The organism is Mycoplasma sp. 394 (genome assembly GCF_054353895.1).
In genome coordinates this window covers 1-103076 of record NZ_JBTHHL010000004.1, presented here as the reverse complement: position 1 = coordinate 103076, position 103076 = coordinate 1, and the positions used below count along the sequence as shown (strand labels likewise).

Annotated in this window: 99 protein-coding genes, 11 tRNA genes, 1 rRNA gene, 1 pseudogene and 1 riboswitch; of the genes and pseudogenes, 30 read left to right on the top strand and 82 right to left on the bottom strand. The window is 29.4% G+C overall.

What is annotated here, in order from left to right:
* Positions 1-111 precede the first annotated feature (111 nt).
* Positions 112-3531 (top strand): DEAD/DEAH box helicase family protein, encoded by a 3420-nt coding sequence (locus tag ACXYRQ_RS02335; RefSeq protein ID WP_458614692.1) that lies wholly within the window; start codon positions 112-114, stop codon positions 3529-3531.
* A 149-nt stretch (positions 3532-3680) separates the two neighbouring features.
* Here the strand turns inward: ACXYRQ_RS02335 and ACXYRQ_RS02330 are convergent, their stop codons facing one another.
* From ACXYRQ_RS02330 to ACXYRQ_RS02290, 9 genes are all read right to left on the bottom strand, one after another.
* Positions 3681-4151, bottom strand: a complete 471-nt coding sequence (locus ACXYRQ_RS02330) for an MPN499 family protein (protein WP_458614189.1) — start codon at positions 4149-4151, stop codon at positions 3681-3683.
* Between the two features lie 2 nt (positions 4152-4153).
* Positions 4154-5014, bottom strand: coding sequence for an HAD family hydrolase (locus tag ACXYRQ_RS02325; RefSeq protein WP_458614691.1), 861 nt, complete (start codon positions 5012-5014; stop codon positions 4154-4156).
* Entirely contained in the window at positions 4995-5714 is a 720-nt protein-coding gene (locus ACXYRQ_RS02320; protein ID WP_458597274.1) for an L-ribulose-5-phosphate 4-epimerase, read from the bottom strand. Before ACXYRQ_RS02320 ends, ACXYRQ_RS02325 begins: the two co-directional genes overlap by 20 nt.
* Positions 5704-6579: an L-ribulose-5-phosphate 3-epimerase gene (locus tag ACXYRQ_RS02315; protein ID WP_458597273.1), complete on the bottom strand. Its 876-nt coding sequence runs from the start codon at positions 6577-6579 to the stop codon at positions 5704-5706. Before ACXYRQ_RS02315 ends, ACXYRQ_RS02320 begins: the two co-directional genes overlap by 11 nt.
* The gene (locus tag ACXYRQ_RS02310; protein ID WP_458614690.1) at positions 6554-7210 is read right to left on the bottom strand and encodes a 3-keto-L-gulonate-6-phosphate decarboxylase UlaD; all 657 of its coding nucleotides are present in this window, start codon (positions 7208-7210) and stop codon (positions 6554-6556) included. Before ACXYRQ_RS02310 ends, ACXYRQ_RS02315 begins: the two co-directional genes overlap by 26 nt.
* Before the next feature lie 8 nt (positions 7211-7218).
* Positions 7219-7689, bottom strand: a complete 471-nt coding sequence (locus ACXYRQ_RS02305) for a PTS sugar transporter subunit IIA (RefSeq protein WP_435130308.1) — start codon at positions 7687-7689, stop codon at positions 7219-7221.
* A 2-nt stretch (positions 7690-7691) separates the two neighbouring features.
* A complete protein-coding gene (locus ACXYRQ_RS02300; protein WP_435130305.1) occupies positions 7692-7979 on the bottom strand; it encodes a PTS sugar transporter subunit IIB in 288 nt (95 codons plus the stop codon).
* Between the two features lie 102 nt (positions 7980-8081).
* Positions 8082-9872, bottom strand: a complete 1791-nt coding sequence (locus ACXYRQ_RS02295; protein ID WP_435130302.1) for a PTS ascorbate transporter subunit IIC — start codon at positions 9870-9872, stop codon at positions 8082-8084.
* Between the two features lie 18 nt (positions 9873-9890).
* Positions 9891-10946 carry a phospho-furanose lactonase gene (locus tag ACXYRQ_RS02290; RefSeq protein WP_458607588.1) on the bottom strand — a complete coding sequence of 352 codons (1056 nt, stop codon included), beginning with the start codon at positions 10944-10946 and terminating at the stop codon, positions 9891-9893.
* A gap of 470 nt (positions 10947-11416) precedes the next feature.
* On the opposite strand from ACXYRQ_RS02290, the gene ACXYRQ_RS02285 reads away from it, so the two are divergent.
* The gene (locus ACXYRQ_RS02285) at positions 11417-12790 is read left to right on the top strand and encodes a M17 family metallopeptidase (RefSeq protein WP_458614689.1); all 1374 of its coding nucleotides are present in this window, start codon (positions 11417-11419) and stop codon (positions 12788-12790) included.
* 58 nt (positions 12791-12848) lie between these two features.
* Here ACXYRQ_RS02285 and ACXYRQ_RS02280 read toward each other — a convergent pair.
* Positions 12849-12925 (bottom strand) — tRNA-Arg (locus tag ACXYRQ_RS02280).
* A gap of 267 nt (positions 12926-13192) precedes the next feature.
* On the opposite strand from ACXYRQ_RS02280, the gene ACXYRQ_RS02275 reads away from it, so the two are divergent.
* A complete protein-coding gene (locus ACXYRQ_RS02275; RefSeq protein WP_458597266.1) occupies positions 13193-13342 on the top strand; it encodes a hypothetical protein in 150 nt (49 codons plus the stop codon).
* Between the two features lie 6 nt (positions 13343-13348).
* Here the strand turns inward: ACXYRQ_RS02275 and ACXYRQ_RS02270 are convergent, their stop codons facing one another.
* Entirely contained in the window at positions 13349-13573 is a 225-nt protein-coding gene (locus ACXYRQ_RS02270; protein WP_435130285.1) for a hypothetical protein, read from the bottom strand.
* On the bottom strand, positions 13566-14423 hold the full coding sequence (locus tag ACXYRQ_RS02265) for a DegV family protein (RefSeq protein WP_435130282.1): 858 nt from the start codon (positions 14421-14423) through the stop codon (positions 13566-13568). Before ACXYRQ_RS02265 ends, ACXYRQ_RS02270 begins: the two co-directional genes overlap by 8 nt.
* 103 nt (positions 14424-14526) lie before the next feature.
* Here ACXYRQ_RS02265 and ACXYRQ_RS02260 point away from each other — a divergent pair, with 103 nt between their 5' ends.
* From ACXYRQ_RS02260 to rsmI, 9 genes are all read left to right on the top strand, one after another.
* Positions 14527-16137 carry an MAG5620 family putative phospho-sugar mutase gene (locus tag ACXYRQ_RS02260; protein ID WP_458614688.1) on the top strand — a complete coding sequence of 537 codons (1611 nt, stop codon included), beginning with the start codon at positions 14527-14529 and terminating at the stop codon, positions 16135-16137.
* A 24-nt stretch (positions 16138-16161) separates the two neighbouring features.
* On the top strand, positions 16162-17508 hold the full coding sequence (gene hisS, locus ACXYRQ_RS02255; RefSeq protein ID WP_458614687.1) for a histidine--tRNA ligase: 1347 nt from the start codon (positions 16162-16164) through the stop codon (positions 17506-17508).
* 1 nt (position 17509) lies between these two features.
* Positions 17510-19210 (top strand): aspartate--tRNA ligase, encoded by a 1701-nt coding sequence (gene aspS, locus ACXYRQ_RS02250; protein WP_458614686.1) that lies wholly within the window; start codon positions 17510-17512, stop codon positions 19208-19210.
* A gap of 385 nt (positions 19211-19595) precedes the next feature.
* Entirely contained in the window at positions 19596-21575 is a 1980-nt protein-coding gene (gene dnaX / locus ACXYRQ_RS02245) for a DNA polymerase III subunit gamma/tau (protein ID WP_458614685.1), read from the top strand.
* Between the two features lie 11 nt (positions 21576-21586).
* Entirely contained in the window at positions 21587-21877 is a 291-nt protein-coding gene (locus tag ACXYRQ_RS02240) for a YbaB/EbfC family nucleoid-associated protein (RefSeq protein ID WP_458614684.1), read from the top strand.
* Positions 21878-21882: 5 nt separating this feature from the next.
* On the top strand, positions 21883-22473 hold the full coding sequence (locus ACXYRQ_RS02235) for a toprim domain-containing protein (protein ID WP_458597260.1): 591 nt from the start codon (positions 21883-21885) through the stop codon (positions 22471-22473).
* A gap of 9 nt (positions 22474-22482) precedes the next feature.
* Entirely contained in the window at positions 22483-23148 is a 666-nt protein-coding gene (gene tmk / locus ACXYRQ_RS02230; protein ID WP_458614682.1) for a dTMP kinase, read from the top strand.
* On the top strand, positions 23129-23980 hold the full coding sequence (locus ACXYRQ_RS02225) for a hypothetical protein (RefSeq protein WP_458614681.1): 852 nt from the start codon (positions 23129-23131) through the stop codon (positions 23978-23980). Before tmk ends, ACXYRQ_RS02225 begins: the two co-directional genes overlap by 20 nt.
* Positions 23973-24695 (top strand): 16S rRNA (cytidine(1402)-2'-O)-methyltransferase, encoded by a 723-nt coding sequence (gene rsmI / locus ACXYRQ_RS02220; protein ID WP_458607579.1) that lies wholly within the window; start codon positions 23973-23975, stop codon positions 24693-24695. Before ACXYRQ_RS02225 ends, rsmI begins: the two co-directional genes overlap by 8 nt.
* A gap of 28 nt (positions 24696-24723) precedes the next feature.
* Here the strand turns inward: rsmI and ACXYRQ_RS02215 are convergent, their stop codons facing one another.
* From ACXYRQ_RS02215 to ACXYRQ_RS02195, 5 genes are read right to left on the bottom strand one after another with little or no spacing between them, the layout of a single operon-like run.
* Positions 24724-26682 (bottom strand): MIP family Ig-specific serine endopeptidase, encoded by a 1959-nt coding sequence (locus ACXYRQ_RS02215; protein ID WP_458614680.1) that lies wholly within the window; start codon positions 26680-26682, stop codon positions 24724-24726.
* 11 nt (positions 26683-26693) lie between these two features.
* On the bottom strand, positions 26694-27428 hold the full coding sequence (locus ACXYRQ_RS02210) for a type III pantothenate kinase (RefSeq protein ID WP_458614679.1): 735 nt from the start codon (positions 27426-27428) through the stop codon (positions 26694-26696).
* 30 nt (positions 27429-27458) lie between these two features.
* Positions 27459-28289, bottom strand: a complete 831-nt coding sequence (locus ACXYRQ_RS02205) for an alpha/beta fold hydrolase (RefSeq protein WP_458614678.1) — start codon at positions 28287-28289, stop codon at positions 27459-27461.
* Positions 28289-29272: a lipoate--protein ligase gene (locus tag ACXYRQ_RS02200; protein WP_435130245.1), complete on the bottom strand. Its 984-nt coding sequence runs from the start codon at positions 29270-29272 to the stop codon at positions 28289-28291. Before ACXYRQ_RS02200 ends, ACXYRQ_RS02205 begins: the two co-directional genes overlap by 1 nt.
* Before the next feature lie 4 nt (positions 29273-29276).
* Positions 29277-29594: a hypothetical protein gene (locus tag ACXYRQ_RS02195; RefSeq protein WP_458597253.1), complete on the bottom strand. Its 318-nt coding sequence runs from the start codon at positions 29592-29594 to the stop codon at positions 29277-29279.
* Positions 29595-29803: 209 nt separating this feature from the next.
* On the opposite strand from ACXYRQ_RS02195, the gene ACXYRQ_RS02190 reads away from it, so the two are divergent.
* From ACXYRQ_RS02190 to lpdA, 6 genes are all read left to right on the top strand, one after another.
* Positions 29804-30763 (top strand): phosphate acetyltransferase, encoded by a 960-nt coding sequence (locus tag ACXYRQ_RS02190; protein ID WP_458614677.1) that lies wholly within the window; start codon positions 29804-29806, stop codon positions 30761-30763.
* Between the two features lie 80 nt (positions 30764-30843).
* Positions 30844-32223 (top strand): FAD-dependent oxidoreductase, encoded by a 1380-nt coding sequence (locus ACXYRQ_RS02185; RefSeq protein ID WP_458614676.1) that lies wholly within the window; start codon positions 30844-30846, stop codon positions 32221-32223.
* A gap of 43 nt (positions 32224-32266) precedes the next feature.
* Positions 32267-33379: a pyruvate dehydrogenase (acetyl-transferring) E1 component subunit alpha gene (gene pdhA / locus ACXYRQ_RS02180; protein ID WP_435130234.1), complete on the top strand. Its 1113-nt coding sequence runs from the start codon at positions 32267-32269 to the stop codon at positions 33377-33379.
* The gene (locus ACXYRQ_RS02175; RefSeq protein ID WP_435130232.1) at positions 33379-34371 is read left to right on the top strand and encodes an alpha-ketoacid dehydrogenase subunit beta; all 993 of its coding nucleotides are present in this window, start codon (positions 33379-33381) and stop codon (positions 34369-34371) included. The genes pdhA and ACXYRQ_RS02175 overlap by 1 nt, the downstream gene beginning before the upstream one ends.
* 29 nt (positions 34372-34400) lie before the next feature.
* Positions 34401-35336 carry a 2-oxo acid dehydrogenase subunit E2 gene (locus tag ACXYRQ_RS02170; protein ID WP_458614202.1) on the top strand — a complete coding sequence of 312 codons (936 nt, stop codon included), beginning with the start codon at positions 34401-34403 and terminating at the stop codon, positions 35334-35336.
* Between the two features lies 1 nt (position 35337).
* Positions 35338-37203, top strand: a complete 1866-nt coding sequence (gene lpdA, locus ACXYRQ_RS02165) for a dihydrolipoyl dehydrogenase (RefSeq protein ID WP_435130227.1) — start codon at positions 35338-35340, stop codon at positions 37201-37203.
* Between the two features lie 84 nt (positions 37204-37287).
* Here lpdA and ACXYRQ_RS02160 read toward each other — a convergent pair whose 3' ends face one another.
* From ACXYRQ_RS02160 to ACXYRQ_RS02150, 3 genes are all read right to left on the bottom strand, one after another.
* Positions 37288-38346, bottom strand: a complete 1059-nt coding sequence (locus ACXYRQ_RS02160; protein ID WP_458614675.1) for a zinc-dependent alcohol dehydrogenase family protein — start codon at positions 38344-38346, stop codon at positions 37288-37290.
* A gap of 228 nt (positions 38347-38574) precedes the next feature.
* A tRNA-Arg gene (locus ACXYRQ_RS02155) sits at positions 38575-38651 on the bottom strand.
* A 9-nt stretch (positions 38652-38660) separates the two neighbouring features.
* A tRNA-Cys gene (locus tag ACXYRQ_RS02150) sits at positions 38661-38735 on the bottom strand.
* Positions 38736-39061: 326 nt separating this feature from the next.
* Between ACXYRQ_RS02150 and ACXYRQ_RS02145 the strand changes: the two genes are divergently transcribed.
* A complete protein-coding gene (locus ACXYRQ_RS02145) occupies positions 39062-41899 on the top strand; it encodes an amidase domain-containing protein (protein WP_458614674.1) in 2838 nt (945 codons plus the stop codon).
* Positions 41900-41935: 36 nt separating this feature from the next.
* Here the strand turns inward: ACXYRQ_RS02145 and ACXYRQ_RS02140 are convergent, their stop codons facing one another.
* The 14 genes from ACXYRQ_RS02140 to ACXYRQ_RS02075 all read right to left on the bottom strand — a co-directional run bounded on the left by ACXYRQ_RS02140 (position 41936) and on the right by ACXYRQ_RS02075 (position 62172).
* Positions 41936-42445 carry an adenine phosphoribosyltransferase gene (locus ACXYRQ_RS02140; protein ID WP_458607652.1) on the bottom strand — a complete coding sequence of 170 codons (510 nt, stop codon included), beginning with the start codon at positions 42443-42445 and terminating at the stop codon, positions 41936-41938.
* A gap of 86 nt (positions 42446-42531) precedes the next feature.
* On the bottom strand, positions 42532-43701 hold the full coding sequence (locus tag ACXYRQ_RS02135) for a nicotinamide mononucleotide transporter (RefSeq protein ID WP_458614673.1): 1170 nt from the start codon (positions 43699-43701) through the stop codon (positions 42532-42534).
* On the bottom strand, positions 43694-45067 hold the full coding sequence (locus tag ACXYRQ_RS02130; RefSeq protein ID WP_458614672.1) for a dihydrolipoyl dehydrogenase: 1374 nt from the start codon (positions 45065-45067) through the stop codon (positions 43694-43696). The genes ACXYRQ_RS02135 and ACXYRQ_RS02130 overlap by 8 nt, the downstream gene beginning before the upstream one ends.
* Before the next feature lie 125 nt (positions 45068-45192).
* Positions 45193-45648 (bottom strand): hypothetical protein, encoded by a 456-nt coding sequence (locus ACXYRQ_RS02125; RefSeq protein ID WP_458607650.1) that lies wholly within the window; start codon positions 45646-45648, stop codon positions 45193-45195.
* Positions 45636-48044: an ATP-binding cassette domain-containing protein gene (locus ACXYRQ_RS02120; protein ID WP_458614671.1), complete on the bottom strand. Its 2409-nt coding sequence runs from the start codon at positions 48042-48044 to the stop codon at positions 45636-45638. The genes ACXYRQ_RS02125 and ACXYRQ_RS02120 overlap by 13 nt, the downstream gene beginning before the upstream one ends.
* Positions 48037-49086 (bottom strand): ABC transporter ATP-binding protein, encoded by a 1050-nt coding sequence (locus ACXYRQ_RS02115; protein ID WP_458614208.1) that lies wholly within the window; start codon positions 49084-49086, stop codon positions 48037-48039. The genes ACXYRQ_RS02120 and ACXYRQ_RS02115 overlap by 8 nt, the downstream gene beginning before the upstream one ends.
* 8 nt (positions 49087-49094) lie before the next feature.
* Positions 49095-50450, bottom strand: a complete 1356-nt coding sequence (locus tag ACXYRQ_RS02110; RefSeq protein WP_458614670.1) for an ABC transporter permease — start codon at positions 50448-50450, stop codon at positions 49095-49097.
* Complete coding sequence (locus ACXYRQ_RS02105) at positions 50451-51611, bottom strand: ABC transporter permease (RefSeq protein ID WP_458614669.1); 1161 nt, start codon at positions 51609-51611, stop codon at positions 50451-50453.
* A gap of 55 nt (positions 51612-51666) precedes the next feature.
* On the bottom strand, positions 51667-54666 hold the full coding sequence (locus ACXYRQ_RS02100) for an OppA family ABC transporter substrate-binding lipoprotein (RefSeq protein ID WP_458614668.1): 3000 nt from the start codon (positions 54664-54666) through the stop codon (positions 51667-51669).
* Between the two features lies 1 nt (position 54667).
* Positions 54668-56509, bottom strand: coding sequence for a M3 family oligoendopeptidase (locus tag ACXYRQ_RS02095; RefSeq protein WP_458614667.1), 1842 nt, complete (start codon positions 56507-56509; stop codon positions 54668-54670).
* A gap of 95 nt (positions 56510-56604) precedes the next feature.
* Positions 56605-56771, bottom strand: a riboswitch (Lysine riboswitch).
* Positions 56772-56959: 188 nt separating this feature from the next.
* Positions 56960-57277 carry a histidine triad protein HinT gene (gene hinT / locus ACXYRQ_RS02090; RefSeq protein ID WP_435130186.1) on the bottom strand — a complete coding sequence of 106 codons (318 nt, stop codon included), beginning with the start codon at positions 57275-57277 and terminating at the stop codon, positions 56960-56962.
* Positions 57270-58568, bottom strand: coding sequence for a HinT-interacting membrane complex lipoprotein P60 (locus ACXYRQ_RS02085; RefSeq protein WP_458614666.1), 1299 nt, complete (start codon positions 58566-58568; stop codon positions 57270-57272). Before ACXYRQ_RS02085 ends, hinT begins: the two co-directional genes overlap by 8 nt.
* Positions 58568-60742, bottom strand: a complete 2175-nt coding sequence (locus ACXYRQ_RS02080; protein ID WP_458614665.1) for a HinT-interacting membrane complex protein P80 — start codon at positions 60740-60742, stop codon at positions 58568-58570. The genes ACXYRQ_RS02085 and ACXYRQ_RS02080 overlap by 1 nt, the downstream gene beginning before the upstream one ends.
* Positions 60743-60960: 218 nt before the next feature.
* On the bottom strand, positions 60961-62172 hold the full coding sequence (locus ACXYRQ_RS02075) for a hypothetical protein (protein ID WP_458614664.1): 1212 nt from the start codon (positions 62170-62172) through the stop codon (positions 60961-60963).
* A 250-nt stretch (positions 62173-62422) separates the two neighbouring features.
* Here ACXYRQ_RS02075 and ACXYRQ_RS02070 point away from each other — a divergent pair, with 250 nt between their 5' ends.
* Positions 62423-62953 carry a hypothetical protein gene (locus tag ACXYRQ_RS02070; RefSeq protein ID WP_458614663.1) on the top strand — a complete coding sequence of 177 codons (531 nt, stop codon included), beginning with the start codon at positions 62423-62425 and terminating at the stop codon, positions 62951-62953.
* Here the strand turns inward: ACXYRQ_RS02070 and rrf are convergent.
* Positions 62953-63058: ribosomal RNA gene (gene rrf, locus ACXYRQ_RS02065) — 5S ribosomal RNA — on the bottom strand. The genes ACXYRQ_RS02070 and rrf overlap by 1 nt on opposite strands.
* 135 nt (positions 63059-63193) lie before the next feature.
* Between rrf and tig the strand changes: the two genes are divergently transcribed.
* Complete coding sequence (gene tig / locus ACXYRQ_RS02060) at positions 63194-64513, top strand: trigger factor (protein WP_458597233.1); 1320 nt, start codon at positions 63194-63196, stop codon at positions 64511-64513.
* Positions 64514-64608: 95 nt separating this feature from the next.
* Here tig and ACXYRQ_RS02055 read toward each other — a convergent pair whose 3' ends face one another.
* From ACXYRQ_RS02055 to tpiA, 25 genes and pseudogenes are all read right to left on the bottom strand, one after another.
* Positions 64609-65547, bottom strand: a complete 939-nt coding sequence (locus ACXYRQ_RS02055) for an L-lactate dehydrogenase (RefSeq protein WP_458597232.1) — start codon at positions 65545-65547, stop codon at positions 64609-64611.
* Positions 65548-65694: 147 nt separating this feature from the next.
* Entirely contained in the window at positions 65695-66135 is a 441-nt protein-coding gene (gene rplO / locus ACXYRQ_RS02050; protein WP_458607691.1) for a 50S ribosomal protein L15, read from the bottom strand.
* Positions 66135-66845: a 30S ribosomal protein S5 gene (gene rpsE / locus ACXYRQ_RS02045; protein ID WP_458597230.1), complete on the bottom strand. Its 711-nt coding sequence runs from the start codon at positions 66843-66845 to the stop codon at positions 66135-66137. Before rpsE ends, rplO begins: the two co-directional genes overlap by 1 nt.
* Before the next feature lie 2 nt (positions 66846-66847).
* The gene (gene rplR, locus ACXYRQ_RS02040; RefSeq protein WP_458614289.1) at positions 66848-67198 is read right to left on the bottom strand and encodes a 50S ribosomal protein L18; all 351 of its coding nucleotides are present in this window, start codon (positions 67196-67198) and stop codon (positions 66848-66850) included.
* Positions 67199-67210: 12 nt separating this feature from the next.
* On the bottom strand, positions 67211-67753 hold the full coding sequence (rplF, locus tag ACXYRQ_RS02035; protein ID WP_435130157.1) for a 50S ribosomal protein L6: 543 nt from the start codon (positions 67751-67753) through the stop codon (positions 67211-67213).
* 10 nt (positions 67754-67763) lie between these two features.
* Complete coding sequence (gene rpsH, locus ACXYRQ_RS02030) at positions 67764-68159, bottom strand: 30S ribosomal protein S8 (RefSeq protein ID WP_435130154.1); 396 nt, start codon at positions 68157-68159, stop codon at positions 67764-67766.
* 2 nt (positions 68160-68161) lie between these two features.
* Complete coding sequence (locus tag ACXYRQ_RS02025; protein ID WP_435130152.1) at positions 68162-68347, bottom strand: type Z 30S ribosomal protein S14; 186 nt, start codon at positions 68345-68347, stop codon at positions 68162-68164.
* Positions 68347-68892: a 50S ribosomal protein L5 gene (rplE, locus tag ACXYRQ_RS02020; protein WP_458614662.1), complete on the bottom strand. Its 546-nt coding sequence runs from the start codon at positions 68890-68892 to the stop codon at positions 68347-68349. Before rplE ends, ACXYRQ_RS02025 begins: the two co-directional genes overlap by 1 nt.
* Positions 68893-68894: 2 nt before the next feature.
* Positions 68895-69230 (bottom strand): 50S ribosomal protein L24, encoded by a 336-nt coding sequence (gene rplX / locus ACXYRQ_RS02015; protein WP_435130147.1) that lies wholly within the window; start codon positions 69228-69230, stop codon positions 68895-68897.
* Positions 69231-69241: 11 nt separating this feature from the next.
* Positions 69242-69607 carry a 50S ribosomal protein L14 gene (gene rplN, locus ACXYRQ_RS02010; RefSeq protein ID WP_435130145.1) on the bottom strand — a complete coding sequence of 122 codons (366 nt, stop codon included), beginning with the start codon at positions 69605-69607 and terminating at the stop codon, positions 69242-69244.
* The gene (gene rpsQ, locus ACXYRQ_RS02005; RefSeq protein WP_435130142.1) at positions 69607-69876 is read right to left on the bottom strand and encodes a 30S ribosomal protein S17; all 270 of its coding nucleotides are present in this window, start codon (positions 69874-69876) and stop codon (positions 69607-69609) included. The genes rplN and rpsQ overlap by 1 nt, the downstream gene beginning before the upstream one ends.
* Position 69877: 1 nt before the next feature.
* The gene (gene rpmC / locus ACXYRQ_RS02000; RefSeq protein ID WP_458597227.1) at positions 69878-70072 is read right to left on the bottom strand and encodes a 50S ribosomal protein L29; all 195 of its coding nucleotides are present in this window, start codon (positions 70070-70072) and stop codon (positions 69878-69880) included.
* The gene (gene rplP, locus ACXYRQ_RS01995) at positions 70072-70491 is read right to left on the bottom strand and encodes a 50S ribosomal protein L16 (RefSeq protein ID WP_435130137.1); all 420 of its coding nucleotides are present in this window, start codon (positions 70489-70491) and stop codon (positions 70072-70074) included. The genes rpmC and rplP overlap by 1 nt, the downstream gene beginning before the upstream one ends.
* Positions 70469-71143 (bottom strand): 30S ribosomal protein S3, encoded by a 675-nt coding sequence (gene rpsC / locus ACXYRQ_RS01990; RefSeq protein WP_458597226.1) that lies wholly within the window; start codon positions 71141-71143, stop codon positions 70469-70471. The genes rplP and rpsC overlap by 23 nt, the downstream gene beginning before the upstream one ends.
* Entirely contained in the window at positions 71143-71484 is a 342-nt protein-coding gene (gene rplV / locus ACXYRQ_RS01985; protein ID WP_458597225.1) for a 50S ribosomal protein L22, read from the bottom strand. Before rplV ends, rpsC begins: the two co-directional genes overlap by 1 nt.
* Complete coding sequence (gene rpsS / locus ACXYRQ_RS01980; protein ID WP_435130128.1) at positions 71484-71762, bottom strand: 30S ribosomal protein S19; 279 nt, start codon at positions 71760-71762, stop codon at positions 71484-71486. The genes rplV and rpsS overlap by 1 nt, the downstream gene beginning before the upstream one ends.
* Complete coding sequence (gene rplB / locus ACXYRQ_RS01975; RefSeq protein ID WP_435130125.1) at positions 71762-72607, bottom strand: 50S ribosomal protein L2; 846 nt, start codon at positions 72605-72607, stop codon at positions 71762-71764. Before rplB ends, rpsS begins: the two co-directional genes overlap by 1 nt.
* 115 nt (positions 72608-72722) lie before the next feature.
* Positions 72723-73190 (bottom strand): 50S ribosomal protein L23, encoded by a 468-nt coding sequence (gene rplW, locus ACXYRQ_RS01970; RefSeq protein ID WP_435130122.1) that lies wholly within the window; start codon positions 73188-73190, stop codon positions 72723-72725.
* Positions 73190-74026: a 50S ribosomal protein L4 gene (gene rplD / locus ACXYRQ_RS01965; RefSeq protein ID WP_458614660.1), complete on the bottom strand. Its 837-nt coding sequence runs from the start codon at positions 74024-74026 to the stop codon at positions 73190-73192. The genes rplW and rplD overlap by 1 nt, the downstream gene beginning before the upstream one ends.
* Positions 74027-74163: 137 nt before the next feature.
* Positions 74164-74823, bottom strand: a pseudogene (gene rplC / locus ACXYRQ_RS01960) (50S ribosomal protein L3); the annotation flags it as partial.
* A gap of 18 nt (positions 74824-74841) precedes the next feature.
* A complete protein-coding gene (gene rpsJ / locus ACXYRQ_RS01955; RefSeq protein WP_458614291.1) occupies positions 74842-75150 on the bottom strand; it encodes a 30S ribosomal protein S10 in 309 nt (102 codons plus the stop codon).
* Positions 75151-75339: 189 nt separating this feature from the next.
* Entirely contained in the window at positions 75340-75678 is a 339-nt protein-coding gene (locus tag ACXYRQ_RS01950; RefSeq protein WP_435130113.1) for a thioredoxin family protein, read from the bottom strand.
* A 10-nt stretch (positions 75679-75688) separates the two neighbouring features.
* Complete coding sequence (locus ACXYRQ_RS01945) at positions 75689-76660, bottom strand: hypothetical protein (protein WP_458614659.1); 972 nt, start codon at positions 76658-76660, stop codon at positions 75689-75691.
* Position 76661: 1 nt separating this feature from the next.
* The gene (locus ACXYRQ_RS01940; protein WP_458614658.1) at positions 76662-78326 is read right to left on the bottom strand and encodes a ribonuclease J; all 1665 of its coding nucleotides are present in this window, start codon (positions 78324-78326) and stop codon (positions 76662-76664) included.
* A gap of 128 nt (positions 78327-78454) precedes the next feature.
* Positions 78455-79189, bottom strand: a complete 735-nt coding sequence (gene tpiA / locus ACXYRQ_RS01935; protein WP_458614657.1) for a triose-phosphate isomerase — start codon at positions 79187-79189, stop codon at positions 78455-78457.
* Between the two features lie 105 nt (positions 79190-79294).
* On the opposite strand from tpiA, the gene recU reads away from it, so the two are divergent.
* Entirely contained in the window at positions 79295-79783 is a 489-nt protein-coding gene (recU, locus tag ACXYRQ_RS01930) for a Holliday junction resolvase RecU (protein ID WP_458607679.1), read from the top strand.
* Here recU and ACXYRQ_RS01925 read toward each other — a convergent pair.
* From ACXYRQ_RS01925 to ACXYRQ_RS01885, 9 genes are all read right to left on the bottom strand, one after another.
* The gene (locus ACXYRQ_RS01925; RefSeq protein ID WP_435130097.1) at positions 79780-80061 is read right to left on the bottom strand and encodes an HU family DNA-binding protein; all 282 of its coding nucleotides are present in this window, start codon (positions 80059-80061) and stop codon (positions 79780-79782) included. The two genes, recU and ACXYRQ_RS01925, sit on opposite strands and share 4 nt — an antisense overlap.
* An 81-nt stretch (positions 80062-80142) precedes the next feature.
* On the bottom strand, positions 80143-80799 hold the full coding sequence (locus ACXYRQ_RS01920) for a chromate transporter (RefSeq protein WP_458614656.1): 657 nt from the start codon (positions 80797-80799) through the stop codon (positions 80143-80145).
* A complete protein-coding gene (locus ACXYRQ_RS01915) occupies positions 80799-81386 on the bottom strand; it encodes a chromate transporter (protein ID WP_458614655.1) in 588 nt (195 codons plus the stop codon). The genes ACXYRQ_RS01920 and ACXYRQ_RS01915 overlap by 1 nt, the downstream gene beginning before the upstream one ends.
* A gap of 38 nt (positions 81387-81424) precedes the next feature.
* Positions 81425-81928, bottom strand: a complete 504-nt coding sequence (locus tag ACXYRQ_RS01910; RefSeq protein ID WP_458614654.1) for a hypothetical protein — start codon at positions 81926-81928, stop codon at positions 81425-81427.
* A gap of 137 nt (positions 81929-82065) precedes the next feature.
* Positions 82066-84612: a preprotein translocase subunit SecA gene (gene secA, locus ACXYRQ_RS01905; RefSeq protein WP_458614653.1), complete on the bottom strand. Its 2547-nt coding sequence runs from the start codon at positions 84610-84612 to the stop codon at positions 82066-82068.
* Positions 84613-84642: 30 nt separating this feature from the next.
* Positions 84643-85578 carry a tRNA (adenosine(37)-N6)-threonylcarbamoyltransferase complex transferase subunit TsaD gene (gene tsaD / locus ACXYRQ_RS01900; protein WP_435130082.1) on the bottom strand — a complete coding sequence of 312 codons (936 nt, stop codon included), beginning with the start codon at positions 85576-85578 and terminating at the stop codon, positions 84643-84645.
* Positions 85578-86114: a tRNA (adenosine(37)-N6)-threonylcarbamoyltransferase complex dimerization subunit type 1 TsaB gene (locus tag ACXYRQ_RS01895; protein ID WP_458614650.1), complete on the bottom strand. Its 537-nt coding sequence runs from the start codon at positions 86112-86114 to the stop codon at positions 85578-85580. The genes tsaD and ACXYRQ_RS01895 overlap by 1 nt, the downstream gene beginning before the upstream one ends.
* A 7-nt stretch (positions 86115-86121) precedes the next feature.
* A complete protein-coding gene (gene tsaE / locus ACXYRQ_RS01890; RefSeq protein WP_458614298.1) occupies positions 86122-86511 on the bottom strand; it encodes a tRNA (adenosine(37)-N6)-threonylcarbamoyltransferase complex ATPase subunit type 1 TsaE in 390 nt (129 codons plus the stop codon).
* Entirely contained in the window at positions 86498-87355 is an 858-nt protein-coding gene (locus ACXYRQ_RS01885; protein ID WP_458614649.1) for a DegV family protein, read from the bottom strand. The genes tsaE and ACXYRQ_RS01885 overlap by 14 nt, the downstream gene beginning before the upstream one ends.
* A 38-nt stretch (positions 87356-87393) precedes the next feature.
* Between ACXYRQ_RS01885 and tapR the strand changes: the two genes are divergently transcribed.
* The 4 genes from tapR (at position 87394) to ACXYRQ_RS01865 (ending at position 91101) form a co-directional block, all read left to right on the top strand.
* On the top strand, positions 87394-87972 hold the full coding sequence (tapR, locus tag ACXYRQ_RS01880) for a TyrS-associated PheT N-terminal domain-related protein TapR (protein ID WP_458597210.1): 579 nt from the start codon (positions 87394-87396) through the stop codon (positions 87970-87972).
* Positions 87972-89207 (top strand): tyrosine--tRNA ligase, encoded by a 1236-nt coding sequence (gene tyrS / locus ACXYRQ_RS01875; RefSeq protein ID WP_458614648.1) that lies wholly within the window; start codon positions 87972-87974, stop codon positions 89205-89207. Before tapR ends, tyrS begins: the two co-directional genes overlap by 1 nt.
* Positions 89208-89346: 139 nt before the next feature.
* Positions 89347-90003, top strand: coding sequence for a LemA family protein (locus ACXYRQ_RS01870; RefSeq protein WP_458614647.1), 657 nt, complete (start codon positions 89347-89349; stop codon positions 90001-90003).
* Positions 90004-90012: 9 nt separating this feature from the next.
* Complete coding sequence (locus tag ACXYRQ_RS01865; protein WP_458614646.1) at positions 90013-91101, top strand: hypothetical protein; 1089 nt, start codon at positions 90013-90015, stop codon at positions 91099-91101.
* Between the two features lie 15 nt (positions 91102-91116).
* Here the strand turns inward: ACXYRQ_RS01865 and ACXYRQ_RS01860 are convergent, their stop codons facing one another.
* From ACXYRQ_RS01860 to ACXYRQ_RS01850, 3 genes are all read right to left on the bottom strand, one after another.
* Positions 91117-91992 carry a MurR/RpiR family transcriptional regulator gene (locus ACXYRQ_RS01860; protein WP_458597207.1) on the bottom strand — a complete coding sequence of 292 codons (876 nt, stop codon included), beginning with the start codon at positions 91990-91992 and terminating at the stop codon, positions 91117-91119.
* 176 nt (positions 91993-92168) lie between these two features.
* Positions 92169-93950, bottom strand: coding sequence for a PTS transporter subunit EIIC (locus ACXYRQ_RS01855; protein ID WP_458614645.1), 1782 nt, complete (start codon positions 93948-93950; stop codon positions 92169-92171).
* A complete protein-coding gene (locus ACXYRQ_RS01850) occupies positions 93950-94279 on the bottom strand; it encodes a hypothetical protein (protein WP_435129125.1) in 330 nt (109 codons plus the stop codon). The genes ACXYRQ_RS01855 and ACXYRQ_RS01850 overlap by 1 nt, the downstream gene beginning before the upstream one ends.
* Positions 94280-94460: 181 nt before the next feature.
* On the opposite strand from ACXYRQ_RS01850, the gene ACXYRQ_RS01845 reads away from it, so the two are divergent.
* From ACXYRQ_RS01845 to tuf, 4 genes are all read left to right on the top strand, one after another.
* Positions 94461-95309 carry an N-acetylmuramic acid 6-phosphate etherase gene (locus ACXYRQ_RS01845; RefSeq protein ID WP_458607756.1) on the top strand — a complete coding sequence of 283 codons (849 nt, stop codon included), beginning with the start codon at positions 94461-94463 and terminating at the stop codon, positions 95307-95309.
* Positions 95309-96409, top strand: coding sequence for an N-acetylglucosamine-6-phosphate deacetylase (nagA, locus tag ACXYRQ_RS01840; protein WP_458614644.1), 1101 nt, complete (start codon positions 95309-95311; stop codon positions 96407-96409). Before ACXYRQ_RS01845 ends, nagA begins: the two co-directional genes overlap by 1 nt.
* A 7-nt stretch (positions 96410-96416) precedes the next feature.
* Entirely contained in the window at positions 96417-97139 is a 723-nt protein-coding gene (gene nagB, locus ACXYRQ_RS01835; protein WP_458597204.1) for a glucosamine-6-phosphate deaminase, read from the top strand.
* Positions 97140-97438: 299 nt separating this feature from the next.
* Entirely contained in the window at positions 97439-98632 is a 1194-nt protein-coding gene (gene tuf, locus ACXYRQ_RS01830; RefSeq protein WP_435129111.1) for an elongation factor Tu, read from the top strand.
* 72 nt (positions 98633-98704) lie between these two features.
* Here the strand turns inward: tuf and ACXYRQ_RS01825 are convergent, their stop codons facing one another.
* From ACXYRQ_RS01825 to ACXYRQ_RS01780, 10 genes are all read right to left on the bottom strand, one after another.
* Entirely contained in the window at positions 98705-99319 is a 615-nt protein-coding gene (locus ACXYRQ_RS01825) for a signal peptidase II (RefSeq protein ID WP_458614643.1), read from the bottom strand.
* Positions 99312-101984, bottom strand: coding sequence for an isoleucine--tRNA ligase (gene ileS, locus ACXYRQ_RS01820; protein WP_458614642.1), 2673 nt, complete (start codon positions 101982-101984; stop codon positions 99312-99314). Before ileS ends, ACXYRQ_RS01825 begins: the two co-directional genes overlap by 8 nt.
* A gap of 102 nt (positions 101985-102086) precedes the next feature.
* Positions 102087-102162: transfer RNA gene (locus tag ACXYRQ_RS01815), tRNA-Phe, on the bottom strand.
* A gap of 2 nt (positions 102163-102164) precedes the next feature.
* Positions 102165-102240 (bottom strand) — tRNA-Asp (locus ACXYRQ_RS01810).
* A gap of 2 nt (positions 102241-102242) precedes the next feature.
* A tRNA-Met gene (locus ACXYRQ_RS01805) sits at positions 102243-102319 on the bottom strand.
* A gap of 36 nt (positions 102320-102355) precedes the next feature.
* A tRNA-Ser gene (locus ACXYRQ_RS01800) sits at positions 102356-102448 on the bottom strand.
* A gap of 4 nt (positions 102449-102452) precedes the next feature.
* Positions 102453-102528 (bottom strand) — tRNA-Ile (locus ACXYRQ_RS01795).
* A 22-nt stretch (positions 102529-102550) separates the two neighbouring features.
* Positions 102551-102627, bottom strand: a tRNA-Met gene (locus ACXYRQ_RS01790).
* Between the two features lie 5 nt (positions 102628-102632).
* Positions 102633-102709: transfer RNA gene (locus ACXYRQ_RS01785), tRNA-Ala, on the bottom strand.
* Positions 102710-102713: 4 nt separating this feature from the next.
* Positions 102714-102790, bottom strand: a tRNA-Pro gene (locus ACXYRQ_RS01780).
* Between the last annotated feature and the right edge of the window lie 286 nt (positions 102791-103076).

The following is a 103076-nucleotide window of genomic DNA, read 5'->3' as shown; positions in this document are numbered from 1 at the left end:
AAAAATCTCCCATCTTTTCACTTCCCTAGACTCTTACCTTTCACTTCATCAGCGTCAGTTACAAATAATTAAAAACATTAAGAAAAAATTATTAGAAAGGATGTTTATATAATGGAAAAATTTAATAATGAACTTGAATTTGAAAAATCTTTAATACAAAAACTTAAGAACTACGGATGAAATAACGAAAAAATCCAAAACTCAAATATTAAGGATACCCTAGAAAATATTTCAACTAAAGACTTAGAAGAAAACTGAAGAAATATTTTATTCGAAATAAATAAAGCCACTCTTAAAAATGTTCCCTTAGATAATGATGAATTCGATGAATTAAAAAACATTATCTTTAAATCAAGTTATAAAATCAAAGACTTTTTTGCTTTTTTACAAGGTGAAACAGTATCAATAAAAAGAACCAATCCAGAACTTTCAGAAGAGGATAAAAAAGAATCAGTTAACCTTAAAATATTCAGTAATAAAGAAATAAGAGGTGGAGATACTATCTATCAAACTGCTAGACAAATTAATATCGAAGGTGTTAGAAAAAGAATTGATGTTTTATTATTAATAAACGGATTACCTTTATTTTGTCTTGAATTGAAGCAAATTGCATCAGGAATTCAAGATGCTAAACATCAACTTATTAATTACGGAAAAGCAGGAGTATTTAATACAGGTGTATTAAATTTTGTACAAGTTATTGTTGCAATGACTGAAAATAATATGGAGTATGCAGCAAGAGTTGATGATTTTTATGAATTCGATATTAATTCATTTAGATATTGAAAAAATCATAACAACCAAATTGTTCATCAACTAGATGAAATAATTAGTTTGTTCTTTAAAATACCAGAAGCACATAATCTTATTTCAAATGGAACAATTATTAAAGATAACAAGTTGTTTATAACTCGTAATTACCAATTTTATGCTATTCGTTCTATTTTGTACCAAATTGAAAAAATTAAGTCAATAAAAGATAATAAATGTGGATTTATTTGACACACAACCGGATCAGGAAAAACTTTAACCAGTTTTCAAACAGCAAGAGTGTTATTGAAGCGAAAAATTGTTTCAACTGTTATTTTTGTAGTTGATCGGATGGATTTACACAAACAGAGTTTCGATGAATTCTGAAAATTCAAAAAAAGCGACGAAGATAAAATCGAAGTAAAAAAGGCACTTAGCATTTTAGACTTAGAACGAAAGCTTAAGAAGATTTCGCAAAAAAGTAATATGTTCGCTACTATTATTATTACATCAATTCAAAAACTCTCAAAAATTACAAAAAACTATTTTTCAGATAAAGATAAAATTGCTTTAATCTTCGATGAAGCACATCGCAGTGTTTATGGAGAAATGATTGCAAAAATACAAGAAGTATTTACCAATGGAATCTTTATCGGTTTTACTGGAACACCGATTCAAGATGTAAATCAAAAAAATGATTTAACAACTGAACAGGTTTTTGGTAAACAACTACATCAATATACCATCAAAGATGGATTAGAAGATGGAAATGTATTAAGATTTTACAATCACTATATCGATTTTAAACAAAAATACTTACCTATGTTTTTCTATAACTGTGTTGTAGCTAATAAAAATAATCCAAATAAAAAATTCTCTGCTAATGAAATAGAATTATTAATTGAAAATAAAGAAATATCTGCAAAGGATGTGAAGATTTGAAATTTAATCAAACATAAAGGTAATCTGCAAAATAAAGATGATACCCTAACAATTGAAGAATGATTAAAAGATAAAGGTTACTATGATAACAAATATTTTAAAATGTTAGTTGCTCATGATATACTAAAAAATTGAAACAGTACTAGTGGTAATCGTAAATACTCTGCTATTTTAGCTACCAAAAGCATTAAGGATGCTATTGAGTATTTTAAAATTTTTCAAAAACTCAAGAAAAAATATGATAACTATGTTGAGAAATTTAAGGTAACGGCTCTTTTTGATCCCAATCTTGACTCCTCTGAACAAGTATATGGACAAAATAATAACGAAATAATTAAAAAGTTCGCTATCAAATTTATCCAGGAACCTAAAAACTATATATATGAATTTAAAGAACTTATCAATGCCGTTGCTAAAACAAAATATACAGATAAAGAATTAGAAAAGATGAATGATGAGTTAAATTCACAATACCAAGAAAACAATTGAAATGATCCTAATGATATTACATACTATATTAAAAACAAACTCAACTTTAATTCCGACAAAGAAAAAGCTTTGAATGAAATTTATCAAAAGTTTGAACAAGATTATAAAAATAACAATCTTGTTCAAACCAGCAATTTAAAAGATAATTTTAAAATAGTTGTTTCTGATATTTTCAAAAAAAGAGATCCGAATAAAAAGGTGGTTTTGGATTTATTAATTGTAGTAAACCAAATGCTTACTGGTTATGATTCGAAATACATTAATACTGTTTTCTTTGATAAAATCCAAGAAAACGAACAACTTATTCAATCTATGTCACGGACAAACCGCTTAGATAATAATGATAAACCATTTGGTTCTATATACTTCTACCGTCAACCTGAAATAATGAAAATTAATTTAGAAAATGCTCTTAAAATATATTCAGGTGTAAAAGAAGAAGATATAAGTTATGATAAAGAGGATGTTTTATTAGAAGCAGTTAAAAAAGATTATGCACATATTTTTGGTATTTTTTCACAATGAAATGAACCTACCTTTGCACAAGTTCCGTTTTTTGATTTAAAAAATCCTGATGAAACTTTAAGAACTCAATTAAGAAGTTTTATCAAACATTATGCACAAATGCGAAAAAACATTACTGCATTATCAATTTTAAGAGTCGATGTTTATGATAAGCTAAAAGGTATAATCAATAAAAATAATATCGATAAATTATCATTGAGATTTAAAGAAATTGATCGTAGTGTGCTAAAAAGCACATCGATAAACAAAAATGAACTTGAAGATTTAACATTAAACGAATCCGATATAGAATGAGCATCAAATGCTAATGTATATGAGCAAATTATAGATTGAAAGTATTTTGATAAATACTTCCTTAATCATAATTACAAAAAACAAAATGAATATGATAAATATCTAAAAAACGAAGAATCCAAATTTAACGAAACACTAGCATATCTTGATCCAGAAACAAAAGGGATAATCTTAAAAATTAAAAACATGTTTGATAGTGGACTTCTTAATACAGAGATAATTAAACTGCAAGGAACAGAAGGTCTTGCTAATTCAATTAAAAGCAAAGAAATTAGAGACAAAAAACAAGCATTCAAGGATACTTATCATATATCAAAAGATAATAAAATTGAACGCATCTTTGATGAATTATGAGATCTAGAAGAATCTAGATGAAGCGAAAATGGTAGATTGGGTAAAATCTACGAACATATCAAAAAAATAGACTCTCCAGAATTTGAAAAATATATAAAAAACAAGCAAGGAAACTTTAGGGTATACAATATACAAGCACAGTTCCGTGAAGATTTAAAGAACAAGAAAATCGGTTAAAACACCCGAGAGGGTGTTTTTTGTATCTTGCTTCTTAGTTCTTTTCGTTACCTAGCTTGAATCTAGAACCTGGACTGCTATAACTACTGCTTTATTCTGCAAGCATCAATAAAATATGCTTAGCACAAATTAATTGCACTAAGCATATCTTATACATTTGAAAGAACCTCAAAACCTCATCTGGTTCATTGAACATATAATATTTTTAAACCTTTAACATTCTTTTGATAAAAGTCTTCAAAGTATTGCTTGGTAAAAAAGAAAGTTCTTCCATAATATAAATTTTTTATTGTCTTTATGTTAAAACGAATGATAAGATTTTCAATGATTTGATAGTCTATATAATCTTGTTCATCCATCTTTTCAACTTTATTGCGGTGTAATTGAAAGTCAAAACCACGAATTCGCATTAGCTTATTAAACAAATAAAAATCCTTATCAGAATTAAATGAAAAAATAATATTAGTGTTTTCTCATTGATTATATTTAATAATATCCTCTAAAGATTTAGCATGTTTGATAACAAAATTACGTGATTTTGGTGTCAAAACTTTTCATATTGGAGGAACAACTCAGTATCCGTTTTCCATATGATTAATTTTTATATATTTAACTTTCATTCTTATTCCAACATATTTAAAAAGTTTGCTATCCCTTGTTCATCATGTGAATTTGTGATAAATGTTGCTTTTGATTTAACATCATCTCGTGCTTGACCCATTGCAACTGAATATTTAGCAACTTCAAACATCGAAACATCATTATCTTCATCACCAAATACCAATGTTTTATTTAAATCGATGTTATATTTATCTGCTAAAATCTGCAAACTTTTTCCTTTAGAATTATTGATTGGCATAATATCATAAACATGTACTTGCGAGTTGATAATATATACATTGTCAATCTTTGAAATTTTCATCGCTGAAATATCAGTATTTTCAGCTGTACTATCACGCTTGATAACTAAGAACTTTAAAATATCTTGCTCATCTGTGTTAAAGTTTGGATTTTGATGATTTAAATCATAATAGTCGAATGCAAATTGATTTTCTTTTTTGCGTTTAGCAATTGTGTCTTCTAATCAAGCAAATCAACTTGGTTTGCTTGCATTTTTATGAAAACCATAAATTTGATTACATGTATACACCAAAAATACTACACCTGATGCTATCAATGCTTCAAAAACTGCCTTAGCAGATGCTTTATTTATAGGATTTTTATAAACAATTTGATCATTTTGAAAATCGTAAATAAGTGAACCATTGCAGCAAATTGCAGGATAATCGCAATCTAAATTAAAAAACTCTTCTTTAGCTAAATAATGTGGTCTTCCTGTGATAACTGAGTATTTTTTACCAAGACTTCGCATTCTTTGGATGCCTTGATATGATTGTGGTGTAATATTTTTGTGTGAATCAAGTAAGGTTCCATCTAAATCAAAAAACAAATACTCAAAATCACTATTTTTTAATTTGTCCATAATATGCATTTGGTCCATGTTTGCGAAAGTGATGCTTGTTTTGTAAAGTCTGATTTGCAGGACCTTTATCGGGAACTAAAATTAAAGTGTGTAATGCCATTTTAGCAACTTCTTCCAAGGTAAGTGCTAAATTAACTGCATCTTTTGGATTTTTAATCGATCAAACAAATGGACCATGCTCTTTAACCAAGGTCGCACTAGTAGATTCAAAACTTATGTTGTTTTTAGTGAAATGTTCGATGATAACTAACCCTGTATTATGCTCATATGCACCATTTATTTCATCATCTGTTAGTTCTCGGGTGCAAGGAACGGAACCATAAAAATTATCAGCATGAGTAGTTCCAAAACACTTAATTTCCTTACCTGCTTGTGCAAAACCAACAGCATAAGGTGAATGGGTGTGAACGATACCTTTGATATTCTTATTTGCTTTATATAATAAAGTATGAGTAGGAGTATCTGATGATGGATTAAGTTTAGAATCTATTACATTATTATCCATATCAACCACTACCATATCATCGGCACTCATAGTTTCATATGAAACACCCGATGGCTTGATTACCATATATTTGCGATCTTCTGTTATTCCCGAAACATTTCCTCAGGTATGAATTGCGAGCTTATATTGATATAATAACATATTAGCTTGATAAACTTCTTGTTTAAGTTTTTGAATTTCGGCTTTATTCACCATTTGCTTCCTTTCATTGCATTTGATAAAATGCTTTTGCTTGTTTTAGCAATTCAATGTTTTCTATAGCAGTTTCATCTGGGTGGTTTTTTGATCACATTTCAATTAAAATCGGAACATTTAAGTCGTTTTTAGTTAACTGCTTTAATGAATGTACAAAATCAACACTTCCTTGTCCTCATGGAACTTCTTTGAATTTATTAGGTAAGGTGTCTTTAAAATGAAAACCAACGATTTTATCTGCACCCAAAAAGATTTCATTTTCTATATCTTTGGTAAATTGATTTAAGTTTCCTAAATCAGGATATATATAAAAATTAGGTGCATCGATTTGTTTTAAGAATGCTAAACATTTTGAAATAGTTCCTGCAAATGGTGTATCCATTGTTTCAAAAGCAACTGTTACAGAATATTTTGATGCAAGTTTAGCAACCTTTTTCATCCCTGCGATAAATCATTGCTTGGTTTGTTCATCCGAATCTTCATAATAAACATCGTAGGCAGCTAATTGAATAGTTCGAATACCAAGTTTTTTAGCCAAAATTAATGCTTTTTCCATTATCAGCAAGGCATGTTCACGAATTTTTAAATCATGTGATCCGAAAGGAAATTTACGGTGTGCTGACAAACACATTGAATTAAAGTAAAAATCTTTTTCTATCAAAAGTTTTCTTAATTCATTGATTTGTGTATTATTTCAATCTAATCTTTCAAGACGAAAATCTGATTCATCGACACTGAATTCAATAAAATCAAATCCTGCTGCCTTGGCAATATCGATTTTTTGACTTCAATCAAATTTATTATTGATTGCTTTTTCATAAATGCCTAAAAAACGGGTTTTAGTTTCAGTATTTTTTAAATTCATCTTTGAATTCCTTTGCTGCTTGCTGTGGATCTTCAGCATCGCGGATTGATCTTCCAGCAATGAATATGTATACTGGAATATCTTTAAAGAGTTTAATATCTTCAACTGTTACCCCCCCTGTAACAGTTACTTTAAACCCCATATTAGCAAGTTTTGCGACTGTATCAATGTCTTTTTGACCTCATTTAACTCCAGCAGCTTGAGCATCACGGGCACGGTGTCAAACGATTTGTGGAACACCTGATGCTTGTCATGCCTCAACTTGATCCCATCTGAAGTTAGTAGTCATTTCAACTTGTATTTCTTTTTTAATATCGAAAGTTTGTGAATATTTTACTAAATCAGTCATTGTAGCATTTTCAGCAGCACATATTGCAGTTGTAAAGTCTGCACCTGATTCGAAGAACATTTTTGCAAATACTCTTCCTGCATCAGCAATTTTTCCATCGGCAACAATAATTTTGTCTGGGAATGCTTTTTTGATTTCTGAAATAGCTTTTTTTCCTTCAGAAGCTAATAAAATAGTTCCAACTTCGATTACATCTATATATTTTGCAGCTTTTGAAGCTGACTTAATTGCTTCTTTAATTGTTAAGTTATCTAATGCGATTTGTAGTAGCGGTAATGCCATATTTTCCTTTATGCTTGTGCATCTATTTTGCTAATAATATCGATGACTTCTTGATTACTTTTTGCATTTATAATTGCTTCAATATTTGAATCTTGTTCAAAAATTCTAACAATTTGTGGTAATGCTTCTGATGTATGAACATCAGCTGATGTTGCTGCTAAAGCAACTAATAATGAAACTGGACGCTCGTCGTTTTCAAAGTAAACTGGTTGTTTTAAGGTTACTAATGAAAATGAATTTTGTAAAACTCCAGCTTCGCTTTGGGCATGAGGAATTGCAAGATGATTTGCAATAATATAATATGGTCCATATTTCAAGGTACTTTCAATTACAGCATCGTAGTATCTTGGTTCAACAAGCTTTTTATCAATTAAAGGTTTAATTGATAAATAAACTGCTTCTTTTCAGTCTTTTGCTTGTAAACCTACATTAACTGTTTGATATTTTTTAAGTATTTCTAATAAATTAATTTTTTCCATAATTATAAACCTAGTGCTTTTTTAAGAGCTTCTCTAATTTCGTTTTCATCCATTAAGTTTGTAACACCAACAATTTTTGCACGTTGGTTGTGATTAAACATTTCTGAAAGATGTTTTGATGAAATAATAATATCTACAGAATTTGTCATTCCGGTTGATTGACCCATTGATAAAGCATCAACAGTTGCATTTACTCCAAGTTCTTTCATAATTTTTTGAACTTTAAGTTTTATTATCATGCTGGTTCCCATTCCGTTACCACATGCTGCGATAATTTTAAGTGTTTCCATAAGTATCTCCTAAATAATATAATAATATGTTTTTTGCCTATATCATAGATAAAAAAGTATTTTTTTTTGAAAAAAGATTAGCGTAAGGCTAATCTTAGTAAATTAGCTGTTAACTAATTTTGGTTGTAACTTAAGTATTTTTTGTAAAAATGTTTTTTTGGTTTGTGATCCATTATCTACAATTTGTCCTAATGCCAATAATCCAATTATTGCTAATATAACTAAGATTCAAGCAAGGATGAAATTGTATGAAGAAATTCACATTAATAAACCAAAGAATAAGTTTCAGTCTGCCATACCAATATAACCGTTTGCAACAGGTGAAACAAAAGCGCTTTTATCTATACCATCAGCAAATTGTGAATGATTTGTAATAATGAATTGGTATGAATTATCAATTGCTCTTGTCGCAATTGAAATAATTACAATTTCCAAGAAACCAAAGATTCCAGGAAGAAGTAATGCAGCTCTTCATCCGCCTGATGCATTTGCATATACACCTAATGATCCTGAATTAAAGAATAAGGTGATAAATAATGGTATTGCAATATTAAAGAATTTTTGGTTCGGAATTGCTGATAAGCCACCAATAATTGCTACTGCGATAAATTGCCCAATTACCCCTGAAATAAATCCAAATGTAACAGAGTTGATTGAAAATCCATAAACTGCAGCTACATCGACAGCTACAACTGCACCAGGAATTATTTTTTCGCTAATTCCATGGAATGATTGTTGTAGTTCTGTAATGAACATTCTAACACCAGTAATAATTGCAACTAATGATGCAACTATTTTCAATGCTCCACCAAGGATATTTAATCCAAAGTTAGCACCACCAAATGAATTGTTTCATATTGCATAATTTGAGGTAAATTTAATGTGATCTGGAGCGATAACACTAAACGGATTAACAGATAACAATACAATAAATAATACTAAGAATAATAGCAAGATAATAATTGTTTGTGTAAAAATGTTATCTTCAAAGATTTTAAGATATGAAGGAAGTTTTTTGTTTTCAGCTGAATCTTCTTTTTTACCAAAAAATCTACCTAATTTATATGTTGTAGCGATTGCAAGCATTTGTTGGTGTCCAACTGCAAAACCTGCATTTTGTGTTACAGCATTTGTTCCTTTTACAGTTGATGCAGAACCAACTGCTCAGTAAATTCCTAAGAAAATACCTGACATAATTATAATTCCTGCTTGTTCACCTGCTGATAAAGCACCTGTAAAGATACGCATATCTTGGAATAAAATAATGTATAAAATGGTTGTAACAACAGCTGATTGTTGAATCATAACATGTCCTGTTATCATTAAACTATTTGTGTTTGTTCATCTTTTTAATGCTACCATAACAATATTTACAGCAAATCCAAGGATGAATGCAAATGAGATTAATGAAACATAATTATTTCCTAAGAAAGCTTTTTCAAAGAATGTATTTGAACTTGCTAATGCAAAATACGGATCTAATGGTACGATTCCTGCACCTTGACCTATATTTTTAACTCCTTCAAATACGGGTTTAGCTAAGGAAACTAAGGTTCCTGAACCAATTTGTAATAAGATAAATCCAATAACGGTTTTTAAAAATCCGATTACTGATTCACGAAAACCTCTTCCGATGGTTAGATAACCTACAAATGTAAGCGAACCTAATAACAATGCAGGTTGCTTAAAGAAGTTATCCATATAAACTTTGTTAAACATGAAAAGGAAGGCATCACCAGCAGCTTTTGGTGTTCATGGTAACACCTTTGGATCATTTGGTTGTGCTGATTTAACCAACATTGATACTAAAATAATGAAAACATTGATTAAAGCAAATATTGATCACCCAATGATTAATCCTTTCCTTTTCTTAGAGTCAATTTTTTTAATCATATTTGTCCTTAAATAAGGTTATTTTACTTTTAATAGTTTTTTTAATTCTAAGACTCTAGGATTTACTTTAGTAACATCGTATTTTCTTGGTTCATCAAAAGCCAAGATTTCTGCTGGGTTGTTTACTAACATATCTTGAATTGCTTCTTCGCTAACTCCAACTTGTTTAAGAAGCGGAATAAATCTATCGAATAAGTATCCGAGACCAAAAGTTTCTTTACCTCTTTCGGCACCATAGTGTCTTTGATATAACACTCTACCAGCATCTAATGCAAGTGTAATGTGTTTTTGATACCCCTTGTCAACTAAATATTTGATGTTTTCTGCTAATGTTAAATCTGTGTAATATTTAACTCTATCAGGTCCATCAAAACATAAAGTTACCCCAAGTTCTGAAATAATTTTCTCATAGTAAAGTCTGTCAGGATTTTTATTTAAATGTGATAATTGAATTTTTCTTGGATTTGCTCCAAAATCAATTAAATGTTGTGCGGCTTCATATGCCATAGTTCCTAATTGTGTATGTACTAAAATTGGAGCTCCGGTCTCGATACTTGAACGAGCCGCAACCTCTAATGATTTAAGTTCAAGTCTATCAATAGCAGCATATCCTGTACCTGCTTTAATAATTCCTGCCTTTGCATTAGATCTTTTTACAACTGGTCCACTGTAGTTGTATTCATCCATACCAACTTCAATTTCTGCTTTAACCATTTCAACGATATCATCAATTGGTGCTAAAGCTAATCATGAAGCTCCCTTATCATAAAATGCTGCTTTATGAAAACCAGTAGCCATAATAATATGAGCTTTGTTTTTTAAAGCATTCGCTATTTCTAGCATCTTATGAACATCTCTACCTACATTGGGTGGGTCCATAGTAACCATACTTTTACCACCCTTTGCAATGTATTCATCCATTTCTTTTAATGCTGCATCGACTGAGAGCATAACAAAGTCTGGATGTTCGTGTGCTTCAGGACCATAATTTTTAATTAAATGATCATGGCAATCCACAACACCTAATTCTTTAGGATCAATATCACCTAAAACTGTTCTTGCGAATTTTTTCATTTATTCTCCTTATTAATATTATGAAATGTATTTTTATCATAAAACATTTTTTCATTTATTCTTGTAAAATATATTTATTTTAGTTTAAAAATATCTAAATACGGAAAAAGTTGCGTATTTTTTCCATAAATTATTAAATTCTTGATAAAGCATATTTAAAAAATTTACAAAATGAAAAAAATAAATTTTTATTTTGTAGTGCTGTAAAAGTAATAAATTTCGTTTTCAACTGTATATAAGGGAGAAAAGTTAGATAAAATTTGTAAATTATGTTCCTAAAATATATAAGTTTTTATCTTTATTTATGAAATTGATTTCATAAATAAAGATAATTTTTTCATTTTTTTCTTTTTTTTATTTCCCTACACTGAAGACAAACATACACAAAAAAACTACTACATCAACAAACAAATACAATTTATAAGTGTAAAATAAATATTTTGATATAATCAAAACCAGAAAGGAAATAAATGGTAAAAGTAGAAAATACAAGAAATTCATCAATGCTTTTAAAAGCTGTTTTTAAAGGTGACAGTTATCCAAAAACCTTAGTTGAAAAAGAATCGGTTGTAACTGAATACTTTGACAGCAATGAAGCATTAGTTTACTTCGAAACAGAAGAAAAATATGACTATAATGTAGTCTCAAAATTCGCTAAGGGATTATTCTCATCACAAGTTCGCAACTTACAAATCGATCTTGATTCATTTGTTCGCGGAAAGGTTTGTATCCCTTGTGTTGTAGATGCGTTTACAAATGCATATAAATATGTAAATGCAGATATTTACAGTGCAAAAACTTCTAAAAAACCAGAAAAATTTGCAGTAAGCTTTTTATCAATAACAGAGCCACAAAGATATGAACACAAACTTTATAGCGCAAATGTTTTAGCAGATGCAGTTAATTACGCAAGAAATTTACAAATTATGCCACCTAACATTTGTAACTCTGAATATTTAGCTAAAACTGTTGTTGATGATTTAACTAAATATGACAATTTAAAAGTAACAGTATTAAACAAAGCACAAATCCAAGAACTTGGAATGGGATTACTTCTTTCTGTTAATCGTGGAAGTATGTATGAACCTAGAGTTGTTGTGATTGAATATAACGGGAATCCAGATTCAAAAGCCAAAACAGTTTATGTAGGAAAAGGAATTACCTTTGATTCAGGTGGATATTCACTAAAGCCAAGTCGTTCAATGCTTGGAATGAAATTTGATATGTCTGGTTCTGTATTTGTAGCAAGTGCATTGAAAGCAATCGCTCAATTAAAACCTAAAACCAATGTTGCTGCTGTAATGTGTATTACAGATAACCGAGTAAATGGAGATGCATCATTACCTGATTCAGTATGAACCAGTATGAACGGAAAAACTGTTGAAATCAATAATACCGATGCCGAGGGAAGATTAGTAATGGCAGATGGGTTAACATATGCAGTTAGAAATCTGAAAGCAACAAGACTTGTGGATGTTGCAACTTTAACTGGAGCAATCCTTGTTTCGCTCGGAAGTACCTATACCGGAGTTTGAGCAACAACTGATAAAGCATGAGATGATTTAAAGGATGCGGCAGAATCTCAACATGAACTAGTATGAAGAATGCCTCTTGATGAAGCATTTGCTAAGGAAATTAAAAATTCAGTTGTAGCTGACCTTAAAAACACTGACTTATCTGGTGCAGGTGGTGGAAGTTGTTCAGCAGCAATGTTTTTAAAAGAATTTACCGAAGGGATTGAATATATTCATTTAGATGTTGCTGGGACAGCAGAACAAGGTGGAAAACCAACTGGTGCAATGGTTAAAACATTAGTTCAACTAGCACTTAATGCAACTGAGTAATTAAAAAACCATCAATTATGATGGTTTTATTTTGCTCTATATAAAAAGTATAAAAAAATGGCGATCACGAGAGGATTCGAACCTCTGACCACAAGCTTAGAAGGCTCGTGCTCTGTCCATCTGAGCTACGCGACCACTAGTATTTATTTTATCATAATTTGATTGTAATTTAAATTATTTGATTATATTTTATAATTTTTTGTTCATGTTTTTTTCAGCTATTTTCATAATTATTATTTTTCTTCTCTTTTCAATAATTCTTATTATATTGAATATCATTTTTAATACAAAATAATTATGTGTATAAACATAATTATAATTGAAAATTAATATATCAAAGCATACTTCTAATATTTATGATAACTTATTGTTGATACACAATATAATTAGCGTCAATTATGAATGAATATAAAATATCTTGATGAAAATGAAAATGTAAGTATTAACCAAAATATCTCAAACGATAATACAATTGAGTTTTATGAATATCTAAAAGATTTATATCTAAATACTACTAATAAACCAAAATTATCTATAATAAAAATAGCATAATTTCTGCTATTTTACATGCACAATAATTTGTCAAATAATTATTCCTACAATTACGATTAAAAGCAAAATTGAAATAATTGAAATTACATATATTCAAGTATTTCTACGATATTTTTTTATTGCTTCTTTAGGTAATGTATTTTCTTTAATAATTGAATTTACTAATGTAGTATATTGAAGATCTATTTTATCTTTGGTGTCTGTATTTATATTTGTTTGTTTTTTACTCATTTTTTTCTAATTCTACCATCACAGATACTGCAAATGCTTCTGGACCAGTATGTGCTGCAATAGGTAATGGAGTTGTTATTTGTGTGCTTGCCTTGATAAATTGATCAGATGTAATTGCTTGATTAACTTCATCATTAACACCTGAAATTAAATCTACATAATATTTAGCATTTTTGTCTATGTTTTTTAAACTATCTATAAACTCATTAACTAAATCAAATGCCTTAGCAGTAGCATTTTTAAAGTTTCATTTTGTTGCCACTGATTTAACTTTACCTTCTTCGTTATAGCTTAATACAGGGTATACTTTTAATTTAGATAAAAGAAATTTTTTAATACCAGACAACCTACCACCATTAATTAAATATTCTAAACGATAAGGAACAATAAATGTTCTTGATGTTTCATTAATATTATTTAATGTTTCAAAAAGTTGGTTAATGCTCGCACCGTTTTCATACATTTTTTTAAGATGTGCAACTGTTCGAACAATTTGATTGCCAAACAAGTGATTTTCCATTATATGCACATTTGACAGTTCCATTGAAATACTACGAGCTTGCATAAAAGTGTTAGATAAATGCTGTGAGATACCTAAATAAATCACATCATCATAGTTTTTTGCTGCATCTTGAATGATTCGAGTCATCTTGTCTATTTTTGGTAATGAAGTTTTAATTTTAGATGTAACCGATATCTTTTTTAGTATTTCTAGATTTGATACATATCCATCTTCAAAACTTTCTCCATCGATTTCTACTTGTAAAGGTAAAAATTTATAACCTAGTTCATCTGCTTGTGCAACTGATAAACCAGAAAAAGAATCTACTATTATTCCCAATGTTTTCATATGATAATTATATTTAAAAAATATAAAGATATAAAAACAAATTTAAAAATTTTGAGCAAATGAAATATGAATAAATTTATGATAAAAATATATAATATCAAAGATGAAATTTAGTGAGCAGAAAATCAAAAATTGACATTCTTTTTATTATAACGAAGGAATTGAAATAATTTCACTTCCTGATTTTTTCAATCATATAAGGCTTGCTAATTCTAATCCTGAATATAAAGTAAAAGCAACTAATTTAGGTATCGAATTTAACTGTGATAATCCTTTTTCAATGCATTGTTTTAACATATATACACTAATAGCAATTACCAAGAGTTTGTTGATAAATATTAAAAAGCGCAATAAAACTCTTTTGTTAGGACACTCTGAAGGTATTGATGCAAAAATATATGAGTTATTTAAGCGATCTTTTTCACATAAAAGCATAAAGCTACTCGAATATAATACTAATGTTATAAATGAATTTATTATTATAAACACAACATTAGGTATTGATGTTGATTATTATATTTATTTATATAAAAATCCATTTAATAATAATTACTACATTAAAATTTATCATGATTTATTTTTAATTTCTGTAAACGAACAAAAGCAACTGTTAAATAATGTTTTTGAATTTGATAAACAAATTATATTGCATAATTTTTATAATTTGTTTATCTTAAAAATAGATAAATTTTTATCTTTTTACAAATTAAAACTTGAAAATCAAAAACATCTTTTCCTTGAAAATCAAATTGATCGCAATAATTTAAATATTAAAATTGCTATAAACAATCCTGCTGATAACAATATCTTACAGAGTTTGCTAAATTCGCTAGGTTTTAATGTAAGAGAAGCTTCAAATCTAAGAATCCAAGAACGAAGTAAAAATTTATTTTGAATTTTTTTTAAATGAAACCTTTTTTCCTATCAAAAATCTAAAACTGATTTTCTAATTACTTCTGATAAAAAAAATCGTTATAATTTTTTTTTCAATATTAATGACAGATATATAAAAATAAATAACGAAGAATTAATTTATTTTTATATTAACTATTTCTTTTTACAGTGAAAGAATGAAAATAAACTTCAGCAAAATAAGGTTATAATAACACATAGTGTTAGTAAAAATATCATTAATTTATTAAATAACTTCAATATTCCTTATGAATTTGCTGAAAAATCTGATACTAAAAATGTTTTATTTGCTAATATTTTAGAACATTTTGGTGCAAATAATAATCAAGCATTAGAATTTAGTAATTTACAGTTCATTATCAATATTTGTCAGATGTTGCTTTCTTATAAAAATAACAATAATTTACTTGATTATAAATACTTGAAGATGCATAATTATTTTAAAAATACTATATATATAGTTAAAAAAATCAAAATACCTTTTTTTAAAACAACTAATCTTGCTACATTTTTTCAAGTAAATCAATCCATATCAAGAAATTATCGAATATCTAAAATGGAACAACTAAATGCATATAACACCTATAGTTATGAATTTTTAAACCTTGAAATCCAAAATAAAAAGCAACAAGTTTTCAATATCTGCATATATTATGATTTTAATCGAGAAAGTTTGATATTTAAGCAAGAACATAATTTTGAATACACACAAATTAAATATTATTTAAATAAATTTAAAGGTTTGCATCTAAACAACATAATCATTAAATATGTAAAGAAATATCTTAATAAACAAAATTAAAGTAAAATATAATAAAGGAGAAATATGATTTCTAAAGTAAAAGGAACAAAGGATTATGATATTGTAGAATATCGAATTAAAGACTTAGTAAACTTGGTATTTTCAGATATATGTGCAAATTATGGTTTTAAAATGATTGAAACACCGATACTTGAAACTTCTGAATTATTCAAACGTTCTGTTAATGAATCAGAAATTGCTAAAAAAGAAATGTATGAATTTTTAGATAAATCAAATCGTTCATTGTGTTTACGTCCTGAAGGAACCGCATCTTTTGTGCGTGCTTTTATTGAAAATAAGTGATATACATTAGTAAACGAAAAATTCGCATACAATATGCCAATGTTTCGCTACGAACAACCACAAAAAGGACGCTATCGACAGTTTTATCAAGCAGGAATTGAGTTTGTTGGTCCTAAATCATATTTAAAAGACTTCTTAGTTGTGCAAGTTGCTATTGATATTTTAGAAGCATTAGATATAAAATATGTGCTTAAAATTAACTCAATTGGAGATAAACAAACTAGAGCAAATTATGAAAATGCCTTAACTGAATTTTTAACAAAATACCAATCTCAATTAAGCCAGATTTCGCAGCAGCGTCTTAAAGATAAAAAAGTTCTTAGAATTTTAGATGACAAAGTTGATTCTAAACTACCTTTTATGCATAAAGCTCCAAATATTCAAGATTATTTAAGTAAAGAATCGAAGTTATATTTTGAAGAAATTAAAGGTATGCTAGATTTTTATGATATTAAATATTATGTTGCACCAGAACTTGTGAGAGGACTAGATTACTATGATGAATTTGTTTTTGAAATAACAGTAAAATCCGATAAAGTAGGTTCTCAAGACACATTAATCGGTGGTGGTCGTTATTCAAATTTAGTCGCTGAATTAGGTGGTCCAGATGTATCAAGTGTTGGTTTCGGATTTGGAATAGATCGTTGCATTGAATTAATTCGAGAAAATATTATTGAAAATACAGAACCGTTACAACAAATGCAAAATCAAAAAGTCGATATTTATTTTGCTGCATCAGTAAGCGACGAAAATCTAGAAAAGCTTTTTCATTTAGCTCACTACGATTTAAATGGATTAACTAATTTTTATCATATGGATTTTCATCTAATGAAATCCAAAAAAATATATGAAAAAGCAAAAAAAATGAATGCGGTTTTTTTAATTACAGATGATAAATTGCTACCTCACAACTCTTTTTATATCAAAAATCTTATAACAGGTGATAAAATGCAATTTTATTTAAATAGTGATGGTGTTATTGATTTACTTAAATTTATCAATGATGCAGATGTTTTTGAACCCGAAGTAGTGAGTGATTTTATTGCTCAATATGAAAGTGAAGTATAGAATGAATAAGACAATTAAAAATAATGAGTTAAATATCCGCAATATAGGACAGCAGGTAACTTTATATGGTTGAGTTGCAAATAAACGTCGTTTTGGTGAATTAAATTTTGTTGATTTACGTGATAAATACGGTATTACTCAACTGGTTTTTAATCAAGCAATTAATTTTACAAAAGAAAGTGTTTTAGAAATTACAGGACAAGTTGTTAAACGTAAAGATCCAAACGTTCAAATACCAACAGGGCAAATAGAAGTAATGGTTTCAGAATATAAAGTTTTATCAACTTCAAAAGAATTACCATTTCAAATCCGAGATGATATCGATGTCAAAGAAGAAATTCGCCTCAAACATAGGTTTTTAGATTTACGGAGACCAATAATGCAAAAAACAATCGCTTTAAGAAATAAAGTGATTTTTGCAATGCGAGAATATTTGCAAAATAACGAATTTTTAGAAATTGAAACACCTATTCTATCTAAGGCAACACCTGAAGGGGCACGTGATTTTTTAGTTCCCACACGTGATTTAAATTCTTTTTATGCACTACCACAATCGCCACAACTATTTAAACAACTGTTAATGATTTCGGGTTTTGAAAGATATTTTCAAATTGCTAGATGTTTTCGTGATGAAGATTCGAGAAAAGATCGACAACCAGAATTTACCCAGTTGGATATAGAAACATCTTTTTTGGATGTTGAAATTTTTCAAAGCAAGGTTGAAGAAATGTTTCAATATTTAATGAAGAAAGTTATGAATGTTGATATTAAAATACCATTCGATCGTGTCAGTTATGATGATTGCATCAGAAATTATGGTAGTGATAAGCCGGATTTTCGATATGAGCAAAAAATAGTTGATATTAATAGTTTTTGTAATAATTCTAATTTTGATATCATAAAAAATGCTCCTGCAAAAAGACTCTTCAAAATAAATGAAATACTAAACAAAAAACAACTTAAAACATTAGAAGAGATCGCAAAGAAAAATAAGGCAAATGCTTTATTTTACTTGGTCGTAGAGCAAAAAATAGTTACAGCAAGTAATTTTGCTTCAAAAGCAGGTAATTCAGTTGAACAACTCTTAAAAGAGTTTAATTATGCTGATGGAACATATTTAATTGTTGCTAATACCTTTGAAAATGCTTCACAAGCACTTGGTGCGTTACGGGTAGAACTAAACACCTGATTTAATTGAGCTAGAGATGAATTTAATTTTAAATGAATTACTAAATTTCCAATGTTTGAATATGATGTAGAAAACAACAAATGAGCAGCTGCACACCATCCTTTTACACAATTTGATCACGATTTATCGCAAATCGATGTAATGGATAAATCTGATATAAAAGCTAAAAGTTATGATTTAGTATTAAATGGTTATGAATTAGGTTCGGGTTCTGCACGTATTTATGATAAAGATGTGCAAGAAAAAATGTTTGATTTAATCGGTTTGGATAAGCAGGCACAAGAAAGTAAATTTGGTTTCTTTTTAAAGGCTTTAGATTACGGAGTTCCACCACATTGTGGAATCGGACTCGGTATCGATCGAATCGTTATGATTTTAGCTAATTTAAACACAATACGCGATACAATTGCATTCCCTAAGAATTCTAAGAATCAAGATGTTTTCACTAATGCGCCTTCATCAGTTGAAACTCAACAACTAGATGAATTGTTTTTGCAAGTGAAATCAAAATAGTAAATTAATAAATTAAAAATGATTTGTTTTTACTTCTTTTTTTGGTAAAATTAAAGAACTTGTTTTAAAATAAACTTAATATATAATAAAAAGGAAATTTATGCGTAAAGAAGTTAGACTTAAAAACAAAATGATCGCAGAAAAAAGAGCTAAAAAGCTTTCTAAAGAACATGCAAGAGATTTAAGAAGACAAGAAAGATTACCACAAGCACAATAATTTAACCCAAACGGGTTTTTTTACACTTTTTTACTTGCTTATCAAGGATTTATAGCAATTTATGAAAACAATATAAATTATTTTTTCTTGTTATTTTTATAGTTTTTTATAAACTTAATAAATTTAATTTATAATTTATAAAATACAAAATAAAAGCAAAGGAGGATAATGGAACATAAGGCACTTTATCGAAAATATCGACCTAAAACTTTTGCTGATGTTATAGGTCAAGAACATATTATTGAGACATTAAAAAACATACTTAAAACTCACAAAATACATCATGCTTACTTATTTAGTGGCCCAAAAGGAACTGGTAAAACGTCAGTTGCTAAAATATTTGCTAATGTACTAAATTGTATGCATACACACGATTTGACTCAGGCTTGCGAAAGTTGTTTATCAAACTATAATGATAATTTTGACATTATTGAAATGGATGCTGCTTCAAACAATGGAGTTGAAGAAATTCGTGATTTAAAAGAAAAAGTTGAACAGGTTCCTATCAATGGGCACTTTAAGGTATACATTATCGATGAAGTGCATATGCTAACTAAAAGTGCCTTTAATGCTTTGCTTAAGACACTTGAAGAACCTCCAAAACATGTGATATTCATCCTTGCAACTACTGATCCACAAAAAATTCCTTTAACAATTTTATCTAGGGTTCAAAGATTTAATTTTAAGCGAATTAGCGAACAACAAATCGTCAAACAACTTAAAAGTATTTTGATAAAAGAAGATATTAAATTCGAAGAAAATGCTCTTAAAGCACTTGCTTCTCTTGCTTCTGGGGGGATGCGTGATGCACTTTCACTTGCTGAACAAGCTAGTTCATTTAATGATAATAAAATCTTATTAGAAGATGTGGTAAACAATTTTGGTTTGATGTCTTTGCAAAAAATTATTGATTTAATTATTTATTTAAAAAACAACGATATAATTAATCTTTTAAAATTGATTCAGCAAATGCAAGAAGATGGAATTGATCCAAAACATTTTCTAATATCAATTTTAGAAGTTTTAAAGGAATGAATTATTTTTTCTAAAACTTACGATGTGCAAATATTGCATCATATTAATCAAGATGATTTTTATAGACTTCCTTTAAATAATGATTTAGCAGTTAAAATATCAAAGAATATTTATGATATTTTAACTAAAATAACAAAAAGTGAAGAACCTTTTAAACTAATTGAAACAGGTTTTATTAATATAGTTGATTTGGATAATTCACCTAAAATTAAAGCAAATCACACTCAAAATCAAGGAAAGAAAATACCTGAAAAAAATGATGAAATAAATTTTATTAATCAACCATATAAAGAACAGGTAACTGAGTCACCTATTTTAGAAGAAAATAAACTAAATGAATTATTCACAGGTGATGATTTCTTAAAATCCAAGTTTAATAATCTTGAAGTTGAACCTAAGACAAATGCAGATATCAACTACACTGATGTAGATGAAACAATGCAGCATACAAAAGAATTGTTACTGAAAACTAATGAATTTATTCTTTCATCTAACGAACATAACGGAAACAAAGAAGATTTAGAAAGTAATATACTTACTGATATTGATACATCAGAACAATTATTTAACAATACAATTGAGATTAATATCCCACATAATCATCAACCGATCAAATATCAGTGAGAAGGTGAAGACGAAATGGAAAGTATGCTGAATTTAGTTTTATGAATCCAACAAGATCGTAACAATCGCAGCACAAAAGATGTTTATAACAAACTAAAACAAGATGCTGAATTTACTAATAATCGAGTAGATTTAAATCGTTTTTTTGAATGATTTAGAGTAATTGATATTTTAGTAGCAACAAAAAACGCAATTATTTTTCAGTGTAATGATGATAAAATGATTGAATTATTAAATAAAAATAAATATAAAGTAGATTTTCAGAAGTTTATAGATTATGTTTATGGTGATGGATATAAATGATTATATTTTGTAAATTCTAATGATCGTGAAAATATTAAAAAACTTGTCACTGAATATCGTAGAGGTAATTATAAACTCAAAAATCCTATACATCAACCTGAAAAACTTATTAATGTTATTCCGAACGATCGCGAAGATCAAATTGAAGCTTCGAAATATATCTATAAAAAAACTTGAAAATCATAGAAAGGCAAATTATGAATGCAGATTTTATTAAAAGAGTAAAACAATTACAAAAAGAGATGCAAATCAAACAAGATGCATTTTCAAAACAAGAATTTGAGGTAGAAAAACAAGGGATTAAAATTGTGGCTACCGGTGATATTCAAATAAAAAGTATTGACATCAATCCAGTTTTAATAGATCCAGATGACAAAGAACTGCTTGAAGATTTATTAATCGTTACAATTAATGCTTTAGTTGACAAAATCAATGAAGAACAAGACAAAATAGCACCAAAAGAAATGCCAGGTGGACTTCCTTTTTAATTACTATGTTTGATTCAGATGATATAATAAATCTTTCTCAAAAACTAAGTAAAATACCAGGATTTAGTAAAAAAACAGTTGAAAAATTTATCTACTGGATTTTTGAAAATGATCAAAGTAGTGTTAATTTACTCGCAAATGAAATTAAAAAAATTAAGGAAAAAACTAAATTTTGTCCAAATTGCACTAGTATATTAACAGAAAATCAAGAATGCAAAATATGCACAGACTTCGATCGCAAAAACACTCTTTTAGTTATTGAGAGTCTCGCTATTTTAAACAAGATAGAAAAATCAGGTATATACTTCGGTAAATACTTTGTTTTTGATAAAAAAATCGAAAATGAAATACAATACAATCAAAGCATTACAGAGATAAAAAAATTTTTAGACTATGCGCAAACCTTTGATGAAATTATTTTAGCACTTTCTCCTACTTTAAAAGGTGAAATTGTAACTAACATACTTAAACAATCATTAAAAGAAAAAGGTTTAAATGTTTCACAAATAGCAATTGGAATACCATTAGGTGCTTCAGTTGATTATATCGACGAAACTACCTTAAAATTCTCAATAAAAAATCGTCAAAATGAATAGAGGACATTTATGTTTATTACATTCGAAGGATTAGACGGAAGTGGAAAGACCACTATTTTAAACCTACTTATTCAATATTTCAAAGAAAAATATCCAAACTTACCTTTTATTTCAACACGCGAACCAGGTGGACATAACATCTCTGAAGCAGAACGGATTAGAGATATTATTCTTGATAAAAATAGTGATTTATCCCCTGTTGCAGAAGCGATGCTATATTCAACCAGTCGCAGGATTCATCTTGAGAAAGTTATTTGACCTGCATTAGAAAAAGGTGAGTTAGTGCTTTGTGATCGCTATATTGATAGTTTCTATGCTTATCAAGGGTTCGCACGTAAGTTAGGATATGATTTTGTTAAACAACTAACAAATTTAATTATTGATAATGCAATACCTGATTTGACTATTTTCTTTGATATTACACCTGAAAAAAGCAAGGAACGCCGAGATAAAAATCGTTTAGTTCAAGATCGTCTCGATAATGAAAAAATGCAGTTCCATCAAGATGTTTATTTAGGTTATCAAAAACTTATTTCCGAAAATCCTTCAAGATTTATTATTGTTGATGGTTCTGAAAATGCTGATGTAGTATGCAAAGAAGTTGTTGACAAACTCCATCAAAATACTAAATTTTTAAGTTATATTAATAAGAAAAATGTACCAAATACTAACTAAATTCGATGAGTTAAATAAAAAAAATAAATTGTCACATTTATACCTTTTTAAAACTAATTCAGATAATGTTAATATTTTTTTATTGCAGCTTATTAACATCATTAATAATACTAAATTTGCACCAGACACAGATTTAAGCAAACTTACAAATAATATTTATTTAATCGATGGAAGCAAGGATATAATTAAAAAAGATGATCTTCAAGCAGTAATTTATCAAGCACAATTTCAACAAAATAATAATCAAAAAACCATTATAATAATTAAAGATATCGATCATACTACACATATTACAATAAATAGTTTTTTAAAATTTATTGAAGAACCAAATGATAATACAATAATTTTTGCTACCACCAGCAAGATAAATAAGGTTTTACCAACAATTATTTCACGATCTCAAATTATTAATCTTATCCCCTTTTTTAAAAAACCAAATAATGAAAATTGATACCAAAATTTTAGTGAAAATGAGCAGCATATAGTAATTTTGAAACAATTAATAACTTATTTTGAACAACTATTACAAAATAATTCAAAATATATACTTAATTTATTTTTAGATTTTTTAAATGAAAATCTAAAAAAAGAAAATATTTTTTTCTTTAATGCATTAAAATACCTATTTCAAACCAGTAATTTATTAAATTATAAATATAAAGAATTGGACAAAATATATAGATTAATAAATAGAAAAACACAAAATATTCGACAAGTTAATTCTGCTAATAAATTAATGCTTGAATTTAACAAAAATTTATCAGATTATAACAGTAATTTTGAGATGCAAAAAGTTGCTTTATTAATTAAACTTAGAAGGTTATATGAGTAAGTTATATATAATAGGAACTCCAATAGGTAATCTTAAGGATATAACGTTTCGCGCTGTTGAAACTTTAAATAAAGTAGATATAATTGCTTGTGAAGATACCAGAGTAACTACCAAACTATTAGAACATTTTAGTATAACCAAAAAAACATTGATTACTAATAATGCTTTTAACGAAAATGCTACTGCTAAAATTATTTTAAACTTTCTGCAAGCACAAAAAAATGTCGGATTGGTTTCTGATGCTGGGATGCCTGTTGTTTCTGACCCTGGTTTTAGTATTATTAATCTTGCAAGAAATAACGGATATGATATTGAAATAATTCCTGGTGTTTCTGCAGTAACAACAGCGTTTGTTGGTTCCGGATTTTCTAATAATTTTACTTTTTTAGGTTTTATCAAAGATAAAAGTCAGCAGCGAAAGAATCAACTTACTAATTTATCTGAAGGAACATATATTTTCTTTATATCACCACATAAACTACTTCAAACCATCAAAGATATTTATGATGTTTTTAATGATAATGTCAATATATGTTTAGCTAAGGAACTTACAAAAATTTATGAACAATGATTTTTCGATAAACCTTCTGTGTTAATAACCAAGTTTCAAAATATTGAAAAAATAAAAGGTGAATATACCTTAGTTATAAACATCCCAAAAACAAAACATATTAAGGTGAATAAATATCCTAAAATTAATAAAAATATCGTTTAGCGCTGCTATATAGTGCTAAACGATTTATTTATTTAAAACCATTTGGAAATAATGCTGTCTTAAACGGTATTTGTGAATTATCAAAACCATTCGGATAAATTATTGATAAATTTTGACGATACGAAGCTGTTTGTGCCGGGTATTTCTTCTTATTACTCCCATCGATTAAATTATATGCTTTTAATTTACCAAAATCATGTGATAGAAAGAACGGTGCAAATCCAGCTACCTTAGAAAAGTCATTCTTTTGAACATCTGAAGCAACTGCATCATATATACCTATCATTTGTCCAAATTCATTATACACAAGCGAACCAGATGCTCCATAATATAATGATGAAAATCAAATTGAATAATTATAACCATAATAATTACCTAGCAATCTTCCTTGTGCTGAAGTATAAGGTGTATAATTACCACTATTAATCTTTTCTTCTGCGCTATTTGTAGGTAATGCAAAAGTTTTTTCATTTGATTTACTTCGTGAATTTCATTTTAAAGAAGTTGAATTTCTTTCAGTTGGATTATTAATACTTCATGCTGCTGTTCCTGATGCATCAGCTTGTGGATAGCCACCTATATATACTTCTTTTGAATTAGTTAAACTGTTTTGGTATTTTTCATTAAATGCACTCATATAATCAACAGTTTGCATATATACAGAAGTTTTTTTATCTTGATTAGGTAATTGATTTGTTGCATTTAGTCTAGTTAAATAAGAATCAACACCTGCTATAGCCAATTTAAACATTTGCTGTGCTTGAGTATTTAACTTAGACATATCAATATCTATTTCAAAAACAGCAAAATCTGTATAAAATGGATAAAAATTCTCATCTTTTAATTGTTGCTTTAAAATATGACCTTCATCGCTTTCATCATCGGGATCAGCATCAGTAGTATAATTTTTTAGTCGTTCTTGTGCTAATTTCTTTAAATTATCTTGAAATGGTTGAATATATTTGTGATCAATAAAATCAAAACCTGCAAAAATTAACTTTGGAGATGATATACCTACTGCTTTTGTAGTTTCTGATGCGGCTGAATCAGACTTATTTGCATCCAAAAATTCATCTGCTGATGCGAATCATTTAACAGTATTTGCGCTATCTGCTTGATAATTATAGTTATTTTCTTTGATTGTAAAATCAGTTTTTTTTGCTGCTTTACCTATTGAGATTGAATGAGCTTTAATATTTCTTGGATCAATATAATTAAGTTTTTTAGCAACATTTTCATCTAATGTATTTGATAAATCAGCTGCAACATGTAAATTAGTTGCAAAGAAAAGTTTATATTTATTATCGTCTTGTTTATGATAATCAAGTAATCATGCTGTCCCGCTATCTGTTGAACGAAAATCATTACTGTGATCACCTGTCTTATTACCAACACCGAATTTTATAGCAAAACTGCGATCAAAAATTTCATTATATAACTGTTTTCTATCTACTACCTTATATTGCTTAACAAAATCTGGATATTGATTATTTTTACTATAGTCTTGTGTAGGAATATGAAAATCCGATGGTAAAGGTGGGGGGGTCACGGGTTCTTTTGGTTTATCTGGTTTTGATGGTTGTGGAATTGGGTTCGGTTCTTGTTTTGGTCTTTGTTTTTTAAAAACCAAATTAGTACTTATTTGATTGATATTTACAATTAATTTTTCAATCTTATAATCTTTATCAAAGTCTAAATTAGTTACATTAAATTTAATTTCCCTTGAATTTTTATCAAAACTTATTGCTGTCAATTTTTCAGTTAAACCACTTATTTGTATTTGTATTTTATCAGTTGTTATATCTGACGAAATTGGAATTTCATATGCTTTTAATGTTAAAATATACTTATTTGCTTTATTTTCAACACCAGAAACAAGTATTTTATATTTTTGTGGTTGCTTTTGTTGGTTAGTTGTCCCACATGAAATTGCAAGTGCAGATGTTAGCAATGAAACAAATGTTAATAGAGATAATTTTCTCTTCATATTTTCCTTTCTTATATACTTTCTTTGAGTTTATTATTAGTAAATAAAATTAAAGATTTTACAACAATTTCCTCTTCAATATTATTAAAAATTTCTTTATTAAAGTAACTTAAATCTCCTCCGGTGAAAATTATTTTATAATTTTGCTTATTTATAGAATTTAAATACATAATCAAAGATAAAATTCTAAATTGAACTCCTGATGAAACTGCATCAGAAGTATTATAACCGATATTTTTTATATCTTTATTTAATTTGATTTGTTTAACTAATGAAGTATTATCAAAAAGAGCATTTAACCCTTTTTTTATCCCCGGCATTATGCTAACACCGATTATTTTTTTATTTTCAGTTTTACTTAAAACTAATGCTGTCCCTAATGAAACTACATAACCACTTTCATATTTATGCCCAATATAATATGCAGCCAGTAATATATCATTTCCCACTTCTTCTTTTGCTATTTTTTTATTGAATGTTAAATCATTTTCATTGAAATCCAAATATGAAATAAATTTATATTTTATTTTTAAAAAATCAAATACTTGCGATAAAATGATATTTTTTTCTGGTTTAACAGAAGAAATAATAATACTTTTAATATTTATTTTGTTTTTTATTTGAACAATTTTTTCTTTCAATGAATCAAAACTTAATAATTTCACCTCTAATTTTTCAATTATTAAGTTTGAATTCAAAAAATAACCAATTTTAATTAATGTATTACCAAAATCAATATATAACATAAGACTCCAGAATAAGAAAATAAAAGGTTATTAACCTTTTATATATAAATACTCAACAAGTTGATTAATTTTTTTATTTATTGCTTCAGGTTGCTCAAAAAATAAGGCATGTCCACAATTTTGCAAAAGTGTTACATTTTTTTGCATCTTATTTGCAATATTTTTTATAGTAAAGTAAGGAACAAATTTATCATTAATACCAGTAATAAATTCATAGTCATTATTTGCTTGATATAAACTTTTAATGCTTGTTTTTAGGTAATTGGGATTTAAAATCTGTGATGTAACCATATTTAAAAACATAGGTCGCTTTCTATCCATTAATTTCAAAAACATCGTAGCAACTTTTGATAAGTTTTTACGGTAATCCAGTTTATCATTATAAATCAAATTATCTGAACTTTCATAAGCTGAATCATAATTTTCAGGTATGAGTCAACTTTTCATTCTTTTGATTGCTGCTTCAACACTTTCACCTAATTTATTATCCAAAATTTCATAATTTATCGGTGCTGCTAGTAGTGCTTTTTTAACTAAATTATTATTTAATAAATATAAAGCACTCGCTCCACCAAGCGAATGTCCAATAACAAGTTTAAAATCATAATTATATTGCTTTACAAATTCCAATGCAACCTGCTGATATAACTCAATTGATATTGCTTCTTTAGCACTACTGAAACCACAACCGGGAAAATCGATAGCAACTACATCATAATTACGATTTTTCTGTAAGTAAACTTGGTTTGCAAAAGCAGCAGAGGAATTAAATCCGTGTAAAAATAAAACTTTTGGTTTACCGGTGTTTTCTTCTATATAATGTATTCTTTCGTTTAAAATCTCTATATATTTACTTTCCATTATTCACCAAACATTATATCAACTATTTCTTGTGGACTAATGCTTCCAAAATAGTTATCTAAATTAGGTACTGATTTTAAAAATTCTAATATTTTATTTTTCTCAAAATCAAGTCCAACTAATGCACTTTCGATGCTTTCGGTTCCAAGTAAGGTAAGAAAATCACCTTCAAATTTAATTTCAACTATCTTGTTTTCTTTTACATTAGCACTTATTTGTAAAATTCCACCATCTGTTTTCTTTTCGCTATAAAAGGAAAATTCCGGATTCTTACCTAAAACTCACTCATTTGATGATCTAATTTTGCGCAATTGTGGAACTAAGGTAGTATATTTTTCAGGTATATCAAGCAATTTTGCATCATATTTATGCATCAAATATTCAATGAATTTATTTTTAAATTCTTCAATACTCATTTTTACTGGTAATTCATCTAAAATGTTTGTCACTCTTTGTCTTGCACTATTTATTCCTTTTGATTCCATTTTTAATTTACTTGGATTTAAAACAGTTGAAAGTCTTGTTAAATCAACATTAAATAATATAGTTCCGTGATGTACAATTTTATTTTTATAAATAAATTGTGCATTACCTGAAAATTTTGCACCATTTACAACTAAATCATTTCTTCCTTTAAATTGTGCATCTAAACCAAGTGATTTTAAGAAATTAAGAACCGGTTCTAAAAACTTTTGATAACTATGCTCTGTTTTATCATTAGTAATAAATGAGAAATTTAAATTACCAAGGTCATGATAAACAGCTCCACCACCTGATAAACGACGATATAAACCTATTTTATCACGCTCTAAAACATCGAATTTAACTTCCTTATATGCATTTTGATTACGTCCAATAATCACATCATTAGCATGTTGATAAAGATAAATAATATCTTCATGATTATCTTCATCTTTAGCCATTATTTCTTCAAGAGGAAGTGTGTAAAATGGTGTAGTTTCCTTACATACATATATTTTCATTTTTTTACTCCTTATTTACTAAATCAAAATTTGTTATACTTTTAAAAAGTTTAACAAATTTTGTTTCATTTTCCTTAAGATTTAAATTTGTAACACCAAAAATATTGATTTGTCCATAATCTCAGCGTTTTTGGTATCGATTTTTATCAAGCAAAAATAATAAATCTTCGATGAATCAGTCAAAATATTCAACAGAATATTTTAACTCACGAAGTAGTCCATTAATTTTTATATCCAAAATTCGATTTTGATGATTTAGAATCTCAAAATCGAAAGATAAATTTAATTCTTTGCTTGTTACTGTTTGAAATTGCTTCTTCATTTTTTAATTATATCACTATATAAATACAAATGAAAAAGTTAATAAAAAGCTGTATTTTTGATTATAAAATAAACTTTTAATGACAAATTGAGCAAATTTATTGCATACATTTTCATATTTAAAGCAGATTTTGCAAAAATACTGCTATATTAAGGATTTTTATTTAGAATATATTATAATATAATCGTATTTAATATTTAAGGAGAAGGATGAATTTCCAAAAACAATTAGAAAATACAATTTATCAAAAAAATACTCAATTAAAGAGTAAGAAGACTATTTTGCTTATTGATGGTGAAGATCAAAGATCAATTCAAGCAGCAACTAAAGTTGCTGAAAGTGATTTAGTAAATATTGTGTTATTAGTTTCACAACATAACTGCTCACTTACACCTAATATCAAGCAGGAAGTTATCTCAGATGAGAAAAAATCAGAATATGCAAAGCAATATTTTGAATTAAGAAAAGGAAAGGAAACTTTAGAAGCATCAGTTAAAAATCTTGAACAAGCACCTTTTTACGCAATGATGATGCTTAAAAACAAAGAAGTTGATGGGGTTGTCGGTGGATTAAATTACACAACAGCTGATATTTTACGTGCTGCTTTTAAAGTAATCGGACCTAAGAAAAACATCAAAACTATTTCTTCTGCTATGATTATGCATAAAGATGAACAAAAATACCTATTTTCAGATATTTCAGTCAACATCAAACCTAATGCAGATCAATTAACAGAAATCGGATTAAATGCCACCGAATTTGCTAAAAGCCTTGGTTTTGATCCAAAAGTAGCTTTCTTGTCTTTTTCAACAGATGGTTCAGCAGTTAGTGATGAATCAAAATTATCTGCTGAAGCAACAGCAAAATTTAATGAACTTGCAGATACTAAGGCAATAGGAGAAATCCAATTTGATGCAGCATTTGATGAAAAAGTAAGACAAGCAAAATACAAAAAACCTGCATATACAGGAGTTACAAATGTTTTTGTGTTCCCTAATTTAGATGCAGGTAACATCGGATATAAGATTGCACAACGTTTTGGGGGATTCGGTGCAATCGGACCGGTTATTACAGGGATTGCTGAACCTGTAAACGATCTATCAAGAGGATCAACCACAGAAGATGTTTATAATACAGTTTTAATTACTGCATTACAATCTTATAAATAATATGAATGCTTTTGTTATTCTGTATAAAGAATGAAAAAAGTTTTATAATTATTCATATTAAATAAAACGGAGGTTATTTAATGAAAATTATATCAATAGGAGCAAACCATGCTGGGACTTCATTTTTAAGAACAATGAAGAAAATTGCTCCAGACTCACATTTAGTGGCATATGATAAAAATACTGACATTTCTTTTTTAGGATGTGGTATTGCTCTATGAGTTGGAGGGGAATTTTCTAATCCAGATGGATTATTCTACTCAAGTATTGAACAACTTAAATCACTTGGAGTAGACATCAAAGATGCTCATGATGTTATAGAAGTAAATCGTGAAGAAAAATATGTTGTAGTTAAAGACTTAAGAACTGGACAAGTTTTTAAAGACTACTATGACAAACTTGTATATGCTGGAGGAACTTGACCAATTATTCCACCTTTTGAAAACATTCACTTAGACAACATTTTAGTTTCTAAAATCTTTGCACATGCAAAAGAAATTAAGGCTAAGGCAGAATCAAAAGATGTTAGAAATGTTGTTGTTATTGGTGCTGGATACATTGGTGTAGAAATTGTCGAAGCATTCCATAAATATGGAAAACATGTTACCTTAATTGATATGCAAGACCGTATTATACCTAACTACTTTGACAAAGAATTTACTGACAAAGTTGAAGCAACTATGGTAAAAAACGGAATTCAATTACAACTTAATGAAAAAGTTCAAAGATTTACAACTAAAGACGGAAAATGTGTTTCTGCTGTTGTTACAGACAAAGGAACATACGAAGCTGATTTAGTAATCTTGGCTATCGGATTTAGACCAAAAACCGAATTAATTCAAGGTGTTGACAAACTACCTAATGGTGCTATTAAAGTTGACAAATTCCAAAGATCATTATCAGATCAAGATGTTTATGCTATCGGTGATGCAGCTTCAATGATTAGCAATGTTTCAGATGAATATGTAAACATCGCTTTAGCAACAAATGCTGTTAAAACTGGTATTGTTGCTGCTTTCCACTTAGCAGGAAACGAAACTATTCCATTCCCTGGATACTCAGGAACCAACGCTATTAGTGTGTTCGATTTCAACTATTCATCAACAGGACTTTCAGAAGTAGCAGCATCTAGACATCCAAAATTCAAAGATTCTTATGCTGTAGAATACTTTGAAGACAATGATCGTCCTGAATTTATGCGTAAACACTATAAAGTATGAATGAAAATTACATATGACAAAAACACACTTAGACTTTTAGGAGCACAAATTGGTTCAGTAGGTAAAGAAGCAAACCACACCGAGGTAATTTATATGCTATCATTAGCAATTCAAGAAAGATTAACCTTACCACAAATTGCATTAATGGACTTTTACTTCTTGCCACACTTTAACAAACCATTTAACTTTGTAATCCAAACCATTTTAAATGCTTTAAATCTAAATTACAACAAAAAATAAGGAAATTTTCCTTTAAATCAAACATTAAATCAGAAAGGATGTTATGACTTTTAAATTTGTAAAACCTGGATTAGTAATGTCTAAAAAAGAAGAAATTGTTCGTTTCTTAGACATTGATGGAAATTTAACAGCCGAAGGTAAAAAACACGACCCTAAATTATCAAAAGAAGAATTGTTAAAAGCATATAGATTTATGGTTCTTTCAAGAAGACAAGATGAATATATGACACAACTTCAAAGACAAGGGAGAATGCTTACTTTTGCACCTAACTTTGGTGAAGAAGCATTACAAGTAGCGTCTGCTATGGTGTTAACCAAAGACGACTGATTTGTTCCAGCATTCCGTTCAAATGCAACTATGCTTTATATGGGAATGCCTATTAAAAATCAATTATTATACTGAAATGGAAATGAACGTGGAAGTGTAGTTCCAGAAGGGATTAATTTACTTCCTGTTAATGTTCCTATCGCAACACAATGTTCACATGCTGCAGGAATTGCTTATGCAGCAAAACAACTAGGTAAAAAAACTGTATCAGTTTCTTTCGTTGGAAACGGGGGAACAGCTGAAGGTGAATTCTATGAAGCAATTAATATTTCTTCAATTTGAAAATGACCATCAGTTTTCTGTGTAAACAATAATCAATGAAGTATTTCAACACCTGAAAAATTTGAAACTGGTTCTGAAACAGTTGCTGCTAAGGCTGCTGCTGCTGGAATGCCAGGAGTTCGTGTTGACGGAAATGACTTGTTAGCTTCTTATGTAGTAATGAAAGAAGCAGTTGAATTTGCTCGCGAAGGAAATGGACCTGTTTTAGTCGAATTCATTACTTGAAGACAAGGACCACATACAACATCAGATAACCCTAGAGTATATCGTACTGTTGAAGAAGAAAAAGAACACGAAAAATGAGAACCTATGCACCGTATTGAAAAATATCTATACGATAAAAAATACTTAACCGAAGCAGAAAGAGATCAAATGTGAGAATCTGCAATGGAAGAAGTTAAGAAAGCATACAACGAATCATTAGAAGAATTAGATGTAGACATCAATGAAGTATTTGACTACACCTATCACACACTTACACCTGAATTAGAAGAACAAAAACAAGAAGCTTTGGCTTACTATGCAAACTTAAAGGAGAGTAAATAATGGATAAAACAGTTACATTAAATAACATTGGTGCTTTAACTAATGCTATTGATTTAATGATGGAAAAAGATCCAACCGTTGTTCTTTGAGGACAAGATGCAGGGTATGAAGGTGGAGTTTTCAGAGCAACCGAAGGATTACAAAAGAAATACGGGCTTACCAGAGCTTGAGATTCACCTATTGCTGAAGCATCAATGTGTGGTGTTGGAGTTGGAGCAGCTATTTATGGACTAAAACCTATTGTTGAAATTCAATTCCAAGGATTCTCTTTCCCTGCATTTCAACAACTTTTTGTGCATGCAGCTAGATATAGAAACAGAACTCGTGGAAGAGTAACAGTTCCAATGGTATTAAGAATGCCTATGGCAGGTGGAGTTAGAGCTCTCGAACATCACTCAGAAGCGATTGAAGCACTTTATTCACACATTCCTGGATTAAAAGTTGTTATGCCATCAACTCCTTATGATACAAAAGGATTAATGATAGCAGCTATCAATGACCCAGATCCAGTTGTATTTTTAGAACCAAAGAAAATTTACCGTTCATTTAAACAAGAAATTCCAGCTGAAATTTATGAAGTTCCAATTGGAAAAGCAAATGTTTTAGTTGAAGGAAACGACTTAACTCTTGTAACATACGGAGCACAAGTTCACGAATCACTTGAAGCACTTAAAAAACTTCAAGCATCTAATCCAGAAATCAGTGTAGAATTAATTGACTTAAGAACTATTAAACCAATTGACACTGAAACTATTGTAAATTCAGTTAAGAAAACCGGAAGATTACTTGTGGTTCATGAAGCCGTTAGATCATTTTCAGTTTCAGCAGAAATTATTGCTAGAGTAAATGAAAGAGCATTTGAATACTTACAAGCTCCTTTAGCACGTTTAACCGGATACGACATCACAGTTCCTTTAGCACGTGGAGAAAAATATCACGCAATTGATAGTGATAAAATTGTTGCTAAAATTAAAGAGGTTGTTTCTTTTTAGGTTATAATTAACTACTAGAAAGGAAATTTATGGAAAGAAAAATCGCAACTCCTATTGCTCGTGCTGTAGCGAACAAATTGGGAATTGATATTAATTTAGTAATTGGAACAGGGCCACAAGGTAGAGTTACTGAAGCAGATGTTCGTGCATTTGCTGCAGCACCTGCTGCAAAACCTGCTGCCCCTGCTACCGCTGCACCTGCTGCTACTTCTGCTGCTCCTGCAGCACATGTTGATGTAGTGAGCAAACCTGCACCAGTTACCTTAGACGGAAGAAGAGAAAAAATTACTCCAATCCGTAATGCTATTGCTCGTGCAATGAAAACTTCACAAGCATCTGTTGCATACTTTTCATTAGTAAATGAAATCGATGTAACTCGTCTTTGAGATTTAAGAAAATCAATCGTAGAGGATGTGCAAAAAGCTACTGGGGTAAAATTAACATTCTTACCTTACATTGCAAAAGCAATTATTACTGCTTTAAAAGAATTCCCTATTTTTGCTGCTAAATATGATGAAGCAGCTAACGAAATCGTTTATCCTACAACTATTAATTTAGGAATTGCTGTTGATACAGCAGCTGGGTTAATGGTTCCTGTAGTAAAAGATGCCCAAAACCTTACAATCGTGGATTTAGGTAAAGAAATTATCCGTTTAGCACTTGCTGCTAGAGATAAAAAAATTAAACCTAATGAAATGTCTGGTGGATCATTTACCATTACTAACTATGGTTCAGTAGGTGCTTTATTTGGAACACCTGTTATTAACTGGCCTGAAATATCAATCGCTGGTGTCGGAGCTATTCTCGATAAACCAGTTGTTAAAAATGGACAAATTGTACCTGGTAAAGTAATGAACTTTACCGTCGCTGCAGACCACAGATGAATTGATGGTGCTGCTGCCGGTAGATTCGCTGCTAGAGTTAAAGAATTACTTGAAAAACCAGAAATTTTAGGAGTTTTATAGTATGCATAAATTTAAATTTGCTGATATAGGAGAAGGATTACACGAGGGAACAGTTGCTGAAATTTACAAAAAAGAAGGTGATGAAGTAAAAGAAGGTGATTCGCTTTTTTCTGTTGAAACCGATAAAGTTACTTCAGATATCCCTTCACCTGCAACTGGTAAAATTGTGAAGGTTTTAATGGCTGTCGGGGATGTTATCCATGTTGGCCAAGAAATATATTATATCGATGATGGAAGTGGAGATGTTGAAGAAGCAGCCCCTGTCGCTGCTCCTGCACCACCTGCACCAACTAAAGAAGAACCTGCTGAAGAAGGTGGGGGAGCTTCAGTTGTAGGTGAAGTTAAGGTTTCAAATCAACTTTTTGACCTTTCTTCATTCAAAAGACCAGCAACCGCTACCAAACCTGCACCAGTTGCACCTGCCTCAACATCTGCTGCACCTGCAGTTGAGGCAAAGAACACAGGAAAAGCATATACAGGTAAAGTTGAAGAAGAATTTGACTTAATTGTTATTGGTTCTGGGCCTGGTGGATATTTAGCCGCTGAAGAAGCAGGTGGTGCTGGATTAAAAACTTTAATCATCGAAAAAGAATTTTGAGGTGGAGTCTGCTTAAATGTTGGATGTATCCCTACAAAAGCATTATTAAAAACTACTGAAGTTTTATCAAATATTAAACATGCACACGATTTTGGAATTGATGGAATAATTGATGTTAGTGTAAACTGAGAAAAAATGCATGCCAGAAAAGCCGGTGTGGTAAAACAACTTACTAATGGTGTACAAGCTCTAATGCGTATGAACAAGGTTAAAACTATCCTTGGAACAGCAAAATTTGTTGGAGCCCATGAAGTTGAAGTTGATTCAAAAGTTTACCGTGGGAAAAATATTATCATTGCAACCGGTTCATCTGATCGTAAAATACCACTTCCTGGATTTGAAGAAGGTTATAAATCAGGTAAGTTAATTACTTCAAAGGAAGCAATTAACCTTAAAAACAAACCACAATCATTAACTATCGTTGGTGGAGGTGTAATCGGGGTTGAATTTGCCCAAGTATTTTCTGCTGCTGGAACAAAAGTAACTATTTTACAAAACCTTCCAACTGTTTTAGCAATGCTTGATAAAGATATTATCAAACAAGTTACTGCTGATTTAAAAGAAGCAGGTGTTACAGTTATTGCTAATGCAAATACAACAAAATTTGAAAACAACAAAATTTTCTATACTGTAAATGGTAAGGAAGAATCAATTGAATCAGAATTAGTTTTAGTTTCTGTTGGTAGAGTTCCAGAATCACTTGGTTTAGAAGAAGTCGGAATCAAACTTGGAGATCGTAAGCAACTTTTAGTAGATGAATTCTGTAAAACCAATGTTGATGGTGTTTATGGTATCGGTGATGTTGTAGGTCAATCAATGTTAGCACATGTTGCTTACAGACATGCAATTGTTGCTGTATCTAACATTCTTAAAAAAGAAGTTAAATACTCTTCAAAAACCGTTCCTGCTTGCGTTTACACCCATCCAGAAATTGCAACTGTCGGATTAACTGAAGAACAAGCAAAAGAGCAAGGTAAAGATTTTATAGTAGCTAAACACCAATTCACATTCATTGGTAAAGCATTAGCAGCACACGAAGAAAAAGGTTTTGCTAAATTTATTATTGGAAAAGAATTTGGTGAAATTCTTGGATGTCACATTATTGGTGGAACAGCAACAGACTTAATCTCAGAGGTTGTTTTAGCTATGGATTTAGAATCAACTATCTATGAAATAGCTTCTGCTATACACCCACATCCAACTTTCTCAGAAGTATTATGAGAAGCTGCACGTAATGCAGTACATCAATTAAACAAACTAAAAAAATAAACAAAATAAAAGTATAAGTTCTCACTTATACTTTTTTTCTTTTTATGACTAGAAACAAAAACCAAGGATAATCCTTGGATTTTGTTATTTAGTTAAATCATTTTCAATAATAACTTTGAGCGCTCTATTGTCTCCGGCATGCTTAAAGATGTTATATGCAGTTTCCATTTCTGAAAGCTTAAAGTGGTGTGTTACCATTTTGCTTGCATCGATTTTTCCTGATTCTAAGACATCTAAAAGCATTTGTGTAGTTGTTGCATTTACTAAACCTGTTGAAAAAGTAATGTTCTTAATTCATAGTTTTTCTAATTCAAAACTTACTGGTTTTCCATGTACTCCAACATTAGCTATGTGTCCACCGATAGCAACAATATTTTGTGCTACATCAAATGTTGCTGGATAACCAACACATTCCATTGCCACATTTACTCCACGTCCATTAGTAATTTCCGAAACTTTTGCTTTAATTTCTTCTAAATTACCTGATTTAATAGTATGTGTTGCACCGAATTTTTTTGCAAATTCTAGTCTTGATTCTGATAAATCAACCATAATAATCTTTGATGGTGAGTAAAATTGTGCTGTCAGTAAAGCAGCTAAACCAATTGGTCCTGCTCCAATAATTGCAACAGTATCTCCTGGTTTAATATGAGAACTTTGTACCCCGATTTCAAATGAGGTAGGGAAGATGTCAGATAACATTACTAAAGCATCATCAGATACTGTTTTAGGTGCATGATATAATGAACCATCAGCATGTGGAATGTGTACAAATTCTGCTTGTGTTCCATTAATATTATGTCCTAAAATTCATCCACCTGTTTCACAGTGTGCGGGAAGACCACGTTTACAGTAGTAGCATTTATTACATGATGTAATACATGAAACAATAACTTTATCACCTACTTTAAAGTTAGATACTGCTGAACCTGCTTCCTCAACTATACCAATTCCTTCGTGTCCTAAGATTTTACCAGGTTGTGTTTCAGGAACATCTCCACCTAAAATGTGTAAATCTGTTCCACAAATAGTAGTTTTCAAAATCCGAACAACTGCATCGGTAGGTTTAATAACTCTAGGTTTGTCAAAGTCAACTAACTGTACTTTTCCTTCTTTATTAAATGTAATTGCTTTCATTTTCATAATAATTTCTCCTTTATTTTAAATAACTATTTGATAGTATTATACTCTTATCTATATAAGTTGTTGAATTTTTTAGAAAAAATATGAAATTCATTTCATGTTTTTATCAAAACTGGTTTACTTTTTTTGTTTTGAATATATTACAAAACTAATACCAACAATGCAGCCAAATTTATGCAAAAGTGTATTAAAATACCCCAAAACGGGGCTTATATGGTATTAAATATATGGCGCGCCCGGCAGGAGTCGAACCCGCAACCTTTAGGGCCGTAACCTAACACTCTGTCCAGTTGAGCTACGGGCGCATTTAATTATGGAGGCACTAACGGGATTCGAACCCGCACTCAAGGTTTTGCAGACCCATGCCTTGGCCATTTGGCTATAGTGCCTATAAATTGCTAAATTATTATAGCGAAAAACAACAAAAAACAAAATATTTTTATAGATTTTTTATAATTTTAATACATAAATATTTTTATTAATTTCTATCTTGTAAAATGTGGAAATACTTTTATATATATATTCTTATATTTATAACATATGATATAAGAAAGCAATATGAGATATTATTACTCTATAATCGTTAAATAACGATATCTTTTTATGGAAATTATGAAAATATTTATTTTATATAAAATTACATACTTTTTATATATATAATTAATTATATACATATAAATTATAAAATATTTCTATAAGGAATTTAAGGGAAATTATGAAAAAGCACAAGTTATCAAAATTATTCTTATCAATTGCATCTTTAACTATAACTCCTATTGTTATTGCTGTAAGCTGCTCACCAAAAATAAAAGAAGAAGCAAAACCAGTTGATTTAAATTCTCCAAAAATGCAGGTTACAAAAACTACACCAACACATCCTATTGAAAAACCTAAACCTAATAACCCACAATCTCAAAATCTACCTATCAAAAACAATCCTAATCCAAGTGATGAAAAAAATAAACCTGATAAAGTAGATTATTCAAATGCTTTAGTTAAAAAACCAAATATAAGTGATCAAGTAATTTATAATAAAATATTAGAAAAACCTTTTAAAGGATTACAAAGATATAAAGATCCTGATTTTATAGGGATAGTTGGTGGAGGTAATGGAACTGATAACCAATTATTTTCAGTTAGAGATGGATTAGATATTAGTAAACTTACATCAGATGGAAAAGAGGAAACTAAAAGCAATAGAGTGTTCGATAAATCTACATGAGATCCTAAAACTAAAACTATTACATTTAAATATATGGTAATTGGTTATACAATGCAATATTCACAAACCATAACTTTAACAAATATAGTTGAAAAAACATCCGAACAAAATCCGAATAACCAAACAGAAACAAACATAGATTATTCAAATGCTTTAGTTAAAAAACCAAATATAAGTGATCAAATGATTTATGATAAGATATTAAAAAAACCTTTTAAAGGATTACAAAGATATAAAGATCCTGATTTTATTGGTATAGCAGGTGGAGGAAACGGAACTGATAATCAATTATTTGATGTTAGAGATGGATTGGATATTACTAAACTTACATCAGATGGTAATCCTGAAACCAAAGATAATCGCAAATTTCTAAATTCAACCTGAGATCCTGCTACTAAGACAATTACATTTAAATATATGGTAATTGGTGGCAAAACAGAATACACACAAATTATTAAATTAAATAATATAACAGAACCTTCTACAAAAGATAATGGGCAACCTACTAACAAAAATGGAACATCTGCTCCAAAACCTGATTTAGATAAAACAAAACAAGAAACTCAAAGTTCTGAACAAAAACCAACATCTGGAGCGAGAAGTAGTACCCCTCCAAAAACTCCAATTACATCTGAAACAGATGAAGACAAAAAAACAAACAAATCTGAAAATACTGAACCTCTTTCATATGAAAATGCATTAGAAAAATTACCTAATGTTACAGATGAAAAAATTTATAATAAGATTAAAGAAAGATTGTCAACAAAGAAAAATGTATTCCCTGGGTTACAAAGATATAAAGAGACTAAAGCTGGAAAAGCAGAAAATAGCACTTACTTTTTTGGAATAGCAACTGGTGGTACAAGTGATGATAATAAACTCTTTAAAACAAAAGATGGACTTGATCCACTAAAATTAAAAGATATCCCAAAAACACAAACCTCTGAAACTAAGAAAACTAGAAAGAAGGGACGTAATAAACATAACAATAATGTATTTGAGAGTTCAATTTGAAATGAAGAAGACAAAACATTAACATTTAGATATATAGTTGATGGTAAAAATAAAACATACGAGCAAAAAATCAAACTTAATATAACAACACAAGAACAAGATCCAAAAAATCCTAATACATCACAAACAAATAATACTCCATCTGATAAGGGTAATCAAAAAACAAACTCAACAAGTAGAAATGAAGAAAGGGTTAGTTCTACTGGGACAAACCAACAAAATACGGAACATCAAGATTCTTCAAGAGAAGAATCACCTAATGATGAAAATTCTAAAACTGACAACGAAACAAAAACCACAGATTCTACAAAAACTTCACAAAGAAAACCTAATTCATCGGATACAACAAATCCAAAAACAGAAAGTTATTCACCAAAAAACTCTACTCAACCCACAGGTAATTCTGATTCTGGACAAAAAAATAACAATGAACAAAATATACAATCTGGTTCAGGTGAAACAGTCCATGAAACACCTCCTGCTCCAGCAGCATTAAAAGCTGAAAAACCTAATGCAAATGCACAAACAACATCAAGTGAAACTTCTAAAAATCAACCAGAAAACTCGGAACCAACATCTAATGATAATACAAATGATCAAAGTGCAAAAACACCAACAAAAGAAAATAATCAGAAAGATACCCCTTCAGAAGAACCTACATTAAAATCTTCTGAATCACAACCTAGAGTTGTAGCAAGTCAAAATAACCAACCTAATCCAAACGAAAATCACGAACAGCAACATGAACAAAACCAACCAAGTGATTCAACACAAACAGGAACTCCATTTAACGGAACCGAAAACCCACAAGAACAACCAAAATTAAAAACTGAAACTTTACCAAAAAATAATCTAACTAGTGAAGAAACATCTGATAATACAAAAGTTGTAGATGGTAATGAATCAAAAAATGTTGACAATGAAAATGAAGAAGAAAGTCCAAAACAAAGTGAAGACACTATTAAAACTGCTCCATTAAAATTATATGATGGTGTTACAAAAGAAAAAGTCAAAGAACAAATTCAAAAAGCACTCGAAAAGAAAACAAAGCCAAAGAAAAATAAAAAATTTCCTGGTTTACAAAAATATGGAACCAATGGAAAAGAATATGTTGGAATATCAGGTATGGGAAATAAAAATGATAATAAATTATTTTCTTTTGCAGATGCGTCATATGCAAATAGAATTACATCAAAAAAATCAGATGCTAAAAAATTCACCGATTCAACTTGAGATCCTAATACCAACACATTAACATTTAAATACCATATTGATGACGACAATAAAGAATACTCACAAACTTTTGTGTTAAGTTAAAAAAATATCACAAATTAGATGCCTAATTTGTGATTTTTATACCTTAATTAATGAAACTACTTCGGTATGTTCACCTAATAATTTTCTTCCATACAATTCTTGTAATTCTAATAAAACAATTACTTTTTTAACTTCTACACCTTGCGATTCTAATAACTTAATAATTGCTTTGGTAGTCCCACCAGTTGCAAGCACATCATCTACAATTGCAGCTGTTTGGCCTTGTTTAACAAACCCTTTTTGTAATTCTAAACTATTGCTTCCATATTCCAAATCATATTTCATCGCAATAACTTCACCTGGTAGTTTATTAGGCTTACGAACCATTATGAATGGTTTTTTTAAAAAAGCAGCAGCGGGTGTACCGAATAAGAATCCTCGCGCATCTGGGCCTACAATGATATCAACATCTTTGCACTCATCAGCAATCTTTGAAATTGTATAATTTAAAGCCTCTCCGTCTGCTAATAAAGGTGATATATCTTTAAACATTATCCCTGGTTTTGGAAAGTCGGGAACATTTCTGATTAATTTTGCTATATTCATATTTTAATTATAAACTATTTGCTTATTTTTTGCTATATTTATCAAAAAAATAAAACACATAAAAAGTTTATGTGTTTTATAAAATCCTAGTTATATGTATAACTGTGATCAAAAGAAGTTAATAAATGTGGTAATTTTTCAATGTTAGTTGTATAATCCATTTTTGGTCTAAGGAGAATTGAAAGTTGATAAATTTTCTTTCTAAATGCTCATTTTAACTTAGATATTTTACTATCCAACACAATGTGCAATTCGATGGTATGAAGTAAGGACTTCATATCTCATAAAATAATATTCTTCATATTTCCATAGGTAGGTTTAAATTGATAAATTGATTCTTTTAATAACTTTTTAGCATCTGCATATGAGAGCTTATTAGCAACTTCAATTTTATCATAGATTACATATCCGTTTTCTTTTAACGAAGCAGCCATATGTGCTGAGAGAACTGAATTTGCTTCTGTTTGTAGTTTAACTCTAACTTCTTGTTTTCTTGAAGTTACATAAAAGTAGAATAATGACATATTCATATACACTGCATTTAATAAAATTACAACGATGCTAAAGAAACCAACTCCACCAAAGAAGACGAATGAAATGATGTTTTTAACAATTCATACATATCAGTTTTCTCGAAAACCTAATGAAAGCATCATCAATGCTACAACTGAAAGTGAATTAATCATTGATAATAGTATGTTTCCATCAAGTTTATATTTATAAAAGGTCCCAAAAGCATTTTGCACAGGATCGAATCCAAAAGTGATGTTGTATAAATAAGTAACTTGTGGATTTAAGAAGTAAAAAGCAATTGATAAAATAATAAAAATCATTCCAAAGAAAGTTCATGTGTGAACACCCGAAACAAAGTATTCAAAGACAATCTTTTTACGAATATATGTTTTATGGAAGTTAAAAATTAAAATTGGTATATATATGAATAAATTAATTAACCCATCGATAATTAAATAGTTATAGAAAGCAAAGCATATAAAGAAAATAATATTTATCAAACTCAGTAAATAAGCAATTTTATAATGCTTTGAAAAGAAATAATTAGCTAAAATACCAAAGATACCAGAAAATGAAACTAAAACATTGATAATTGCAACCGAACGGTTCGGGTTTTGTCATGCTCACACTTTATAATCAAAATTATAAAGTGAAACATATACCAACACTACTATGTTAATTACAATATAACATTTCTCTATTACGTCACGATGTTTAAGAACTTGTTGCTTGAACTTAAGCATTTTTCTTTAAAGCCACAGTACGTGATGAATAATAAAGTGCTTCAGCAATAGTTGGGTGTGTGTAAATAGATTCTTGTAGTTGTTTAAAGGTAACTTTTTGTTGCATTGCAAATGCGACTTGGTTGATTAAAATATGTCCACCTTCTAAGAACATAAAACTTCCTAGAATTTCTCCGGTTGATTTAGAAACAAAGAATTTAACGAAAGCCAATTCATTTGCTAAACCATCAGCATGCATTCTTGGTAATGCCATACCAGGAACCATTACTTCATTAAATTCAACCCCATCTTTTTCTAATTGAGCAGCTGTTTTACCAACACCGGCTAATTCAGGGTTTAAATAAATTGCTCATGGAACATTGTTTAAGTTTAATTTTTCAGGTTGTAATCCTAAAATATCTTTAGCAATCACATCTGCTGTTTTGTAAGCAACAGTAGAAAGCATAAATAATCCAGTTACATCACCTAAAGCATAAACGTGATCTAAACTAGTTTTCATCGATTCGTTTACTTCAACAAATCCACGAGCATTTAGTTTTAATTTAAGTGCATCTAGACCAGATAGGTTTGCTACTCTACCAATTGCTACTAATGTTTTTTGTGAAGCCAATGAGTGTTTTTGCTCTCTTCATTGATAACTTACAAATCCATTAGAAACTGATTCTAAGTTCATTTCATCAACAATTACAACACCTTTTGCTTCTAAAGTAGCACGAACTGCTTTAGCAGCATGTGGATCAAGATGTGCTAAGAATTTAGTGTTACATAAAATAGTAACTTTAGTTCCTAATGTGCTATAAAAATAAGCAAATTCTAATGCAATAGGTCCTGCTCCAATAATTACTAGTGTTTTTGGTGCAGCATCTAATTTCATTGCTTGTTCAGAATCGATTAAGTATCCTGATTCATATGCTTCCATGGCACCTTCGATGCTTAATGCACGATTTGATGAACCAGTTGCTACAACTAATTTATCAAAGTGTAATGTTTCTTCATTAACTGTTAAACTGTGTTCATCTACAACAGTACCCATTCCTTTGAATACATCAACATGAGCACCTGCTAAAAAGTTGCTAATAGCACCGTTCAAAAGTTCTTTGTTTGCTTTACGACGGTTTTGCATTACTTGGAAACTATATCCAAGGTATTTGTTGAAAACTCCATATTTTTCAGAATTTTGGATTGTGTCTAAAACTTTTGCTGACTTAATTAAAGTTTTAGTAGAGATGCAACCTTTGTTAACACAGGTTCCACCTAAATCTTCTTTTTCAACTAAGGCTACTTTAAGCCCGTTGCTTGATAGAATACCAGCCAAAGTGTACCCACCAGGTCCAGCACCTAATACTACTACATCATAGTGTTTCATATTTCTCCTTTATTTTTAAATATATACATATATTATAAACAAAATAATAATAAAAAGTGTAAAAAAATCATTTTTTTAATATGTTTTTGCATTTTTTTAAAAATAAAAACACAACTGAGTGTGTTTTATACATAAGCGATGATTACAACTATTAAACTTGCAATAAAATAAATTATTAAGTTAAAATAAAACGGAAAATTAGATTTTTTGATTTTGGGTTGCTGTTTTTGTTTTTTTTGCTCTAAGTATGCAACTTTTTCAGCATGAGTCATTCTTAACATCTTTTTTTCTTCTTTATATCGCGATGAAATAGACTTATTTTCACGAAATCTTTCAAATGTTCGTTCCATAAATCCTCATTTAAACACTAAAATAAGTAATACAAATGCTAATGTTATTAAGGCAGAAGCAGTAAAAGCATTAATAATTCAATTTACATCTTTTTTATGGTTTATTCCTGCTGAAATAGCAAAAATAAGCCAGAAGATAAGAAAGTATGCTAATAAAATGTAATAAAATCGTTTGCTTTTAAACTGTGATTTAATTAAATTAGTAAATTTTGCTCACATTATTTGCTTCATTTTCGGATTTGCTCATCTGTTGCATAAACATAATGAGTTTGCTCATTTTCGCTAATATCTTGATTTTTAGGTAGATTTGGATATTTTTGCTCATCCATATATGAAAGTTCAAATTTTACATCCTTAAATTTCTCATTTGCATTTGAAATTTTAGGAATTGCTTTAAATAAATTAATTGTATATGGATGAATTGGGTTTTGATAAATTGCATTAGTATGCCCTGATTCAACAATTTTACCTAAATGCATTATTAATACCCGATCTGCAATATATTCAATCATTGATAAATCGTGTGCAATAAAAATCATTCCAATGTTCTTTTGTTTACATAAATCCATAAGCAAGTTAACAATTTGTGCTTGAATCGAGATATCCAAAGAAGCAATTGGTTCATCAGCAACAATGATTTTTGGTTCAGTGATTAAAGCACGAGCTATCACAATTCTTTGACGTTGACCACCTGAAAATTCATGTGGATAACGATAGGCAAATTGTTTTAACAAACCAACATCTTCTAAACTTTTGTATATGGTATTACGTGTTAAAAGACTTGATATCTTATGAATCCGTCAAAATTTAGTGATGAAATTAATTGTTTTTTTATAAAATTTATTTTGCAGGAAAATATCATAATTGGATATACCTAAAAATAAATAAATAGCTTTTAAGTCTTTATTTAAATACCTACTTTCAATTTCAAAAGATTTAATTCCATTTAACTTATCATATACATTTGAAATAAAAACTTTATAATCAACTTTATATTGCTTTAATGTTGCTTTAAGTTTATTATGTAAATGCAAATCATCTTTTTTGTTAATAAGTTGCTGTTTAGTTTTATCAATATAATTTGCTTTAAAGTATGATAAAAATTGTTTATGGATTTGGTTGAATTTACCTATCAATCCTTTATCAATAGCAATAAATGATTTACTAATATCTTCTTGCTCTTGAACTTGCTTTTTAAGTTCTAAAACTCTTAATTTATATGAATCCATATAAGTTTGAAGTTCTTTATCGAAGTTTTCTTGTGTTTGTTGCAATCTTTGTTTTGCTTGGTTAAAAGCATCTTTATTTATTTTTGGTTTAACAAAAAATCCTTTAATGGTTGTTTTTAAGCTTTTTACAAAGGTTTTTCACTTACTTTTAGCATCGCTTCGATATTGATCCTGGATATATTTAGATTGCTTTAAATAATCCGATAAATCAAAGTTGAAATTTGAAACCACAATATTTTTAATAGTTTTTGAAAATTCAGAAAGTTTATTAAAATCAAATGGATTGGCATTAAGTTGATGTTTAAAAAACTCACTTGATTTGTCTTGCAAATGATTAATTAACTGTTGCAACTCGTCAAAATCTAAGTATCTAAGTTTAGATTTATGCTTTATAAATATCTTTTTAATATGATTATTTAGATGATATATTTTTACCTTATAAGCAAAATAATCAATATATGGACTTCCATATGCTTCATTAAAAAGTAATTTTGATTCATTTTTTAACTCTGAAATAAAGTTATTTAATGAGTTTTTTGAATCCAAATACTTTTCTCTTCAAGAAAATAAAGATTTTTTTAGTTCGCTAGCAGCATTAAAAGTATTTTGTTTAGATTCAAAATACTCATATGTGTGTCAAAGCAGTTGTTTTTGTTTTTTATATTCAGCCCTTGCTTGTTTTAGTTCAACCTCATCTAAATCAATTTGTTCATTTCGAAATTGCTGTTTCTTCTGATCATATAAACTAATTAATTTTTCAGTGTTCTTGTATAAACTATCAATAATCAGTGAGTTATTTTTACTTTTTTCTTCTAAATATGCAAAATATGCATTAAATTTATCTTCAAAACTTCCTTCAACTGCATCTAAGTTGAAATTATTAAAATATTCACTTCATTTATTATAAAATGGTTGGTTTAATGAGTTTGCTATTTTTAAATTCTCCAATTTTAATTTCAGCGCTTCTTCTAAAAAAGAATAATGAAAGTTGTATTGAACCGATTCTCAATCCTTTTTAATATCAGAAATTTTATTTTTTATAACACGGTTTACCACTAAGGGTTCTTTTAGAATACTAAAGATATTATTTTGTCCATTTAATGAAGCCATAGGGTCTTGGAAAATCATTTGAATATTTTTACGCATAAAGCGATTTGTTTTACGCGAGATTCGCTTCCCTGATACTAATTTACCATTAATTCGAACAAAACCGTTATAATCATCATATAAACGAAGCAATGAACGTCCTACGGTTGTTTTACCAGAACCAGATTCACCAATTAAACCAAGGATTTCACCTTCAGAAACATCAAAACTAACATCATCAACTGCTTTATTAATATGATTTTTATTAATAAAGAACTTTTTTAAATTTGTAACTTCAAGTATTTTACTCATCTTTAAATACCTCTTTAAAGCTTTTTAATCGTGATGTTAATTCGGGACTTAATGAAACTTTGGGTGCATCAGGATGCAGCAATCATGTTGCAGCTGCATGGGTGGAAGAAACTTCAAATAATGGAGGTTCTTTAATAAAATCAATTTCTAATGCATAATCATTTCTCGGAGCAAAAGCATCGCCAAGTGGTAAATTATTCATATCAGGCGGTGTTCCTTTAATTGAATATAAGCGATCTTCTTTGTTTTCTGGGATCGCAGAAATCAACGCTCATGTATATGGATGTTTTGGATCGGTAAAAATATCTTTTTTGCTTCCTTTTTCAACTATTTTTCCAGCATACATAACATAAATATAATCACAAAATTTAGCTACAACTGAAATATTATGACTAATTAAGATAATAGCAATATTCATTGAACTACGGATTTCATCAAATAATGCTAATACCGATGCTTGCACTGTTGGATCAAGTGCTGTTGTTGGTTCATCTGCGATTATTAAGCTTGGCTTTAATGCCACCACCATCGTAATTACAACTCTTTGCTTCATCCCACCCGACAAAGTATGTGGATACATATCAAAGACACTTTCACAATTACGGATTCCAAATTTATCAAGTAAACCTACTAAGTATTTTCTTTTTTCACTATATGGCTTACTTTTTCATTCTGGATTTTTATTTAAAGCATCTAAAAGTTGTTTTCCTACCTTACGGGTTGGATTTAATGATGTAAGTGGGTCCTGTGGGATGTAACCAATTTTGTGTCCACGAATCTTTTGTCAGTAACTTTCTTTTTTTGAATCAATTAAGCTAATTCCATTAATTTGCATAATTTCAGCAGAAACAACTGAATTATCATTAATATTTAAAAATGCTTTTGATGTAACTGACTTACCAGATCCTGATTCACCGACTAAACCAACTATTTCTCCACGGTTGATAGTAATATCAACTCCTCGCACTATGCTGATGAATTTGTTATAACCGGTTTTAAAACTAACTTTAAGATCTTTGACAACTAATAATTTTTCTTGCATAAAATCTCCTATTTAGTTTTGATTACTTTTGGATCAAGAGCATCATGAACACCTAATGCGATAAAGTATAATGATACTGAAATTGAAAGTAAAATTAAGGCAGGTAGTAATAATGATCAAAAGTTTTGTGCTGCTTCAGATGATGCTGAAAAGATTATTTCTCCTAAGTTTACATCAGTGTCACTACTAAAAAATCCTAAGAAAGCAAGTGATGAAACTGAAAGAATAATTGATGGAATTTGAGTTACATAATTAGTAGCAATTTTACCAATTATTCCTGGTAATGCATGTTTATAAATCAAACGAATTTTTGAAGCACCTACTGATTTGGATGCAGTTATAAACTCAGAATCTTTAACAGTGATTATAAATAAACGAGTTCCCCCTACTGATCCAACTCACCCAACCACAACCAATGCAATTCCTAAGGCTAAATCAGATGTACCGAATAAGGTAACTGCAATTAATAACCAAATAAGAGTTGGTGGTGCTGAAAAAATATCAATAAAACGCATCATGATAGTATCTATTTTAGAACCAACATGGAATCCTAAATATGCTCCTATAATAACACCAATAATAGTTTGAATTGATGCTACGATAAATGCTAAACGTAGTGCTTTTCAAGTTCCAACTCATGATCGAGTTCAAATATCGATACCTTTTGCGGTTGTTCCTAAAAAAGTATCTAATTTTGTTTGTGGATTCAATTCAAGTGCTTGATTATATAAAACTTGATATTCATTTTGACTTAAATTTTGTGCAATATTTGATTTATCAAAAATCAAATATGCACTGTATACTCGGTATCAACGATACATATCAATTAATATTTCAGATTGCTTTGTCGGTCCATTAATGCTTTGCACTGTATATTCTCTTGTTTTTAAAACTGAAGCAGCAGTGGCATCTTTTGAAATATCTAAAAACTTATCAAAAAAGCCTCCATAATTTTCGTGAAAAGCTGCTTTGTATTTCGGAATATCTTGTTCAAAACCAGCACTTTTTAGTGTTATATAAGGTTGATACGAAGCTGGTAAAGATTTTATTGAAGGAGGCCCAAAAATAGTTTTACCTTGTTGATCTGCAATTAAATTTAAACTAATTGTGTCTGAAATCGATTCATTTGCTGAATATTTAGAACTAATAGTTACAATAATCGAAATTAAAAGCACGATTATAAAGACAATTAAAAATAATACGGATGGTCAACTTTTAAAGAATCTTTTGAGAATTTCTAAAAGTAATTTTTTTGGTTTCCCAGCTATATTAGAAAATGTTTTTTGGTTATTTGCTAGTGCAAAAGGAGTTTGTATACCATTAAAAGATAATTTATATTTTTTATTAAATTCTTTTGCAGTCATCTATATTCCTTTCGCTTTCATTCTAGCAAATTCTTCGTTTCTTTTTCTGGTAACTAAGAACAGTTTTCATAAGTTAGAACCTTTTGTTCCATATTTAATGCGTGGATCTAAAATGGTATATGAAACATCAACTAAAACGGATGTAAATACCCCGAGTAATGTGAAAAAGAAGGTATTAAACATAATAATATTAATTTCACCATTCGGAAATGCGTTAGCAATAATTTGTGATGTCCCAGGAACTTTTCAATATCTTTCGATTACTATTCCACCTGTTAACAATCCAATATATGATGGAATGATAATTGCAGCAAGTGGAATTGAAATATTACGTAATACATATTTAAAGAATATTTCAACTCTACTTAGTCCTTTTGATTTTGCTATTAAAACATAATTTGATGTTAGCACAGTAATAACTTGATTTCGAGTGTAACTGATATAACCTGATAATGAACCTAAAACAATAATCACAATTGGTGGTAATCACGAAATAACAACTTGACTTTGAGTCTGTGCTGCCGCTTCTGCTGTTCCAGGTATCGCAACAGTTGGTGAAACACCAGATGAGGCTAAAATAGTAATTAAAATTGGTGCTACTATAAATGAAGGTAATGCAATAAAAATTAATGAAAAGAAATTTACCACTGCATCAACTCATGTACCACGTTTATAACCAGCAAAAATTCCAAACAATATCCCTAAAAATGCACTAATAACAAATGCTGGTAAAGTGATAATAATTGAGTATTTTAAGCGCGAAAAGAATAATTGTGGGATGCTATTTACCCCTAAACTTGCAAATAATTTATCATCAAATGGTAAACCAAATGGATTCGCTTTATTAGTAAATAAATCATTTACCCAATAACCAAAACGAATTATTGGATTAAGTTTATAGGTTTTTCAAACATTTTGATATTGGTCATACTTTCCACGTCAATCACTTGGTAGAAAATGATAATCAATACTTTTTTCAAAACTTTGTCTAGATATATTCTGTAATGCTACCTGACCTTGACCTTCAGCACCGTTTTTTGAATTTGCAGTTTGTACAAATGGATTGTCAGCAAACTGTGCTGTAAGTGTATATACAACAAAGATGATGATAATCAATGTCAATAATGCAAATCCTATCCGTTGTAAAATGTACTTAGTCATTTATCTCCTTATTTAATAATGCAAAGACAATTAACTTGCGTTAATTGTCTGGATATTATTTGGTTGCAACTTCGTATGAACCATAGTTAGTAGCATTATCAAGTGTTGCAGGTATAATAAAGTTTGGATTGCTCAATCCTTTTACAAACGAATCTTTTAATGTTCCAGTTGTTATAGTCATATTCATTCCTGTTAAATTACGGAATTCAGCAACCATATTTAATAATGCTTTTTTATTAAATACATCTTTTGTTTCATCTGATGTATTTAATCATAATCAGAAGTTTGCTGAAATTGTAAGAGGTGGTAAGTATTTTGCCTCATCTTCTTTGCTTAAAGGAACTAATTTTTCTTTTCCGTCAACTGTTTTAAGTTGATATTGATTTAAATAAGTAGAAATATCACTTGTGTATTTATTTCCCAACTTAATTAATTTTTCAAGTGGAATTGAGAATTTAACATTATTTTTAGAATCCTCAATAAATTTCTTTCAGTATTCAGCTGCTTTAACAAGGTTTGGATAATTTACTTGAAGTTTAGCTTTATAATCTGCATCAGTGTTAATTCAAGTAAATAATTGAATTAAGTTACCTTGAAACATATATCCATCAAAACCTGATCCGACTAAATTATAATCATATCCTCAACCAGTTACTGTGTATGGAGTTGATCCAAAATTAAAAAATTCATCAAAGTCTTTTCTATTATTATTTTTTTCAAATTTAACTTCAAAACGATTAGGATATAAACTATTAAGAACTTTTTGCATTCCTTTATAAACATTTTCATGAACTGAATTAATATTTGTAAATCGAGCACGAACTGTGAATCTTACTTTCTTTGTATCCTCTACTTTATCAAGATCGGGATGTTGTTTATAAAATTCATCCAATACTTCTTTCATCTTTGTTTTCAATATATCTAATGCACTTGAACTAAATTGATCATCAGCAGTTTTACCAACTATCGAATTTTCAGATGGTGATAATTCGGTTCCGATTTTTTCACCAAGATTAACCTTTTGTCCAGTTTTTGAATCTACTACAAACACAGTTGATAATTGGTCTCAATATGGACGTAATGTATTATATTGCAATGATGTATCTGAGTCGTTATTACGGATGGTTACATCTTGTGCAAATCCTGAAATTCATGGAATTGTAAGATTAGGTGTTAATAACTCTTGAGCAACATATGCTCAGTTGATTGAAGCAGTTAGAATATTCATAAATTCTGCTCCTAAACCTGTGGTAGCTGCTTTTAATGTATTAGTTGCAGTTCCGGCTTTGATATCAGTCAATGAAGCTCCATAAACTAATTTTGTATATGCATCATTCATAAATGAAGCAGTTGTTGATTCTTGTTGATTTTGCGGAATTCATGTAGGTGTAAATCCATTATTTGAATGACTTGTATTTCTAGATTGAACATCTCTTAAACCTCATTGCACAGGGTTTGCTGAAATTTCTTCGTGGTATGCCTTTAAATTACTATAATTTGCACTTGCTGTTAAACCTGCTTTAAATTGCTCATAATTAAATTTTGCAAAACCATCTCCTAATGGAGTTGTAGTGTAGGTATTTTGAAAAAGTTTTACACGTCTTGGATTATTAACAAACTTTTGATTTCAATAGTTTGGATTTAACTTAAAAGTATCAGTTAGCGAGGTTCCATCATAACCAGCATAGTAATATTTACCAGCGTATAAAGCCGAATCCATTGACATTCCATATCAGTATATCCCAGATTCTTTAGCTAAACCATCTTGTAAATTGTTGATTTTGTTTTTGATGTCTGTTTTATCTGAATCACTTATATCACCACTTTTATAGAAGTTTGGTAGTTGTTTACTTGCTACAGTTTCTTCGATATATTGTGATGGAGCAGGAATTAAATCATAATTGTTAAAGAAAAACTTATCATATGCTAAATCAAATTTAGATTCTTTTTTTGGATCTAATTCTTGTAAAACAAAGAATTCACGTTGGTCATCACCTGTTCCTTCAACATGTACTGATTGTGTTTTATCTAAAATTTTATTTACATCAATGTTATAAAGTTCATATAAGTATTTATTAGTTCAACTGTTTCCTTGAGCTCTAAAGTATAAATCTCCATTTACAACATATTTTTCACGTGCTAATTTTTCAATTTCTTCGGTTCCTCCATTATTTAAACGAAATAGTGAATCCTGTCCAGCATAGGTACGTAATACTCCCATTCAAAAATCTTCTGCTTTAATTGGATATTTTGTTACTTCACCTTTAGAATTAATTCATTTTTGATTTTTTCGGATTCTAAATGACATCTTAGTTGCTTTCTTTAAAGCATGTCTAAATGTATCGGAGTTAATTGATCTAGGATTATCACTTTGCAATTCAACTAAACTCAATGAATAACTACCATCTGGTTTATCGGGTTTTGGTAGTAATGGAGCATCATCTTGATCAAAAACCATATCTTTTGTTGTTCCATCATCTTGTTTCACTGTCAAAATAACTGCATCTGCTAATTCTAATGAATATCTAGAAACCGATGGTTTATGAATTGTGCGAGTCTTAATTGTTTCTAATGTGTTTGTATCTTGCACACTAGTTTCTGTGACTTCTGGACGACCATAAAAGTTTAATTCAACTAATCTTGGAATTTCTGAATCATATGTAGATTCGGTTAATCCACCTGTGGTAAATGAAAGGTCGTAAAAATTTCTTGAATCAGAATGGGTAGAATCGTATTTAACTGTATATAATCCGCTTGATGCTTGTTGTGAAAAAGAGGTTTTCCCATCAAGATTAATTGTTTTTGCAGGTGGATTAATAATTCCTAATAAAGTATCAGTCGATTGATATTTTTGTGTATCAATTTGCTTGCTAGGATATGCAAAAGCTGTGTTATATTTATCATCTGCAGGTGGTTTCGGTAAACCGGTTTCATTGCCTGGGGTTATTTCTTGATTACCTACTGATGTGGTCGAACCACCACCACAAGCAACAGCAACTGGTAATACCAGAGAACTTGCTGACAATCCTAATCATAAAAATTTCTTTTTTTTCATATTATTTTCCTTTTTTGTCTACTTTAAAAATTTTCTTACCTAAATTAATTCATTGGTCTACTATTTCTGAAAGAAATTGCAATCCATCATCATAAAAGTTATCATTCATTAAATCTACACCCACTTTTTTTAAAATCTCAATTGGATAATCACTACCACCTGCTGATAAAAAGTTGTTTATGTAGTTATCTAAAGCAACTTTACCTGACTTTTTATATTGTCTAAAAAAGTAGGTAGCAACTAGATGTCCTATAGCATATTTATATACATAAAATCCATAGTAATAATGTGGGACATAAATAGATTGGATGGTATTAGCAACTGAATATGGTTGCTTAGTTAGAGTGTATTTTAAATTATTTACATAATAGAGCTTACTAATTGAATCATAACTACCAGATACTTTCCCTTGTGAAATCGCTTGGTAAAGATCATATTCGTAGTTAGCTCAATTGGTTTGCTTTAAAACAGTACCGACAAATCCTGCGATCATTGAATCGAGAATTTGAAATTTTAATTTGTCGTTTTTTGAATTAGTTAACATATAATCTGCTAACATAAATTCATTGTATATTGAGGCTATTTCAGCTAAGAAGATGGGATACATTGAATTAGGTAAGTTTTGCCGAGTATCTGAAAAATACGAATGCATTGAATGTCCTAACTCATGTACAAGTGTTTCAACACTACGCAGTGTCCCTTCGAAGTTCATTAAAATGTATTTTTTGTCAATTCCATAGGTTCCACCGATGCTATAAGCACCACCTCGTTTGGTATCGGTGCTCATATAATCAACTCATCGCTCATCGATTGCTTTGCAAACTTGCTGATAATACTCATCTCCAAAAGGTTTTAATGCTGCTTTAGCAAGTTCATTCATTTCGGAAACTGTATAAGAAGTTTTCACATTAACTAAATCGCGAGAGTAATCTCATTTTTGACGTTTGCTATGAAATTTAAGATAATAGAACTTATCACTTCATTGCTTATATTTTTTTAATATTGTTTTACTTAAAGCAACTTTTTTAAAAAGTTTCATCAAGATTTGATTTGATACCTTATCTGAAGCTGTTAGCATTGCTACAGTAGAATCATATTTACGTAATTTTGCTTCGGTAGTCAATGCTTTGAAATGTTGGAATAATAATTCGGCAAATGTATCTTTGTGGTTAGTAAATGCTTTTCAATAATTTAAATATGCTTGCTTACGCACATTAGCATCATCGGATTTAAGAAGTTTTTGATAAATAGTGGGATTAAGTTTAATTTTCTTACCTTTTTTAGTTTTAACTGTGCCATAATATAATTCACTATTTGAAAGAATACTAAAGATATTATGTGGATTTGGTTGTCCGAATGCTGAATTAACTAAGTATTCTTCAACTTTATCATCTAATTTATGCTCATATTCTTGGATTTGATCACAAATACTGCGACGATACGATGCTAAGCGAGGATCTTCTTTTCATACCTTCATTTTTTCCATATTAGCATAAAAACGATTTGATTCAGAACCAAACTCGGTATTGAGTGTGTGTGATAAAAATTGAAATTCTGATTCTAATTGTTTAAATTTCGCATTAACTAAATCGGTATTTAAATTATTTGAAATATAATTATCAATTTTAAATGCTAATTTGGTTTGTTGCTCCGATAACATCACATCAGCTAAATAAGATTCGATGCTATCGTATTTGCTATCTTTATTTAAAATTCTGCTTTTATATACCTTTTTATACTCTGAAATTAGTTTTTCAATGCTACTACCACTAAGAATATCATCTAAATCTCAGGTATATTCACTCGAAATATCCTTATGATTTTTAAATTGCTTTGCTTTCATATTGCTCCTATTGTTATGAAAAAAGTCTTGTAACTTATAAATTTACAAGACTTTTTAATCAGTATTTAATATCATACTATCTAAAATAAGAAATGTAAATCTATAGCACCAATGGTTCAACCAAAGAGTAGAAATCTTTTATGCTTTTCTACCAACTTAACTTACTGCCATAAGTTAGGTTTCGGCTTTTATACCCTTTCATTAACTTTTTAGCATGCCTGCAAGGTTAATTACTCTTGTTAAAAGCTCCTCTATAGTTTAGCTCACAGATTACTACTATGTCGTAATCTGTTAAACTAACAACAACAGATTATGACAAAATTAAACGTTAATAATATTGCAACGTCTATTAATATATGTCATAATAATTTGTTGTGTTCCTTTTTTCATAGAAAGTAGTATACCAAAAAAATCATTAAAGCAAAATAAAAAAAACACAATTGCTTGTGTTTAATCAAAAGGAATGATATGAATATGAGTATGAAATACCATCTGACCTGCTGAAGCACCAGTATTAACTAATAATTTAAAACCACTTTTATTGTGTTCTTTGATATATTTAGCAGCCAACTCACGAGCTTTTAACATTGCATAAATAAAGTCTGCATCGTTGTTTTCTAAAATGTTTGCTTCTGGGGTTTTCGGAATAACTAAAAAATGTCCAGGTTGAAACGGTTTAATATCATATATTGCAATTACTTTTTCATCTTCATAAAGAATTTCTGCTGGTATTTGACGATTAATAATTTGGGTAAAGATACTAGCCAAGGAACTTAGAATCCTTTGCTGAATCTTTTAATTTTGCATCATCTATACCTACAGAAACACGGTAACCTAAATCTAAGAATGCTTTGACAACTTGATCATATAAAGCAGAATCAGAAAGGTTTAATAAAACGGATAATTTAATAATTTTGTCTTTAAAAGGAGTAGCATCGAAACTAATAATTTTTTTAGTAATTTTTGCTGGTTGTCCTTGCTTGTCTTTATCTGGATTGTCTATTTCAATTGTTTTACCAATCGGTAAAACTCAGTTGAAAAATGATACTTGAATATTTTTATCATCAGAAGAAATATTAATTGCTTGCGATAAATTACCATTAGCATCGACTGAAACTAGACGAGAGTTTACAGGATCATAAAATCCACTTAAATCGCTATAATTTGCGATGTTTTTTAAAATCTCAATATTTGATGTAGCTCCATCTTTTCCGACTAAGAATCTAAATTTATTATCATTTTTTAAAATACCTACATATGAAGCAAGTTGCTTTTGTTGACTAGCATCAAAAAATAATAAGTCGTCAGAAGCATTTTTGTTAGTTGTATAACTTGTTTTTGCTAAATTATTATAATCATTGATACTTGAAATTTGACGAGTTTGTAGGGTAAAAATATCATCTGCATTAGAACTTTTGTATTGTCAAAGTTGCACAAACTGGTTTTTGACTAAATAATCTATTAATAAAAAGTTATTTAAGTCAAAATTATCTTTATTTGCATCATAGTCACTTTTATTAATCTTTTCTAATTCTTCTTTTTTATTGATTTTAAAATAAGTAGCAACCAATAAATTTTTTAAAACATTATATCTAACATCTGATTCATCTATTTTAAATAATAATTTAAATTGATCCATATTCGGATGATTATTGGTAATATTTTGTGGTTGTAATAAGTTTAAATCATTTTGATTGAATAATCCTAATTTTTGTAATTTAGCAAGTTCTTTATTATAAAAATCATTATCCTTTTGTGATTCAAATGCTAAATATGCTAAATATGCATTATATGCATCAGTTGCAAAACTTTGCGATTGCAAAAGTGTTTCATTAATTTGGGTTTGATTTTTATTATTTAAATCGAGATTATAGTATTTGCTTACTACTCCTAACAATCAAGTTTTTTCGATTTCTTTTTTGATTGCATCTTTTTTTTCAAAAGATAATTCTTGTTTAGTTTTTTCAGGAGTATTAACTTTGGTTCCACATGCTACAGTGGCAATTGGTAAGATGCTAATTAAAGAAGATAAAGCAAAATACTTAAAGCGTTTTAACATTATTTATCTCCTTTATTAAGTTCATTTGCTACAACTGCTCCGATGACATCAAAAGCAGATTTGTCGCTGTAGGTATATTTTTTGGTATTTAAATCAAAGTAACCGACTTTTAGTTGACCATCTTGATAAACAATATTTAATGAATTATTTTTATTATATGTATCATTGATTCATTGATTAATTTTTGAGATATCATCTAAATCTTTTGATAAATGAATTCCATTATCTATCACCTTTATCCTTGATTCTACATTTGTGATATCACTTTGTGTATAATCAGTGTTAGTTAATGAATTTGGGTTCTTTGTATTTAATACTGTTGCAACAAATTTTGGATCAGAAAGTGCATTAAGTAAAAAATCTTCTTTTGAAATACTTGCACTTAATTTATCTGTAATATGTAAATTTGTGTTATTGCCTGATAATAAGTTTAATAAGTCACTTTTAATAAAATTGTTATAGTTATCTTTTGAAATTTTATAATCTGAAAATAACATTAATCCTTTATCAGTAGGGATAAGATAAAAATTAGGTTTGTTTTTGATGCTATATGCAAACGCTAAACGTTTATTACTGTCATCGATATTTACTGCGAACGCTTTGTTAAAAGTATCTTTGATATAAATGCTAAATTGATCACTTGTTAGCGAATCTATTAGTCGTTTTATATTAGTATTTACATTATTTACTAACTCAGAAAATTCTTGAATTTTGCTTTTATCTTTTGATTCTGAAATTGTTTTTGCTTTATCTAAATCAGATTGAATCAATGATTCAAGTTGTGGATTAAATCCTTTTGGTAATTGGTAAATAGTTGATAAATCAATTTGAGGTAATACAACAGATGTTTTGTTAGCATTAGCTTGTTGTTCAAAAATTCCTTGGGTTTGTGTTGCTAGTGCTTGATTTACATCCAAGTTAACTAAATCAGAAAACGATGTTATACCATTTGTTGCTAATGTGTTTGATTTAGTTAATGTTAAGTTATCTAAGGCAAATTGAAATTGCTGCTTACTTGGAACATCTGAATTTGACTTACTGATTCCATATAAAGTAGGAATATCTACAAAATTATTAAGGTAATCTATATTTGCTTTAAGAATTGGACTACCATCTGCTGTTTTTACACTGGTATATCTTAAGATATTAATAAGTTTATCCTTTGCACCATCTTTATCAAAAGAAAACGGGAGCAATAAATCTTTGTTTGCTACACCTGGAAGTAAAATTGAGGTTGTAATATGAATATCATTTTTTGCAAAATATTTTGCCACTAAAGCACTTGGATCAATTTTGTCTTGAATAAATGATTTGGTTGTAAATAAAATAATAGAACTTGAATTAGCATCGGGTCGAAAGTATGTAACATTTTCTTTTAAGTATGGGACTACATTATCACCTTGTTTATAAAGCAAATCCTGCAATTTATTTCCGTTTGCATCAAAATGTGGGATATCTCTTTGTGCCTTACGGTTTAATGCACTTGCAGAAATAATTTTAGTTTCAATTGTAAAACGACGTTTGGCTTCAGTTTCAACTTCCTTAAATGTTGCATATTCGACTGCTTCATCAATGTTTTTAGAATTACCATACTCTGTTTGCAACTTTTTATTTCAAGCATCTAAATAAGTATTGGGTTGAAATGATTGACGGGTACTTTCGAATTCTGCATTAATTGCTTTGCGTTTTTCTGAACGGATTATTGCTAATGATTTTAAATCACTCGCTACTTTAGGATTTTCACCAGGTAATAATGATGCATTATAAATTTGGCGATATTCATCAGCTGCTTTTTGCTCTTGATCATAAAAATAAAATACTGCTTGACGGTAAATATCATCAATTTGTTTATCATTTGCTTCTTTATTACTTTCTAATGCATTTTCCAAATCACCTACATTCATTTCAGTAGTAATCTTTGATTTATCATTAGTATTAAAGAATTTGAATGCCGCTGCATTTTTTGCTTGTGCCTGCACATAATCAATTCGGTTAACGCTTATACCTAACGGTATAGCAATAGCAGCAATAATAATCACCCCTAGCGAACCTAAAATCCCAAAATTAATTCAATTTCTTTTGTGGCGATTAGTTTTGATAAGTTTTTGCTTATCTTCATACGAATCATTAAGTTCGGTTAAGCGTTCAAAAAATGTCTTTTTTCTCTTTGCCATTTTTACCTCAATTTTGTTTCTTATATATAAAAGTTTTTAATATATTATAGCAAAAAAATGTATTTTTTGCAGCGATTTGGTAATGCTATATTTGTATTTATCCACCTATATATCATATGTTCTTAAAATTGTATAGTATTAATAATATGATTATAAACTTGTTAGTAAATAAAATTATGCAACTTTATTTTGTATATAGTTGCATAATTTTATATTTTTTACTTTGTTTTTTGGGTTGTTGTAGTGCTCGATGATCCTGATGCAGAGCTAGTTGTAGTTGCTTTTGTTTCTTTCTTTTCGTCTTTTTTTCCACCTTTATATGTTATAACAGCATCTGCTTTACCATTACCTCTCATAATTGTTACTCATAAATTATAATTTGTTTTCTTAATATGTTCAAGTTGTTCAGGAGATAATGTTGATAGATTTTCAGGCAGCTTTTTACTTGGGTCTCTTGGTGGGTAACCGAAAATTCAACTATTTAATCCCCCCCCTAATCCTAATGCATCTCTAATTGCTAAATATTTTTGAACATCGTGTTTTTGTAATCAATTTAAATGTTTAGTTGTTATATCAGAAACATTTGCAGGAATCGCAACACTACTATAATCTTTTTCAGGTATAGGTTTTGGTTGATTTTTTATTGGTGGTAATGTACTTTCGGTTTCTTTGATATCCGATTCATTTCCTGGTTGTCCAAAAATTCAATTATCAGGCAAAGGTTTTAATACTTGCATAATCGCTTGAAATTGTGAAAAATTATGCATTTTTATTCATTCAAGTTGTCCAGATGAGATGGTTGATAAATCAGTTGGAACTGCTATTTTGCTATAGTCTATTTGTCTTTGTGGTTTATCTATTGGAGTAGTTGAAAATGTATTAAGGTTTTTATTCATATTTTCAACAGAGAAAAGAATTTTTTCACTTCCGTCTTTTTTATAAAAAGCAAATGAATAAAATTTATTTGGTATTAATGCATTATCATTATCTTTATCTCATTTAAATAAAAGTGGATATTGTCCTTCTTTAAGTGGATCTTGATTTACATCAACACTAGCATATGCTGCCTTAATGTCTCCGTCTTTTACAAGACTATTATCATCAAGTGATTTAACTTCTGCTGCAATAGCAACTCAATCACCTTTAACTCCGACAAGTGGTTGGTCGTGGAGAACAAAGACAAATGAACCATCCTTTGACATATAGTTTTCACTTCTAGCAGCAGGGTGCTTTAAATAAATAACTTTTATATCTGCTTTAGCAGGTGCTACACCATATTCAGTAACATTAATTGATTGATCTGTCATTTTTTGTTCTTTTGCAGGTGCTTGAGTTTTACCTGCACCACATGAAACAGCAACAGCAGCGACAGTTGTTAAAGTAACCCCTGATGCTGACAAGTATGCTAAAAGTTTCTTTTTAAATTTCATATTATCCTTCTTTCTCAATTTCATAATCAATGTGAAATTGTATGTTATATCGAAATTAGTAATGAAATATAACATAAATAGTTATTATATGTTTTTTTTTTTTTTTTTGCAAAGAAATGTGAAAATTTTACATATTTTACTTTCCTTGTTATTTGAAATTTTCACAAAATTTCCATATTTCTTCTTTTTTAGAAAATCCTATGAAAAAATATCTCATGAAAATATTATTATGATTTAGTATAATTAATTTATGAATATTTTTAATGACAAAAAAACTATAATCGCTTTTAATGAGCTAGCTTATCAATTTAGATTTGTTTATTCTTTATTTGGTGAGAGCTTAAAGCAAGCTAAAAATGGAAATCTACCTTTTGATGATATAGAAACAATTATTACTTATAACACACTAATAAAACTGAAAGAATCTGGATTACCATTAAATTTAAATTTAAATGAAAAAAATATTTTTATCCCACAAATTAAAATAAATAATGAATATATTTATCTAAATATCCTGATACAAAGCAATAATATAAAAGCTAATTCAAAAAATTCTATAAAATTATTAAAAAAAATAAACGATGGTAATTTTTCTATATTGCCAAAGTTATTTGATTATATATATGATAAAAATCCTGATACATGAGTTTTTGTTTATTATGATTTTTTAGATAAAAAAACGAAACTATACACTTTTTCAAATATAAATATTAATTATTATAAAACAATTAAAATTGATAATCTGGAACTGCCTTATATAAATATTGAAAAATCGATATAAAAAAGCAGCTTCCTATTTTGACCGTTAGGCTATCGTCGGCGTAAAGTGGCTTAACTACTGAGTTCGGAATGGTATCAGGTGATCCCACTTGCTATGGCTACTGGTAATATAATACAGATTTTTTTTAAAATACCAAATATTTTTTTATTTTTTTGTTTGAATTCATAATTAATAAAGATATAGTTTTAAAATCACAGAAAATAAGGTAAAATATAATAATATATTATGTAAGGAGAACAAATGATTAAACACCAAGAGCATAAAGAATTAGCTGAATATACAATTAAGGTTTTAATTCCTACTGATGAAGTAAAAAAGAAAAATGACTTTTATTTTAATGAAGCTTTAAAAAAGGTAAAGGTTCCTGGTTACCGTCCTGGAAAAGCACCGCGCGAGAAATTAGAAGCATATTTAGACACAAATGCTATTTCACGAAAAACTGTTGATTCATTTCTTCACTCAAGTTTCAACGATGTTGTAAAATACTTAGATGACAAAAAAATTAAAGCACTTTCAAAATATTCACTAGATGTTAACCCTCAAAAAGATGGTAGTTTAGAGATTTCTTATCATTTTCCTATGTGACCTGATTTTTCAAAAGTAGATTTAAAGAATTTAAAAGCAAAAATTAAACTTCCTAAATCAGGTGAAAAAGATAAGAAACAAATTATTGAAGAGTTTTATAAAGAAACAGCTATTAAAGAAGTAGTTAGTGATCCAAAAGTAAAGTCAAAACTTACTGATACAGTAAATATTGATTTTAAAGGATTTATTGATGATGAACCTTTCGAAGGTGGTGAAGCAGAAGGTGTTGATTTAGTATTAGGATCAAATACTTTTATACCTGGATTTGAAGACCAATTAGTTGGTAAAACAACAGGATGAAAAGGTGATATAAAAGTAACATTTCCTGGTTCATACTTCGTAAAAGAATACCAAAACAAAGAAGCAATTTTTGAAGTTAAAATTAATTCTATTACTCGCTTAGTGCAAAAAGAAATAACAGATGAAATTGTTAAAGGATACAATTTGGGTGAAAATGTTCAAACAAAAGATCAATATCTAGATTTAGTATTCAACAAAAAATTAAAAGAACATTTTATAACATCGATTCATAATTTTGAAAAAGATATCATAAATGAAATGTTAGAAATTGCTAACCCTGTTGTCCACCCAAATTTATTAGAAGATGCTATTAAAAAACTACAAGAAGATTTTGATAAGAATTTAAAGCAATATGGAATTAAAAAGAAAGAATACTTCCATCTTGTAAAATCAACCGAAGAAGATATTCAAAAGGAATTTGAAAAGACTGCATTAGAACAAGAAAAGAAAGCATATGCAAGTAGACATATGGCTGAAATCTTACCAAAAGATAAAGATGAATTAGAAAAACAACTAAATGAATTTAAGGATTTATTAGTTGATTATCCAATTGATCAAAGAGATAAATATGCTTCACTACTAATTCTTTATTTAATCATTAAAGAAAACAAACATAAAGATTCTACAAAATTAGCAAAAGAGTTTATTAAGTTTATTAATTTCTTAGCTAAATAAAATAATATAACGAAGTTTTTTACTTCGTTTTTTCTTCCTTTTATTCCTAAGATTATAAAAAAACAGGTGATTTACTCACCTGTATATATGTGTTATTACATTACTGACTTAATTGCAGCTTTAATAATTCCTACTGATCTAGCAAATTTTTCTTTTTCTTTATCGTTTAATTTAATTTGCACAATTTGCTTAATTCCTTGACTTCCAACAACTGCTGGAACCCCTATTACAACATCACTAGTTTCGTATTCTCCATTTAATAATACTCCTAGTGGTAATACAGCATTTGCATCTTCTTGGATGTATCTAAGAATTTGTGCTAAACAAGCACCTATTCCATAATAAGTTGCTCTTTTTCTTTCAATAATTTTATACGCTTTGGTATAAACAGGTTTTTCAAGTTCTTCGATGTAGTTTGAAGCATTAATTCCTGTTTTTGCTTCAAATTCTGAGAAAGGTAATCCGGCAATTTTAAATGTTGAGAAGTTTACAAGTGATGAATCCCCATGTTCTCCAAGCACAAATGCTTCAATATTGTTGGTTGAAACACCTGTTTTCTTTGAAAGTAATTGTTTCAGTCTTGAAGTATCAAGGATTGTTCCTGATCCAATAACTTTTTTAGGATCAAATCCTGTTTCTTTCATATATACATATGTCATTACATCAACTGGATTTGATGCAATAAGAGTAATTCCTTGGAATCCACTTTCCTTAATTTGTTTAGCGATATCTCTCATAATAAGAGCATTATCTTGAACCATTTGTAATCTAGTTTCACCTGGCACTTGTGGTCTTCCTGCTGTAATAACTACTACATCTGCATCTTTTGCATCAGTATAACTTGCTGCAAAAACTTCAAATTTACGAACTGATGGAACAATAACATCTTCTAAATCTAAAACATTTCCGTCTCTTGGTCCATCGAATTTGTCTATAATACCATATTTAGCAGCTAATCCTTGATTAATTGCTGAATATAAGAATGAAGCACCAACTGCTCCGGCACCAACTAAAATAACTTTTGTTGCTTTCATATAAAACTCCTTTAAAATGTATGCTATCCTATTATACTATTTTTATGGTATTAATAACTTATTTTTTTATTTTTATTTTGCTTTATTTTGTATGCAAGAGTTTGATAATAAAAAAACTAATACATTTAATGTATTAGTTTTATGTTATTATAATTCAACTACTTTTCCACCATTAGCTTTGACAGCTTCTTTTGCTGCTTGCGAAGCTTTATTAACAGTTACAGTTAAGTTTTTGCTTAATGTTCCTTTCGCTAAGAGTTTAATAGGTAGATTTCTTTTTACTAATCCTTTTTCAAATAATGATTCAATAGTAACTTCTGAGTTATTTTCATAATGTGTTTGCAGTTGATCAAGGTTAATGATTTGGTATTCAATATGGTTTACATTAGTAAATCCGCGTTTTCCTAAACGACGGAATCACGGAGTTTGTCCCCCTTCAAATCCTAATCTATGTCCTTTGCGCTTGTTTTGTCCTGATTGACCTTTACCAGCTTGTTTTCCTTTACCAGCAGCATGTCCACGACCTTTACGGTGCTTGCTTGGTCTTGAACCTTCTGTTGCTTTAAGAGTATGTAATTTAATTGACATTATCTTAAGTCCTTTACATCTTTATTTCTGATTTCAGCTATTTGTTCTGGTGTTCTAAGTTGTCTAAGTGCTTTAACGGTTGCTTTAACAGTGTTAGTCTTTGAACGAGAACCATATGTTTTAGTAACAATATCTGAATAACCTGCTAATTCTGCGACAGCACGCACTGTACCTGAAGCAATCAATCCTTTCCCTTTAGAGGCAGGTTTTAGCATAACCTTTGATGCTAAGAATTTAGCATAGACTTCATGTGGGATAGTAGGTGATTTTGAATCAAAAGGAACTGAAATAAGGTTGTTTTTCGCATCTTTAATTGCTTTTTTAATGGCATCTGGAACTTCATTAGCTTTTCCGTGTCCATAACCTACACTACCTTTTTTATTCCCTATTACCACAAAAGCAGAGAAACTAAATCTTCTTCCACCTTTAACAACTTTGGTAACACGAGCAATATCGATTACTTTTTCGCTGTATTCAGAAACTTCTTTATTGCGACGATTGTCACGGTTTGCTGGTTTTTTAAAACGGTTTTCTGTTTTTGACCCACGGTTTGGTCTGTCAGTTGCATTTGTATGAACTGGTTTTTGTTCTGATGAGTTTGATGGCTTGTGGTTAATATTTCTGCGAGGTCTAACTTCCTTAGTTCCGGTTGTTGGTCTGACAACCTTATAATCTTTTTTAGGTTCTTTATTTTCTTTTTGGTTTTCCATAACTAGAATTTAACTCCTTTTGCTCTAACTGCATCTGCAAATGCTTTGATTCTTCCGTGATATAAATATCCACCACGATCAAAAACAACTTCTGAAAGATTAAGTTTTAAGATTTTTTCTCCCATTAAATCACCTAATTTACTTGCAGCAGTAATATTTCCACCATATCCTGGTAAAGATAAAGTGGATGCTGATGCTAATGTAACTCTTTTTGAATCATCGATTAGTTGCGCATATAAGTTTTGGTGTGATTTAAAAACATTTAAACGTGGTTTGCTTGCACTACCAACAATGTAATGACGGGCACGATTATGCTTAAGTTTACGTGCTTGATTTCTTGATAATTTCGCCATATTTGCTGCTTACTATTTAGAAGCAGTTTTCCCTTCCTTACGTCTAATTTTTTCACCTTTATATGAAATCCCCTTACCTGAATATACACTTGGGGTTCTTACTGCACGAATTACTGATGCAAAATGCCCAACACTTTGCTTGTCAATACCTAAAACTGAAACTTCGGTTTGTTTAGGACTAACTACAACTTTAACATCTGCTGGAACTGTTAATGAAACAATATGACTGTATCCAGCTGATACATCTAGCTTATTTCCTGTTAAAACTGCTTTGTATCCAACACCCTTAATTTCAAGATCTTTTTGAAATCCTTTTGAAACTCCTAATAACATATTTGCAATATGTGCATTGGTGGTTCCGTGTAGTTGTTTAGTAATTTTTTCTTCGTTCGCACGAACGGTTGATACTTTATTCCCATCAACATGAATTGAAATAAGTGGACTGAATTTTCTTGATAAAGTTCCTAATGGACCACTGATAGTAACAACATCAGCATCCATTTTAAAGGTTACCCCTGCAGGAATAGTTAAAACACGATTTCCAACACGAGACATATCCTAAACCTTATCAAATGTAGGCAATAATTTCACCACCTACATTTTCCTTTCTTGCTTCTTTTCCAGTCATTAAACCTTTAGATGTAGAAATAATTACAGTACCATAACCTGAAATAATAGAAGGAATTTCATCTGATTTAACATACACACGTAAACCAGGTTTCGAAACCCTTTTAATCCCAACAATCGCTGATTGTCCTTTTTTATATTTTAATGTAACTACAATTTGCTTATCTATACCTTCACCTTCAACTGCATAAGAAGCAATGTATCCTTGTGATTCAAAAAGTTTTACAATTGCTTCTTTTTTCTTAGAAAAAGGAATTGAAACGGTTTTATGTCTACGCGCGTTGGCATTTTTAATACGAACCACTAAATCTGAAATAGGATCTGTTATAAACATAATTATCAACTCGCTTTCTTCATACCTGGAATTTTACCTTCATGTGCTAAGGTTCTAAAGCAGATACGACATACTTTATATTTTCTTAAAACCGCATGTGGACGTCCACATAATTCACAACGTGTATAAGCACGTGATGAGAATTTAGGATGACGTTTTGCTTTAACAATTAATGCTTTTCTCGCCATTATTTAGCTCCTTTTTTCTCGAATGGTATACCTAGTAATTCTAATAAACTACGTGCTTCTGCATCTGTGTTTGCTGTAGTTACGATTAGGACATCAAGTCCTTTAATGCGACGAATTTTATCAAATTCAATTTCTGGGAAAATAATTTCCTCTTTAATCCCTAAAGCAAAGTTTCCTCTTCCATCAAATGCTCTAGGATTTGCCCCACGGAAATCGCGAATCCGTGGCATCGCAACATGAATTAATTTTTCTAAAAAGTCTCACATACGACCTCTGCGTAAAGTAACTTTACCACCCATAGGCATCCCTTCACGAAGCTTTCATGAAGCATTTGACTTTTTAGCTTTAGTTTGGAATGGTTTTTGTCCTGAAATAATGGTTAATTCGTTTAAAACTTCTTCGATTGCTTTTGAGTTTGAAACCTCTTTACCTGCAGTCATATTCAATACGATTTTTTCTATTCTTGGAACTTGCATTATTGATGAGTATTGGTATTTTTCTTTTAAAGTAGGAACTGCTTTTTTAACATAAACATCTTTTAGCATAATTAATTAATATCCTTATTGGTTTTTTTAACAAATCTTACTTTTTTACCATCTTTATTAATTCTATATCCAAGTTTTGAAGCAATGTTTGGTTGTGATTTTGTGGCTTTTTTTGCTAAATAAGCAACATTTGATACATGAATTGGAGCAGCCATCTCTTTAATTGAACCGTCTTGATTTTTTTGGCTAGGTTTGTTGTGTTTAGTTACAATATTAACATCTTTGATGATAACACGGTTTTGTGAATGTAATACTTTTTCAATAGTTCCAGTTTTACCTTTTTCGCTTCCAGCAATAACTATAACTGGATCATTTCTTTTGAACTTAATTTTTGACATAAATTAACTCCTTATAAAACTTCCGGTGCTAATGAAACTATTTTTGGAAACTTGTCACGCAATTCACGAGCAACTGGTCCAAATACCCGTGTTCCTCTTGGTGTTAAATCTTCTTTTAAAAGTACTACAGCATTATCATCAAAACGAATATATGAACCATTATTACGGTGTATTCCGTATCTTGAACGAACTACAACCGCTTTCACAACTTGACCTTCCTTTACCATTCCAGTAGGAATAGCTTTTTTTACAGAACACACGATTATATCACCGATATTAGCAACTTTTTTCTTTGCCCCACCTAAAATACGAATTACACCGATTTCTTTTGCACCTGAGTTATCAGCAACATTTGCTTTTGATAATTCAATTAGCATTATTTATTTCCTTCTAAGGCTTTCTCTTTAATTGAAACCAATCTGAAGTGTTTAGTTTTAGAAAGCGGTCTAGTTTCCATAATAACTACCACATCATTTAATGCTGCTTGATGATTTTCATCATGTACTGCAAATCTTTTAGTAGATTTAAAACGTTTTGCATAAAGTGGGTGCTTTTTAAAAGTATCAACAGCAACAATAATGGTTTTAGCAGCTTTCCCCGCCGAAACAACTGTTCCTGTTAATGTTTTTCTAGTATTTCGTTCCATATTATTTTGTATCCTTTTTTTGGTTTAATGCTGTGAGTGCTTTTGCAATATCAGTTCTTAAAACTTTAATTTTGTGTGTTTCTTTCAAATCACCAGTAACATTACGGTATCTAAGAGTGAATAATTCTGCTTTTAATTTAAGCACTAATTCTTGTAATTCTTGCTTTGACTTCTTTTGTAAATCTTTAAAAAGCATTATTGTACTCCTTCTTTTTTAACAATTTTTCATTTAACTGGTAATTTATGTCCAGCTAAACGAAGGGCATCGCGAGCCACTTCTTCAGAAACTCCACTTACCTCAAACATCATTGTATTAATTTTAACTGCTGTATATCATAGTTCAGGAGCTCCTTTTCCTGAACCCATACGAACTCCAATTGGTTTAGAAGTTTTTGAAAAGTGAGGGAAAATACGAATAATAACTTGTCCTTCACGACCCATTCTACGAGTAGCAGCAATACGAGCTGACTCAATTTGACGTGCAGTTACTCATGCAGATGTAACTGCTTGTAAACCATATTCACCAAAATTCACTGTGTTTCCTTTGGTTGCCTTACGTTTGTCATGCTGAACCACAAATGGTTTACGATATTTAGTTCTTTTTGGTTGAAGCATATTTATCATCTCCTTCCAAAATTTCACCAAGTGAAATTCAAACCTTAACCCCAATTGCTCCATAAGTAGTGCGAGCAGTTGCTGTTGCATAGTCAACATTTTGTCTTAAAGTATGAAGACGCATTTCTCCATCAGAATAACCTTCTGTACGAGCCATATCAACACCATTTAAACGTCCTGATACCATTGTCTTAACACCTTTGGCTCCAGATTTTAAAGCAGCACGCATTGCTATTTTTTGTGCTTGACGGAAACTGTCACGATTTTCAAGCTTAGTAGCAATCATTTCTGCTAATAATCTTGCATTTAAATCTGGTTTTTTAAGTTCAACAACTTGAATTCTAAGGTTCAAGTGTTTGTTTTTTACGAATTTTTGAACCTTTAATGTAAGTTCTTGGATGTTTTTACCTTCTTGACCTAAAACTGCTGCTGGTTTTGCAGTGTGCAAGAATACAGTAACTTTATTATCTTTATTTCTTTTAATTTGAACTCTACCAATTTGATATTGACGCACTAATTTATCGAAAAACTTATAGATTTTAGCATCCTCAACTAAATAATCACCATAATTTGCTTTTTCAGCAAATCATACTGTATTGTGTGCCTTAGTAATTCCATAACGGAACCCATTTGGATTAACTTTTTGTCCCATTAGTTTCTCTCCTCTAAAACAATTTTAAGGTTTGATGTGCGTTTAAAAATTGAATAAGCACGACCTTGGCTTCTTGGTTGAAATCTTTTAAGAGTTGGTCCTTCATTGACATAAACTTCTTTAACAAATAATTTCGATGCATTCATTCCGTGGTTGTTAGTTGCATTTGCAATTGCTGAGTTAAGTAGCTTCATAAAAATTGGTGCTGATTTTTTTGATGTGTTTCTTAAAAGCCCTAAAGCAATTGAAACATCTTTTCCTCTAAATAAATTAGCCACTAATTTTGCTTTTGAACTACTTACTCTTTGAAGTTTAACACTTGCTATAGCTTGTTGTGCCATTATTTCTTCTTACCTTTATCTGCGCCGTGACCTGAAAAAGTACGAGTTGGAGAGAATTCTCCAAGTTTATGTCCTACCATATCATCGGTTACATATACTTCGATAAATGATTTTCCGTTATGAACTGCAAATGTTAATCCAACGAAACTAGGGAAAATTGTTGATCTTCTTGATCATGTCTTGATTGGTTTTTTAGGTGCTTTTCCTTCAACGATTGCATCAACTTTTTTAAGTAAGTGATCGTCTGCAAAAGGTCCTTTTTTCAAACTACGTGACATTATTTAGCATCCTTTCTTCTTCTTAAAATAAGTTTATTTGAAGATTTCTTTGTTTTTCTGGTTTTCACACCAAGTGCTTTTTTACCTCAAGGAGTAAGTGGAGCTTTACGACCAACTGGTTGTTTTCCTTCCCCTCCCCCATGTGGGTGGTCTACTGGGTTCATTACTGAACCACGTACGGTAGGTCTAATTCCTTTATGTCTATTGATTCCAGCTTTACCAACATTAACAAGTAAGTGTTCTTCGTTACCTACTACACCAACGGTAGCACGACAACGAGCTAAAATACGACGTGTTTCACCTGATTTAAGTTTTAACACTACATATTTTCCATCATCATCCTTACCAAGAATTTGTGCAGAAGTACCTGCACTACGAGCAATAATACCTCCCCCTCCTGGTTGCATTTCAATGTTATGCACGAATGTACCCTCTGGGATAAATGCTAATGGTAGTGCATTCCCTACTACAATATCAACATTTTCTCCTGAGAGAACTTTTTGACCTAAAACAATCCCTTTAGGTGCTAAAATATATCTTTTTTCTCCGTCTGCATATGCTAACAAACAAATATTTGCTGATCTGTTTGGATCGTATTCGATTGTTTTAACGATAGCAGGGATATTATCTTTGTTACGTTTAAAATCAATGATTCTGTAGAATCTTTTGACACGTCCTCCACGATGTCTAACAGTGATCTTCCCTTGATTGTTACGACCAGCATGGTTTTTTAAATTTACCAACAATGATTTTTCTGGTTCATGACCTGAAAGATTTGTTTTAAAATCTAATGAAGACATATTTCTACGACCATTGGTAGTTGGCTTATAATGTTTTAATGCCATTTATTTTGTCTCCTTGCTTAAAAATAGTTGCGGATCTTTCTTTTAAGCAGTAATTTCCGCTCTGTAAACTTAATAAATTAATGAATATCATTCCCATTCATTAATTATAAGAAGATTATTCACCACCGATTTTACGTTTTGTGGTAGTTTTCTTAGCAACTGAAGCAGTTTTAGTTGCTACTGTTTTTTTAGCAGCTAATTTTTGTGCTACTTTTGCTTCAACATCGGCTGATTTTTTAGCCTTTGCTGCTTTTTCTTCTACTTTTTGTTGTGAATTATCATCTGCTTTTAATTCACTTTCGTTAGGCAAGTAGTTCATGGTTTGTCCATCTTTTAAGGTAACCATTGCTTTCTTATAACGATTAGTGAAACCATGATAACGTCCTACATTCTTTGCTTTTTTATTAACTTTTATTGTATTTACACTTTCAACTTCTACTTGAAAAATTGTTTCAATTGCTTCTTTTATTTGGTATTTATTTGCAGCATAATCAACCTTAAAAACATATATATTGTTTTTTGTTCTTAAAATATCTGTTTTTTCTGAAAGAATAGGTGCTTTAATAACTTTAGTTAATTCCATTATTTAACTCTACTTTCTAGCAATTTAAGACTTTCGTTTGAAACAATTAATACATCTGCTCCAATTAATTGTTCAACTGATAAAGAGTTTGCTTTTGATGTTGAAACATTTTGCAAGTTCGCAGCAGATTTATATACAATAGGACTTTCAGTAACGATTAATATACGTTTTAAGTGATCTACTTCTAATTCCTTTAATTTTGCAACTAATGCTTTAGTTTTGATTGCATCTAATGATAAATCGTTAATAATAACTGCTTTATCATTTGCTAATAAGGTTAGTGCAGAAACAAATGCTGCAAATTTAACTTTCTTATTAACTTTAAGTGAATAGTTTTTGTTTGCTTGTGGTCCAAATGCTCTACCACCACCTACTCAAATTGGTGATCTGGTTGAACTATGACGAGCTCTTCCTGTCCCTTTTTGTCTTCATGGTTTTTTACCACTTCCGCTTACTTGAGCACGGTTTTTAACTTGGTGTGTGCCCTGTCTTCTTGATGCTCTTTCAGATAAAATGGTATCAAAAACTGCTTGGGTGTAAATTTTTTCAGAACCAAAAAGTGATTTTGGTAATTGTGCATAAAAGTCTTTTTTAACAACAGTTTCTTTTACAACAGAAATCTTTGCTGACTTAGGAGCAGATTTGGAAGTTGTTTTTGTTTGCTTTGATGTTTCATTGGTAGATTTAACTTCTTTATTTATATTTGTTTTTTTAGCATCTGAATTTGTTTTCTTTGAAGTTGATTTAGAAGCAGGCTTATTTGCTACTTTTGCATCTGGAGTTTTTTTAGTTACAGGTTTTGTGTTTTCAGTTTTTTTGCTTTTAGTTTCAGCCATAACTATTCTTCTCCTTCCTTAGCCTCTGCTTCATCAATCAATGCCTTAAGTTGCACAGATGTCATACCCACAGAAACTTCAATATTGTATTTTTTAGCATGTTCAATTAATTCATTCATTAATTGCACTTCTGCTACATTAACTAATTTAACTTCTTTATGATCTGGTAATCCTTTTACTGCTTTACGAATCATAACAAATGATTTTTTAGGTCCCGGAATTGAACCTTTTACTAATAAAATATTATTATCAGTATCAACTTTAATAACTTCTAAGTTTTGCACTGTTGTTTTTGCATGTCCTAAATGACCTGGCATTGTCATACCTTTAAAAACTCTGTTACCTGAAATATCTCCAAGTGAACCTGTTTGTCTTACTGGTTGTGAACCACCACCACCACCGTGAGATTTAGGCCCAATAGCTTGGTTGTGACGTTTAATAGTTCCTGCAAAACCTTTACCTTTTGAGATACCGGTTACATCTACTAATTCACCTGACTTAAAAATGTCAGCTGTGATTGTTTGTCCAAGTTCATAACCTGACATATTACGAACTTCTTTTACGAAGCGCTTAGGTGTTGTGTTTGCATTTTTAAAGTGTCCTGTAAGTGGTTTGTTGCTACGACTTGACTTTTTATCAAAAACTGCTAATTGAGTCGCTACATAACCGTCTTTTTCAACAGTAAGCACCTTAGACACAACATTTGGTTGAACTTCCACTACTGTAACTGGTACACTAGCACCTGTTTCAGTAAAGATTTGAGTCATACCAACTTTACGTCCTAAGATTCCTTTCATTTGATCTCCTTAATTAAATTATTTTTGAACTTTTACTTGTAAAAGCACACCAGCAGGTAAATCTAAACGATTAATTTTATCGGTTAGTTGTGCTGAAGGGTTCTTGATTACAACTAATCTTTGGTGTGTTCTACTTTCAAATTGTTCACGACTAGTTTTGTTGATGTGAACAGATCTTAAAATAGTAACTTCATCTCTTTTAGTTGGAAGCGGAATTGGACCACTAACATCAGCTTTTTCTTCTTTAGCTAACAAAAATAATTTCTTTGCTGCTAAATCAACTAATGCATGGTCAAACCCTTTAACTTTGATGTTTAATTTACTCATTAAATGTTGTCTCCTTGTTCGATTTTTGAACATAACTCCCTATAAAAACCTCAACCGTCCTCAACAACAATGACGATTAAGCAACCTTATAGATCAATGTTATAGTTGCTTTTCAATTATAAAGCAAAAATAAAAATACAGAAATCAAAAATCCTGTATTTTTTCTAACAACGGATGTTGGTGTATCAACTATGAAATTCTGTTTTCTATTCACTCTGAAAGCACTTCTTCGGGGACATATTCAAATGCTTTTTCAACTATTTCAGTACCGTTTAGTAAAATCATTGTAGGAACCTTTAGCACTTTTCATTCTGTATCTGGGTTTCTAAATAATTTTGCTTCTTCAGCATCCACATGAATGAATTGTACCTTAGTTTTTTCATATTTTTTTGCGATACGATCTAAGGTAGGTTTCATCATTTTACAGTCTCCACATCAACCTGTTGTAAAAATCAAGAATGTTAAATCATCTTTTTGCTTGCTTTCAATAAGTTTTTTAGCATCATCTCATAATAATTTGTCAAACATAATAACTCCTTTAATTAAAATCTAATTTATCTAGTTCATCTAAGAAATCTTCATTTTGTTGTTGTTGAATTATTGAAGTTTCAACAGCATTTTTAAGCAGTTGATTCACTATTTGCTCATCAACTTTGGAAAGTATACTCTTTTCTAGTAATTTAAAAGATATTTTTTTGTAATCTATATCATAAAATTTTGCTGCTTTAAATAAAAAATCAAGATATTTTTCAAAATGAGAAGTTGATAAATAAAAACTTTTATGCGAATTTATAAATTTCTTATATTGCTGAATATTTCACTTATTTTTCTTGATAATTAACTTGATATCAAGGATATATAAACACAAAAAAACGACTATACCTATTAATAATAAAATTAATAATAAACTTGATAATGTAGGTAAATAAAACAAATTAATAAGTGTATCAAAAACAACCCCAACATTATTATAAATTGAAATATCTTCAATAGTTACTTTTTGTTTCGATGTCATAAATTTTGCATATCAACCGTTTTTAAAAATATGTGCAGGAAGCTTTGTGTTAAATTCTACATCATGATTGTATATATAATGCAGGATTAAATGAGTTAAGATAACAAAAAACAAAAAGAGAAATAGTAAAATTTTCAACATTCAATTTTTATATGCAACAAAATCTATTTTATTTACACGGGATACTCAACTGATAGCTTTCTTTTTAGTAAATAAAGTAAAAATTCATACTAATATCGCTAAAAATCCAAAAAATAATGCAAAAAAGATGCTATTTCCAAATAAAAGCCCATATGTATATAAATATGTTCATTGCAGTCAATTAGGTAAAATTTTTGATACATATAAAGCACAAAAAAACAAACTTATAAGGTAAAAACTCAAAATTAAAATCAACTTTCAAATTTTGAGTTTTTTTTCTAAAGTAATATGGTTGCTAGGTAAAAATTCAATGAATTTTAAACCTAGCGAATTAAATAATTTACTTTTTTTCATATTATATAGTTGTTAGTGAAAAAGCGATCATTGGATCTTTATCGGTTATTTTAAAGATTCTTTTTCTTACTGTTTTTCTGATTTTTTCATTGAATTCTCGCATTGTAGTAAAAGTTTTGGTATTAATAATTTCAATAATTGTATCTTTAATCAAATCATTTATTCTTGGTTGCTCTTGCACATCGATAACACCTACATAATTGATATGTAATTGTCCAATAATTTTCTTGGTTTTTGCTGAATAAAGCGAATTTATAATAATTACACCTTCACGTCCTAAAACTTCACGTTCTGCTAAAACTTCTGATGAAATATCCCCAACACCAAAACCATCTATAATGGTATCTCCAACATCTTTAATTTTACCATTATGTGAAATTAATTTTCCATATGCAAAATGTGCAACTTTTCCGTTTAATAAAACAATCGGATTAACTTCTCTTGCTAAATTTTTATCTTCTTTTATGTATGTAACTAAATCTACTAAATAACGATACAACCCTTGAGCAGGTAGTAAAACAGTGGGCTTAAGATTCTTAACCAAATTAAATACATCTTCTTTACTCGGACGACAATAAAAATATTCTTTTTCAGAAATATCAACTAAATTTGATGTCCTTTTTGCAATTTCATCTAATGTTACAGCTGCAAGCGATTCAAGACCGTTAACTGGAGGAGCAATCATAATTACACTATCATTTGAATCTATTTTTAAATATACATCTTCGTTATTAAGAATTCTTATAAAACGGGTATATAAACGTTCAATAGCACCAGTTACAAGCACAACAGCATTTGGATGCTTACTAATTTGTTTGTAATCAATTATTTCGGGGAACTTAAAATCTGGACTTATTTTTGCTTGAATTTGCTTCATTAAAAATAACAAATCTGCGTATGCTTTTCCATAAGGTATTACTGGACGATTATATTTATTAGCAAGTTCTATAATCTGCTGCATCGATACCATATCTTCACTATAACCACCTACTATTATTTTAGTATTTGGTTTTGCAAATCTAAATGTTTTTTCTACACTATCAGGTAGATATAATTTTTCAATTGCTCTACCACCACCCTTATCTTTACCTGCATCAGTAACCAATGCATTAATTTTACGTTTATTAAAAAGTTTTGGTAAATGTAAAAATCAAGTTCTACCAAAAATTCCTAAATCACCTTCAATATAATTAAACATAAACACATAATCACCATTTGGTGTAATAAAATCAAAACCTAAGTTACCTGGAGCGCTTCCTGGTAGTCCGATAGGTTGCATAAGTATGTTTCCAATTTTCTTACGGTCTGATAGAGCAATTAATTTATACGAATCATTTTTAATATTGTATTTATTAAGGCGTTCTTGGATAATTTGTTTATTTATAAAAGATGTATAAATTTTTAATCCTGGTATTTTCATTAAAAGTCATGGAAGTGCTGAAAAACTTTCATTACGAATATCTGTAATAAAAATACCTTGAATTTTTTTGCGATGTTTTTCTAAAAAAGTAAAATCAGGAATTAGTGTATCAACACCATTATTAGAGTTAATTGGTATTTTTACACCTGCATTTACAACATATAAATCATCGTTGTAGTCTAAAACATAACAATTTTTACCGTTTTCATCTTGCCCACCTAAAGCAAAAATATTTACTTTTTCCATTTGTCTCCTATGTTTATTCAATATAAATTCTTAATTTTAAAATAGTATATCTATTATAACAAAACAAAGTTAATTTTTATTTTTTTAATGATATTACAATAAAAAAGGCATAACTTATTATGCCAATCTTATTTAGTATTTTTTAATAAATCAATAAAACTTTTAAGTTCTAATGAAGCACCACCAACTAAAAATCCATTGATATCAGGTTGTTTTGATAATTCTGCTATATTACTTGGTGTAACACTTCCACCATATTGCACTACCACATCTTTTGATGTGATTTCGTGGATATATTTACAAATATCTTGTGCTATTTCAGGTGTTGCAACCTTTCCGGTACCGATAGCTCAAATTGGTTCATATGCGATAACTACTTTTTTCAAATCTAAATCTTTTAAAGAAACTTCAAGTTGCTTTTTAATAACTTCTTTGGTTTGTCCTGCCTGATATTGCTCAAATGTTTCACCAACACAAATAATTGGTTTTAAATGGTATGAAATAACTTGTTTTGCTTTTACATTTACTAACTCATCTGTTTCAAAATGATATTTACGTCTTTCTGAATGTCCTAAAATAACATACGATACATCTAAATCAATAAGCATACTCGCAGATGTATCACCTGTATAAGCACCTGATTCATATTGTGAACAATCCTGTGCTGCTAAGCGAAATTTTTCAACTGTATTAACAACAAATGAACATAAATTAGCAGCAGGTACAGCGATACCAAATTCAATGTTTTTTGGTATTAATTCATTGTTAGAAAAATATCAATCACCAAATTTCTCAAAAAATTCCTTGGATTCTGAATAAGTTTTATTCATTTTTCAATTACCAATAATAAGTTTTCTCTTCATTTAACTCCTTTAAAGTATTTTACAGTATTTTTAAATTATTTTTATAAATAAGTTTATTTTATGTTCTGTTCTAGTTCATTAATGTATTTTAATTATAAATAAAATATGAATAAAAATCGTGGAATGTTTTTGGAATCAGTTTTGAATAAAACGATAGATTATTATTGAAGACATAAAATTGCTTATATTGAAAAGAAAGGATTGGATGTTACATTAAAAACAATAACTAAGGAAGGTAAGAAATTAGTAGTAAGAGATTCAAATATTTACAAAAAAAGTACTGTTGATTACATCGGCTGCTATAAAGGTATTTTTGTGTGTTTTGAAGCAAAAAGTTGTAACGAAGATCGCTTTGATTTAGCAAACCTTAAAGAACATCAAATAGATTATTTAAATAATATCAATTCAAATGGAGGGATAGCTTTTGTTGTTATATTTTTTTCACATGTAAATCGTTTTTTTAAAATTTACACAAGGTATTTATGTAAATTATTTAAAGAGGGTATACATTCAATTAAATTAGATGATGTAATAAAAAATTCCAAAGAACTTTCTTTAGAATTTCCATGTATTTTAAATATACTGGATGACTAAGCTTTTAAATCGACTAAATCTCTTAAATATTTAGAAGGTTTATATTTAATCACACGTTTTTGTGGAACAACTTGCTCTTCTTTTGTAAATCTGTTTACTATTGTACGTTGTTTTTTAACCACTGTAGAGAAAATACCTAAGTGTGATAATCTAACTGTGTCTTCTGCAATTAATTGTTCTTTAAGAACAAAAACCATTGCATCAAGTACTTTTTCAACATCTTTTGGTGATGTCTCTAATCTATCAGCAACTTCCAATAAGAAATCTTTTTTTGTCATTTATTCTCCTTGTTAAATAAAATATAGGTATATTATAATACTTTTTCAAAAAAATGCCTATATTTTAGGGATAAAAGTTTTTTAACTGCCTGAAAAAGGAATTGCAAACAAAAAAAATGAAATAGCTATATTTATAACAATAATTAAAAATAATGAAAACTTTTTCCTAGCAAGATAATATGAAAACAAAATTCCTATCGGGACATATATTTTTAATAATATATTTCGATATCCAACAAAAAACACTTCTTTTTTTTCTATCGCATATTTAGCCAGCGATTTATTAAATGACACTTCAGGGACAAAGATAGCTAAAAATAACTGTAATGCGAGAGATAAAATAATTCCAGCAACAATTGGACGCATAATAATTAACATATTTTTTACAAATGTATTAGTTTTGAACTTATTAATATATTTCATTGCTAACACCATAATAATAATTGCAGGTAAGCAAAAAATAAGGTATGTTAAAAACATTGCTAAATAACCCCATCATTGTCCGTTTGCTATTATATAACCTGTAAAAAAAGCGAATTTTGTTGAAACTACGCCAGGGGTAGAATTTGCAACAGTGAATATTGTATTAATATGGTCATCATTAATATTTGCACCAAAGTTTTGTGCCAAAAACATTCATAATCAACGAAAGATTGGCATAAAAACTTGTCCTCCACCAAATACTGATAAGGAAATTAAAATCAAAAAAAGTAGAGCAACTAAAAAAGCCAAAATCATTATTTTCTTCCTAATTTAATTTGTTTTTTCTTTTTTCATAAAATCAAAAAAATTATTGAATATATTAATAAAACTAAAAAAATTGCTACTACCGGAATGTTATATGGTGCCGGAACAAAAAAACTATATGAAAATGCAAAGATAAAAATAGTAAGTCATAAAGGCATAAAAATTGCTTTATTTGCTTGTTTAATAAATCTAATTGCAAATTCCAACAAAAATGCAATAATTGCTATTAAAACACCTACTGATAGGATTCTTACATACTGAATTGGTATTTTATTAACTAAAATTAAAAAAGCAAAAGCAAGTAAAACATGGGGTAAAATTGCTATAAGTGTAATTAATGTTCCTTTTCATTTACCTAATAAATGAATTGATATATATGAAAGTGTTTGAATAACAGAAGCGCCTGGCAATAAATTGGTAACAATGACAATGTTTTCAAACTCTTCAAGTGTAATTCAGTTTCTTTTTTCAACTGCCTCTCTTTTAATAATAGGCATTAAGGCATTGCCTCCACCAAAACCTACAAAAGTAACTTTCAAAATAAATAAAATTAATTGTGTAATATTAACTTTTCTCATAATTATTTAAGTAAAAAAGCATACTATTTGTATGCAATTTACTTTTTCTTTAAATTATCTGAGAATTTTTCATATTCAGAAGCTAAATCTTTAAAAGTTGCAGTTTCACCTGGTTTTAATGTTGAGCAATTTCCTTTACATTCTGGTTTTATACATTTTGGACATGTTGATTCAGGTCTTTTAAGTTTGCATAATCCTTTGCAATCTGTTTTACCACAATGTGGACAGGTTTGTGATTTTTGTAATTTACATTCTCCCTTACACTCTTTTTTTTCACAGTGTTTGCAAACTTCTTCTTTTTTCATTTTACATTCACCACGACAACCTAATTTACCACATAATGGACAAACATGTGCTTTTTGAAGTTCGCATTCACCTTTGCAACCTACCTTACCACAATTTGGACAAGCAATAGATTTTTCAGTAGTTTGTTTGTTTAAATGACATTTGACATCCTTGCAAGTAACAGCATTATGAGAATGTGTTTTATTTACCTTACATTCTCCTTTACATCCTATTCTTCCACATGAACACTTTTCCATAATTATTCTCCTTTATTAAAGTTCGTTATATTGAGATTTAATTTGCAATATTTAATGCTCTATAATTTTACTATATTTAGATAATAAAATAATTAAAAAGCGAAAAAATGCCGTTATTTTATTAATAAAACAGGTTTTTAGTTTTTTGATAAATCCGAATTTTGATTTTCAAGCATTTCCTGCTGTTTTATTTCTTCAATTCTTCTGACAACAGAATAATATAAATCAACTAACTCTTGTTCTTGTTCTTCCAATGTTTTATAAGGATCTAAACTAAAATTATTTTTAACTTGTAAAAATACTGGGTCTGAAAGCATTTCTTTGGTAATAAGGGATTTTTTGCCAACATGATTTGAGAAAATACTTAACATAACATTGTATGCTATATCATCTAGTAATGCTTCAAAAAGTTTAGTTCCTTCATCGGTGTAAATTTGATAAGGATTTTTTTGCGAGTATTGAACCAAATGCACATTTGAACGCAATTTATCCATACGGTTGATATGAGTTTGTCATTTATTATCTAAAACCCTTAGGATTGTAGCACGTTTTAAATCAACTAATTCTTCGTGTGATGTTTTTTCGGCTGCATTCTTAAGTCATTCTTGATATACACTTAAAATAATATTAGAAACATAATCTGGTAAATCACTTTCATGAATCGCACTGATTTCTTGTAAATTAAATTCAAACTTAACTAACTGACCGATATTAGCATTTAAAAAACTTACTAAACCTTCATAATTATAAATTTTATTATGAAGTTGATATTCACCACTTTTCACTATTGCACGAGCTGATGAAGCAATCATTCTACGAACAATAAAATCAATATTAGGTGAACCCAAAATTAAATCACGCTGTGAGTAAATCAAATCTCTTTGCTGACGAATAACATCATCATAATGCAACACTGATTTACGCGAATCATAATTCAATCCTTCGATTTTCTTTTGGGCATGATTAAATGCGTATTTAGTATTTTTATCAGTTATTTCGCTTCCATCTTCGCTTTTGAAAGCATCTTTAAAAACATCAAAGGTTGAAAAACGACGCATTAGTTGATCATGCATAGAAATAAAGAATTTACTTGTTCCGATATCACCTTGTCTACCAGAACGACCACGCAACTGATTATCAATTCTTCGCGATTCAGCTTTTTCGGTTCCTAAAACATACAATCCACCTAATTTTAATGCCTCAGGTGATGGTTTGATATCGGTTCCACGACCAGCCATATTAGTAGCAATTGTAACTGATTTAACACTACCTGCCTTTGAAATAATTTCAGCTTCTTGAGCATTTTGTTTTGCATTCAAAACTGTATGTGGAATCCCTTTATGAAGTAGCATTCGGTGCAATAATTCAGATTCTTCAATCTGTGCAGTTCCTACCAATACTGGTTGTCCTTTATGATAAAGTTCTGCTATTTTTTCAACAACTGCATTTCATTTATCTTCATAACTTCCATAAATTGAATCAGGTTCATCAATTCTGGCGATAGGTTTATTTGTGGGTACCACATTCACTCGCATATTATAAATATCAATAAATTCTTGTTCTTCAGTTTTTCCTGTTCCTGTCATTCCACATAGTTTTTTAAACATTCTAAAGAAGTTTTGGTATGTTATTGTCGCTAGAGTCTTGGTTTCCGCTTCAATTTCAACCATTTCTTTTGCCTGTATTGCCTGTTGCAATCCTTCGGAATAACTACGACCATCCATTATCCGGCCAGTAAAACTATCAACTAGTTCGATTTTCCCTTCACGTACTATATATTCAACATCAACACGCATAATTTTATGGGCACGCAAAGCATTCTGAATCAAATGTATATGTTCAGAATTTTCGATGTTATAAATATTTTTAGTTTTATAAAAACGATTTGCTTTAGCAATTCCTTGGTGAGTTAAAGCAACAGCCTTTGATTCGTCGTCTATGATATAATCATCAGGGTCTAGGGTACGAACAAATTGGTCTGCAGAAAAATAAGTTGCTACATCTTCTTGTTCACCCCCTGAAATAATTAAAGGTGTTTTTGCCTCATCGATTAAAATTGAATCAACCTCATCAATTAAGCAAAACTGAAGCCCTCGCTGAACTTTTTCAGCAACATTTTGCACCATATTATCACGTAAATAATCAAAACCTAATTCTGAATGCACTGAATAAGTTATATCGCACGCATAAGCGGCTCGTTTGTGATCGGGATCTAATTGTGCTTTATTTATTCCTACGGTTAAACCTAAAAAGTTAAAAACTTGTCCCATTTCTTCAGCATCACGCACTGTTAAATATTCATTAACTGTTGAAACAATAGCGCCTTTACCCAATAAGGCATTTAAATATACAGGTGCAATTGAAGTTATCGTTTTTCCTTCACCTGTTTTCATCTCAGCAACAGAACCTAAATCTAATAAAAGTCCACCTAAAATCTGAACATCAAAAGGACGCTTACCTAAAACCCTTTTGGTAGCCTCCCGCGAAACCGCAAAAACATCATTACGAATTTCTTCTAATGTATGTCCTTCTGCAAGAAATTTCTTGAAAATTTCTGTTTGTTTTTTTAGTTCTTCATCACTAAGTTGTGAAACATATTTTTCAAGTTTATTTATCTGTTTTAAAGCACTTTCTGCAATTCGCATTTCAGTTGTTTTAAAATCTAACATCTTTGATAAATTCATATTATTTAATTATACTTAATTTGTTATTTTTTAATATATTTTATTTGTAAGTCTTATATATGCTGCTTGTGCTATCATAGCTGCATTATCTGTTGCATATTTTAATTTTGGTATGATAGTATTAGGGTGTAATTTAACAAATTCTTTGCGCAGTTCTGAATTCGCCGAAACTCCACCACCTAAAATTAATGTTTTAACTTTATATTGGTTCAATACAGCAGTTGTTTTTTCACACAAATATTCTATCGCTGTTTTTTGAAAACTTGCAACAACTTGGTTTATATCAATATCAATATTTTTCATTTTTTGATTATTTATATAATTCAAAACCTGTGTTTTTAAACCACTGAAGGAAAAGTCATATGGATTTTTAGTATGTGGTTTGCTAAATTTTATATATTCACCTTGATAAGTTTGTGAAATCTTATCAATTAAAACACCACCAGGAAAACCTAACCCAGATTTAACGGCAACTTTATCAAAACATTCTCCAACTGCATCATCCAATGTTTCTCCAATAATATCAAAATCAAAAACATCATGAGCAAGAATAAGTTGTGTGTGACCTCCCGAAACAAGTAAACATAAAGCAGGGAATTCAACATCTTGATCAATTGTTGCTGAAAACAAATGTCCGTGCAAATGATTAATTGGTATAGGCAATTTATTAATAGAAAGTGCTATGGCATAGGCGAATAAAAAACCAATTTGTAAGGTTCCTATTAATCCGGGTTCCTTTGTATAGGCAACGTAATCTATTGTCTCAATAGGATATTTATTAAAAATTATTTTTTGTAAAACAGCAATGTTCTTAACATGTTCTCTGGAAGCTAACTCTGGGATTGTTCCACCATATTCTTTGAAAATATCAATTTGTGAAATTGTGGATAACTGTAAAATCTTACCATCTTCTAATATTGCTAATGATGTATCGTCATGTGATGTTTCGATACCTAAAATACGCATTATTTACTTCCTATTTGTGGTTTTTTAATATATATAGGTTCAACTTCTAATGGATGTTTTTTTGTAAAAATGTGTTGATAAGCAAGGAATTTGGAAATAACTTTCTGGTAATTAATGTTATCAAGGGTTATATTATCTGTTGCATCAATAACTTTAGTGCTTTCAAAGATATCTTCTGTTTTTAAGAACATCTGTTTATCAAAAAAATAAACTTTTTTTCCTTGTGCATCGGTGTAAAAAGTATCTTTATCATTCTGCATCATCAAAAGTTCGAATGTCGTAGTTGTATAAAAATCAATATTATTAGCCAATGCTAGTGTTCTAAAGAAAACAAAACCAACTCGAACTCCTGTAAAAAAACCAGGACCTAAATTTATATATAAACCATTAATTTCATTAATTTTTATATTAAAATCATTGAAATATTTAACTATTAAATCTATCTTTTTTTTATAATTTTCTAAAATCACTGATTTTATTAAATTAAAATTAAGGTCAAATAAAGCGATACAAAAATCTTTTCCAGTGGTATCCAAAAATAAATTATACAATTTCAATTTTATACTTTCTTGTATTATCAAAACTTATGTCAACTTTTACATATGCATCAAAAAGTAAATTCTTTTTTTCCGGTCATTCAATAGCTACAATATTGTCATCAAAGTAATCTTCAAATTCATCAATATCACCTTTATATATATATAAATCAATATGAACTAATCCGTTATAAACTTTCATATAATTAAAACTAGGTGATGTAATATTTTCTTTTATTCCTAATAACTTACCTAAAACTTGTACAAAAGTTGTTTTTCCTGCACCTAATTCACCAGATAACAAAAGATACTTTTTTAGCTTTATTATAGGTAAAAAAGTTTGAATATTCTCTTTTAGTTGTTCTAAATCGTTAGCAAAAAAACTATATTCTTTCATATTCTTTCAACGAATCAACAATATTTTCACCTGTCCCAATTACTATCGCTTCTGGCCCAGTATGAATAGCAACAACAGTAGGGATTGGAAAAACTAGAATGTTACCATCATAAGAATTTTTATAATAATCAATAATTTCTTGATCAAAATCACCATTTGCTGTTAAAAGAACTAAATCTCGGTTTTCTTTTAACTCTAATTTGCGGTTAATTTCATCAAAAACACTTTTTAAAAAGATTCTCCCTTTTCCTTGTTTAACTAATTTACCCTCACGAAAACGAATTAATGGAACTATTTTTAAAAGTTTTGCTAAGGTTGCTAATGCTGGTGTTAAACGACCTCCACGAACTAAATAATCATTATATTTAGGTATCAATGTAATATCTAAACTTTTATTTCAGTCGGATACATTTTTAATCGATAAGTCTACATCGTTGCTCAGAGCAAACTCTTTTTTAAATCTTGAAACTTGATCTAAGACTGTAAAAGAAAGATTTAAAGAAGCAACCACCTTAAGTTTAGGAAATTCCAGCTCAAGATTTTTTAAAATCTGATATTGGCCCGATAAATGCATTGAAATAGGGAATACAACTAAATTTTCATATTCATTAGATAATTGGGCAAATAAATCACTTGCATAACCAATTGGTGTTGCAGATGTTAAAACATTTTTAATATTCTTATTAAATACTGTAAACAAATTGTCTTTAGTTATTTCAATACCATCTTGATATGATTTTCCATCTATTTGGATAATAAGTGGTAAATAATAAAATCCTAGTCTTTGTGCTTGTTCTTTTGTCAGCCCACTAGAGGAATCAATAATAATTGCTAGTTTTTTCATACTTATCTATTATAATAAAAAATGTTATAATGTTAAATATGATTATATGTAATAATTTAAATAAGTTTTTTTCTAATACATCTATTATATTCGTGGATGCAAAAGTAGTTATAAATAAACAAATTAGAACACAGAATGCAATATTTTTCATAGATTTGCAAAACAATGTAAATTCAATTAATCTGCTTGATAATAAGTTGCTTGATATTAAGGAAAATCAAAGTTATTTTACTTTAAACACAGAGCAAAAAAGTATATTGATGCAAATTGCTAAAACAGAAGGTCTTGTTATAAAAGATGAACAAAAATTTATTTATGGAGAAATTATAGAAAGAAATAATCATCCTAATAGTGATAAATTATACATTCTTAAAATAAATATAAATAAAGATAAATTAATTCAAATTGTAACAAATACAGCTGATTCACAGGTTGGTAAAATAGTAGTTTTAGCACTTCCTGGAACAGTTATTAATGATGGTAGCGCTGTTTTATTAAGCAAACTTTTAGATGTTGAAAGTTTTGGGATGTTATCGGGTTATAAAAGCCTAGGATTAAATGGTGATGGTTTAATTTTTGGAACTAAAAACGATATCGGAAAGGACTTTGGATTTTAATGAAAAATATATTAAAAGAATTAAATAATCGTGGTATCTTAAAACAACATAGTAATATTGATAAATTTAATAATTTAACTACAAATGATGCTGTATATGCTGGATTTGACCCTACTGCAACTAGTTTGCATTTAGGTAATTATCTGCAAATTTTAACCTTACTTCGTATGCAAAAAGCAGGATGAAAGACCGTTGCAATCCTAGGTGGGGCTACCGGGATGATTGGTGATCCTTCGTTTAAAATCAATGAAAGAAAACTGCTTAATGAAAAAGAATTAATAGAAAATAAAAATAAAATCAAAATGCAGCTTGAACATTTTGGATTATGTGTAGTAGATAATTATGAATTTTACAAAGATATGAATTTAATTACTTTCTTAAGGGATGTAGGAAAATTAGTTAATGTTGCATATATGTTATCAAAGGATTCAGTTGCTAATAGAATTGAAAACGGATTAAGTTTTACTGAATTTTCTTATCAATTAATTCAAGGATGAGACTTTATTCGTTTATATCAAGATTATAATGTAAAAATTCAAGTAGGTGGTTCTGACCAATGAGGGAATCTTTCAACTGGATTAGAAATGATTTCAAAAAAAATAGGAAACGATCATCAAGCATTTATTTTTACAACTAATTTATTAACAGATGAAAATGGAAATAAATTTGGTAAATCAACTGGTGGTGGAAGTTTATGACTTGATAAAAATATGACTAAACCTTATGATATGTATCAATTTTTATATAAGCAACCAGATAGTCAAATTAAAAAACTTTTAAAATGACTCACATTTTTATCACTTGATGAAATCGATAATGTTATACAAAAACATATTAAAGATCCAGCAAATCAATATGCTCAAAAGGTTTTAGCATACGAAGTTATAAAAGACATCCACAGTGAAAATGATGCTAAAATATCGCAAGCAACAAGTGAAATTTTATTTAATAAAAACTTTGATATCACAACTTTATCAATAGATATAATCACTTCTTTAAAAAATCAAATTCCTACTTTAACTGTTAAAAAAAATAACAATATCATAGAATCGTTGATTGAAAAAAAATTAGTTCACTCAAAACGTGAAGCTCGTGAATTTATTGAAAAAAAAGCAATTAAATTAAATAATGTTGAAGTGAATTTACAAACAACTTTTCAATCCAAGCTTTTTGATGGGAAGTTTGCTTTATTACATATCGGTAAGAAAAAGGTATTTTTGATAGAAATTCTTTAGAATTTACACATTTTTTTTCTTCTAGTAAAAGAGAATTGCCTTACAAAAGTCTCTGCAAATATTTGCTTTGACTTTTTAAATTTTTATGCAAATTTTGTATAATATAACAAGTTATTATGACAAATAAAGAAAGGACAATATGGCAAATTTAGTTAATAACAGAGAAGCACATCATACAGATGGATTTCAACCAAATGTAGATTCAAGACCTACTGCTGCAACAACATCAACAGCATCAAAGGTAATTTTCTGAATCCTTGGAATTCTTCTTCTATTTAGTGGTGTAATTTATTATTTTGTAAAAAGAAATAGTTTTAATAGAATGCAATTACAAACAAATGAATCGGCTTCAACCATTGATGTGTTCTTAACACAACGTTATGACACATTAAACAAACTTGTTGAAATTACAAAAAGTTACAGCAAGTATGAAAATGAAACACTTACACAAATTGCAAAAATGAGATCATTAGTAAGTCAAGGTGGAGTTGCTAATGCAAATGAAATCGAAAAGCTTAACACAAGTGTTTTCGGAAGATTGATGGCAGTTTCTGAAGCATATCCAGAACTAAAAGCAATGGATGCTTATAAAGAATTAATGAATCAATCAACATATTTAGAAAGAGAACTACAAGCTGCAAGAAGACTATATAATAAAGATGCTAACATCTTTAATAAAGAAATTTTCTCATATCCTGCTTCAATTATTGCGGCAATGTTAAAGCTTGAAACTCTTCCTTTATATGCAGCATCTGAACAACAAAAACAAGATGTTTCAATGAAAGGTTTATTTTAATAATAAATAGTGAGAGTTGTTCGCGATTATCAAAAGTTTGCTGATTATAAAAATAAAGCAGACGAAAAACTTCTACCAATTGTTACAACAGTAGTAAATAACATTCTAACTCCCGAAGTAATGAATGAATATAAAAAAGCATTTAAAAAATTCTGAGTATCTCTTTTAAGTACTATTATACCTGGTGTTGTATTCTTAATAATCGGTGCCATTATTATCAGTGTAGTAAGTAATGGTTTTATTCCTTTTTTTGTTTTTTTAATCTTATTCATTATTTCTATTCTAATTGGTGTTATTTTAGGTGCTGTCTATTGAAGAAAATTTTATCGTTTTAGGGTTAATTTAGTTCATGTATTAAAACAAAACTTAAACCAAGAAGCACTATATGTTGAATCATTTAATATCCTTGATGATGAAATGGATTATATACCAACAGAAGAAAGCACTGACTTTAAAGAAGCATTTAGACATTGTCAAGTTAGCAAAAAGGATTTACATAGATTTACAGTTGGTATTCCTGGTGGGGCATATATATCAGAAGTTAAAGAACCAAAACATTGTTTATTAATGAAACACTATCCACTTTCTCTTGTAAATGTCCACTGAGTTTATGAAAGAAGAGATAGTAAAGGTAATCTAACTGAAGAAAAACATTACTATACCGGTATGCTTAAAATAGATACAAGATATCTTGAAGATAAAGCAATGGTATTTACATTAATGGTTGGAAAACTTGCTAGTGGTAGTGGTTTACAAAAAATTCAAATGGAAAACAAAGAATTCAACAAGTATGTTACACCAATGATAAACGATAGATTTAAAGCCACAATGATGTTTACACCATTATCACAAGAATTAATGCTTAAGCGTCTTAAAGATACCCAAGGTTCAAAAATTAAAAGATTTAATGTTTTTTCTACTGGAGATTTTATCTACTTAAACTATAATGTTGATTTTGGGTTTATGTATCTTAATGTACCACTTCGTTTAAAAAACAAAGAAATAGTAATTAATAAAATTTATAACGATCTATTAATTGACACTTATACTTTATACTATATGCTTTCATTCATTAACATTCCAATTTACTTACAATAAAATAAGGTTTGCACCTTATTTTTTATTATCCAATAAATTATTTCAACTACTAATATAATCATTAATCTGCGAAAAGATTTTCTTATTTTTATCTATTTTTACTGATAAAAATGAATAAATAATATCACAAAGCATAAAATAAGAAATCTTTGAGCCTAGCACTCCGATACGATACTTTTGCTCAAGCGAATCAACATACAATAAATTCAACGAATGATTACTTTGTAAACTCTGATTCTTTGTTCATACAGAATATGGAATATTATTTGTTTCTAAGAAGTTTATAACAAATTTTATTTCTAAAGTTGTTCCTGATTTAGATATCACTGTTACATGCACTTTTTTAAGTTGTAGCAATGAATTAAAGCTTAAAAAGGTATGTACATCACTACAATATAAAACATTAAATCCTATTTTTCTTAAATTATTAGCAAAATAAGCTGATATCATACCAGAATCACCAATGCCAAAAAATAGATTAATTTTGTATTCTAATAATGTGTTAATATACTTATAAATGTATTTATTATCTAAAAACTTATTTACACTTTTTTCAATTGTAAACATATAATGTGATTTAATATTAGAAATTACATCTGATAAATTTTCGCTTGATTCATTATTATTTCAATCAATACGATCATCTAAATATTGCAATCTTGCTGAAATATAGATTCTTATATCTTGAATATTTCTAAAACCTAATATTTTTGAAATACGAGAAATAGTTGCTTGTGACACATCAAGCTTATCAGATAATTGCAAAGTTGATAATTCTAAAAAACCATTAGGATATAAACTAATAAAATCGGTTAATTTTATCAATGATTTTATATGTTGATTTGATGTAATTATTTGCTTTAGATTATTATCAAAAATTTCTTTTTTCATAGGTAAAAATAATTATATATTTTGCTTATAAAAATGCAAATTATTTTTGTGTTTTATGCTTTTTATGTTTCTTTATTTTGCAATATTTTTTTCTTTATTCCTCTTCTTTTTTTTAATCAATCTTATTATAAAACTATATAATACAAAAAGATGACACATCTGTGTCATCTAAATTATTATAATTCTGCACCTTTATTTGATGTAATCTGGTTATTAATACTTTCTGCTTCGACTCCAACTATTGCTTGAAATGATTTTTCAGAAACTTTTACTAAACCAAATACACCTGCTTTTTTCAAATCTTCTTCAGATACTTTACTTCCATCTTTAACTTCATAACGAAGTCGTGTTGAACAGTTTTCAAAAGTTGTTATATTATCTCAGCCACCAAAAGCTTTAACAATATTTCTTGCTTTTGTTGAAAAGCTACCATCATTTGCTTCTGGTGAGACAACTTCTTTTATTTCTTCTTCTGAACGTATGATACCTTCCCCACGACCTGGTGTTGATAAGTTAAATCCTTTGATAAATCCAACCCCTACACCAAAGTAAGCAGCAGCAGTTACAAATCCAATAGGGAAAATTCATCCTGGGTTAGCAAATACTCTTGATGCGCCTGTATAACCTGATTCGTTGATTATTCTTAATGACTTAGGTATTGAAGTAATGTAGTCTAATAATCCAGCTGAAAATCCAAATCCTAATTGTATTCCAAATGCTCCTGTTATAAATGCAAAGATACCTGTTAAGATTGCATGTGATAAGTATAAAAGTGGAGAAACATATAAGAAAGCAAATTCAATTGGTTCCGTAATACCTGTTAAAAAGCTTACAATTGCTGCTGAACCATATAATGAAGCAACTTTAATCTTTTGTTCTTTGGTTTCTGCTGAATAAACAAATGCACCCACTAAGGCAGGCAATCCGAACATCATCATTGGGAAGAATCCTGCTTGGAAGATACCGCCTGGGTTGCCTTTTGCTTGTCCTTGTAAGAAAATAAGAATATCACCATTAACAGTTTGTGATGGATTACCTTCTTTTGGTCATTCACCTAATTGGAATCAGAAGATATTATTTGGAATATGATGTAATCCGAATGGAATTAAAAGTCTGTTTAAAAATCCATATACACCCATTATTCCCGCTCTTGTAAAGCGCGCTTGTGCTGATAAATTAAATGATTCACCTTGTTTTGATGTTACGGCTTTTGACATCGCTTCTGAAATAGCAAAAATCACATAACCGATTCAAGGGAAAATAACTGCTCAAACAATTGTAAATAATGTTGATGCAATAATAGCAACTGCTGGAACTAATCTTTTTCCACTAAAGAATCCTAATACTTTTGGCAATGTAACATTGTTTGAACGATTATATACAAATGCAGTTAAAGCACCTACTACAATACCATTAAGTACATTTTTAGCAAGAACGTCATCTGTTTTCTTTCCAAAAATTGTATGAAAACCGGTAGAAACTACTTGATAAGTTCTAGTAAATTCTTTAAATCCTGTTCCTGATTTTGTATCTTTTGGCGAAGATGCTACAAAATCCTTAATAACACCTGTATCAGTATCTACATAACCTTTATGTACAAACAAAGTTCCATAATACACATCGGTTAAAGCAACCATTAAAAAGGTTAATATCATTATTCCAATAAATCCAGCAAATGCTGCTTCACCCCGTTTGTCTTTTGTGAAAGCAAATGCTACACCTACTGCAAATATAATGTATAAGTTTGAAAATACTGCATCACCACTTTTTAATAATAATGATTGCACAAACTTACCAAACGGAGAATCACCTGGTAATTCTGCTCCGATTCTTAACAAGATCGCAGCAACCGGTAGCACCGCAATCGGAAACATCAATGCTGATCCTATACGTGAGAGTTTTGTCATTCATCCTTTAGCTAACCCACCTGAAAATGTTTTTTTAGCAGTTGTAGTCATTATTTACCTCCTGCTTTAGCTAAAAGAAGTTTTTTCTTCTTCAAAAAGAATCCATGTGAAGCAATTGTAGCAATAATTGCTCCAAAAAAGCTAAGAAAGAATAAGAATCCCATTGCACCTATCACATCTGATCGAAATTTTTTGAAAGCAGCAACATATGCATCATAATGAGCACCTAGTTTTTCTTTTGAAAACCCGTGACTGTTTTCTGTGAAACCTCCAAATAATCCGATAAGTATGATTAAGAAGACAATAAATAAAGTTCATAAAATAATATAAACTCATTGCGACCAGTGCAAGTCTTTGAGTTTTTTTAAAAATTTATCCATATAACCTCACTGAGTGATTTACACTCTAAAATATTATAAAATCATTTTCATATACAAATGCTAAGATGAAAAAATTTTTCATATTTTTTGTTTTATTAATGATGTTTAATATAAAAAATAAAAAATTTTTTTATTTTACATATCAAATAGACTTCCATAATAAAATAATTGCGAGGTTGTTATGAACAAACATTTAGATACATTAAATTATAAACAGCTTGTAAATATTTTTGCTGAATCAAATAAAGATGTAATCAAAGCATATAATAATTTGAAAAAAGATATTATTCAACTTGCTAAGCAATGTGTTAAAGTCATCAAAAAAAACGGTAGAATATTTTATGTAGGTGCTGGTAGTAGTGGAAGAATCGCTTTATTAGATGCTTTAGATATTTTACCTACATTTGGAGAGTTAAATTGATTCAAATACTCGATGGCCGGTGGAGATGCAGCAATCTTAGCGTCATTAGAAGGCTATGAAGATGATTATAACTTAGGTTACAGTGATGCAAAAAAAGAAAATATTAATAATAAAGATTTAATCATCGGTTTGTCTGCATCGGGAAATACTAAATATATAAAAGGTTTTTTTGTTTATGCAAAAACTACTAATGCAAAAACTACCTTGATAGCAAATCAAAAAAATGGAGACTGTGAATCTGTTTCAGATGATGTTATAGTTGGTGATGTAGGTAAAGAAGTTATTTCTGGTTCTACTCGTTTAAAAGCAGCGACTTTGCAAAAACTTATCTTAAACACTATCTCATCAATTACTGCTATAAAACTAGGTAAAGTATATGATGATTTAATGATTGACTTAATTCCTAAAAACGAAAAATTAGTTAAGCGTAGCATTGATATTTTAAAACAAATAACACATATATCTGCATTAGATGCACAAAAGTTATATTCAGAAGCAGATCAAAATATTAAAGTTGCTGCTATAATGCATTTAAATAAAGTCGATAAAATAAATGCAATTAAGCTATTAAAAAAATCACATAATAATTTAAGGGAAGTAATTGGATAATGAAAATAGAAAATGTTAAAATTATAAATTATAACAACATCATTGATTGTGCTGATATATATATAAAAGATCATAAAATACAAAAAATTATACCAAATCAAAATCAAGCAAAATATATAGCAGTTCCTGGATTTATCGATACACATATACACGGTTTTTATAATTACGATGTTATGGAAGGAAGCGATGCGGTTTCTGCTATTTCAAAAAAACTTGCTCAACATGGAACAACTGCTTTTATGCCTACATTGATGACAAATCAGTGACAAAATATTTTAGATGTTTTAGACGATGTGAGTAAAAATACTAAATATGTTGCAAGAAATTTAGGTTTGCATTTAGAAGGTCCTTTTATTGCAAATGCTAAAAAAGGAGCACATAAATTTGAGTATCTTAGAAAACCAACTGTTTTAGATATCGAACAACTTATTAATGCATCACAAAACACACTAAGAAAAATATCATTCGATCCTGATGTGGTAGATATAGAAGTATTTAAACAGATGCAAAAACACAATATAATAGGGTCTATCGGACATTCAGCAACTGATTTTGAAACTGCATCAATCTTCTTTGATAATGGTTGCAAATCTGTATGTCACTTATGAAATGCTATGTCAGGAATCGACTCAAGAAACCCAGGTTTGCTTCAGGCTGCATTAATGAGCGAAAACACTTATGTAGAAATGATTTTCGATTTATTTCACATTTGTAAGCAGTCTATTTGATTCACTATCAAAAATAAAGGTTTTGATAAAATTATTGCTGTTTCAGATGCAATTAAACCTGCTTATTATAAAGATGGAGAAAATATTTCAGGTGATATCCCTGTTATAAAAGATGGATTAAAAATAACTTTAAAAGACAGTAATACTATTGCAGGTTCAGGTATCAGTATACACGATGCTTTTAAAAACTTATTGAGTATCAATGTAAATTCTTGTGATGCAGTAAAAATGACATCATATAATGCTGCTAAATACTTAGGATTAAATAAAAAGTTAGGTAAAATCAGGACAGGTTATCTAGCAGATATAGTATTAATGGATTATAATTGAAATATTAAAAGTGTTTATATTGATGGAAAAAAGGTAAACTAAGGAAAATATGAAAGTTATAATTAAAGAAAATTCAGATTTACAAGCTAAATATGCAGCAGATTTAATAGCAGATGCTATTAAATCAAGACCTAATTTAAACATTTGCTTTGCAACTGGTAACTCTCCTATAAAAACATATCAATTATTGATTCAAAAATATCAAAATAAAGAGATTTCTTTTAAAGATGTTACAACATTTAACCTTGATGAATATGTTGGAATTGATATAAAAAACCCTTGCTCATACCATTATTTTATGTTCAATACACTTTTTAATTATATTGATGTAGATAAATCAAATATTAATCTGCCAAACGGAATAGGAAATATTGGTTTAAATGCTAAAAAATATGAAAAGTTAATAGCAGAAAAAGGTGGTATAGATTTAATGATACTAGGAATCGGTATCAATGGACATATTGCATTTAATGAACCAGGTTCAAAAATCAATGATATAACTCGTGAAGTAATTTTGACTAAAAGTACTATAAATGCTAATAAAAAGTATTTTGACAATATAAAGTTAGTTCCAAAAACAGCTATATCAATGGGTATCGGAACTATATTAAAAGCAAGAAAAATTATTTTGTTAGCAGATGGAGATTCTAAAGCAGATGCAATTACAAAAACAATAAATGGTCCTGTTTGCTCGGATGTTCCTGCTAGTTTCTTACAAACACATAATGATGTAACTATAATTTTAGATTCAAAAGCAGCAAAATTATTATAAAACTTTCAATAAGGAAACCTTATTGATTTTTTGAATAATTTATTTTATATAAATCAATCATTTAGTAAATAAAATCATAGAATAAAGCCTTAAAAGCATAATCTTAATGATTAATGAATATAAAAAATATGGTAAAATATATTAATACAAAAAGCAATTTCTAAATTATATAAAAGAATTTGCTAAAATTATTGGTGCTTATGGACAGGACCTAGATGAAAGACTAGGCTATGGTTGGTTTTAGCGCTAAGACAAACTAAATTAATTTAAATCATAAACAATATGAAAGGAATATTAATATGGCAAAATTAGAATTTGATCGTAGTAAAGAACACGTTAACGTTGGAACCATTGGACACGTTGATCACGGTAAAACAACTTTGACTGCTGCTATTGCTACAGTTTTATCTAAAAAAGGACTTTCAGAAGCTCGTGATTATGCTTCAATCGATGCCGCTCCAGAAGAAAGAGCTCGTGGAATTACAATTAACACAGCACACATTGAATATCAAACTGAAAAACGTCACTATGCTCACGTAGACTGTCCTGGACACGCTGACTACGTTAAAAATATGATTACCGGAGCAGCTCAAATGGATGGTGCTATCTTAGTTGTTGCTGCAACCGATGGACCAATGCCTCAAACTCGTGAACACATTCTTTTATCAAAACAAGTTGGTGTACCTCGCATCGTTGTATTCTTAAATAAATGTGATATGCTAGAAGGTGATGAAGGTGCAGAAATGATCGACCTTGTTGAACTTGAAGTTCGTTCACTTCTTACAGAATATGGATTTGATGGAGATAATGCTCCTGTTATACGTGGTTCTGCATCATTAGCATTATCAGGTGATGCAAAATGAGAACCAAAAATTATGGAATTAATGGATGCAGTTGATACATACATTGAAACACCTATTAAAGACTTTGAAAAACCTTTCTTAATGGCTGTTGAAGATGTATTCACCATTACAGGACGTGGAACAGTTGCTACAGGACGTGTAGAGCGTGGAACACTTAAATTAAACGAAGAAGTTGAAATCGTTGGTTTAAAACCTACTAAGAAAACAGTTGTTACAGGAATTGAAATGTTCCGTAAAAACCTTAAAGAAGCACAAGCTGGAGATAATGCTGGATTATTACTTCGTGGAGTAAACCGTGAAGATGTTGAACGTGGACAAGTTTTAGCAAAACCAGGTTCAATTATCCCTCACACAGAATTTGAAGCAGCTATTTATGTTCTAAAAAAAGAAGAAGGTGGACGTCACACACCATTCTTTAAAAACTATAAACCACAATTCTACTTCCGTACCACTGATGTTACTGGTGGAGTTGAATTTGATGCAAAACGTGAAATGGTTATGCCAGGAGAAAACGTTAACTTAAAAGTTAAATTAATCGCTCCTATCGCTGTTGAAGCAGGAACCAAATTCTCTATCCGTGAAGGTGGACGTACAGTTGGTGCTGGTTCAGTAACAAAGATTATTAAATAAACAATTTGAAAGTCGGGTTTATATCCCGATTTTTTAATGCTTTGCAAACAAAAACAAGCATATATGCTTGTTTTAATGAATTATTAAATCCCTATGTCTTTTAAGGTCTCTAATTTTGCTCTCTGGTATCAAACTACCGATAAGCAATAAAGCAATTCCGGTGAAAATTAATGAATCAGCAAAATTAAATGTGCCATCTCTATTTAAAAAAGGTATAAAGAAGATGTCTTTAACATAACCACTAAAAATAAAACGATCTAACATATTACCTAAATCACCTGCCAATATTATTCCTACAAATATTGCACGTATTTTATTATGTTTATCTAAAAACAATCCATATGTTAAAATAAAAATAAACAAAATGATTGAAATGGTTTGAATTAAAGTTGTATTACGAGTTTTAGCAAAAGTAATTCCACCGTGTCAGATGCTTCGTATCCCAAGTAGTGGCGAAACTGTGTAACTATTTAATATAGATTCAGCAGGAAATCTTTGTCCATTATAAGATACTTCAAAATTTTGATCCAAAGTTTTTATTGAACCGTGATTAAATAATAGATTCTTTGTCATTTGATCTATAAATAAAAAAACTATTAATGAAGCAAAAATAAATATATAAGTTATTAAAATACGTTTTTTATTTACAGATAAGTAGTTTTTTAATATTTTTATTTTTTTATTCATGAAACTCTCTTACAATTTGCTCACATTGATTACATAAATTATTTTTAACATTTTCTTTATCAAAATGATTTCAACATCTTAAGCATTTTAATGAATCAAATTTTTCAACTTTTAATTCGCTTCCCTGTGTTATTTTTCCTACCATTAATAATGTTTTTAAATCAAGTTTAGCTATTAAATCAGATGTTTTAGGTAAAAATAATTCTAATTCATTTGATCGCTTCACTAAATTAGCTTTAATCGCATTTTCAATTAGCACATTAACTTTATCACGTAGTTCAAAAAATTCTTTATATGAAGTAATTAATGCTGCATCATATGCTATTTCAGAAAGTTTTGGTAAATTTTCTAAAAATACTGATTCATATTTATCTTTTTTATCAAAGAACTCATATGCTTCTTCGGATGTGGTAGGTAAAATCGGAGCAAGCGCTATTATAAGAAATTCGACTATCTCATACATATTTGCAAGTGTCATAAGTCGTTGTGGATCGTTTAATGAACGAACATACAAAATATCTTTGGTAACAGACAAATAGAAGCTAGAAAGCTCAACAACATAGTTTGAAAGCAGTTTTACAACCATTAAAAACTTATATTCGTCATATGCTTTAATTACATTGTATTTTAATTCTTGAAGTTGTTGATAAATAAACATATGGATTCCGGTTCTTTTAATGTCTTTAGAATATTCAAAATTATTTAAGTTACCAAGCAAGAATTTAATGGTATTTCTTAATTTACGGTATATTTCGGTATTTTGATTTAAAATATCTTCACTTATTGAAATGTCACCTTGATATTCTGAATTTGCAACTCATAATCTTAAAATCTCTGCACCACGTTTATTGATAATATCAGAAGGTTCAACTGAATTACCTTTTGACTTAGACATCTTATTTCCCTTAGCATCTACAACGAAACCATGTGATATAAGATTTTTATAAGGTGTTAATCCTTTATATGCAACTGAATTAATAATTGATGAGTTGAATCAACCACGATATTGATCAGTTCCTTCTAAATATAAATCATATGGTGATTGTAAATTCGGTTCAATTACAGCAGCTACACTTGAAACACCTGAATCGAATCAAACATCCATAATGTCTTTTTCCTTAGTAAAACCTTGATTTTGATATTTTAAAGGTAATAATTCTTCAGTTGATTTTTCTCATCAAATATCAGTTCCATATTTTGCTACTAAATCTATAACATGATCAAATAATTCTGAATCAAAAACTGGTTTTCCATCCTTATCATAAAAGATAATTAGTGGAACTCCTCAACTTCTTTGACGTGAAATAGTTCAATCAGAACGATTTTGGATCATTGAATATAAACGTTTTTTCGGTCATGCTGGATAAGTAGTAACATTATTTTCAATTTGATCTAAAATTTGCTCTCTAATTTTGTCAATTGAAACAAATCATTGTGGTGTCCCGCGAAAGATAATTGGTTTATGAGTTCTTCAATCATGTGGGTATGAGTGCTTAAATCTTTCAAAGTGTAATAATTTGTTTGCTAAAAATTCTGATATTTTCTTATTTGCATCCTGATAAAACATCCCATCAAAATCAGTATTGGTATTTTCAATATAACCTTTATCACAAATATGCATAATCATCTGTAACTTATTTTTTTGTCCAATTAAAAAGTCATCTTCACCAAACATCGGAGCAATATGAACTAAACCTGATCCTGATTCAACACTAACATGATGTCCGATCACTAATGGAGCATGAAACTTCAAAATTGGTGTTAAATATTCAATATTATAATTTAAAATTTGCGAACCTTTAAAAACTGAAACAATATCATATGTATCTCAACCACATTTTGATGCAACAACAGTTAATAAATCAGTTGCAATGATATAAAAACTTCCATTATTTTTTACACGGGCATATTCAATATCTAATCCAATCGCTACCGCTGCATTAGCCAATAATGTTCATGGAGTTGTAGTCCAAATCACTAAATTATCACCAGTTTTAACATTTTCAAAATTACTTGCTACAACTTCAAAAGCAACATATATTGATGGTGAAATTACATCTTGGTATTCTACCTCAGATTCGGCTAAAGCACTTTGGGAACTAGGTGATCAAAATACAGGTTTTAATCCTTTATATACCAATCCATCCATTACCATCTTTTTAAAAACCTTTAGTTGGATTACTTCATATTGTTTATCTAAGGTTATATATGATTTTGAATAATCAGTAAATAATTGCAAGGATTTAAGTTGGTTTCGTTGGTTATTAACTTGTTGTAAAGCATATTGAGCTGCTTTTTTACGTAAAATTACAGGATTAAGTTCATCCTTATTTAATTTGCTCTCAGTAAGCATTTTATGCTCTATTGGTAAACCATGTGTATCTCAACCAAGTACAAATGGTGAATAAAACCCTGATAAAGATTTATATCTAACAATAATATCCTTTAAAACTCTGTTTAATGCATGACCAACATGAATACCTCCATTAGCGTATGGTGGACCATCGTGCAAGATATACTTTGGGTTATTTTTATTTTTTGATAATACTTTTTGGTAAATTTTAGAACTTTCCCAAAACTGACGATATTTTGGTTCTTTAACTAATAAATTAGCTCTCATTTCATAATCAGTTTTTGGCATATTTAATGTCTTTTTATAGTCCATATTTTTCTCCTTTTTTATATCTATATATTTTAGCAAAAAAATAAAAATTGCTATATTTTATAAACTAATTTACTGCAGTTTATAAAATATAGCAATTTTTGATGGTGGCTCCGGCAGGAATCGAACCAGCGACACACAGAGCTTCAATCTGTTGCTCTACCAACTGAGCTACAGAGCCAATGGCGGTCCAGACGGGGATCGAACCCGCGTTCTCCTCCGTGACAGGGAGGCGTATTAACCACTTTACCACTGAACCATTGGTTGCGGAAACAGGACTCGAACCTGTGACCTTCGGGTTATGAGCCCGACGAGCTACCAAACTGCTCCATTCCGCGATATGTTCTATAAATTCATATTATGTTAAGTTATGGTGGCGGGTGATGAGGGATTCGAACCCCCGCGGGCCGTAAAGCCCCTGGCAGTTTTCAAGACTGCTCCCTTCAACCGGACTTGGGTAATCACCCATATTGGTGGACCCAACAGGATTCGAACCTGTAACCAACCGGTTATGAGCCGGTTGCTCTAACCGTTGAGCTATAGGTCCATTTCCGAATTTATAGATTTTTTGGTAGCACCAAAGAGAGTCGAACTCTTGACCTTCCGGGTATGAACCGGATGCTCTAACCAACTGAGCTATAGTGCCATAAATGGTGGAGAGTATGGGATTCGAACCCACCACCTCCTGCGTGCAAGGCAGGCGCTCTAGCCAAATGAGCTAACCCCCCGAAATGGTGAAGAAGACAGGATTTGAACCTGCGACCACTACAGCCCAAATGTAGTGCTCTACCAAACTGAGCTACTTCTCCGTGTATTGGCTATAGTATTATACAATAAAACTATATATATCAAAAAAAACTTTTCTTATTTATTGCTAATATATTTTAGCATAATTTTGTAAAAATAAAAACATAAAATTTTAGATTTTTATTTTATCATTCTTGCTATATTAAAATATTTTTATGTTAATTAAATTTCTTTATTCTTGTTTGTGTTTTCAATTAAAAAAATGCCCCTTAGGCATAGTCCTTTGAAAACTAAATAGTAATTATAATTCATTAAAATGTCTTGAATACATTTACTTTTAAACCTATC